The following is a 115,343-nucleotide window of genomic DNA, read 5'->3' as shown; positions in this document are numbered from 1 at the left end:
GCCGCGTGGCGCTGATCGTGCTGCTCTATCCGGCGTTCTGGATCATGACGCACTATCCCACGCTGCCCGTGGTGCTCACCGCGCTGATCGTGCTGATGCTCTGCTACACGATGGGCAGCGCGCCCGCCTATGCGCTGATGCCGGAGAATTTCCCGAAGCATCTGCGCGCGGGTTATATGTCGAGTGCGTACGCGATTGCGGTCTCGGCGTTCGGTGGCACGGCGCAGCTCGTGGCAGGCTGGCTGATCCGCGAAACGGGCAGCAAGATGGCGCCCGCGTGGTACATGATCGGCTGCGTGGTGATTTCGCTGATCGCCGTGTCGATGTTCGAAGAAACCGGCAACAAGGCGCTCGATTAAGCGCGTGGTTTGCGGGCGGCGCGCGGCGTCGCCCCGCTGCCCTTGCGCGTGTCGGCCTTGGCCGCCTCGCGCTCCACTTGCGCGTATTCGCGGATCGTCTCCACGAGCGCGCGCAAACCCGCTGGCGCATGCCGCCTGCCCGGATAGTACAGACACAATCCGTCGAGCGGCGGCAACCAGCCCTCCAGCACGCGCACCAGCGTGCCCTTGGCCAGATCCTCGGCCACGTTCCATTCGGTCAGATACGCGAGCCCCAGCCCGGCGCGCGCGGCGCGCAGGATCAGGTCGGCGTCGTCGAGCGTGATGGCGCCTTCGCTGTCGATCCGCACGCTCTCGCCGCGCCGCTCGAATTCCCACTGATAAATCGTGCCGCTCGGCATGCGCGCGCGAACGCAGCGGTGCGATCGCAGATCCATCGGCACACGCGGTTTTCCGTGGCGCGCAAAATACTCCGGACTCCCAACCACGGTAAAACGCTGCCGGTCGCCGAACGGCACCGCCACCATGTCTTGCGGCACGGTTTCGGCCAGGCGGATGCCCGCGTCGAAACCGTCCACGACGATATCGACGAGCCGCCCTTCGGTCACCACGTCGAGCTTCATCTCGGGATAGCGCCGCAGGAATTCGACGAATACGGGCATCACCTGCTTCGCCGCGCCCAGCGAGGTATTGATGCGCAGCGTGCCCGACGGCGTGTCGCGAAAGCTGCCCGCCTGTTCGATGGCCTCGCGGATGGTCGAGAGCGCGGGCGTGACGCTGTCCACGAACTGCGCGCCCGCTTCGGACAGCGCCACGCTGCGCGTGGTGCGGTTGAACAGCCGCACGCCGATGCGCGTCTCCAGCGCCGCCACCGCGTGGCTCAGCGCCGACGTGGATACGTCCAGCTCGTTGGCCGCCGCGCGAAAGCTGCGGTGGCGCGCCACCGCGAGCACGGCTTCGAGTTCGCCCAGTCCCGATGTCTTCATTATCCCAAATCGCTCAATGACTCGTCCTCGATTGTACGGCTAGTCGAATCAATCGCGCCGCACTATCGTGTGCAGGTCGCCACGTTTTCGGGAGCCACCATGCAGGTCATCGACACCATCTATATCGACGGCGCCTTCGTCACGCCGCACGGCAGCGAACGGTTTGAACTCTTCAATCCGGCCACCGAACAGGTGATCGGCCATGTGCGTCTCGCCGACGCCGAGGACGCGCGCGCCGCCGTCGCCGCCGCGAAGCGCGCCTTTCCGGCCTTCTCGCGCACGCCGCAACACGAGCGCGTCGCCATGCTGCGCCGCATGCACGCGGCCGTGGCCGCGCGCGAGGACGCGCTGTTCGACGCCATCGTCGAGGAATACGGCGCGCCGGTTTCGCGCGGGCGCTGGATGGCGCAGCACGCCTCGAACGTGCTGCGCGATGCCGCCGACGTGCTCGAACAGTACGCGTTCACGCGCCGCGCGGGCACCGCCCAGGTGACGATGCAGCCGCTCGGCGTGGCCGGGCTCATCACGCCCTGGAACAGCAACGCGGGCTTCATCTGCGGCAAGCTCGCCGCTGCGCTCGCGGCCGGTTGCACAGCCGTGATCAAGCCCAGCGAGATGAGCGCGATACAGACGCGCATCGTGACCGAGGCGCTGCACGAAGCCGGGCTGCCGCCGGGCGTGTTCAACATCGTCACGGGCCGCGGCGACACCGTGGGCGCGGCGATCAGCGCGCATCCCGACGTCGCCAAGCTCTCGTTCACGGGGTCGACGGCCGTCGGGAAATCGATCCTGCGTACCGGTGCGCAGACGCTCAAGCGCGTGACGCTCGAACTCGGTGGCAAGTCGCCGACGATCGTGCTCGACGACGCCGACTTCGACCTCGCCGTGCCGCTCGCGCTGCAAGCGGGCTTCATGAACAGCGGCCAGGCCTGCATCGCGGGCACGCGCATTCTGGTGCCGCAAGCGCGTCTCGCCGAATTCGAGGCGAAGATCGTCGAGGCCGTCGCCGGGATTCAATCGGGCGATCCGCGCGACCCGCGCACGAGCATCGGCCCGATGGTCAGCCGCAAGCAATGGGAGCGCGTGCAGCGCTACATCCGCGTAGGGATCGACGAAGGCGCGCGCCTGCTCGCGGGCGGCGAGGGGCGGCCCGACGGCGCGCCCACGGGCTGGTTCGTGCGCCCGACCGTGTTCAGCGGCGTAACGAACGCGATGACGATCGCGCGCGAGGAAATCTTCGGGCCGGTGCTCGCGATCATCGCGTACCGCGATACCGATCACGCGATCGAGATCGCCAACGACACGCCGTACGGCCTGCAAGCCTATGTCTGTTCCGCCGATACGGCGCGCGCGAACGCGGTGGCCGCGCGTATCGAGGCGGGCCGCGTGCTCGTCAACACGCTCGCGCACGAACCGGCCGCGCCGTTCGGCGGCTTCAAGCAGTCGGGCATCGGGCGCGAATATGGCGTGGCCGGACTAGAGGCGTTTCTCGAAGCGAAGGCCGTGATCGCGGCTTGAATCCCACTTGATGGGCGTGCCGGGCGCTAGCGCAAATACGGCGCGAGCGTCCCGGACGCCTCCGCGAACCGCGCTTCGAGAAAGTCGAGCAAGGCGCGCACGCGCGGCGCCATATACGGCGTGCGCTGAAACAGCGCGTGCACCGGCACGTCGGGGCAGCGCCATTCCGGCAGCAGCACGCGCAGGCGCCCCGCCTCCAGATCGGCGCCGATATCCCAGATCGATTTCATCACCACGCCGCGCCCTTCCACCGCCCACTCGCGCGCGAGCGAGCCGTCGTTGGTCTGGCGCGAGCAGTCGAGCGGCGCGCTGAACAGCGCCGTCTCGGCGCCGCGCGCGAAACGCCAGTTATTGGCCACGCCCGCCGCCGACGCGAGCAGGATGAAGTCGAGTTCGCCGAGTTCGTCCGGGTGCGAAGGCGGGCGGCGCGCCTCCAGATACGCGGGCGAGGCGCATAGCACGCGCCGGTTGTCGGCGAGCCGTTTGGCGACCATCGAACTGTCGGTGGGCACGCCGAAGCGGATCGCGAGATCGATATCGTCCTGCAACAGATGCGAAAGCGAATCGGACAGCACGAGCGTGAGCGTCACGTTCGGATGCTGCTCGTTGAACGCGTCGAGCCAGCGGCGCAGCACCGTGCGCCCGAAATCCGAGGTCGCCGACACGCGCAGCGTGCCGCTCACCGAGGCGCGTCCGGCCTGCAGCGCCGCGCGCGCGTCGTCGAGCGTTTGCAGCGCGTGCTGGCAATGCGCGAGATACAGGCGGCCTTCGTCGGTGAGGCGCAGCTTGCGCGTCGAGCGCTCGAACAACTGCGTATGCAGCGCGCCCTCCAGCTTCACCAGCCGCGCGCTCGCCGCCGCGGGCGACAGCCCCAGCTTGCGGCCCGCCGCCGAAAGGCTGCCTTGCCCCGCCGCTTCGACGAAAAGGCGAATATCTCCGAGATTGTCCATGATCGCGCGCCGCGCAAAGGGTTAGGGTGACTGCCAACCCGAGATGGTACGTGAGATGCGCAATACGGACACATAATGGCGAACCTGACCGGGCCCGCAAGCGCGCCACATAACGCGCGCCGTATGAAAAAAGTGCCATCGAATCTCCCTTTTGTATAGGGACGCGCGCGGGCGGCTCAAATATTCTCTCTCCATCGAAGCGCAGCGGTCCCATTCCAGGAGACGAGTGTTGGCAAATAAGGTGCGGCTCAAAATTGCAATTGGCGAACACCCGCATACGGCGGCAATCCGCAATCGTTCCATTCCGATCGAAGGCGTGGACGCCGAATTCGTCACGGTCCAGCCCCAGATTGGCGCATTCCGGCGCATGGTGCGCGATGTCGAATTCGACGTCTGCGAACTCGCGCCCACGACCTATATCATCGCCCGCGCGCATGGCGCGCCGTTCGTCGGCCTGCCGATTTTCGTCACGCGGCGCTTCCATCACGGCGGCCTGCTCGTGCGTCCCGAAGCCGGCATCCGGCATCCGCGAGACCTCGAAGGCCGCAAGGTCGGCGTGCGCGCCTATTCGGTGACCACCGGCGTGTGGACGCGCCAGGTGCTGATCGACGAATTCGGTCTCGATGCGTCGAAAGTCACCTGGGTGGTCGACGACGAAGAACACGTGACGCAACTGAAGCTGCCGTCGAACGTCGAGCACGCGCCCAAGGGCAGCTCGCTCGCGGACATGATGGCGAGCGGCGAACTCGCGGCGGGCTTCGCGGGCGCGGCAGGCATCGGCCGAACCGGCGCGCCCACGGGCGGCTGGAAGGAAGTCGAAGCCGATTATCCCGATCTGCTGCCGAACGCGGCCGCGATCGAAAAGGAGTATTACGCGCGTACCGGTATCTATCCGATGCACGGCACCATCGTCGTGAAAGACGCGATTCTCGCCGAGCATCCGTGGATCGCGCGCTCGCTCGACGACGCCTTCACGCAAGCCAAACGTGAATGGCTCGCGCGTCTGAACGCGGGCGAGGCAAGCAGCGCCGGCGACAGAAAATACCTGGAACTCCGTAGCATTGTCGGCGCCGACCCGCTGCCCTACGGCATCGAAGCGAACCGCAAGACCATCGAAGCGCTCGAAGCCACCGCGTTCAAGCAGAGGCTCACGCCGCGCCGGCTCGCGCTGAACGAACTCTTCGTCGATCCGCAGGCACGCTAAGCGCTTCGCCCGACCGCCAGACAGACACGACAACGCGTACACACTCCAGGACGCTCATGCCCGGCTCAATCGTTGATATTCACCCGCACATCATTTCCGATGACGAAGGTCGTTATCCGCCCGCGCCGCTGTTCGGCAAGCGCTCGGACTGGTCGAAGGAACGCCCGACGACCGTCGAAACGCTGATCGCCGCGATGGACGCGGCGGGCGTCGGCAAGGCGGCCGTGGTGCATTCGTCCACCACTTACGGTTTCGACAACCGCTATGTGGCGGAGAGCTGCGCGCGTTATCCGGGGCGGCTGGTCGCCGTGGGTTCCGTCGACGTGCTGCAACCGGATGCGCCGCAACGCATTCAGGAATGGATCGATCAGGGTCTCGAAGGCCTGCGCCTTTTCACCGGCGGCAGCACCAAGGAATTCGACCCGAGCGAACTCGACGACCCGCGCGCCTTTCCCGCGTGGGAAATGTGCGCCGAACTCGGCCTGCCGATGTGCATTCAGACCGGCCCCGTCGGCATTCCACAGATCCGCTCGCTGGCACAACGTTTTCCGGGCGTGCCGATCGTGCTCGATCATCTGGCGCGCCCCGATGTCACCGACGGTCAGCCCTACGCGAAATCGCAAAGCCTGTTCGAACTCGCGGAATACGAAAACATCTTTCTGAAGCTCACGCCGCGCATTTTCGGCGACGTCAAGAAAGCGCCCGCGAGCGCCGAAACGTTTTTCCCGCGCGTGGTCGAGGCCTTTGGCGCGCAACGCATGGCGTGGGGATCGAATTTTCCGACTTCGAGCGGCACGTTGCAGGACATTCTCGCCACCGCACAAACCGGGCTGCAATGCCTGAACGCCGCAGACCGCGCGTGGATTTTCGGCAAGACGGCGCTCAAACTGTATCCGGCGCTGAATAGCATCAACCATGTAACAACCGGGCATTAACCGGGAATCAACGAAGAATTAACCGAGGCAAGAAGAAAGCACATGGAGACGAGCAAAACCGAACGATCGGGCATCGTGAGCAATTGGGCCGTACTCGCCCTGCTCGCGATCGGCGTATTGACGTCCTTTGTCGATCGCACCAGCATTTCCAGCGTGCTCGCGGACAGCACGTTCATCCGCCACTTCGCACTCAGCAATGTCGACCGTGGCTGGATCAATTCCGCATTCTTCTGGTCGTATGGGCTCTTTCAGGTGCCGATGGGCTGGGTCGCGGACCGCTACGGCGTGAAATGGCCCTACGCGATCTGCTTCGCGCTCTGGTGCCTCGCGACCGCGCTGATGGGCGCCGTCACCACGCTGGCCGGTCTCGTCGTCATGCGCCTGCTCGTGGGTATTGCGGAAGCGATTGTGATTCCCGCGAGCTATCGCTGGATCCGCAATAACTTCCACGAAAGCCAGAGCGGTCTCGCCGTCGGCATTCTCGCGATGGGCAATAAATTCGGCCCCGCCATCGGCGCGCCGGTCGCCGCGTGGTTCATCGTCAACTACTCGTGGAAGGCCATGTTCCTCGCCACGGGTCTCGTGGGCCTGCTGTGGCTCGTGCCCTGGCTGCTGATGGTGCGCAACGACCTGCCCACGCGCGACACGCTGCGCAAGGCCGATCGCAGCGCCCGCACCGTGAGCCTCGCGAGCATTCTGTCGAGTCCGGTTGTGTGGGGCGGCATGATCACCAACTTCTGCTACGGCTATTTCACGTTTTTCTGCATGACGTGGATGCCCGCGTATCTCGTCGAGCAACGCGGCTTGTCGATTGGCCGCTCGGGCATTTTCACGTTCTTCAGCTTCGCGGGCATCGCCATCGTCGCCGCCATCGCGGGCTGGGCCGCCGACCGCATCATCGCGCGCGGCGCCAATGCGATCGTGGTACGCAAGGCGTTCATCATCGCGGGCTTCGTGGGCGGCTGCACGGTGCTGCTCGGTGTGTTTGCTCACTCGCTCGGCGTGGCGCTGTTCTGGAACGTGCTCTCGCTTTCGCTGCTCGGCTTGACGACCGCAAACAATCTCGTGCTCTCGCGACTTACCTTGATTCCGAAGCAGACCGTGGGCCTCGTGACCGGCGTGCAGCAAGTCGCCACGAGCCTCGCGGGCGGTGTGGCGGCGAGCCTGTCGGGCTGGCTGCTGCATGTCGGCAAGAGCTACGACCTGCCGATGATGGTGATCTTCGTCTTCCTGCTGGTGGGCGCGGCCGCCACGGCGATTCTCTATCGTCCCGACTGGGCGCCGAAGGCGAACGAACCGCAGTGCGAACTGCGCGAAGCATAAAGCACGGACTCCGAATCAATCCGGCGGCACTCGCCGCCTCTACTTTCGTGGCCGCGGCCCTGACCGTGGCGACCGTTTGAACACTGGAAACAACTGATATGGCGAAAATCGTATTCGGGATGGCAGTACCGCATAGCGGCATGCTCGGCCAGGCACCGGAAGACTGGCTCAAGAACGGCGAGCGCGACCGCAATAATCCTGAGCTGTGGTTCCGCAACCGCACGTGGACCTATCCCGAACTGGAAGCGCACCGCGAAGCGGCATTCGCGCCGTTCCTCACGCTTGAGGAGCGCACGGCGCGCGCCGCGCGTTGCCGCGTCGCACTCGACAAGATGGCGGCCGCTTACCGCGAAGCCAAGATTGACGTGGCGATCATTCTCGGCAAGGACCAGAAGGAAATTTTCACCGACTTCTCCCCTTCCATCGCGATCTATAGCGGTGCGGAAGTCCACAACGGCCCGCCGCAACGCCCCGTCTACGCGCCCGACCGCCATGTCACGCACGCGTGCCATCCCGAACTGGCCGCGTACCTGATCAACCACTTCCAGACGGAAGGCTTCGATCTCACCGATCTGTTCGCGTGGCCCGACAACGTCTGGATGAAGCCGCTACCCGAATACCCGGTCGCGCCGCACGCGTATAGCTTCGTCTATCACCAGATCATGGACGACAATCCGCCGCCGCACGTGCCGATCATCATGAACTGCTTCTATCCGCCGACGCAGCCTTCGATGTCGCGCTGCATCGAATTCGGCCGCGTGCTGCGCGATGCGATCACGGCCTGGCCCGCCGACGTGCGCGTGGGCATTTTCGCCTCGGGCGGCCTCTCGCATTTCGTCAACGACGAAGAATTCGATCATCGCATCATGAAGATGCTGGCGACGTACGACTACGACGGCCTCGCCGCCGTGGACGACCGCTCGTATCAATCCGGCACGTCGGAAATCAAGCTCTATGTGAGCGTGATGAAGGCGGTCGAAGAAACCGGCGCGGAAATGACGCTGGTCGATTACGTGCCCTGTTGGCGCACGCCTGCGGGCACCGGCGAAGGCATGGGCTTCATGTACTGGAAAGCGGACGAATAACGCAGCATTCGCAAGCAGAGAGGCAGAGCGATGAGCAACACCCGCATTAACGGCATGATCCGCGCATTTGAATCGGGCAAGGCGGCGTTCGCCGCTTTCTCGAAGCTCGACAAGCAGAGCGCGATCGAAATGAGCGATGCGCCTTATGACGGCGTCGTGTTCGAAATGGAGCACAACCCGTACGACGTGGCCGCATTCGGCGATGCGCTGCAATACATGCTCAGCCGCAAGCAGATCGCCGAAAGCGGCTCGGTCGCGCCGCGCGTGACGCCCATCGCGCGTATTCCGGCGAATGGCGCGGAGATGAACCAGAGCTTCGCCAAACAGGTGCTGGACCGCGGCGCTTATGGCGTGATCTGGCCGCACGTCGCGACGGTCGAGCAGGCGTATAACGCTGTCGCTTCGTGCCGCTATGCGCGTCCCAAACACGCGCCGCTGTATGAGCCGAAAGGCGTGCGCGGCGACGGCCCCGCCAACGCGGCGCGTTATTGGGGTTTGTCGATGCCGGAGTATTACGAGGTAGCCGATGTCTGGCCGCTCGCACCGCACGGCGAAATTCTCGTGGGCCTGATGTGTGAAAGCACGCAAGCCATCGAAAACCTCGACGACATTCTGGCGAATGTGCCCGGCATCGGCCTGATTCTGATCGGCGAAGGCGATCTGAGTCAGGAACTCGGTTTCCCGCGTCAATACGAACACCCTGAAGTGCTCGACGCGATGCGGCAGATCGTCGAGACCTGCAAGAAGCACAATGTCGTTGTCGGTCATCCCCACGTCACCGCGAAAAATCATCAACGACTCATTCAGGAAGGTTATCGCTTCCTGATGTCGGCGCCGTCGCGCACCTATGGCGTCGTCGGTGCCGCGCGCGAAATGGCCGGGTATTGAGCCGCTTTTGATCGGCTATTGAGCCGCCTTCCGCACTAATCAGACGCTGCGAACCGCATTTTCAATGCGGTTCTCTTTTCGTGTTGATTAGTCATCCGAATCGAACAAGTCGAGGTCGATCGAACAGTTTCAGCACCGGCCATCCAGCCCGGTAGCGCGCAATAAATAAAATCAACGTGGAGACAACAATGAAACGAATGCTAGTCGTGGCATCCGGCGTGGCGTCGGCCTGCCTCATCCAGACCGCCCAGGCGCAATCGTCCGTCACGCTTTATGGCGTGATCGACAATGGCATCGAATATCAGAACGGCGGCGCGGGCAAGGTCGTGCGCGCCACGTCGGGCGGTCTGTTCGCAAGCCGCTATGGCTTCAAAGGCACCGAGGATATCGGCGGCGGTGTACACGTCAATTTCCAGCTCGAACAAGGCTTCTCCGCCATGACCGGCGCGGCCGCCAATTCGGCCGCCGCCTTCAATCGCCAGGCGTGGGTCGGCCTGTCGGGTTCGTTCGGCGAAGTGCGTTTCGGCCTGCAAAACACGCCGCAATATATTTTCCTGAATCGCGAACTCGACCCGGTTGCCGTCATGAGCATGGGTTCGCCGATGCTCAACTTCAACTCGCTGACCATCCGCGTCAACAACGCGATCTCCTACTTCACGCCGACGGTCTACGGACTGACCGCGCAATTCATGGTCGCGATGCGCGATTCCACCACCAAGCCGAGCAACGGCCTGCAGTTCTACAACGCCGCCGTGCGTTACGAAAACGGGCCGTTCCGGGTGGCGGCGGGCTACGAGGAGGCCGACAACGCCGCGGGCACTTCCACGCTGAAAGTGTTCAACGCGGGCGCATCGGTGGGCGCGGGACCGGCGCGCTTCTATCTCGCCTATCACACCGAGCATCAGACCGATAACAGCATCAAGCGCGACGTGTATGAGGCCTCGGGATCGTGGAGTTTCGGTCCGGCCGACCAGCTCGCGCTGATGTACGGCTACGAGCACGATCGCACCGGGAACGGCAACAATGCGCAGCAGATCGGCATGACCTACGAGCACTATTTGTCGAAGCGCACGACGCTCTACGCATCGGCGGGCTTTATCGAAAACCGCAACAAGGCGGCCTTCACGCTCAACGGTACGTCCTATGCGGGCGTCACGGTGGCGCCGGGGTCGAATACGCGCGGCGTCATTGTCGGCATGGTCCATACGTTCTGACGCACATCTCGAACCGGCGCCGGAAAGTTCCGCGCGCCGGTATCGGGGTATATCGCAGGTCGCCACGAAAGACGGCCTATGACAGAATAGGACGAGTTTCACGGTCCCTTTTTAAAGGGGTAAATCGAGCAAGTCGCACGCGGACCCGGCCAGAAGGTACAGCGTTACGGCGAAATAACCATCGCAATGGCGGCCGCACGCACGGCCGTCCAGGAGACTTCATGGCCCACGGCGCAACGATCAGCAAGCCCACGCACAGAGCGGCCGGCGAAAACCGTTTGAGCACGGTCCCGAAGGTTCGCCTGTACGTCGAGCCTGCCGAGGAGGAAAACTGGTTCGTGCATGTCGGCCACGTGACAGAACGCGGCCGCTGGCGCACCGCGCCGCACGCGCATCCCGCCTATGGCCAACTCATTTTCGTGCGCAACGGCCGCGGCGTGATGAATCTCGAAGGACGCAGCGTACCGTTCGAAGGGCCATGCGCCCTGCTGGTGCCGACCGAATGCATACACGGGCTCGACTACGAGATCGACGTGGATCGCTGGGTCGTCACGGTGGAAGTGTCGTATCTCACCCAGGTCAATGCGCGGCTGCGCGAGTTCGTCGCGCTGTGGTCCACGCCGCGCATGGTGCCGTTTGCCTATCACGCCGAGGCGGCCAACGAGGTCTACGCCCTCATTCAGCGCCTGAAACAAGAGGTGGAATCCGATGCTGTCGGTCAGGTGACCGGCACCGAAGCGTTGCTGACGATGCTGCTGCTGACGCTGGTTCGCGAAGCCCAGCTCGACCAACCCGGCAACGACGCCGTGGCACGCAACGACGTGCGTCTGGTGGAGCGATTCCGCAAACTGATCGACGAACATTACCGCGATAATCTGCCGCTCCAGCAATATGCGTCGATGCTCGCGGTATCGCTCGTGCAATTGCGCGCCGCTTGCGCGTCCGCCGCTGAAAAAAGCCCGACGAAGATGATTCACGCGCGCATTATCACCGAGGCCAAGCGCGAACTGATTTTCGGTGATATGTCGGTGGAACAGATTGCGTTCATGCTCGGTTTCGCCGACGCCGCCTATTTCACGCGTTTCTTTCGCCGGGAAGTGGGCCAGGCGCCCAGCCAGTTCCGCAGCGAAGCGCGCCGATAGCACATCGACATCGCATCGAAAGCACGTTGAAAACGCGTCGAAAGCGTATCAATCGCGCATCGACGCCTTTTCCTGCCTTTTCCTGCCGTTCCCTGCCGTTTCCTGCCATTACCGATCGCCGGCGCGCGCACGCAATCATTGCCGACAGTGCGTGCGCGATTTTCCATCGCCCTTCCCCGTATCTTCCCTGGTTCGATTGAAAAGTGCTGGCGAATCCCGAATTTGTGCAGGGACCCAAACTTGTGCAGCGAATACGCTTTTCGCGTTTCAACGATTCCCTCACTTTTCAATCAGGTCATTCGAATATGGCGCCATTCGTAACGCAAGCAAACCTGGCAAAGCGCGCGGCCCTGGTCGGCCTCACCGCGTGCGTGTTCTCCGCCTGTGCCGCCACTGCGGCGGCCGATTCCCATACGGAATTCGTCTACGTGGGCACGCTGCATCAGCAGATTAATGCGCTGCGCTTCGACGCGGCCACCGGCAAGTTCGTCGATGTCGGCACCGTCGCACAAGGGTTGAAGTCCACCTGGGTCGCCTCGCATCCGCACCTGCCCGTGCTCTATGCCGTGAACGACGACCGCGACAAGGAAGGCAGCGTGACGGCTTACGCCGTGAATCGCGACACCGGCTCGCTCGAACGCATCAACGACGTGCTCACCGGCGGCCGCGGCACGACCTTCCTGCACTTCGATGCACCCTCATCGACCTTGCTCGGCGCGAACTACAACAGCGGCTCCGTATCGAGCCTCGCTGTCAATCGCGACGGCAGCGTAGGCGCGCTCGAATCGACGATTGCGGAAAAAGGCTCCGGCCCGAGCCCGCGTCAGACCGATGCGCACGCGCACGGCGTCACCATCGACCCTTCGGGACGCTACGCGCTCGTGCCCGATCTCGGCGCCGACCGCGTGTTTATTTACGGCTTCGATCGCGCCACGCACGCACTGACGCAACTCGACGAAGGCGCGCCGCGTGCGTTCGTCATGCCGGCGGGCAGCGGTCCGCGCCGCGTCGTTTTCGGAACGACAGGACAGTACGCTTATGTGCTGACCGAACTGAGTGCGGAGTTGCAGGTGTTGCGCTGGGACGCCGCCACCGCGCAACTCACGCCCCTGCAAACGCTGCCCATTAGCCGCCCGGGATTCGAGGGCGTCAAGAGCGGCGCGGAAATGGCGATGAGCCGCGACGGCCGCTTCATCTATGTCGAAGACCGCGGCGAAAATGCGCTCGTTGTCTATAGCGTAGACGGCGCCAGCGGGCAGCTCACCGAATTGCAACGCACGCCCTCGGGCGGCGACAAGCCGTGGGGATTCGCCATTGATCCGTCGGGCAAGTGGCTGTTCGTCGCGAATCAGCGCAGCGGCAACGTGAGCCTGTTTCGTATCGACCCGAAGGACGGCACGATTGCGGATAGCGAGCAATCAATTTCCATTCCCGCGCCCACCAGCATTGCATTCGTGAAATAACCGCGCGCTTTAAACTTACTTTGCCTTTCCTCGGCGCATTAATCGCGCCGAAAAATGCCGGAGAATGATCATATAGTACAGGGACTGGTCCATTTTATTTTTCTACTATCCAGATAGCAGTCAAGAAATTCGACATCGCAATTTCAATTTCCCATTTGCGATAGTCGAATCAATAAACAGAGAAAATCTGGAGACAAATGAAAAGGACCCTTCTCGCAGCGTCTGCTGTCGTCTCGTCTTGCGCTTTTTCCACCGTGCAGGCCCAATCCTCCATCACCCTCTACGGCATTGTCGACAACGGCATCGAGTATCAAAGCGGCGGCGGCGCGAATCACGTGATTCGCGCCTCGTCAGGCGGCCTGTTCGCGACCGTCTACGGCCTTTACGGACATGAAGATATTGGCGGCGGCGTTCATGTCAATTTTCAGCTTGAGCAAGGTTTTTCGGCCGTGAATGGCGAAGCGCAGAATTCAGCTGACGCCTTTAATCGTCTCGCATGGGTCGGCATGTCGGGCGGCTTCGGCGAATTCCGTTTTGGACGGCAAAAGAAACCGCAATATCTTTATCTCGACGGCGAACTCGATCCACTGGCCGCGAAATCCATTGCCTCGCCGCTCAATGATTTCGACGACGTCTCCGTGCGCGCCAGCAATGCCATTTCCTACTTCACGCCGGAGTGGCACGGCTTAACGGCGCAAGTTCTGGTGTCATTGCGCGATTCGACCACCAAGCCTTCGAACGGCATTCAGTCGTATAACGCCGTGGTCAAATACATCAACGGGCCTTGGCATATCGCAGCCGGTTACGATCAGCAGGACAATGCGGCCGGCACCTCGGTTCAGAAAGTCTTTACCGCGGCGACTTCGCTCAAGGTGGACGCGGCGCGTTTCTATTTCGTCTATCACACGGAAACGCAATCCGATCACAGCCAGAACGAAGCGACGTATTCCGTCTCCGCCTCGTACCTGTTCAATCCCGCCAACGAAATTGCCCTGATGTACGGCTATCTGCATGACCGAACCGGCAATGGCAACAATGCGCAACAGTTCGGCCTGTCTTACGAGTACTTCCTCTCGAAGTCGTCGCTGATCTATATGGCGGCGGGTCTGATCGACAATCGAGGTGAAGCGGCTTATACGCTCAACGGCACCGAGTATTCGGGCATCGACGTCACGCCTGGCGCAACCGCTAAAGGCATCATCATTGGGTTGACACACAAGTTCTAAATGTGCAACGCGTATCGGCCTGCCTTGCGCAGCGCCGGTACGCGTGCCGCCACTTCATCGGCTCAAGTCGCCGGATTGCGACGATCCATTCGCCACCGTGCCGAAGCCCGACGTGTCGCCGCCAGCAGGCTTTTGCACGGCCGTTTTAACCTGCGCGGCTTGCATTTGACCGTTCGGATAATCGGTCCAGTCGAGCGGACCATAACCACCCCGTTCCGCCTCGATGAGACTGGCTCGGACCTCCGCGCGCGTGAGCGGTTGCGGGCTTTGCTGGGCGAACGACACGACCGGCGCAGCAAGAACTAGAGCAGCGATAACGACTTGATTGAGCTTTTTCATTTTGGGCCGCCTTGCGTGTGTGTTTGAGTTTCGCCGACTGACTTTCGTCATCTGGCTTTCGCCAATTAATCAGCATTACGAACAAACACAGTCTAGCAAACCAAAACATCAGGGTAAACACCTAAATTATTATTTTCGTTTACCGCTACACCCTGCATTTTCCAGCACGCGAAAGAGGCAAAATTCCCAAAAGGAATCTCGCCTCTCATCACTCGATTTAAAAACGCGGCGATTAAATCGAAGCACCGGGCTCGCCATCGACAATACGCCACACGCCCAGCGGATTCGCGTCATGCAACGCTTCCGGCAGCAACGCTTCCGGCAGATCCTGATAACAGACCGGGCGCAGGAAGCGGTCGATCGCGGTCGCGCCAACCGAGGTGTACATCGCGTTCGACGTCGACGGATGCGGCCCGCCGTGAACCATGGCGTGACACACTTCCACGCCAGTCGGAAATCCGTTCGCGAGAATGCGGCCCGCTTTGCGTTCGAGCACCGGCAACAGGCGCTTCGCTTCGGCAACGTCGGCGGCGTCGATTTGCAGGGTGACGGTCAATTGCCCCTCGACATGCTCGGCGATTTCCAGCAATTCGTTGAAATCGCGCGCGCGCACCACCACCGAAGCGGGACCGAACATTTCGGCTTCCAGTTCCGGTGCATCGAGCAGACGCGCGGCATCGGTGACATACAACGCGGCCTGCGCCGCGTTCGCACGCTCGCCCGCCGGGACGCCCTCGGCCACTTTTTGCACACCTTGAATCGCGCCGGCGCTTTGCGTACCCGAGCAGTACGCATCGAAGATACCGGGCGTCAGCATCGTTTGCGCGGGCTTGCTCGCCAACGCCTCGCTCGCCGCTGCGATGAAGCGTTCGAGATCGGGGCCATCCACCGCGAGCACGAGGCCGGGGTTCGTGCAGAACTGTCCCGCGCCCATCGTCAGCGAATCGGCGAATGCCTTGCCGATAGTTTCGGCGCGATTCGCCAGCGCGGCGGGAAACAGAAACACCGGATTAATGCTGCTCATTTCCGCGTAGACGGGAATCGGCTCGGGGCGCGCATTGGCGAGACGCACCAGTGCCATGCCGCCCTGGCGCGAACCGGTGAAACCCACCGCCTTGATCGCAGGATGCGAGACGAGCGCCTCGCCGAGTTTGCGGCCCGCGCCAAACAGCAGCGAAAACGTGCCTTCAGGCAGACCCTGCGCTTTCACCGCTTGCTGAATCGCGCGGCCGACGAGTTCCGACGTGCCCAGATGCGCGCTGTGCGCCTTCACGATGACAGGCGCGCCCGCGGCCAGTGCGGAAGCCGTATCGCCGCCGGCCACGGAAAAGGCCAACGGGAAATTGCTCGCGCCGAACACGGCGACCGGCCCGAGCGGCACTTTCGCGAGACGCAGATCCGAACGCGGCAACGGCTGCCGCTCCGGTTGCGCACGATCGATCGTCGCGCCGAGAAAATGGCCGTCGCGCACCACTTTCGCAAACAAGCGCAATTGCCCGACCGTGCGCGCGCGCTCGCCTTGCAGACGCTGAACCGGCAAACCGGTCTCCGCGTGCGCGCGTTCGATCAATGCGTCGCCCAGTTCGAGAATATTGTCGGCGATGGCTTCGAGAAACGCCGCGCGCCGTTCGAGCGAAACGTTTCGATAAACGTCGAATGCCTCGGTCGCGAGCGAGGCCGCGCGATCCACTTCCGCGCCGCCGCCCATGCCGAATCGAGGTTCCGCGATTTCCGTGTTGGTCGCGGGATTGAATGCGCGCTGCTCGCCTTCCGTGCCTCGCACCGAAGCGAAGCCGATCAGCATGTCGCCATTGAGAGTCATATGAATATCCTGGAACGTCCTGTTCATGGCTGATGGCAAAGCCAGTTCACTGCGGGGCGCACGAGTGGCGGCGACGATGGCGGATAAACGCACCACGAGCCGTCCGCGTGGCGAAAGAAGGCAATCTCGATCGTTCCAGACGATCGCGCGACTTCCACCTTGACCACGCGCCACGGCATGGATTTCGAGCGACCGGACCGCGTCACGCGGAGGTGTCGACTTTGTCCGAGCCAGTCGTCGACGAGCGCGCGAAGTGATTTTCGCTTTCCGCTCATAAGCGTCTCCCTGCTTCGCGAACGTGTTGGCGTCACCCTGAAGCGTCTGCTGCGTAGCTTTCGTGCGCCAACACCCACGCCCTGAACCGGCATTTCTCGATTGAAGAATGCAGCCGGTATCTTCGGCTCACGCGCGCGCGCCGTCTATTGAAAGTAATCGCCCGCGCTTTAACCGAAACGTTAAGTAGATGCGCAATCAATGCAGCGTATCGCGCTGCGCCAACGGTTTGAACAGTCGGCTCCACGCGACGCTGACGACGATTGTCGCGCAGCCGCCGAGCACGACCGCGCCGATTGCGCCCATCGCCGCTGCCGTCACACCCGATTCGAATTCGCCGAGTTGATTGCTCGCGCCGATAAACAGCGTATTCACCGCCGACACGCGGCCACGCATGCGATCCGGCGTTTCGAGCTGAATCAGCGTCTGACGCACGATCACGCTGATCGTGTCCGCGCCGCCCGAGATCGCCAATAGCAGCAGCGAGAGGACAAACGAATGCGAAATCCCGAACGCGACGATGGCGCCGCCATACACCGCCACGGCGATCAGCAGCTTTTTGCCCACGCCGCTGCGAATCGCGTGCCGCGACAGCCACAGGCCCACACCCAGCGCGCCCACGGCGGGCGCGGAACGCAGCAGGCCCAGCCCTTCCGGCCCCACGTGCAGAATCTCCTTCGCATAGACGGGCAAAAGCGCCGTCGCGCCGCCAAAGAGCACGCCGAACAGATCGAGCGAAATGGCGCCTAGCAGCAGCGGATTGCTCCAGACAAAGCGCAGGCCGGCCAGCACCGTTTCCGCCGTCACGGGCTCGCGCGGCGGCGCAACGTGGTCGTAGCGGATCAGCGCGTACAACACCGCGCTCACGCAGAACAGCGCGGCACAAGTGAGGTAAAGCGCTTCGATGCCGGTCGCAAACAGCAAGCCACCCAACGCGGGGCCGGCGATCACGCACACCTGTTGCACTGATGTGCTCAGCGCCATCGAGCGCGCGAGCAAACTCTGCGGTACGAGCATCGGCAGCAGCGCCTGTTGCCCCGACATCTGAAACGGACGAATCGCGCCGAGCACCAGCGAAAGACCCAACAGCAGATCGCGCGTCACTGCATGCGTGATGGTCGAGAAGGCCAGCAGCGCTGCGATGGCGGCCTGAATCGCAAGACACACAGCGACGATGCGGCCGCGATGCAGGCGGTCGGCGCAATGTCCCGCCACGAGCGTCGTGGCGAGTCCGGGAATGAACTGAAACAGGCCCACGAGGCCGAGATACCAAGCGCTCCCCGTGAGGTCGTACATATGCCAGCTGATCGCGAGCATGAGCATCTGCTGCGCGGCGATGGAGCCGACGCGCGCGCTCAGAAAGCGCGTGAGCGGCGCGTGGCGCAACAACGGCGCCAGACCGGGATGCGCATCGAGCGCCGCCACGGCGGGTTCTTTGAATCGACTCATGACGGCTTCCAGCCTTGCTTGTTGTAAATATCAGTGTGAGTTTTTTAAACGATGGCTGGCGTCAAACCACGGCGATGCGGCCCGATCACGACTCCGCGCGGAAGGAATGCGCGTCGCTTTCCGGGGCGGCTTGTTCGGTTTCGTTGACTTTCGGCGCCCACTTTCGGCGCAGCAATACCACGGTGCTCGTGGCTCCGAGCAGCAGAAATACGAAAATCGCCGACATCGGCAGCGTATAGCTGTGCCCCACGTGCAGCAGCCAGCCCGAGAGACTGGCGGAAACGCCGCCCGCGAGACTGGTGGCCACTTGCTGCAAGCCGGTGTTCAAACCCACGGCCTGTTTCGGTATCAGCGTGAGCTTCACCAGCGCGAGATTATTTGCGGTCACGAGACCTAATAAGGAAAGCGAAGCAATATTCCAGAACAGCGCTTCCTGCGGCGTGTTCGCATACGCGCCCATCAATACCGTCGTGCCGCTGATGAAACCGGTCACGATAAACGCCTTGCGTACCTTCACGGCTTCGTGGCCGCGCGCGATCAGACGGTCCGCCGTCCAGCCCGCCAGCGCGGCCACGATGGCGATTCCAGCAAAGCTGAAAAACGTATACACGCCCGACTGCCGCAACGAGAGCCCGCGCTGCTCGACCAGGTACGCGGGCATCCACGTCATGCAATAGAACACGAAATAGCTGTAGCAGAAGTTCGTGATGAGCCCGCCCCACACCACCGGGCTCACGAGCAGATTGCGCAACGGCACCGAAGCCGCACGACGCCGCGCCGCCGCCAGTTCGTCATGCGACGGAAAATCGCTCTTGAGCATCCATTGCCACGGCACCAGCCAGAGCAGTCCGGCGAGTCCGGTCACGACGAACATCGCCTTCCACGAACTCGTGGCGATCAGCCAGGCCGCGATCGGCGCGCCCAGCGCCGGTCCCATCTTGCCGCCGATCGAATAGATGCCGAGCGCCGTGCCCTTATGCGCCTCGTCGAAGTTATCGGCGAGATAGCGATAGGTGGCGGGCACCACCACCGCCTCGGCGACGCCGATCAGCAACCGCACGAGTATCAGCGCCGACAACGTGGTGACGACGCCCGTTGCCGCCGCCGCGAGACACCACAGCAGAAAGCACACGCTGTACGGCCACTTCACGCCATAGCGGTCGACGATCCAGCCCATCGGCATCTGCATCAAGCCATAGGACCAGAACATTGCTGAACCGAGCCAGCCGCGCTCGACGTGCGTGAGCGCGAACTCATGCACGAAGTGATGATCCGCGAGCGCGGCCGACATGCTCGTGCGATCGACGAAGGAGATCATCAGCCCGAGCGCGAGCAGCACGAGGATGCCCCAGCGGTTCGCGTCGCGCGCTGGCTGTCGTTGCATGATCTCCAACTTCTGTCTCCGGCTTTTTTATCGGCGCGCCAATTCGCGCCATCGCTCGAACAGCGGGAAAAATCAGCCCAGGCTGCCCGTCACATCGTCGAACAGTTCGTCGACGCTCATGCGGTGCGGAATGATCTTCTGATCGAGCGCCCAGTCGATTGCCAATTGCAGGCCCTTGCGGTTCGCTTCCAGCCCGATCGGCGGGAAGATCGCGGGCACGCCTTCGGCGAGCGAGCGGCTTTCCGCAATCATGCGATAAATCTCGCGCACGATATCGGGGCGCGCTTTCGTCAGATCCGTGTGCACCGCGAACATGTGATTGATCGGCACCACGCCCGTGCGTGCGAACCAGTCTTTCGCGGATGCGTGCGCGTCCGGCACCAGCGTGCGCACGCGCTCGTCCTTCGGCATGTCCTCGCCGAGCAGCGCGGCGGCCAGTTCGCCCTTGAGCATCATTTCGGGAATCGAGGAACCGGCAGGCAGGCGCTCGCAATTCGACGGATCGCTGTACTCGGCGAGATGGCCGTCGCCGAGCGTCATCCACGTGACCTTGTCGAGATCCACGCCATATTCATGGCGAAGAATACCGCGAATCCACAGCGCCGTGGTTTGCGTGTAGGTGCGCACGCCCACCTTCTTTCCTTCGATATCCTTAGGATCGAGATGGCCAAAATCGATGTTGTAGCCCGCGCAGTGATGCTGGAACCGGCCCGAAATCGGCGCGGGCAGCAGCACGTAAGGCTTGCCGTAGGCTTTGGCCTGCAGGAAGGTGACGATCGCGAGTTCGCCCGCGTCGAACTTGCTTTCGCGCACCATCGCCTTGAAGCCGTTGTGCGCGGGCGTCGGGCCGCAAAAGTCCAGCGTCACGAGATCGGAACGCACGCGGCCGTCGCGCATGGCCTTCGTCACCGCGTATTCGGACAGATTGGTGCGCAGCGTCGGCACGCCCGTGAAACTCGTTGTCATGAATGTCTCTCCTGGTGTTTGGTATCGGTTGATATCGCGTGCTATCCGTCGATATCGGAATTCGATTTACAGCCGCACTTCGATCAGGCGCGGACCCGGCTCGCGAACCGAATCGTTCATCGCCTTGTAGAAGTCCTCGGCCGTCTCCACGGCAACGCCCGGCACGCCCATGCTTTTCGCCATTGCCAGCCAGTCGATGCGCGGGTTGTCGATGTCGATCATCGAGAGCGCGCGCTCGCCCGGCGTGCCCGCGCCCATGTTCGCGTACTCGGCCTTGAGGATCGCGTAGCTGTTGTTGGCGAAGATGATGGTCGTGACGTTCAGGTTCTCGCGCGCCTGGGTCCACAGCGACTGGATCGTGTACATCGCGCTGCCGTCGCCGACCATGCAGAACACGCGCCGGTCCGGGCAGGCCAGCGCCGCGCCGGTGGCAACCGGCGTCGAATAGCCGATCGAGCCGCCCATGTTGTTGATCAGGTCGTGCGGACGCGCGCCCATCGTCAGGTTCATCGATTCGCGGCCCGTGGTCAGCGACTCGTCGACGACGATGCAGTGCTCCGGCAGCGCCGCCGCCAGGGCATGCGCGATGCTCGTGGGATTGAGCGCGCCCGTCGGCACCGGCGTTTCAATACGCGCCTGCAAACGCGGCGCCGTGCCGGTTGCGCCCAGCGCGTCCAACAGCATCTCGAACGCGAGTTCGCTGTCCTCGTCTTCCTCGACGAGCGGATGCACCAGCGTGCCTTCGGCCTTCAGCAGACTCGGCTTGTCCGGGTACGCGAAGAACGCCACCGGCTCGCTCGTCTCCACCGTGACGATGTGCTTGAAGTCTTTCAGGAACGCCTGCGCCAGCGGCACTGCATACGGAATGCGCGCGATGGGCACGCGTCCCGCGCCGCGTTCGATACGCGCGGTGAAGAACTGCGAGCCCAGTTGCGCGCCGGTCGCGGCGGCGACCTGGCCCGCGCGTTCGAGCGCTTCGCCGCGCGTCGCCTTGTTGGCGAGAATGATCAGCGTCGGCTCACCCGAGCGCAGCACGCGCGCCACGTGCTCGATGCGCGCGGCGCTCGGCGTCTTGCGGCGGCTTTCTACCGCCGCCGGCAAAACACGTTCGGAGTCCGTACGTTGCCACGACGTATCGCCGGGCAGGATCAGCGTGGCGATCTGCCCCGGATGCTCGCTCGCCTTCGCGACCGCCTGGGCCGTATCCCACGCGATGCTATCGGCCGATTCCGCGCGCCGGACCCAGTGGCTCAACGGACGCGCGAGACCTTCGATATCGGAAGTGAGCGGCGGATCGTACTTCAGATGCGACGCCGAATGCTCGCCCACCACGTTGACCATGCCCGACGACGCGCGCTTCGCGTTATGGATATTCGCGAGACCGTTCGCGAGACCCGGCCCGAGATGCAGCAGCGTCGACGCCGGCTTGTCCTTCATGCGATACCAGCCGTCGGCGGCACCCGTGGCCACGCCTTCGAACAGGCACAGCACGCTGCGCATGCCGGGGTTGCCGCCCAGCGCCGCGAGGAAGTGCATCTCCGAGGTGCCGGGATTCGCGAAGCAGATGTCGACGTCCTGTTCGACCAGGGTCGCGACGAGACTTTCGGCGCCGTTCATCAGTAACCCGCCATCTCGCGCGCGAGACCCACGACGCCGTACGTGCGCTGCGGCGCCGACATCAGGAAGCGATAACCTTCCTCGGCGAGACGACGATGGTTCTTCGCCGTGACGTGCGGATGGCCGACGATCACGTTGCGCTTCTTGCAGGTCTCGACGATCTGGCGCATCGCGTCGAGCACTTCAGGATGCTCGTATTGACGCGGCAGGCCCAGTTCCTGGGACAGATCGCCCTCGCCGATCAGGATGAAGCCGATGCCCGGCACATTCGCGAGAATATCGTCGAGATTTTCGATCGCCTGCGTGCTCTCGCACATCAGGCCCACGAGAATTTCGCCTTGCGGCGCGAGCGGCCAGACGTCGGCCTTCTCGTAGTATTCCTGCATCGAGAGACCCCAGTAACGCGCCGCGTTGGCCGGGCCGTCGCCGCGCACGCCCTTCGGCTCGTACAGCGGCGCGTGCTTCGGACGCGCATAGCGGCACGACGCCACCGCGTTATACGCCTGCTCGACGGTCGCGACGTGCGGCCAGATCACGCCGTACGCGCCGCGATCGAGCACCTGCTTGGCGAAGCTCTGGTTCATCTCGACGCCGTTGGCCGGAATGCGCGCGATCGGCGTGACCTTGGTGGCCACCGAACCCGATTCGGCGATCTGCTTGCGGTTGAGCAGGTACTGGAACGCATCGCCCAGCGCGCTCACGTCATACGGGTTGTGCTCCATTTCGAAAACGAGGCCGTCGTAAGGAGCGTCGCTCATTTCGATGGCGGTCTGCTTGTCGAGTTTGGAAAAGGCGGCGTGCGCGGCCTTGCCCGACTCGAGCGCGCGAATGATGCTGTTCAGGCGAATCGTGGACATGGGAATCTCTCTCTTTCGCCGCGCGTGCGCCGCTTTGAATCGCGGCGCACGCGCGGCTGTGTGCAGGTTGGGCGTGCTTCGCTAAAACGCGTTCGATGAAGCCGGCAATCAGGCGAGCGCCGGATACAGCGTCTGCGCCGTCTTGCCGAAAATCCAGGCGCGTTCGTCGTCGCTCAGGCAGGCGAGGCCCGCTTGTGCATCGGCGAGAATCTCCGAGAGCTTGCCCGGCGAGGTCGGGAAGTTCGAACCCCACGCCATACGCTGCGCGCCGAAGGCTTCGACCACGCGCGGGAAGAACGTCTCGGCGCTGGCCTTTTCCTTCTTCACGTCGCCGAAAATACGCGGCGTGAGCTTCATGTACAGGTTCGGCAGATCGGCGAGCGCGAACAGGCTCGCGGCCTTCGCGTACGGCGCGCCGTCGAGCACGTCGGGACGGCCCAGGTGATCGAGCACGATCTTCGCGGTCGGAAATTTTTCCGCCAGCATGCGCACCTGCGGCATGCCGATCGGGCCCGTCTGGATGCACATCGGCAGACCCAGTTCCGCGAGCATCTCCCATGCCTTGAAAGACTTGGGATTGTCGAGTTCGCTCGGATCGAAATCCTTGGTCGAGCCGCCCGTGAAAATGCGCAGGCCTGCGAGACCCTTGTCGGCCCAACCCTTGATGACGGCGGGCACATCGTCGGCGAGCATGTCGACGGAACCCACGGCCACGAGCCGGTCCTTGTACTGATTGCAGCCGTCCACGACGTAGCTGTTATCGAAGCCGTAAGTCGTCGACGAGTGGACGACGGCGGCCTTCGCCACGCCCGCTTCGTCCATGGCCTCGATCAGCGCCTCAACCGTGTTGGGGCGTTCCTGCGACCAGTCCGAACGCTTGCCGAACAGCGGCGCGGGCGGATAACGCTTTTCATCGTTGGAGATGATGTGCGGATGAATGTCGATGTAGTTCATGGTGTGCGTGATTACAGGCCGCGGGACTTGAGCAGCGCATCGAGGCGCGGATAGACACGGCGTGCGTTGCCTTCGAAAATCGCATGACGGTCGGCGTCGCTGAGTGCTTCGCAGGCGTCGACATAGCGCTTGGTGTCGTCGAAATACTCACCGGTATTCGGATCGCGGCCGCGCACGGCGCCGATCATTTCCGAGCCGAACAGCACGTTGCTCGTCGGCACGACCTTGGTCAGCAATTCCACGCCCGGGTGGTGATAGACGCAGGTGTCGAAGAAAATATTGTTCAGCAGTCCTTCCAGCGGACGATCCATCATTTCCAGCGACATGCCGCGATAACGGCCCCAGTGGTAAGGCACCGCGCCGCCGCCGTGCGGAATCACGAGACGCAGCGTCGGGAAGTCCTTGAACACGTTCCCTTGCAGCAATTGCATGAACACCGAGGTATCGGCGTTCAGATAATGCGCGCCCGTGCCGTGATGGCAGGCGTTGCACGACGCGGCCACGTGGATCATCGCAGGCACGTCGAGATCGCAGAGCGCTTCGTAGAGCGGATACCACTCGCGGTCCGTCATCGGCTTGCCGGTCCAGTAACCGCCGCTCGGATCGGGATTCAGGTTACAGCCGACGAAGCCCATTTCCTCGACGCAGCGGCGCAGTTCGGCCACGGAATTCTTCGGCGGCGCGAGCGGCGATTGCGGCAGCTGGCAGACCGGCACGAAGTTGTCGGAATAGATATCGCACACGCGGCGCACGAGGTTGTTCGACACTTCGGCCCATTCGAGGCTCGTGCGCTCGTTGCCGAGGTGATGGCTCATCAGGCCGGCGATCGGCGAGAACAGCGTGAGGTCGCCGCCGCGTTCCTTTTGCAGGCGCAACTGGCCGTTGCCGACGCCTTCGCGGATCTCGTCGTCGCTCACATGCGCGCCCGAGAGTGCCGGTGCGTTGGCCGGATCGTTGGCGGCGGCAATCTGCTTCGCGCGCCAGTCGCGGAACGAAGCGGGAACGGTCGTGAAGTGACCGTGGCAATCGATGATCATGTTTTCTTCCGTTCGGAATTCAAGGGGCGTACGCGCGTTGAGCGCGTACTCGGCAAGCATCAAACGCGCGGATCGACGAACAGTTCGTCCATCGTCATGCGGCGCGGCGTGAGCCCTTGCTTGAACGCCGTGGCTTCGAGCGCCTCGATGGTCTTGCGGTTTTCCTCGATGCCGTACGGCAGCGGATCGTTGCCGACAATCTTCTGGAGTTCTACGTACTTCTTGTTCTTCTTGTCGGTCAGCTCGCCTGCATTGAGCTTCGCGAGCCAGTCCTTCTTGGCCTTGTCGAACGCGTCGTAGATCGACTTGGCGACCCACGGATGCTCGGCCAGCACCGAATCCTTCACGACGATGGTGCCGTGCATCGGATAGACGCCCGTGCGCGCGTAGTATTCGGCTTCTTGTGCGGCCGCGTCCGGCAGCAGGTCCGGGTAATCGGCTTCGACTTCCTTCCAGCCGCCGGTCGGATCGCCGGTGCGGCCGATACCGGCGTTGCCGTGGAAGCCCGCGACGATCTCGCCCTTCGCCATCATCTCGGCGAGCGACGTGCCGGCCGGCGTGTGAATCACGTTCGAGGGCAGCTTCAGTTGCGTGACGTGTTCTTCGTCGTCGACGACCCAGGTGACCTTCGAGGTGTCGAGACCGAATTCGTCGATCAGCACCTGACGCGTCCACACGCCCGTCGTCACCGAGTAGGCGCGCACGCCGACCTTCTTGCCTTCGAGGTCCTTGGGCGTCTTGATGCCCGCGTCGGGGCGCACCAGCAGGCCCTCGTGGTGGAAGCGGCGCACCACGAAGATCGGCAGCGCGACGAAGGGAGCGCCGTAGGCGCGCGCGATGATGTAGGTGGTGGGCGCGAGTTCGCAGACGTCGAATTCCACGTCGCGGACCATGCGGCGGAAGGCGCCGATCTGCGGATGGACGGTGATGAATTCGGCGTCGACGCCTTCGATGGGGATCGAGCCGTCGCGGATCGCTGCGGTGTGCGGGTGCTCGGCGATGGCGAGCTTCAGGTGGACTTTCTTGGTCAATTCAGTCTCCGTTGGAGTATGAAGTTATTGGGCTGCGCGTGCTGGTTTGTTGGCTTGCTGCGTTTGCCCTTGCTTGTTCCTGCGTTGGTGGAATGATCTTGCTATGCGGGCTTTACGTCTATTGAATTAACCTGCGGGGGGGTTAACTGTTTGGTAAAGGCCCTGCGGGGCTGGGTTTGGGGGTGGGGTTTTTGGGCCTGCTGAAGCGGTGTGTTGAGTGTTTGGTTATTGGTGGTTTTTTTCTGGGTTTTTTCTGGCTCTTTTTTGCGGGGTTCGTTGAAACCTGTTTTCATGTCGGTCTGCAAGTGTTGCCCCTGTGCGGGGCGGCACCTACTTTTCTTTGCAGCGGCAAAGAAAAGTAGGCAAAAGAAAGCCGCTCACACCGCTAGTGTGACGCCGTCCACCACTCGCCTTTACAGGTAGTGGTTCCGGGGCGTCTGTCGCCACGCGCCCACCAACGAAGTGACAAGGCGCTCACACATCCCGCTGCGCGCTACGCGCGCACCGGTTGGGTATGCAGGGGAAACCGAGGGGGAATTGAAAGGATGCGGGGCACTCGCAAACCTTCGGTTTGCGGGTTTGCTGATATACCCGACGGGGCGCTTGCGCCCCCGGATGAATGACGGCTTTGTCACTAAGTGGAGTGGTGCGAGGAGGCAGACGCTCCTATACCTTTCCCCCTAAACGGCGGTTTGCGGACTTCGTCACACTAGCGGTTTGAGCGGCTTTCTTTTGCCTACTTTTCTTTGCCGCTGCAAAGAAAAGTAGGTGCCGCCCCGCACAGGGGCGACGCATGCAAACCGACATGAAAACAGGCTTTAACGCCAACCCAACAAACACCAACTTCAAGCACCCGCAGCAATCCCCCTCCCCAAAGCCCGCCCCACCCCACCCTCACCCTTAAGCCGCTTCGCGGCCTCCTCCAAACAATCCACCATCAACACAGCACTAGGCGTCAGCCCACGATTCCGATTCCACAACACCCCAGCAGGCCGCAACAATCTCGGCAAACTCAAAGGCAACATATGCAACGGCTGCGCCGAATCCCCAGCCGGCGTCCCCGCCATCACGGCAATAAAATCCGATATCTGCAAATGCGCCCGCGCGACATGAACAGAAAGTGTCTCGATGTAGTTATTGGTCAACGGCACATCATGCGCTTCGAGCGCCCGCTCCAGCGGGTCCCTCAATATCGACCCAAGCGGCGGCAAGATCCACGGAAACGGCCGCAAATCGGCCCACGTCACGGCCTTGCGCCGCGCGAGCGGATGATGCCTCCCCGTCATCAGCGTGACCGGCTCCTCGAGCAATTCCTTTTCTTCGAAACTGCCGAGCGTATCGGGCGGCGGCAAGCGCCCCACCACGAGATCGAGACGCCCCTGCCAAAGTTCGGGCAGCAACGACGCCGTCGTGCCCTCCGTCACCATCACATTGGTCCCGGGCGAGCGCTGCTTGATCAGAATAAGCGCCTGCGGCAACAACACAGAAGCCGAAGCCGGCAGCATGCCGATATGAATCTTCCCCTCGGTCCCCGAACTCAGCGCTTTTAATTCGTCGCGCGCCTGATGCAGAATCGTCAGCATTTCGCGCGCGTGGCGAATCAGGCAATCGCCATACTGCGTCGGCACCAGGCCCTGCGCCGTGCGCGAAAACAGTGTCAGCCCAATGCCGCGTTCGAGTTCGGCGAGCGACTTCGAGACCGCAGGCACCGTCACGTGCGTGACATCGGCCACCTGGGTCAGATTTCGGTAAGTGTCGATCGTCACCAGCAGGCGCAAATGCCGCGCCTTCAGGTTGATCTGCAGGTACCAGTCGAGAGCGGACACGTGGCGGTCCTCCGCGGTTTCATCGTCTCTTGCGGGCACGGTGAATCGGCAGTTGCGCACTATCGTGCGCCACCGCCGCCGTGCCTTCGTATCAGTCCTTGGGTTCGAGCGCGTGCAGCGTCATGCCCAGCGAAATCGACGTGAAATAGCCGATCGTCACGAGCAGTTCCGCGATCACCGCGCGGCCCAGCACCGCGTCGTAGCGCGCGAATCGCGCGTCGTCGATCTGCGCGCCTGCGAGCAGGTCGCTCACGGCGTCGCAGATCAGGCCGAAGCGATCGTCGCCCGCTTCGGGACGGCGTTTCGCCAGAATGGCTTCGACCACCGCTTCCGGCACGCCCGACTTCAGCGCGTGACGACGATGATTCGCGATCACATAAGGCGCGTTCCAGAATACGGCCGTCGCCAGAATCGCGACTTCGCTTTCAGCTTCGGTAAGCACGGGCGAGCGGTCGACGTGCGTGCCGATAATCTCCATGCCCGACGCGAGATTCGGGTTATGCAGCCAGATATTGAACGGCGTGGGAATGCGTCCGCGCCCTTCGCCCAAACGCGCAATCACGGTCTTCTGTTCGTCCGACGCCTGTTCGGGGTCGATGCGTTCGAGTCGGTTCTTCGTCATGGTATGTCCTTGCGATATTCGTTCTGCAATAAGCGGCGCGCGAGTTTTAAAAGAGACTGCTCGGCCAGGGAATATGGATCATCTGATCGAATACGCCGTAAATCAGCGCCGTCACGCAGGCCGCGAGTGTCAAACTGAGTTTCCACGACTCTCGCCCTTCAAGACGCATATACGCCACGATCACGATCGGCACCGTGGGAATCATGCCGATCAGCGACATGCAAACGAGAAACGCCACGAACCAGCCGAAGAATTTCGCCGCACGCAGCAGCGTCACGCTATTCGGCAGTTTCTCTCCGTGATCGCCCGACACATCCATGTGAATGCCGCCCGCGGCGCCAGGCGCGCTCGCCTTCGAGGGAACGAAAAAGACCTTGTAAAGCAGGCTCGTCGATCCGGCGATCACGAGAATGCTCGCGATCACGGTCGGCCCGATACGCGCCATCAGAATCCAGCTTTGCGACGTCACCAGCATGTACGCGCCCATGCCGATAAAGAACACATAGACCAGATCTTCCAGCTTGAACGCGATCTTGCCGCTCGGGCGCATGCGCGCGAGTTCACCGCTGCGCAGCGCGCTGAACAAGGGCCTGAAAAACACGAGCGCCGCGAGCGCAAGCAGCACCATGACGACAGGGCGCGTCACCCAGTCGGTGCCGTAGCGCACGAAGGAGATCGTCATATAACGCTCCATCAGCACGCCGAGCACGAGACCGAGAATCACCGGCGGACGCGCCCATTTCAAACGCTTCATGGTCCAGCCGATCACACCGGCGATCAGGAGCACGAAGAGATCGCCCCAACTACGCGAGCCCTGAAACGCGCCCACATAAATGATCGGCATGATGACGGGCAGAATCAGCGTGTAACGCAGCGTCGAGACGCGCGCGAACTGGCCGCTGAGCAAAAAGCACAGACCCGCGCCGAAGATATTCGCGAGCGCGATCGACCACACCATCGAATAGGTGAAATCGAGGTGCTTCGTGAGCATGTCGGGGCCGGGAATGAAGCCGTGAACCATCATCGCGCCCAGCAGGATCGCTTGCGCCGCGCCGCCCGGCACGCCGAACGAAAGCATCGGCACGAGGCTGCCGCCTTCGCGTGCGTTATTGGCCGCTTCGGGTGCGATCACGCCGCGCACGTCGCCCGTGGTGAACGTCAGCTTTGCGTTCTTCGAGGTCTGCAACGCGTGGCCGTAGGCAATCCAGTCGGTCACCGCGCCGGTGATGCCCGGCACCACGCCGAGCAGCGCGCCCAGGCCGCCACAACGCAGCACCAGAAACCAGTTGCGCAGACTGTCGATCACGCCCTGGCGCATGCCCTGACGCGAATTGAACTGCACGTTCTCCGCAATCGCCGTGCGCCGGATCGCGAGTTCGCACAATTCCGGCAGCGCGAAAATGCCGAGAATAATCGGCACCAGCGGAATGCCGTCTTGCAGATAGAGAATGCCGCCGGTCCAGCGCATTTGCCCCGTTTCGACATTGGTGCCGATCATGCCGACCAGAATGCCGAAGCACGCCGCCACCACGCCGCGCAGCGGGGCATTGCCCGAGAGCGCCGCCACCATCGACACGCCGAAGATCGTCAGGCCCAGCATTTCCGGCGTGCCGATCGAGAGCACGAAAGGACGCACCAGCGGCAGCGAAATCGCCAGCATGACCGCGCCGATCAAGCCGCCGAGCAGCGAGGACGTATAGCACGCACTCAACGCGCGCGAGGCTTCGCCGCGCTTCGTCATCGGCAAGCCGTCGAGCACCGTGGCCTGCGATGCCGCGTGGCCCGGCACGCCGAACAGCACGGCCGGAATCACGTCCGACGTGGTGATGACCGACGCCATGCCGAGCAGCATTGCGAAGGCCGCGTAGGGGTCCATCGTGTACGTGAACGGCACGAGCAAGGCGAAGCCCGTCAAGCCGCCGATGCCGGGCAGCAGGCCAATCGCCAGCCCGACCATCACGCCGAAAACCAGAAAGATCAGGCGATTGAATTGCAGTATCGTCGACAGCGCATGGCCTGCTGCCATTAACGTTGCGTCGTTGAAAAATTCCATGCGTCATCCCGATGAAAAAGCGGCCACGGCCGGCATGATGCCCACGCCGGCCGCGCTGCGAAGATCGATGGCGTCGAAGCACGCGAAGCCGCCTCGGCCGTCGACCACACGACGATTTCAGCCAGCCAGCTGCGGATAAAGAACCTTCGCCGTGCGGCCCCAGATCCAGGCGCGCTCCTCGTCGCTGAGCGACGCAAAACACGCATTGCCCTGCTCGATCAGCGTCTTCAGCGGACCGGCGGAAGCCGGATAATTCGAACCGAACGCCAGATGGTCCGCGCCGAATACCTTCACCAGATGCGCGAAGAACGGCTCCGCACCGCCCGGCGAGTTCTGCGCGATATCGAACGTGCGCGGCGTGATCTTCAGGTACACGTTGTCGTATTTCGCGAGCGCGAACAGCTCCGCGCAACGCGCATACGGCGGGCCGTCTTCGAGATCGGGACGTCCGCAATGATCGAGCGCGATCTTTACCGAAGGAAAACGCTGCGCCAGTTGCGCGACCATCGACAAACCCTCGGGCGTCGTCTGCACGACCATCGTCATGCCGATTTCCGCGCAGCGTTCCCAGATCGGAAACGTCGCCGGATTAACGAGCCAGCTGCCATCGCTTTGATGCGTCGCGCCGCCCGTGAACAGGCGAATGCCGCCCATGCCGTTCGCGAGCCAGTGATCGAACGTCTTGAGCGCGTCGGGCGCGAGCAGGTCGAACGAATACACGCCCGTGAAGCGCTTCGGATCTTGCGCCACGCTGTCGGCGACATACGAATTGTTGTGGCCGTAAGTCGTCGACGAATGCACGATCGCGGCCTTGGCCACGCCGGCTTCGTCCATCTCGGCGATCATCTGCTCGAACGTGACGGGGCGCGTGGCCGACCATTTCGAACGATGGCCGTGTTGCGGCGCAATCGGATAGCGAACCGTATCGGTCGAAATGATGTGCGGATGAATGTCGATGATTTCGGGTGTCATGCGATTTACCTCTCGGTGATTGACGGTCATTCACCTCTTGAGGCTCATGACGTGCGCGATCTGGAATTCGAATCACGGCCGCGCGCCGTGTATCGCGCGCGCGGCGGTGCTGCGATTAATGGGCGCTGAAAATCAGCTTGCGGGCGCTTTCGATTTGCGGCGTGGGCGTGGCGTAGAGTTTGCTGACGATCTGCTCCACCGCTTTACCGTCGATCGGATCGATCGGATAGCCGGACTTTTTCATCGCGTCGATAAAATCCGGGTCCGCGATCGTTTTGGCGAAGGCTGTGCGCAACGCATTCAAACGGTCTTGCGGCACGCCTTCCGGCACCGCGATGGGCCGTCCCGCGTCGAAGGGCATCAGGAACAGATTGAACAGCGCCTTCACATTGGGATCGGTGATATAGCTGCTCAGATTGGGCGCATCCGCGAACGGCGCAGGACTGGTCCAGCCCAGATGCAGCAGCACTTTCATCTTGCCGTTCGCGAGCATGCGCACGGGTTCGCCCTGCTGAAGTCCGTCGAGCGTCGAGGCCCAGCCGTCCACTTCGCCGCGCTGCATCGCCAGATACACTTCGCCGCGTCCGGTATAGCCCGGCACGATGCGCATTTTCGCGCCCACATATTCGTCGAGCAGCGCGGGCAGCGTGCGGTCTTCGTTGGCGAAGCCCGTCGCGCCCACATACATCGTCTTGTGCGTGAGATCGTTCATCGACGTGACGCCCGATCGCGTCATCGAGACGATGCAGTATTCGACCTTGTTGAGGCTGCCGAGCCAGCGCACCTTGCGCGGATCGAAACGATTCTGGCGCGGATCGAGCAGCGGAATATAGAGGTTATTGCGCTGAAGAAAGCCGATCACCGTGCCGTCGTTCGGCTGCCGGGTCTGGAGCGACGCGGCGGCCACCATGCCGCCCGCGCCCACCACGTTCATCACCACCGCGCGGGGCTTGCCAGGAAGGTAGTTGACGAAGAAGCGCGCGAACTGGCGCGCGATGATGTCGGTGGGCGTGCCCGCGTCGGCGCTGACGACAATCGTGAGAATCTTGCCGTGATAAAAGTCTTCGACCGACTGGCCAAATGCGGGTCCAGTAATCGCCATCGCGGCAATACCTAAGAGCGCCGCGCACGCGCGTATTGCGGTCATCCACTTCATGCTCGTACCTGTCTCCAGTCATAATTCGCGATTTGCCGTGGGGCGGGTATCGCGTCGTCTGCGTTAAATTCTGCCAGCCACAGGACAGGGGTCAATTGAGAAAATCGGCCCCGGGTTTGAGCAAATGGTTAAGGCAGAGCAACGGTAAAGACAAGGCTGAATAAAGCGGAATACAGCACAGGCGCGCCCGCGCGAATGGCGGGCGGCAGATGGGACGCGCGCGAAAAAGCCCCTTAATGAGCGGCCTGGCTCTTGTCGGCGAGGCGTTGCGCGGCTTCGTCGAGACACGACACCATGAGTTGCGCGCTCGGCGTCAGTCCGCGATTACGATTCCATAACACGCCCGCGGGACGCAACAGCCGCGGCAGGCTTAACGGAAGCGTATGGAGCGGTTGCGCGGGATCGTTGGCGGGCGTGTCCGCCATCACCGCGATGAAATCCGAAACCTGCAAATGCGCGCGCACGACGTGAATCGACAGCGTTTCGATGTAATTATTCGAAAGCGGCACGCCGTGCACTTCAAGCGCGCGTTCGAGCGGATCGCGCAATATCGAACCGGGCGGCGGCAATATCCAAGGATAAGGATGCAGATCGGTCCACTTGAGGTTCTTTTTGCGCGCGAGCGGATGATGCCGGCCCGTTACGAGCGTGACCGGATCTTCGAGTAATTCTTTCTCTTCGAAACTGCCGAGCGTGTCGGGCGGCGGCAAACGGCCCACGACCAGATCGAGCCGGCCTTGCCAGAGTTCGGGCAGCAGCGAACCGGTCGTGCCTTCGATCACCACCACATTGGTGCCCGGCGAGCGCTGCTTGAGCAGGCTCAGCGCTTGCGGCAGCAGCACCGACGCCGAAGCGGGCAGCATGCCGATATGCACCTTGCCCTCGGCGCCCGAGCTCAAGGCCTTCAATTCGTCGCGCGCCTGATGCAGGATCGTCAGCATGTCGCGCGCGTGACGAATCAGGCATTCGCCATACGGCGTGGGCATGAGGCCTTGCGCCGTGCGCGAAAACAGCGTCAGGCCCATTCCTTTTTCGAGTTCCGCCAATGCCTTCGACACCGCGGGCACCGTCACGTGCGTGACATCGGCCACCTGGGTCAGGTTTCGGTACGTATCGATCGCCACCAGAAGATGCAAATGCCGCGCCTTCAGGTTGATCTGCAAGTACCAGTCAAGCTCTGACAAGTCTCCCCCTGCCGGTTTTACGATTTCGTTAAGTCTCTGGCCATTTTACTCAATTGCCTCGGGGGACAGTTCGCTGGCACGATCACGCTGCGCGTGGCGCTGCCTTGGGCGCAGCCACGTCCACACGCGTTAAACGCGCGCCCAGCGGGGCTTTGCGCGATCGCGCAATCACCACGCGCAACGACGCGCGTGCGAATCGCAAGGGTTATCCCTGGCGAATTCGATGTACCGAATTGCGACGACGTATTACGACACCGAATCACAACAACAGCACGCCGGCTCGCCCGGCATGCGGAGACACCCGATGACGCACTCATCCAGCCGCCGGCGTTTTCTGCGCGGCGTGGGCCTGCTCGGCGCAAGCGTGGCGGCGAGCGGCCTGGTCACGCCCCTTCTCGCGCGCGGCGCGGGCGCGCCGATTCGCATCGTCAGCAATCCGGGGCTGGAAAATGCGACGCTCAACGCGTTAATGGACGAACTCGGTTTTTTCAAACGCTTCGGCGTGAATGCGCAGATCGTCGAGTTTCCCGGCGTAAAGGGTCCATTCGACGCGATTGCCGCGGGCGCGGGCGACGTCTGCATGGTGTCGGGCTATAACCTGGTGCTTTCGCGCATCGCACAAGGCGCGAACGTGAAGATTGTCGGCGCAGGCATGAAGCGATGCGCGCTCACGGTTTTTGCGCGACCCGATGGCGCGAAAACGCTTTCGGATCTCAAACACAAAACGGTCGCGGTCGGCCCCGCGAATGGATTGCTGCATTCGCTGATGTTGCAGCTGTTGAAGGAACGCGGCGTCGACGCCTCGCAAATTCGCTTTGTCGATAAAGGCAGCAACGATCAATGCCATGAAGCGGTGGTGAAAGGCGAGGTCGACGCGAGTTGTTCGAGCATTTCGCATTTGAACGATCGGGACGGACTCGTGGTGATCAACGACGGCAATATGTGGCAAGCGCTGCCGCATTGCATTTTCCAGACCGCGTATGCCTCCGATGAGGCGATCCGCGACAAGCATGACGACCTCGTCGCCGTGATGGCGGCGTATGGCGCGCTCTACGACTATCTGATGTCGCCGGATTCGCGCGACGCGTTTTTCGCCGCGCGCAAGCACGCGCAAAAACGCTTCGACGCAGCGTCGGCGCAGGCCATCTGGCAATTCAACGAAACGGAGCGGCCCTATTCCAGGGATCTTTCGCTGACACACGCCGATATCGCCTATCTGCAGGACATGTATATCGGCCTCGGCAGCCTCGATCGTAAACAGCCTTTCGCGGAAGTCGCCGATATGTCGGCGGCGCACGCAGCGGCGAAACTGATCGCCTGAATGCTGGGGCATGAATCATGAGCCCGGAGATCGCGTGAATATTCGGTCTCCGGGCTGATCGCGTTTAGAACGTGTGGCGAATGCCGGCGATCACGGAAAGCTGCGAACCGCCGACGGGCGGCGTAGCCGTCGGAGTAATGGTGGTAGCGGGAAGTGCCAGCGTGCCGTCGTTGTGAATATGCTCGGCGGTCACATACAGGAACGTGGCCTTAGACAGCAGATATTCGCCGCGCAGCACGAAGACCAGCGCCTTGTTATCGGAGTGATCGTAGTTGAGGTGCGCGACCATGCCGTCGACGTAAAAGAACGGCGTCACGGGCACCGTGCCGGTCACCCAGAACAGATTGCTCTTGGGCGTTGCAATGCCTTCGTCGTCGCGGCGAATCCAGCCTACGCCGAACTTTGCGCCCTTGAACTTGAAATAGCCGCCCAGCGTGAATCGGCTGTCCGTGAGTTTCGGCGACGTCAGCCCGCCCCACGTCGCCGAGGTGCCGCCGTAATTGCGTTCGTATGAACTGGCTACGCCCCAATAACCGCCGTCGTATTTCATCATCGCCGAATATTCGCGGCATTGATTCGACGGCGAGGTTTCACCGGGGCAATTCGTGGCGACCGAACTATTGCCCGCCACGGCATCGCGGCCAAAGCTGTAATTCACGCCGCCTTCGAGCGCACCGGCGAAAAATCGGTAGCTCACGGAATTGTCGGCACGTGCATTGGCGATGCCATTATCGAGCGTGGTGAGGCCCTGTGCGCCCGTGCCGAACGGATTGATAAACGAGGTCGCGAAGAATCGCATCGTGTATTGGCGGCCGAACGTAATGCGCCCGAACGGGCCGTCGAGACCCACATAGGATTGCCGTCCGAACAGGCGGCCGCCCTGGCGCGACGCGCCGTTATTCGGCTGGAAGCCGCCCTGCAAATCGAAAATGGCGCGCGTGCCGCCGCCGAGATCCTCGTTGCCGCGAATGCCGAAATACGAGGTGGCGGTGCCGTCTCCTACACGAACCGCGCTGGTGGTGGCGTTCTTGCCCTTCGCCACGTTGTTGACGTATTCAATGCCCTGATCGAGCAGGCCGTACATCGTGACCGAGCTGGTGCCAAACGGTTGAAACTGGGCCGCGTTACCGCCATCGGCCCATGAGCAAACGGGCGTCATGCTTATGAACGCCGCGCCCGCGCACATTGCGGATCTGCACTTCATGATCGTCGCTGTCTCCAATATTCGAGTCATCGTTGGCCTTTGCGGCTGACCGGGGCGCGTACTCCGCTCCGGCGTGACTCATGTAATCGCGTTGTTTGTAACGCACTGAAATTCTGCCTGTGCAGCGCCACAGGTCCATTGAGAAAAATGGCAACCAGTTTGACCAAATGGTTAAGGGTCGTGCCGGATTCCTCAACCGCAAATCAGAAATGGAAAGACAACGCCGCGCGCCCGGACCCACAGCGAACGATCGTGCTCGCAGTGGGTCCGGGCGCGCGTGCGTCGCGGATGAATCGTGAATGGAATTACGCGTCCCGGCAATCAGAACCGATGCCGGATGCCCGCGATCACCGAGGTTTGCGAGCCGCCTTCAGGCGGTCCCACGACGGGAATGATGGTGCTCGCCGACAACGCCAGCTCACCGCTATTCTTGATGTGCTCGCCCGTCACATAAAGCGCCGTGTTTCTCGATAGCGAATAGACCGCGCGCAATACGAATATCACCGCCTTATTGGGCGAATGATCGTATTTGAGTTCCGCGACTTCACTATCGAACGAGAGCGCCGGACTCACCGGCACGGTGCCCGTCACCCAGACGAGATTGCTTTTCGGCGTGGCAATGCCTTCGTCGTCGCGCCGGATCCAGCCCGCGCCGAATCGCGCGCTGCGCACATTGAAATACGCGCCCAGAATGAAACGGCTATCGGTGAGCTTCGGCGACGTGAGTCCGCCCCACGTTGCGGAAGTGCCGCCGTAATTGCGCTCGTAAGCGCTCACGACACCCCAGATCCGGCTTTCGTATTTCAGCAGCGCCGACCATTCGCGGCATTCGTTCGATGGCGACGTCTCACCGGGGCAATTGGTGGCGACCACGCTGTCGCCATCGACGGCATCGCGGCCAAAACTATAGTTCACGCCGGTTTCAAAGCCATCGATATGGTAGCGATAGCTGATCGAATTATCGGCACGCGGATTCGCAATGCCGTTATCGAGCGTGGTCAGACCTTGCGCGCCAAAACCAAAGGGATTGATCGGCTTGATTGCGTAAGCGCGCATCGTGTATTGGCGGCCGAATGTGAGGCTGCCGAAATCGCCCGCCACGCCCACATAGGATTGCCGCCCGAACAGTCGTCCGCCCTGGCTCGCCGTGCCGTTGCTCGCCTGAAAGCCGCCTTCGAGGTCCCAGATCACGCGCAGATTGCCGCCCAGTGCTTCATTGCCGCGCAGGCCGAAGAACGAGGTGTCCGTTCCCCAGCCGGTTCGCAGGCTGCTGCCCGTGCCCTTGCCGACCGCCTGCCCGGTGATGTATTCGACGCCTTCGTCGACCGAGCCATACAGCGTGACGGTATTCTCGCCGCCCAGCACCCAGGGCGGCGTTTCCGTCGCCCACACCGGCGAGGCGCAAATAAGCGACGCGCAGATAAACATTGCGGACCTGAACCTCATGGCCGTCTTTATCCTCATGTAATAGTGCACGCGATCCATCGCGCGACGTGCGTCGGCGATGCATTGCGTTGTCTCCGTTTGTGTGAGGATTCTGCCAGCGCGGCGCGGCGGGCCGATTGAGAAAAGCTGCCGCTCGATTGAGTGAATGGTTAACGCGCGAATCGCGCTAAATCGTCGATATTTCAGGTACTCGGGAGTGGCGTTAAGCGCGATGCGTTGACACGGCGCTCGCCAAATCAGCTTCGCGAACTTGAAGCGCACGGCAATCGTGATCCGCGAGGTATTCGCCGAAGTGCCGCTGTGTGTCGAATACTCGCTAAAAGAGTTCGGCAGAACGCTCGCGCCGGTGCTCGAAGCGATGAATCAATGAAGCAATGGGGCGATGCGTACATCGCGCGGCGGGAACAAGTCGCGCCTGGCTGAACAAGCCACGCCGATCGCCACGATAAAAAAGGCCACGGTCTGCACCGTGGCCTTTTGCTTTGCGGCTTCGCAGCTTCGCCGCTACGCGCGGAAAACTCGCGCGAGTCGTCAGCGATCAGAAACCCAGATCGCCGCCGCCAGGCACGCCACCCGGCACAGCCGCAGTTGCCGCCTTCGGCGCCTCATGCACGGTCGCATCGGTCGTCAGCAACAAGCCGGCCACCGAAGCCGCATTTTGCAGCGCCGTGCGCGTGACCTTGGTCGGATCGAGCACGCCCTTTTCCACGAGATCGCCATATTCGCCCGTGGCCGCGTCGTAGCCGAAATTGCCCGAGCCTTCCGCAACGCGCGCCGCCACCACGCTCGCCTCGTCGCCCGCATTGGTCACGATCTGGCGCAGCGGTTCTTCGAGCGCGCGCAGCACGATCTTCACGCCCGCCGTCTGATCGGGCGTGCTGCCCTTCAGGTCGAGAATCGCCTGACGCACGCGAATCAGCGCCACGCCGCCGCCCGGCACGATGCCCTCTTCCACCGCCGCGCGCGTCGCGTGCAGTGCGTCGTCCACGCGGTCCTTCTTTTCCTTCACTTCGATTTCGGTCGCGCCGCCGACCTTGATCACGGCGACACCGCCCGCGAGTTTCGCCACGCGTTCCTGCAGTTTCTCGCGATCGTAGTCGGACGTCGCTTCTTCGATCTGCACGCGAATCTGCTTCACGCGTGCCTCGATCGCAGCGGCCTGACCCGCGCCGTCGATCACCGTCGTGCTTTCCTTGCCGATCTCCACGCGCTTGGCCTGGCCGAGTTCGGCAAGCGTCGCCTTGTCGAGTCCCAGCCCGGTTTCCTCGGCGATCACCTGACCGCCCGTGAGAATCGCGATATCTTCGAGCAGCGCCTTGCGGCGATCGCCGAAGCCCGGCGCCTTCACGGCCACCGTCTTGAGCACGCCGCGAATATTGTTGACGACGAGCGTCGCAAGCGCCTCGCCTTCGATGTCTTCGGCGATCAGCAGCAGCGGACGTCCGGCCTTCGCCACCTGTTCGAGCACCGGCAGCAGATCGCGGATATTCGAAATCTTCTTGTCGTGCAGGAGGATGAACGGATTGTCGAGTTCGGCGATCTGCTTGTCGGCGTTATTGATGAAGTACGGCGAAAGATAGCCGCGATCGAATTGCAGGCCTTCGACCACATCGAGTTCGTCGTCGAGCGACTTGCCGTCTTCCACCGTGATCACGCCTTCCTTGCCCACGCGGTCGAGCGCTTCCGCAATGCGCTGGCCAATCGATTCCTCGCCATTGGCCGAAATGGTCGCGACCTGCGCAATTTCCTTGCTCGTGGTGGTCGGCTTGCTGATCTTCTTCAGCTCCTCGATCGCGGCGCTCACCGCCTTGTCGATACCGCGTTTCAGATCGAGCGGATTGAGTCCGGCTGCCACATACTTCTGGCCTTCGCGCACGATGGCCTGAGCCAGCACGGTCGCCGTGGTCGTGCCGTCGCCGGCGGCGTCGCTCGTTTTCGACGCCACTTCCTTGACGATCTGCGCGCCGATATTTTGCAGCTTGTCGGCAAGCTCCACTTCCTTCGCCACCGACACGCCGTCCTTCGTCACGACCGGCGAGCCGAAGCTGCGTTCGAGCACGACGTTGCGGCCCTTGGGACCGAGCGTGACTTTCACGGCGTCGGCGAGAATATTCACGCCTTCGATGAGTTTGCTACGGGCGATGTCGCCGAATACGATGTCTTTCGCTGCCATGATCGATGCTTCCTCAGGATTGAACGACTGCGACGATATCTTCTTCGCGCAGCACGAGCAGTTCGTTACCGTCGACCTTCACGGTCTGCCCGGCGTATTTGCCGAACAGCACGCGGTCGCCCACGTTGAGATCGGGCGCGATGCGGCGCCCATCGTTATCGCGCCGGCCAGGACCGACGGCGAGCACTTCGCCCTGGTCCGGCTTTTCGGCGGCGCTATCGGGAATCACGATGCCCGAAGCGGTTTTGGTTTCCTGATCGAGACGCTTGACGATCACGCGATCATGCAATGGGCGCAGGCTCATGGGCAATTTCCTTTTACGATATCGGCGATGGGCTGGCACTCGTTAAAGGCGAGTGCTGATGGATAACCGAGTATAGAAAACACGCTCGCCGCGCTCCAATAACGGATTGGCAATTCGATATCGCGCGATGCCTGCAATCGATATGGCCGGTCGCGTATTGAATTCGACGCGCAAAAAAAAAGCGAACGGCACGCCGTTCGCCATAACGAAGTCCTCTCGCTCTCATCGAACGAAGGCCATCCCCAGTTTTTCTGCGCAGTTACCGCGCGCTCACCGCACGCTCACTGCATGTATTGCTCGTTCCCCACGAGACCGATCTTCGTCGCGCCCTCGCGCTGCGCGGCTGCGAGCACTTCGGCCACCGCGCGATACGGCGCTGCCTTGTCCGGCAAAAGATGGATTTCCGACTGGTCGGACTGCGCCGCGACGTCGGCCATATGCCGCTCGAGATCGGCGTGATCCTGAAGATGCGCGCCGTTCCACGCGAGCGCGCCGCTCGCATCGATATCGACTTGCACGACCGGTGGCGGCGCGGCGGGCGGCGGCGGATTGCCCACGGGCAGATCCATTTTTACCGCGTGCATCTGGATCGGAATCGTGATGATCAGCATGATCAACAGCACGAGCATCACGTCGATCAGCGGCGTCGTATTGATGTCCACCATCACGTCCGGTTCGTCGCCCGGCGTCGGGTTCATCTGCATGGCCATGACTCTCTCCTCTCGTTCAACCGCCGCGCGCGGGCGGCTGCGTGATGAACGACACCTTCGTGATGCCCGCGCGTTCGCAGTCGGTCACCACGCGGCCAATGAATTCGTAGCGCGTGGTCTGATCGCCGCGCACGTGCACTTCGGGTTGCGGATTGCGCTGCGAAACCGTCTTCAGTTGCGCGAGCAGCGTGGGCGAGTCGACGCGCCGTTCATTCCAGAACAGGTTGCCGTCCTTGTCGACGGCGATTTCGATGGCGTCGGGTTTGGTCTGCAACGGACTCACGGTTTCCTTCGGCAATTGCACGGGAACCGTATGCGTGACCACCGGAATCGTGATGAGAAAGATGATCAGCAGGACGAGCATGACGTCGACGAGCGGCGTCGTGTTGATGGTGGCGATCACCTCGTCCTCGCCACCGTCCTGGGCTACGTTCATGGCCATGATGATTCTCTTCGCGCGCTCAACCCGCGTTGGCGACGGCGCGCACTTTGCGCTTGCGCCCCGACAGCAGCACCGTGTGCAGTTGCGCGCCGAATGCCCGTACGCGCTCCATCAGCGACTTGTTGCGGCGCACGAGGAAGTTGTAGCCGAGCACGGCCGGCACGGCGACCGCGAGACCGATCGCGGTCATGATGAGCGCCTCGCCCACCGGACCCGCGACCTTGTCGATCGACGCCTGACCCGCGATGCCGATCGCCGTGAGCGCATGATAAATGCCCCACACCGTACCGAACAGGCCGACGAACGGCGCGGTCGAACCGACGGTCGCGAGAAACGCGAGACCGTCCTGCAAGCGGTTGCCGACGTTCGTGATCGAGCGGTCGATGCTCACCTGGATCCACGTATTGCGATCGACTTCTTCGAGCAGGACCTCGTCGTGATGCTCGGCTGCCTCGATGCCCGTTTCGGCGATGAAGCGAAACGGCGAGCGCTCGTCGAGTTGCGCCGCACCTGCCGCGAGCGAGGCCGCTTCCCAAAGCTGCTGGTCCGCCGACTTCGCGCGGCGATTGGCGCGCGACTGCTCCACGAACTTCGTGACCATGATGTACCAGCTGCCCATCGACATGGCGACGAGCACGAGCAGCACGAAGCGCGCGACGAAGTCGCCGTTCTTCCACAGCGCGTCGAGGCCATAGGGATTCGCGGTCTCGACGCCCGCGGCCTGCGCCCATGCAGTGACGGGAATCGCCGCAGCCAGGGCGGCGATAGACAGGACCGCCATCGCGGTCGATTTCGAATTAATTTTCATCAGGACTCCAACATTAATGACGACGGCGTGCTCGCGCGGCGCATTGCACCGAACAGTCCTCGCAAGCACGCTAAAGATTTCAGTTCAGATTGAACGAGAACGGCACCTGCACCCGCACCGCCTGACCTTGCGAAATACAGTTGAAACGCTTGACCGCGTTGAATGCCGCGCGATCGAGCAGCGGGTCCGCCGACTTCTCGACTTTCTCGTCGGTCACATGACCTTGCGGATCGACCACGAAGGAAATCAGCACGTCACCCGTGATGTTGTTCTCCTGCGCTTCCTCGGGATACGTCATGCTCGCGCGCACCTTGTCCGAGTTCGGACACACCACGCCCGCTTCGTGACTCACGGGCTTCGGCGGCGCAGGCGCTTCGACGGGCGCGGGCGGCGTGGGCGTGGGAATCACCGGCGTGGGCGCAGGCGCGGACTGATGCACGATGGTCGGCGCGGGCGGTGCGGCCACCGGCACCTCGGGCGGCGGCACGAACGGCGGCGGGTGCTTGATCTTCGGCGGCGGCTGCTTGACGACCTGTTGAGCGGGCGGCGCCGGCGCGGGCGTCGGCGGTTTGACCGGCATGATGATGCGCGTCTCCACCGGCTTCTGAACAATCTGCACGACCTTCGTCGCGAGACCGTTGAGCAGCGCCCAGATCAGCACGACATGCAGCAGCAGGACGATCGCGATGCCGCCATAGCGTCGCGCCGGACTTTGCTGCCTGGCGCCATATTGCCTGGGCCGACCCGACCAGCGTTGCGCTGCGACTGTTCCCTCCGACATAAACCACTCCGTTCACATTCCTGAATCATGTATTCCGCTAACGCGCGATCCCCAGAAGGTTATCCGTTCATTGCGAGGCGTTTAACCAATCAATTCGAATAACGTTATGGTCTAACTTTACGTTTCGAAGCTGATAAACCTGTAGCGATGAACTCGCCGCGATAACGACGCAATAACGCCGTAACACGGCGCCGTCGCGGCGATTTGCCTGCACGCCCGTCACGGCCCCGTGTTCGCCAACGCCGCGCCCGGCACCGCGACCGGTACGGCCGCTTGCGCGACGTTCACGGCGTGCGGTATCAGCTTCTGCGCGAAGAACACATCGGCCACGCGCTGCTGGCTCGCGAGTATGGCGTTGTCGAGCGGCAACACGCCAAAGCGCGAACGCGCGAGAAAATACGCCACGACCGGCGGCGGCACGCCGGTCTCGCGTGCAATCAACTGCGTGGTCTCGTCGCGATGCGCGAGCACCCACGCATCGCCCTCTTTCACCGCTTGCAGCACCGTCGCCACGACATCGCGATGCGCCTTCACGAAATCGGGCGCACCGAGAAAGAAGCTGTAAGGCTGAGCGATGCCCGAACCATAATCAGCGAGCGTGCGCGTCGGCTCCGCTTGCTGCACCACTGCCAGATACGGGTCCCAGATCGCCCATGCATCGACGTGACCGCTGTCGAAGGCCGCACGCGCGTCGGCGGGCGAGAGGAACACGACCTTGACGTCCTCGTAGCGCAAGCCCGCTTGCGCCAGCGCCGCTACAAGCAAATAGTGCGAACTGGAACCGCGCGCGAGCGCCACCGTGCGGCCCTTGAGATCGGCGACGCGCTTGAGCGGCGAACCCGCGCGCACGATCAGCGCTTCGTTCTGCGGCCCGGCCGGTTCGGCGGCGAGATAGACGAGGCGGCTGCCCGCCGCCTGCGCGAAGATCGGCGGCGGCGAACCCGTGTAGCCGATATCGATCGCGCCCGCGTTCATCGCTTCGAGCAGCGGCGGGCCTGCGGCGAACTCGGTCCAACGCACCGAGTAACCCTTCTGCGCGAGCGCGCGTTCGAGCGTGCCGCGCGCCTTGAGCAAGGTAAGCGGCGTGCCCTTCTGATAACCGATATCCACCACCGGCCCGGCGTGCACGCCAGTCGATACCGCGAGGGCTACAGCCAGTCCTGCGGCGCGCCGCCAGCGCGAAAGACCCTTGAAAAAAGTACGCAACGGCGTTTTCGCGAGCGTCTGCATGAGTGAAACCTCCCAGCACGAAATCAGAAAAAGTCCTTGCGAACCTGAATGCCGAAATAACGATCCGCGTCGCGCGGCACGCCGATCGTCACGTAGCCGGAACCCGTCGCCATCACGCTCACATACGATTTGTCGAGCAGGTTCTTGCCGATCAGCGCCACGCGCCAGCCGTTGTCGAAGTTCAGCCCGACGCTCGCATTGAGAATGCCGTACGCGCCCTGAATCGTATTCGGCGATTGCGCCAGGTCGTATTGCACGCGGCTCTGCCAGAAGTAATTTGCGTACAGCTCCAGCTCCGGCCCGAACGACAACGGACGGCGATAATCAGCGGACAGATTGCCCTTGAACGTCGGCGAAAACGGCAGTGTCTTGCCATTCACGTTGCAGCTCGCCTGCGCGCCCACCGGGCAATTGAATTCGTCGATATGCGCATCGGTGAACGCGAGGCCGCCGGTCAGGCTCAGGCCACGCAGCGGATGCGCGCCGAGATCCAGTTCGACGCCGCGCGTGGAGACGGTGCCTGCATTGATGAGCCGCGTGACGACCTGGCCCGCCACCGTGTCGTAGTAATTGGCCTGGTAGTTTTGATAATGCGTGTCGTAGAGCGCGATATTCGCGGTCCAGCGATGATCGGGCGTCTGCATCTTCGCGCCGATCTCGAACGAGTTCGATTGTTCGGGCTTGAGCGCGGGCGTATCGCGCTGCTGCATGTTGAAGAACACGTTGAACGCCGGGCCTTTGTAGCCGTGCGAGTACATGGCGTACAGCATCACGTCGCGAGTCAGGTCGAACTCCAGCCCCGCGCGTCCCGAGACGCCATTCGCACTGGTCCAGCCCGACGACGAGAACGACGGATTGATGCCCGAGACCGCCGCCGTCGAGGTCGAAGTGCGGGCGAAGTCGTAGCCCACTTCGTCGTGCGTGACGCGCAGCCCCGTGATCGCGCGCAGCCGGTCGCTCAGGTGAAACGTGCCTTCGCCATAGACCGCGAAGCTGTTCGTGAGCGTGTCGAACACGGCGTCGCCGGTCGTGGGCGTGAGCGTCGACGAGCCCACCGCGCACGGCGTCAAGCCGCTCACGATGCTCGGCAAGCTGGAGTTCGTGCAGGTCACCACGGCACGGTTGTAGTGCTCGTTGTCCTGCGTATGCAGTGCGTAAAGGCCCGCGACGTAATCGAAGAAACCGCCCTTCGGCGAGGTCAGGCGTAATTCCTGCGACAGTTGCGTGAAGCCCAGATCGCCGCGATCGTTCGAACTGGGAATCTGCTCATAGACTTGCGACACCCACGCTTCGTCGGTGCGCTGCTGGTTGAGCCATTGCCGATACGCCGAAATCGACGACAGCGTATAACCGCCGCCCAGCTTCCAGTCCACCTGCGCCGACACGCCCCAATTCGTGTCCTCCACCGAAGGCCCATACGGATAATTGACCTCGCGGTTTTGCAGGCTCGGCACCACCGGCGACAGCGCCGCCGTATAGATCGAATTCGTGGCCTTGCCAATCACGCCCGCCGCATAGGAATCGTGCGCGTACATATAATCGGCAATGACGGTGGCCTTGATATCGTTCGTCGGCGTGAAAACGAATTTCGAGCGGAAACCTTTATGGTTGTAGCCGTTGATTTCCTCGCCGTTATAAACGTTCTTCACGTTGCCGTCGTAGCGGCCATAAAGCGCCGTGAACGAACCGGTCAGCACGCCGGGCAGCAGCGTGCCTTCCACGCCCGCACGAACGCGCTGCTCGCCGCCCTGATAGAACTGCGTGTCGATATAACCGCGCGGCTGTTTTGTCGGGTCCTGCGTAACGATGTTGATGACACCCGCCGTTGCGTTCTTGCCGAACAGCGTGCCTTGCGGGCCGCGCAACACTTCCACGTGATCGACATCGAGCAGATCGAGCGTCGCCTGGCCGGGGCGCGCGTACACCACGCCGTCGATCACCGTGGACACCGAAGGCTCCACGCCCGGCGAAGTGGAATTCGTGCCCACGCCGCGAATGGTGAGCGTGGTGTCCTTGCTCGACAGCGAAGGCTTGAACGTGAGTTCGGGCACCGCCGTCACGAGCGACTGAACCGTGTTGTTGCCCGCGCGCTCCATTTCCGCGCCGCTGACGACCGTGAGCGCGATCGGCACCTTCTGCGCCGACTCGTTGCGGCGCGTGGCCGTGACGGTCACGGTCGGCAACGCCGTGGCGCGCGATGATGAGGCCTGCGCGGTATCGGCTTGCGTCGATGGCGTCGATGACTCCGTGGCCGCGACGCCCGACGCCGGCGAAACGGGAGCTGCGGGTTGAGCCGCATGAGCCACGACGCTCGCCGCGCAGAATGCGCCGACAAACCAGCTCTGAGAAGCGCGCAGCGTCGAACGCGCCGCGCGGGTCCTGCTCTGATGCGAAGTCGAATGGCGAAGCGAAGTGGCGCGCCCGGCGGCCCGGCGCGGCGTGGAAGTTGCGTTCATGGCGTAGCGAGTGTGTGAGAGATTGTTGTTGTGTGGCGCACGGCGCGCCGTCATGCGTCAATTCATGAGTCAATGCGTGGGCGTGACGTTCGGCGCACGAACAGGACGCGCGAGGCCCAGGTGATCGCGCAGCGTCGTGCCGCGATACGACGTGCGAAACAGTCCGCGACGCTGCAACTCCGGCACCACGAGCGAGCAGAAGCGCGCGAGCCCGCCCGGCAGATCGGCGGCCATCACGTTGAAGCCGTCGGCGGCGCCGTTCTCGAACCAGTGCTGCAAGGCGTCGGCGACGGTTTGCGGCGTGCCGGTCAACGTGAAATGCCCGCGGCCCGCCGCGATCCGCAAATACAACTCGCGCACCGTGAGACCTTGTGCGCCCGCGAGCGAGGTCAGCAAATCCTGCCGGCTGCGCTGGCCGCTTTGGGTGGGCGCGAGCGCGGGCAGCGGCGCGTCGAGATCGACACCGCTCAAATCGACGTTGCCCAGCATGCGTTCAAGCAGCGCAATACCCGCTTCGGGATGCACGAGCGACTGAAGCTCGGCTTCGCGCGCCTGGGCTTCTTCGAGCGTCGGCGCGACGATCACGGACACGCCCGGCATGATCTTGAGCGCATCCGGCTCGCGACCCGCCGCCACGACGCGCGCTTTGAGTTCGCGATAAAACGCCTGTGCCGAAGCGATATCCGGCTGCGCGGTAAACACGACCTCCGCCGTGCGCGCGGCCAGTTCTCGACCACGTGGCGACGATCCCGCCTGCACCACCACGGGCCGCCCTTGCGGCGCGCGCGCGACGTTCAGCGGACCATCGACCGAGAAATGCTCACCGCGATGCAGCGGCGCACGCACACTCCGCGCGTCGTAGTAAAGACCGCTCGCCTTGTCGCGCACAAAACTTTCGTCGTCCCAACTATCCCAGAGCGCGGTCACGACTTCGTGGAACTCCTGAGCGCGGGCATATCGGTCCGCGTGCGCATAGTGCTCGGCGCGGCCAAAATTGCGCGCTTCGGCGGCGTTATCGGTCGTCACGAGATTCCATCCGGCACGGCCGCCGCTGATGTGATCGAGCGATGCGAATTTACGCGCAATGTGATACGGCTCGTTGTAACTCGTGGTCGCCGTGCCGATCAGACCGATACGTTGCGTCGCCACCGCGAGCGCGGGCAGCAGCGTGAGCGGATCGAGCCGGTCCGCGCGCGCCACGCGATCCGCGCCGGGGCCGAGATTGGCGGCGACGCTATCGGCGACGAACAGGGTGTCGAAGCATGCGGCTTCGGCAACGCGCGCCAATTCGATCCACGCGCGAATATCGAGTCCCGCGTCGGCCTGAGCGTCAGGCAGCCGCCAGGCGGCCAGGTGATGTCCCGTTTCCATCAGGAACGCGCCGAGATGCAACTGCCGTTTCATCGAACTCCTCACTAATTGACCGTGTCCGCCATTTCAAACATCACGCGCCTCGATCCAACGCTGCCTCTGTCATCAACGCTGTTTCGCAAATCGGGCAGCACCGTGTTCGAACCGCTTTGCTTGTTCGCTGGTTAGCGCTAACATGGACGGCAGTTTCCTTTGCACGACGCGCACGCGTCAAATAACGAAATCAGCGGAACATATGCCGGATTCGACTAAACACGCTGCAACAGATGAACCGCCGTCGCGGCAACGACGCAACTCGGGGCGCGTCACGTTGCGCGACGTCGCGAACCATCTCGGTGTCTCGCAGATCACCGTCTCGCGGTATTTTCAGGAGCCCGCGCGCTTGTCGGAGGCGCTGCGCGAGCGCGTCGCGAGCGCCGTGGCGGAATTGGGTTATGTGCCGAATCTCGTGGCGGGCGGGCTCGCTTCGGCGCACAGCCGCGTGATCGGCATGGTGATCCCGAACATCTCGGGGCCGATCTTCGCCGCGACCATCCAGAGCTTCAGCGACGCCGTAACGGCGCACGGCTATCAACTGTTGCTGGCATCGAGCTATTTCTCGGCGGAACAGGAAGAAAGCGCGGTACGTGGTTTGCTCGGCTGGTCGCCGGCCGCGCTCGTGCTCACTTCGCACTTTCATACGCGCGGCACCGAGGCGATGCTCGCGCGCGCCACCGTGCCGCTGATCGAAACGTGGGATTACCAGCCGCGCCGCAAGCCGTGGCAAGTGGGCTTTTCACATCCCGAGGTGGGGCGCATGGCGGCGCGGCATCTGATTGAGCGCGGCTACCGCCGCATCGCATTCGTGCAGAACAGCGCGGCGGGCGATTTCAGCGCGATGGAGCGGCGAGACGGTTACGTGGAAGTCATGCGCGAGCACGGGCGCGAGCCGCGCTGCTTCGTGCCGCAAGAGACACAGCCCGCGCATGCGGGACGCGAGGCGCTGTTCGCGCTAATCGAAGGCGATCAGGCCGCGGACGCGATCATCTTCGCCAACGACAATCTGGCTTCCGGCGCGCTGCTCGCGGCGCAACGCGCGAGCATTGCGGTGCCGGGCCGCGTCGCGTTGATGGGATTTGGCGATTATTTGTTTTCGGAGATGCTCACGCCGGGCCTCACCACGATCCGCCCTCCGGCGCGCGAAATGGGCGTGCTGGCCGCCGAGCTTATTTTCGCGCGGCTCGACGCGCAGGCGGTGGACGCGGAACGCACGCCCTCGCCACGCCGCCCGAAGCCGCTCGCATGTGAATTGATCGTGCGAGAGAGTACATAAACGAAAATGAATGACGCGGTCGTGTCGAGTTTCATGCTGCAACGACACGCCGCGCCAGTCCCTCTCTGTTCACGCAGACGTCATCGCGATTACGCATGCTCCGCGTGATCGCGCGCGAGCACCGCTTCATCATCGATATCGTGCTCGGTCGGTTCGTATTTCACGAGCGCGAGAAAGCCAATGGGGATAATCGCCGCGAGCGCCACGACCCAGAACATGTCGGTGCCGAGCCGCGCATTGAGTATCGGCAGAACGAATAGCGCCACTGCGCTGCCGACGCCCGTCAACGCCCGGCCAAAGCCCAGACCGGTGCCGCGAATCGACGTCGGGTACGAGAGCGCCGGGTAGATCATCATTTGCGCGCCGGGACCAAAACCCTCCGCGAACAGCCACGTGCCCAGCATCGCGAGCGCGATGCCAATGCCCAGCGCCGTCTGCGGATGGCCGAGCAGCGCCAGCGCCACGAGCGCCACGAATTGCAGCGCGAAACCCGCCAGCGCAACGTGCCGCGAAGGGCGCGTGTGCGCGAGCCGCATGCCGAGCAAGCCGCCCGTGAGCGCGAACAGCAGATTGAGCGCGAGCGAAGCCGAAATGGTTTCGAACACGCCCGCGCCGAGAAACTGCGAAAGTATCGACGGCAGGAAAAAGGCGATCGCGGTGTATTCGAATGGAATGCACAGATTCATCACGCTCGCGACGATCGTGCGCGCCAGATACGGACGCTGAAACAGCACGCGAAAACTCACGGGCGGCTGACTCGGCGCGGCCGGCGCTTCCGCTTCGGCCTTATGCGCGTGAATGCCATATGACTCGCGCAGAATGCGTACCGCGTCGTCGAGTTTGCCCTGATTCGCGGCCCACAGCGGCGATTCGTTCATGAAGCGGCTACGCACCGCGATGATGATGAGCGCCGGCACCGCGCCGAAAATCAGCGACGCGCGCCACAACCAGCCCGCGTGTTCCTGCGGCAAAAGAAAATACAGGCCGAACACGATCAGAAAGCACACCGACGATGCCGCGTACCACATGGGGCACCACGCAGCCAGCCGCGAGGCCTTGTTGCCGCTGCCCTGGAATTTCGAAAACTCCGACAGAAACGCCATCGCCACGGGCAAGTCGATGCCCACGCCGAGGCCCATGACGAAGCGCGCGGCAATCAGCACCCAGACGTTGGGCGCGAGCCCGGCGGCAATCGCCGCGACCACGAAAAAGAGCATGTCGGCCATGAACACCTGATAGCGGCCGATGCGGTCGGTGAACCAGCCGCCGACGAGACTGCCGAGTATCGTCCCGATCATGATCGACGACGTGACGATGCCGGTCAGCGCAGGCGTGAGATTGAATTCGCGCACGACATCCTGAATGCCGTATGAAAGCGTCGTGAGATCGTAAGCGTCGAGAAACACGCCGCCGAGCGCGAGCAGCACGATCACGCGCGCGTGACTCGCGCGAGCGGTACTGGTGTTGATGAGGCGCGAAACATCGCTGGCCGAGCGTATCGGCGACGACACCGCTGAATCAATATCGAGCGTGCTCAATGGAATCCCCCTTTTGAATAACGGCCATGACAGCGCGTAGTTATAGGAGGACGATTCGCCGCGCACAACGAACAAGTTAGCGAATGCTTATCCAGTCGATGGGAAATTCGATTCGGAGAATTCGTGATACGGTCAGCGCAGGGCCGGACGCGGCGTTGCACCGGTTCGCAGCACGTCGCGTTCGCGGCCAAAGCGACGAACGCCATTTATTACATTTAGGGCACGCCAGAAGAAAGGCGCCTCGCGCGCCTCGATTCGAGTCGTATCGCCACTACTCGCCGCTATTCAAAGGTGCGGTGCGCATCTTCACCGACCAGATCGAGGATTGCGGCATCGACGAAATCGTATGACGGGCCTCTCGGAGGATCCGCATTCCAATTGCACAGCCGCCCGCCTAACAAGGCTCTCAATCTGAGGCACACCCGTGCTAAACCCTCGCTGGCACCGGCGCTTTCGCATCCATCAGCCCTTCTTCCTTGAGGTCGGACCACAACGCGGCCGGAATCGGATGCCGCATGAACGCCACGTTCTCTTCCAGTTCGGCCACGCTGCGCGCGCCCGGAATCACACTCGCAACCAGCGGATGACCCAGCGGAAATTGCAACGCCGCAGCAGCCAGCGGCACGGCATGACGCTGACACACCTGCTGAATGCGGCGCACGCGGTCAATCACGAACGGCGGCGCGGCCCGCGTATTGAACGTGGCGTTTTGCACTGGCCCAGACGCGAGAATGCCCGAGTTATACGGGCCGCCGATAATGAGCTTCGTGTTGCGTTGCTCGCAAAGCGGAAACAGCGTGCGCAACGGCTCTTGCTCCAGCAGCGTATAACGTCCGGCGAGCAGGAAATAATCGAAGCGCCCCGCCGTCACGAAATCCGAAAGCATCTGCCATTGATTGATGCCCACGCCCACTGCGCCGATCACGCCCTGCGAACGCAATTCGTCGAGCACGACGTACGCGCCGTCCATCGCCTCGCGAAAATGGCTCCGCGCATAGGGGTCCTCGCCGGGACCGAAAACGAGCGATTCGTCGGGATCGTGAATCGCGATCATGTCGATGCGATCCACACCCAGCCGCTTCAGGCTTTGCTCGATCGAACGGAGCACGGCGTCGCGCGAATAATCGAATTCGGGTTTGAATGCGGGCGCGTCGGCCCAGAGCGCGGGCGACTTCTCGCGCTCGGCAATCGGCACGAGGCTGTAGCCGACTTTCGAGGAGATCACGATCTCATCGCGCGGCAGCGTTTTAATCGCTTCTCCCAGACGCGTCTCGGCCAGGCCGTAACCGTAAACCGGCGCGGTGTCGAAATAGCGCATGCCGCGCTCGAAGGCGGCATGAACGGTGGCAGTGGCGACCTCAGGATCGGTCGCGCGATACATATTGCCGAGCCCGGTTCCGCCGAGTCCCATGGTCGTCACGGCCAGCCCGTTGGCCGCTACGGCTCTCGTTGCAATTGCATTCATATTGGTTTGTCTCGTCGATGGAAAGGCAATCGTCATTTGATAATCGGCGTCTTTTTGCGGTCGAATGTGACCGCCACGCCAAAAATAATCATGGCGCCGTAAATCGCTTGCTGAAAATACTGGTCCACGCCGATCACGTTCATGCCGTTATCGAGCATGCTGAGAAAGAGCGTACCGAACAGCACGTTGAGCACGCCGCCCGCGCCGCCAGTAAGCGCCGTGCCACCCACCACCACGGCCGCGATGGAATTGAGTACATAAGAGGTTCCCACCACCGGATCGCCGCCGAAACGCACAGAAGAAATGATGATGCCGACGAGCGCCGCGCACGCGCCGGAGATCATGAATGGCACGTTGCGGGTCTGCGCGATGTCGGTGCCGGACATCCACGCCATGCGGATATTGCTCCCCACGAAATAGATATTGCGCCCCGTGCGCGTGAAACGCAGGAACATGGCAACCGCGCAAAAAACCAGCGCGCCGATAATGAACACGTTGCTGATCGAGAACACCGTGCCGTTGACGATATCGAGCATCGAATAATCTCCGGGCGCGGCGCTAACGGGGCGCGGAGACACCAGATAAGCGAGACTCGTGATGATGCCGCCTGTGCCGAGCGTGGCGATGAACGACGGTATTTTCACGCGCGTCAGAATCACGCCGTTGATATAGCCGAGCGCCAACCCGAGCGCGAGACAGACCGGATACGCCCAATACCCAACGCGATGTACAAGCGTAATAAACATCACCGAAACCAGCGAAATCGTTCCACCAACCGAAAGATCGATACCGCCAATCAGAATGACGAACATTTGCCCGAGCGCGGCGATCAGCAGAATGGCGCCGAAATCCAGAATCGTATTGATGTTGTACAGAGACAGAAAATTGTCGTTGCCGATCGCCATGAATGCGCCGACGACCACGATCAGCGCGAGCGTCAAATGAATCGGCTTTAATCGGCTCGTCAAATGCTTGACGCCGGTGCGCGAAGCGGCGCGCTGGGGGCCATCAAAAGAAGGTGCGTCCAATTTGCGGTTCCTTGTCGAGAGCTTCGTTCAGACGATTAGCTTGATCAGATCCTGCGGCGTCGGCTTGGCGTGCGCCGACGCCTCCAGTTCGCCGATCAAACGCCGGTCGCGCATGATTAGCAGACGGTTGGCGAGGCCGATATCCTCCTCCAGCGTGTCGCACATGATGATCATGGCAATGCCCGCGTGTGCGAATTTGCGAATGAGCCGATAGACCTCGTCCTTGGCCTTGATATCGATACCGCGCGTTGGATGATCGAGAATCAGCAGGCGCACGTCCGAACTCAGCCATTTCGACAGAATGATCTTTTGCTGATTGCCGCCGCTCAATCCCGAACAGGCCGCATGAATCGAAGGCGTCTTGACGCGGCATTCCGCCACCCACTGTTTCGCGTGCTCATGCTCTCTGCGCGTGCTGATCATGCCGCCCACCTTGAGCTTGTCGAGCACGAGATAATTGATGTTGTCGGCCACACTCATATTCAGCGCGAGCCCTTCTTCGCGCCGCTCGATGGGCACGTGTCCCACGCCATGCAGCACGGCGGATCGCGACGAACCGTTCACGGGCGTCTTGCCTTCGACCACGAGCGTGCCCGCGTCGTAACGATCCAGCCCGGCGATGCAGCGGCACAACGCTTCCTTCCCCGAGCCCACGAGTCCGACGAGACTGACGATCTCGCCTTCGCGCACCTCGAAACTCAGCGGTGCGAATTCGCCTTGTTTCGCGAGTTGATCGACGCGGAACGTCACCTTCCCGCCCGGCGCGCGCTGCTCGCTTTCGCGAAAGCGGTCGCCCGCAAAATCGTGCCCCACGAGCAGCTTTTCGACGTTGGCGATATCCAGCCCGGACGTGGACATGTCGGTCACATTGCGGCCGTCCTTGAGCACGACGATGCGATCGCAATTCTCCAGCACCTCCTGAAGCCGGTGCGAGATGAGGATCATCGAGGCGCGGCTTTTCAGGCGATTGAGAATGTCGAACAGCGTGTCGCGCTCGCCGTCATTGAGCACGGTGGTCGGTTCGTCGAGAATCACAATCGGATTCGACGCGCCAAATTGCTCGCAGAGCCAGACCATGCGCGCGATTTCCACCATCTGCCGTGCCGCGGGCGAGATTGAAGCGACAGGCAGATCCACGTCGACATCGAGATTCATCGGTTCGAGCACGCGCCGCGCCTCCGCCGCCATCTCGCGCCGCGACAGCACGCCAAAGCGGCGAAAGCGTTCTTCGTGGCACAGAAACAGATTCTCGGTGATCGAGAGATTCGGAATGAGCGAGCCTTCCTGAAACACCACGCCGATACCTTTGCGGATCGCATCCGCCGTGCCCTTCATGACGACCTTTTTGCCGTCCAGCATCAATCGCCCTTCGTCGGGCTGATAAATGCCCGTCATGATTTTCGTGAGCACCGACTTGCCCGCGCCGTTTTCGCCGACCAGCCCCAGAATTTCGTTCCTGCGCACGGTCAGCGAGACATCATCGAGCGCGATCACGCCGGGAAATCGGCGCGTGATGCCTTCGAGCGCGAGCACCACGCCAGTGTCCTGTTCGCCATGCGTATCAAGCGTTTCGAGTGTTTCCATAGGGCGGCCTTATTTGATGAAGCCGAGCTTGCGGCGGTCGAGCGTGAGCGCAACGGCAACGATCAGCACAATGCCGTTGACGGCCGTTTGCGCGTACGGATTCACGGCCATCAGCACCATGCCGTTATTGAGCACGGCCAGCACGAGCGTGCCGAGCAATGCATTCTTCGCGCCACCCAGCCCGCCCGTAAGCGACACGCCGCCCACTGCAACGGCTGTGATCACCGGAAACAGCAGATTGAGGCCGGTGCGCGCGGTCGCGCTGCCCATGCGGTTCACGAGCAGCAGCGCGCCCAGGCCATAGAGACAACCGGCGATAGTGAACGCGATCACTTTCATACGCGGCACGTTCACGCCCGCCTGGCGCGCCAGCGCTTCGTCGCCGCCGATCGCGTAGAGATAGCGGCCGGTGCGTGTGCGATCCTCGAAGAACTGCACGGCGATGACAATCGCCAGCGCCACCAGCACCACATTCGCGACACCCAGCGGCTTGTCGTTGATGAAGTTCTGAATGCGGTTATCGAGCAGCGTAATCAGCATCGCCTTGTTCACGTAGACGGCCACGCCATAGAGCACCCAGCTCACACCCAACGTGGTAATGAACGAAGGAATCCTGAGTTTTGTATGGAGTACGCCAGTCAACATACCTGCCGCGCCGCCGATCGCGAGACAGATCGGCAAAATCCAGAGCCCGACGTCGTGCTCGTTGTAGCGGTTCTTGCTGAGCACGCCGACAAAGACCGCGCACAACGCGACCGTGCCTTGCAGCGAAAGATCGATACCGCCGATCACGATGGTCAAGTGCAGTCCAACGGCGAGAATCGCGGGAATGGCTGCGAGACTCAGCACAACCTGCACGTTGTCCCACGAGAGGCTCGCGCCGCTTGTGCCGATGGCGAACACCGCCACGATCAGCGCGAGCGAGAGCAGTTGTGCGCCCACGCCGGTGCGGCGCAGCCAGCGTCTCGCGCCCTGCATCCACGCGTGTTGTGCGGGCTCGCGCGAGAAATTCGCGTCGCCCATGCTTTCCACAGGTTCCATGAACTGCCATCCCTCCTGGTGGTTCCAGCCGCGAGCGTTCCCGTTTAGAACGCCCGCGCCGAAAGCTTGCTTCGAGACCAGATGCGCCGCTTTATTTGAGCGGTGCAACCCAGCGCGCGTAGAAGTTCTTCAGGTCGTAATCCGGCATCTTGCTGACCGTGTCCTTCACGACTTTCTCCACGTTCGCGCGATCGACTTCGATGCCGGGAATCAGAAACGCGCGGTATTTGGCGGGCGTGGCCTTCACGTCGAGCGCGCCCTGCCTGGCCGCGAGTGCCATCGACAAACCGAGTTGGGCCTGATAGCGCGCATCATCGTATTCGGTCGAGGACATCGTGCCGTCCTTGATCGCGTCGAACGCATCGGGCACGCCGTCCGTCCCGCTCACCTTGACCTTGCCGCCGAGACCCGCCTCCTTGAGCGCGGCCACCGCGCCGAGCGCCATGTTGTCGTTGGCGGCCCACACGCCCGCCGTATCGGGATGCGCGGCCAGCAATTGCTTGGTGATTTCGTAGGCCTTGTTGGTGTCCCAATCGGCGGCTTCCCACTGCACAAGCTTCACGCCAGGCGTTTCCTTGAGCGCCTTTTGCAGGCCCTGAAAGCGCCCGATGGCCGCGTTATTCGACAACATGCCCTGGATCGCGATAATCGAACCTTTGTTCGGCGTCGGCATGTTTTTGAAGAGGGTCTTCGCATTGAAATACCCCTGCCCCACGGCGTCGAAACTGATATGCGCGACCCAGTGCGGATAGTCCTGCACCTTGATGTCGTCCGGCTTGTTCCACCAGCTCACCCAGTACACGCCCGCGCTTTCCAGCATCTTCGCGATCGGCACGACGTCGGGCGCTTCGTTCGGATCGACGTTCACGACCATGTTGCCGCCCGTTTTCGCGATCTCCGCTTTCAGATCGGAAAACTGTTTCTGGCTATTGCCCTCGCTGCTCAGCACATCGACGGGCAAACCCAGCTTCTTGCCGAGCGCCTTCGCGCCCGCTGCATAGTCGGCGTGATATGGATTGTCGAGCCCGCGGATCATGACGACGAGCGTGGTCTTGTCGGAGGCCGCCCATGCCGGCGACGACACTCCAATGCCAATGACCGACGCCACCAACGACGCCGCAAGCAGACGAGTCGTGCTTTTCAATTGCTGTCTCCTCTCTCGATTGAGAAGCGAGTTTCCTGATTTTTATGAACCCGCTTCAACTGATATGGATGCCTAACATTGTGCTGCGTGAATCGAATGCTTCTTTTAGCCACCGAACCGCCTCTATCCGGTTCGGCCTTTCTCACCCCATGCTTTTTGAGTGTCTAAGATGCCAGTCGAAAACCGAAAATTTTTTGACCAGCATGGCAATGAGCGCGGCTCACGCCCGATTCCACGGCGCGAACGGCGGATTTGCATTGCGCGCACCGCAATCGAGCGCATCGATGCGTGCGAGTTCGTCATCGCTCAGACGCACATCCAGCGCGCGCAGATTCGCACGCTGATGCTCGACGCTGCGCGACGCGGTAATTACCAGCATGCCGCGCGCGAGCAGCCACGCACAGGCGATCTGCGGCGCGTCCACGCCATGACGTTCGGCAATCGCGGAGATCACGGGATCGCGCTGCACGCGCCCCTCGCCCAGCGGCATATACGCGGTGACCTTCATGCCATGCCGATGCGTCGCGTCCACGTCGGCGCGATTCGCGAAGAACGGATTCACCTCGATCTGATTCGTCACGATTGCATCGCCGCCCGGCACCGCAACGGCTTCATCGAGCAACGTCCCGGTGAAATTCGACACACCGTAGTAGCGGATCAAACCCGCGTCCACGGCCTCGCGCATCGCACCGATCGTCTCGGCCACCGGCACGCCGTCGACCGATGGCCAATGCACCAGCGCCACATCGATTACGCCGACACCGAGCCGCTCGCGGCTCGCTTCCAGGCTGTCGAGCACCGCGCGATGGCGCAGGCTGTCGAACCACACCTTGGTCGTCACGCAAATCTCGTCGCGATTCACACCGCTCTCGCGAATGCCGGCGCCAACGGCCGCTTCGTTCTCGTAGTGGACCGCCGTATCGATATGGCGGTAGCCCAGTTCGAGCGCCGTGCGCACCGATTGCGTGGTGATGTCCGGGGCGACGCGGAATGTGCCGAGACCCAGCGCGGGAATAACTGACATCAAGCTTGACTCCAGTTCGATGGAAACTGCATTGCAGTTGAATCGAAGGACCAATTTAAAACACGGCCTTCGGGTGATAGAACTTGTCGATATTGCCGCGATCGATCACGGCGGGCGGCGTATAAGTGATCTTCGGCAGGTTCTGCGCCTGGCCATTCGCGGCCTTGAATCCAAGGTCGACGGCAGTGCGCGCGATCAGCGCCGGATCGTTGAGCGCCGTCGCGCCATACTTGCCCTGCTTGATGAGCGCGAGCGCTTCCTTCTGACCGTCCGCGGCCGCCACGAGCGTGATGCCCTGACGATTCGCGCTCTCGATCGCACGCCGCGCGCCCAGCACCATGCTGTCGTTTTCGCCGAGCACGAGATTGATGTCCTTGTTCGCGACCAGCAGGTCTTCCATCGCCTTCAGGCCGCCTTCGTCGGTCCAGTTGCCCCAGCCCTGCCCCACGATTTGCAGATTCGCCTTGCCGAGCTTTTCGAGCTGCGCTTCGACGATGCCTTCGAGCACGCCATCGCGACGCGCCTTGCCCACCGGATTGCCCTTGTCGCCCGATACGAGCGCGATCTTGAGCGGCTTGTCGCCGAACGTATCGACGACCCAGCGGCCGACCAGCGCGCCGTTTTGTCGATTCGACGATTGCACGAGCGTGAGGTAATTCGCCTTCGGATCGAGATCGGCGTCCATCACGATCACTTTCACGCCCGCTGCCGTGGCTGCATTGACCGCGCTGACCAGGCCTTCGGGATCAGCCGGATCGATGATCAGCACTTTCACGCCGCGTGTGACGAGGTCTTCGACGTCGGCGATCTGTTTTTGCATGGTGCCTTGTGCGTCGGTGACGATCGGCTCGCCGCCGAGTTCGGTCACACGCGCTTTCGCGGCTTGCATGGCCGCCGAGAAATACGGCGCGTTCAGCACCTTCATCGAAATGCCGACCTTGAGCTTGTCGGCACCAAAAGCATGACCCGCGGACACGGCGCAAACGAGCGCGGCCATCAACACATTTCGTAGTCTCATGACGCACTTTCCTGTTTATTTGTTTTGCTTGGCGGGATTGCGATTCACATCGTCACGACAACACTGACCGCCTTCCGCGCGCACGATGGCGCGGAATTTCGACGACGGTGCAAGCGCAGAATAACGATAGTATTGCTATCGTTACATAGGTGTATACGTGAAATCGCGCGCTATCAAACCCAAACATCATTACAAATGATAATGTTTAATAAGCACAGCGATAGTGCGCTGTACTGCACGGAACGACAGCAAAATGCGGGCATGGCGAGTCATGCCATTCACACGATTCACTGCATTCAGGAGCGAACGATGGATTTGAAACTGCGTGGGAAAGTCGCGGTCATTACCGGCGCAAGTGTCGGTATTGGTCTTGCGGTCGCTGAGAGTTTCGCCGCCGAAGGGACGCATCTCGTGCTGGCCGCGCGTCAACGCGAACGTCTGGAAACAGCGGCTCAAGCACTCGCCGCTCGACACGGCATTCAGGCGATACCCGTGGCGTGCGACGTTGCGACGGTCGAAGGCGTGACGCAGCTCGTCGACGCCACCGCCAACGCATTCGGCGGTGCGGACATTCTGTTTAATAACGCAGGCACGGGCAGCAATGAAACGATCATGAATGCGCCCGACGAAAAATGGCAAGCGTATTGGGACCTGCACGTGATGGCTGCTGTGCGTCTCGCGCGCGGCCTCGTGCCGTTGATGAAGCAGCGCGGCGGCGGCGCGATCCTGCACAACGCCTCGATCTGTGCGACGCAGCCTTTGGGCTACGAGCCCATCTACAACGTCACGAAAGCCGCGCTGATGATGTTTTCGAAGACGCTCGCCAATGAAGTGGTGCGCGACAATATTCGCGTCAACACCATCAATCCGGGGCTGGTGCTCACGCCGGACTGGATCAAGACGGCCAAACAACTGACCAGCGAAACGGGCGGCGACTGGGAAGATTATCTGCAACAGGTCGCGAATGAGCACGCGCCGATTCAGCGCTTTGCTTCGCCCGAGGAACTGGCCGATTTCATCGTGTTCCTGTGCTCGGAGCGCGCGAGTTATAGCGTGGGGTCCACGTATTTCGTGGATGGGGGAATGTTGCGAACGGTTTAGACGCGCAAGCGGCACGGCCCTGCTGTTCAAGCAGGGCCGTTAGCGATTGCGAGCGAGCGCGCTCAGGTCAACGCGACGAATTCCGGCACAACGCTGAATAGATCGCCGACGATGCCGTAGTCGGCCACGCTGTAGATCGGCGCTTCTTCGTCTTTGTTGATTGCGACGATCACCTTCGAATCTTTCATGCCAGCGAGATGTTGAATCGCGCCGGAAATGCCCACCGCGATATAAAGCTGCGGCGCGACGATCTTGCCGGTTTGTCCGACCTGATAATCGTTCGGTACATAGCCCGCGTCGACGGCGGCACGCGACGCGCCGAGCGCCGCGTTGAGTTTATCGGCGAGCGGTTCGAGCACCTGGGTGTAGTTTTCGCCGCTGCTCAAACCCCGACCGCCGGAAACGATGATCTTCGCGCTAGTCAGTTCAGGGCGATCCAGTTTCATGACTTCGCGATTGACGAATCGCGCGAGACCACGGTCTCCGGGCGCTTCGATTTTTTCCACCGATGCGCTGCCGCCTTCCGAAGCGACGGCATCGAATGCCGTGGTGCGAACCGTCATCACCTTGATCGCATCTCGCGATTGCACGGTCGCAATCGCATTGCCCGCGTAAATCGGACGCTCGAATGTGTCGGCGCTAATCACCGCCGTGATATCGCTGATCTGTGCAACATCGAGTTTCGCGGCAATACGCGGTGTGACGTTTTTCCCGCTCGCCGTGGCAGGCGCGAGAATATGCGTGTAGTGCTTTGCAATCGAAAGAACCGTCGCTTCGATGTTTTCCGCAAGACCTTGTTCGAGTTGGGACGCATCGGCGAGCAAGACTTTGCCAACACCGACGATCTTCGCCGCCGCATCCGCCGCCGCTTGCGCGTTATGGCCCGCGATCAGCACATGCACATCGCCGCCCAGTTTCTGTGCCGCAGCAACCGTATTCAACGTCGCCGCTTTGATCGACTGATTGTCGTGTTCTGCAATTACCAGATTCGTCATTTTGAATTCGCTCCTCACAGCACCTTGGCTTCGGTCTTCAGCTTTTCGACCAGCGTTTTCACGTCAGGCACTTTCACGCCTGCGCTGCGCTTGGGCGGTTCCGAAACTTTCAGCGTTTTCAAGCGCGGAGCGACATCGACACCGAGATCTTCCGGCATCAGAGTTTCGAGCGGCTTCTTTTTCGCCTTCATGATATTCGGCAGCGTGACGTAGCGCGGCTCGTTCAAACGCAGATCGGTCGTCACGACTGCGGGCAGCGAAAGCGAGAGCGTTTCCGCGCCGCCATCGACTTCACGCGCGACCGTGGCCTTACCATCGGCGACCGTGATTTTCGAAGCGAACGTCGCTTGCGGCAGATTCGCCAGAGCAGCGAGCATCTGACCGGTCTGATTCGAATCGTCGTCGATAGCCTGCTTGCCGAGAATCACCAGCGAGGGCTGTTCTTTATCGACAAGTGCTTTCAGCGATTTGGCCACCGCCAGCGGCTGCAAATCCTCATTCGATTCGATCAGCACCGCACGATCCGCGCCAATTGCCAGCGCGGTGCGCAGCGTTTCCTGCGCCTGCGACACGCCAGCAGAAACCGCAATCACTTCGGTCGCAACACCCGCTTCCTTCAAGCGCACCGCTTCCTCAACCGCAATTTCATCGAACGGATTCATCGACATTTTCACGTTCGCGATATCCACGTCCGTGCCGTCCGACTTCACACGCACTTTCACGTTGTAATCCACCACACGTTTCACAGCGACAAGAATTTTCATATCATACGGATAGCTAAATAATCGAACTGGACAATCACCCGTTTCGAGCAATTGCCAGCCGCAAAAATCAGATCACGCCGGAAGTCCGCATATCGGCGAGATGGCGCTTCATGTCCTGCACGTCGCGCGCGTGGGCCTCGCCCTTTTTCAACGCGACGCTGGTAGACAGAATATCCACGATCACCAGCGCCGCCAGCCGCGACGTGGTCGGTGTGTACACATCGGTGTTTTCAAGCGTCTCCGCCACCACGGCCACATCGCAATAACGCGTCAGCGGCCCGTGCGAACCGGTGATCACCACCACATGCGCGCCGCGTTCCTTCGCCGTGCGCGCGACTTCGATGAGCGAACGCGTCGCGCCGGTATTGGAAATCGCCACCACGGCGTCGCCGGGTTTCAGCATCGAAGCGGCAATGAACTGCTGATGCGAATCCTGATGCGCCACGCACGGCACGCCGAACAGCGGAAACTTCTGCTGCGCGTCCAGCGCCACGATGCCCGATGCGCCAAAGCCGAAAAACTCGATGCGCGAGGCCGCCGCCAGCAGATCGACGGCGCGCCCGATCGCCTCGAAATCGAGCTTCTTGCGCGCCCAGTCGAGGCTCGTGATCGTGTAATCGAAAATCTTCGTGGCCACGGTTTCGGGCGTATCCGCGCCGGACAGCACCGAATGCGTGGCGGGCGCGCCGAGCGCGAGGCTCTGCACCGCGCGGATCTTGAAGTCCTTGAAGCCGTTGCAGCCGATCGTCGTGCAAAAACGCAGCACCGTCGGCTCGCTCACCTGCGCGAGCCGCGCGAGTTCGGACAGGCTCATCTCCGCGATGGAGTGAACGTTTTCCAGAATGTAATCGGCGACCTGCCGGCTGCCGCGCCGCAAATTGGGCCGGGCGCGGTCAATCACTTCGAGGATGTTGTAATCGGGCACGCGAGATTTCCTTCTTTGACGTACGGGCGCGGAGCCAGGGTCCTGCAATCCGGCGCGCCGTGCGTCGTGGTTCGGTCCGCGGCGCGCCAGAAGAGGAGTTTAGCGGAAGATCCAACGCCGCCAGAAGCCCGCGCCCTGCTGCATCAGCACCGCCGCGACGATGATCGCGCCCATCACGACCTGCTGGTGATAGCCCGGCACGCTCGCGAGATTCATGATGTTGCCGATCACGCCCAGAATCAGCACGCCCATCAGCGTGTTGAGCACGCCGCCCTTGCCGCCCGCGAGGCTCGCCCCGCCGATCACCACGGCCGCGATCACGGTCAGCTCGTCGCCCACGCCCACGGTAGGCGCGCCCACGCTCGCGCGCGCCGTCGAGATGATGCCCGCCAGCGAGGCCAGCACGCCCGAGCAGACGTAAGTGCCCAGAATGTGGCGCGCGACCGGCACGCCGGAGAGCCGCACCGCTTCCTCGTTCGAGCCGATCGCACGCACCACGCGGCCCGCGCGCATGCGGCCGAGCGCAACGCCGCCCGCCACGAACACGATCAGCATGACCAGCGTCGGGCCGGGAATGCCCAGATAGCTGTGGCGGCCGAAGTCGAGCAGCGCCTGGCCCGCGTCGTCGACGAGAATCGGCGAGCCGTTCGAAACGATCATGGCGATGCCGCGCGCGACGGTCATCATCGCGAGTGTCACGACGAAGGGCGTCAGGCGACAGAAGGCTACCAGCACGCCCGAGACGAGGCCGCACAGGCCGCCCGTCACGAGCGCCGCCACCAGCGCGAACAAGAGGCCGTGCTCGGGAATCAGCATCGCCGACAGCACGCTGCCGAGCGCCGCGACCGAGCCGACCGACAAATCGATGCCGCCCGTGAGCACCACGAGCAGCATGCCGACCGACATGATGCCGACGCCCGCGACCTGGCGCGTGATGTTCGAAAGATTCGGTGCGGAAAAGAAATCGTCGGAAATAAACGATGCGGCCACAACCAGTACGACGAGGATCGCGACCGTGTTGAAGCGGCGCGCCGTCTGCCAGAGATGCTGCCAGTTGCTGGCCTGGCGCTGACGCGTGTTCGGAGTGGTGGCGCTGGGATTCATGATAGGTGTCTCCAATCTGTCCAATCTATGCAATCTGATACGACTGTCTGTTTCGACGCGCGCGTGCGGCGTCAACCGTGCATGAGCGTGGCGCTTTCACGCGTGCTGGCCTGCTGGCCCGCGAGATCGCCATGCGGATCACCGTGAGATTCGCCGGGATCGCGCCGCAGCGAGAGCGCGAGAATCGCTTCCTCGCTGAAGTCGCCGGGCTGCAATTCGCCGCGAATCCGGCCTTCGCCCATCACCATGATGCGGTCGCACAGGCCCATCAATTCCTGATGCTCGGACGAGATCACGAGCACCGCCTTGCCGCGCTCCGCGAGCTGGTTGATGAGCGTGTAGATCTCGACTTTCGCGCCCACGTCCACGCCGCGCGTCGGTTCGTCGAGGATGATGAGATCGCCGTCCGCATGAAACCACTTGGCGAGCACGACCTTCTGCTGATTACCGCCCGAGAGCGTGGACACATCGGCGTCCATCGAGCGCGCCTTGATGCGCAGCGCGTCCATCAGCTGGGAAACGTAGCCGCGTTCGCGGCCGAACGCGAGAAAGCCGCCCGGCGCGCTCACCGACTTCAGCGAAGCCAGCGTCGCGTTGATGCGGATCGGCATCGACAGCACCGCGCCCTGGCCCTTGCGGTCCTCGGGCACGAGACCGATACCGGCGCGCACGGCCGCCATCGGCGTGCGCACATTGAGGCGTTTGCCCTTCAGCTCGATCGTGCCCGCGTCCGCGCGGTCCGCGCCGAAGATCAGGCGCGCGACTTCGGTGCGGCCCGAGCCGATCAGCCCGCCCAGCCCCACCACTTCGCCCGCGCGCAAGCTGAACGACACATCGCGCACAGCCTCGCCGCGCGACAGGCCGTCCACCTTCAGCACGACGTCGCCGGTCTGCGCCTTGCGCTCGGGAAACAGCACCGAAAGCGGCCGCCCGACCATCTTGCGGATCAGTTCGTCGCGCGTGATCTCGGCGGGCGTCACGGTATCGACGCGGCGGCCGTCCTTGAGCACGGTGATGCGGTCCGCAATGGCGAACACTTCTTCGAGCCGATGCGAGATATAGACGATGCCCACGCCGCGCGCACGCAGCGCACGCACGATTTCGAGCAGACGATCCGCGTCGGACGGCGCGAGCGCGGCGGTCGGTTCGTCGAGCACGAGCAGCTTGAGTTCGCCCGAGAGCGCCTTGGCGATCTCGATCACCTGGCACTGCGCCGCCGAGAGCGTGCCGACCAGCGCCGCCGGATCGATCTCGAACCCAAGACTTTCGATCAGCGCGCGCGCCTTCGCGCGCAGCGTGCGCCAGTCGATCACGGCGGGCAGCGTGCCGAGAAAGACGTTTTCGGCCACGGAAAGATCGGGCGCGAGCGCCGTCTCCTGATGAATCACGGCGATGCCTTCGGCGAGCGCCGCGTGCGGATTGCGCAGCAACATTTCCCGGCCCTGCACGCGGATGCTGCCGGCGTCGGGCTGATGGCCGCCGCCGATCACGCGCATGAGCGTCGATTTGCCCGCGCCGTTTTCGCCGACGAGCGCGTGGACTTCACCGCTGCGGACATCGAAATCGATGTTCTCGATTGCGTGAATGCCGCCGAACCGCTTGTCGATGCCCGTTAGTGCGATGAACGGAATCATTGAACTGTCTCCACTCAGGCGCGCGCCCGGCGTCCGGCGGGCGCGCGCATACGTCGAAAAATACCGGCGAACGAGACGCCTTAGAAAATCGCCTTCGGGTTGTAGTACTTGTCGACGTTGCCCTTCGAGATGGCGACCGCCGGCGTGTACGAGACCTTCGGCACGTTCACGGCCTGGCCCTTCGCGGCCTTCATGCCGATATCGACCGCGGTGCGCGCGACGAGCGCCGGATCGTTGAGCGCGGTCACGCCGTACTTGCCCTGCTTGATGAGCGCGAGCGCTTCCTTCTGGCCGTCGGCGGCCGCGACCAGCGTGATGCCGTCGCGGTTCGCGCTCTGGATCGCGCGGCGCGCGCCCAGCAGCATGCTGTCGTTCTCGCTCAGGACCATGTTGATGTCCTTGTTCGCGACCAGCAGATCTTCCATCGCCTTCAGGCCGCCCTCGTCGGACCAGTTGCCCCAGCCCTGGCCGACGATCTGGAGATTCGACTTGCCGGTCTTTTCGAGCTGCGCCTCGACGATGCCCGAGAGCACGCCGTCACGGCGTTCGCGGCCGACCGGATTGCCCTTTTCGCCGGAAATCAGCGCGATCTTCAGCGGCTTGTCGCCCATGTTGTCGACCACCCAGCGGCCCACCAGCGCGCCATTCTGGCTATTCGACGACTGCACGAGCGTGAGGTAATTGGCCTTCTCGTTGAGCGTGCTGTCGAACACGACCACCTTCACGCCCGCCGCGCTCGCGGCGTTGACGGCGCCCACCAGCGCTTCGGGATCGGCGGGATCGATCAGCAGCACCTTCACGCCGCGCGTGACGAGATCCTCGACGTCCGAAATCTGCTTGCCCATCTTGCCCTGCGCATCGGCGACGATGACGTCCGCGCCCAGTTCGCTCGCGCGCGCCTTCGCCGACTCCATCGCGGCGGCGAAATACGGCGCGTTGAGCACCTTCATCGAAATGCCGACCTTGATCTTGTCGGCGGCGAACGCCGGAGCCGTGGCCAGAATGCCCGCCGTGGCGAACGCGGCTGCGCAAAGCAACTTCTGCATGAGACGCGACATGTCTCCTCCTCTTTTAGGTGTGTCACGTAATGAATCGGCGCGGGGACGCCGGATCTACTTCAACTGCATCGTGGGCGTTGACGGAACGAACAACTTGCCAGGATTCAGGATGCCGCGCGGATCGAGCGCGGCCTTCACCGCGCGCATCGCGGCGAGTTCGGCGGGCGTGCGCGAGAGCGCGAGCACGTCGAGTTTCTTGGTGCCGATGCCGTGTTCGGCGGACACCGAGCCGCCCAGCTCGCCCGTCACGCCATAGACCACGCGCTTGACTTCGGCGGCGGCGCTCGCGGGCCAGTCGGGCTCGTGCACGACGATGTGCAGATTGCCGTCGCCGAGATGGCCGTAGACGAGGATCGTCGCGTTCGGCCAGTGCTCGCGCAGACGCGCTTCGCAGCGCTGCGCCGCGAGCCCGACCTGGGCGACCGAAAAGCTCACGTCGAACGACACGCGGCCAGGAATGAAGCGGCCGTATTCGCCGGGCGCATCGCGGATTGCCCAGAACGCCGCCGCGTGCGCCTCGTTGGCGGCCAGCGCGGCGTCGGTCAGCGTGCCCGCTTCGAGCCTGTCCGCGAGGAACGCCTCGAAGACGTCGGTCTGACTTTGCGGGTCCGCGCCGCTGCTTTCGAGCAGCACATAGAACGCGTGACGGCCTTCGAGCGGCGCGCGCAGTTCCGGCAGGCGCGAGAGCACGAAGTCGTAATAGCCGGGCCACATCACTTCGAACGCCGACACGCCCGCAGGCAAGCGTTCCTGCGCGAGGCGCAGCAGCGTCGTCACGCTTTCGTAGTCGGGCAGACCACACCACGCGGTGGACACGGCGCGCGGCTTGGGCCGCAGCCGCAGCACGGCGCGCGTCATCACGCCGAGCGTGCCTTCGCTGCCGATCAGCAGATCGCGCAGGTCGTAGCCCGTGTTGTTCTTGATCATCTTGCGCAGGCCGCCGACCACGCTGCCGTCCGCCAGCACGGCTTCGACGTCGAGCGCCTGCTCGCGCATCATCCCGTAGCGGATCACGCGGTTGCCGCCCGCATTGGTGCCCAGATTGCCGCCGATCGTCGCGCTGCCGCGCGCGCCGAGGTCGAGCGGGAACATGAAACCGGCCGCGTCGGCGGCTTCCTGCACGGTCTGTAGCGGCGTGCCCGCCTGCACCGTCATGGTCGCGCTGACCGGATCGATTTCCTCGATCGCATTCATCAGTTCGAGACTCAGCGCCACTTCGCCGCCCAGCATGCACGCGCCGCCCGCGAGGCCCGTGAGCCCGCCCTGCGTGACCACGGGCTGATGGTGCGCGTGACAGATGCGCAACGCCGTCGAGACCTGTTCGGTCGTGCGCGGCCGCACCAGCGCGATCGGCTCCGCGCACGGCATGCGGCTGGAGTCGGCGTGACGGCGGCCGGCGAAGTCGGCCGGCAGGCTGACCACGGCGGCCCCGAGCGCCTCGCGCAATGCCGCGACGACCGTGTCGCGCCGCGCCTGTTCGGCCTGTTCTTGCATGGAATCTGCCTCCTACCCGAGATGCATTAACGATAGTGTTGCTGCCATTATATTTGCAAAACTGACGTTTAACCCTAGTGAAAACCCGAGTGTTCGTTTGTTTCACAAACTATATCATCACTAATACTAACGTTTTGCTATCCACACACTGTCAGGGAGAGAAGCACCATGCAATGGCCGGAACCCCGTTCGTTCGACGTGAATCTGGAGACGGGTCTGATGACCGGTACGGATTCGCACTATCAGAAACGGCTTGGCGATCTCGCCGGCCTGTACGCCGACGGCGCCGCGTTCGACGCGCTGGCCGCCGCGCGCGCGGGCGAAGTCGTCTACGAAGTCACCGACCATCGGCCCAACGCGGAGCCGGGCGACCTCATCACGGGCGTGACGCGCATGAGCGCGGGCAAGGTCGGCAAGGAGTTCTTCATGACGCGCGGGCACATCCACGCGAACATCGACCGCCCGGAGCTGTACTTCGGCCTGAAAGGCCACGGCCTGATGCTGATGGAAGCGCCCGACGGCGAAACGCGCATCGTGGAAATCCGCGCGAACACCGTCTGCTACGTGCCGCCGCGCTGGATTCACCGCTCGGTCAATCTCGGCCAGGGCGACTTCGTGATGCTGTTCTGCTATCCGGCCGACTCGGGCCAGGACTACGAGATCATCGAGCGCTCGAACGGCATGCGGCTGCGCATCGTCGAAGACAGCGAGAACGGCGAGAACGGTGGACGTGGCTGGCGCAGCGAGCCGAATCCCGAATGGCGGGCGCGCACGCTCGCGGAAATCGAGGCGCTCGTCGCGCGCCGCAACGAAACGGAGCAAGCCCGATGAGCTACACCGCCGCCACCAAACCGACCTTCTACTTCATCGGCGTGACCACGGCGCAGAGCTCGATCATGCGTGTGTTTCCCGCGTGGGCGCGCCATCTCGGTCTCGGCGACGTCGAAATGAAAGGCATCGACTTTCCGCTGCACGCGAGCCGCGAGGCGTACCGCGAGGCCGTCGAGTTTCTGCGCGACGATCCGCTCTCGCTCGGCGCGCTCGTGACCACGCACAAGATCGACCTGTACGCAGCCTGCGAAGACCTCTTCGACGAGATCGATCCGCACGCGCGCATCATGGGCGAAACCAGTTGCCTCTCGAAGCGCGGCGGCAAGTTCGTCTGCCACGCGAAAGACCCGATCACGTCGGGCCTCGCGCTCGACGGCTTTCTGCCGCCCGAGCACTTCGCGCGCACCGGCGCGGAAGTGTTCTCGATGGGCGCGGGCGGCTCGACGATCGCGCTCACCTGGCATCTGATGCAGACGAGCCGGGGCGCGAACCGTCCGTCGCGCGTGATCGTCTCGAACCGCTCGGCCGCGCGCCTGGAGGAAATCGAGCGCATTCACCGCGAGCTGGATCTGGGCGTGCCGTGCGAGTACGTCGTCGCGCCGCGCCCGCAGGACAACGACGCGGTGCTCGCGCGCCTCTCGCCGGGCGCGCTCGTCATCAACGCGACGGGACTCGGCAAGGATGCGCCCGGTTCGCCGCTCACGAACGCGGGCGTGTTTCCCGAGCGCGCCATTGCGTGGGATCTGAACTATCGCGGCGATCTGGTGTTTCTCGATCAGGCGCGGGCCCAGGAAAGCGCGCGCGCCCTGCAGGTCGAAGACGGCTGGACCTACTTCATTTATGGCTGGACGCGCGTGATCGCCGAGGTGTTTCATATCGACATCCCGACGCGCGGCCCGGACTTCGACGAAATCTGCCGCATCGCCGCCGCGGCGGGCAAGCCCGCTCCGGCGAAACCGGCGGCTTGACACCGCAGCGGCTGAATCGCCACCGAACCGACACTGAACCGAAGGATCGACGATGTATCTCGACAAATTCCGCCTCGACGGCAAGCTCGCCGTCGTGACCGGCGCCGCGCGCGGCATCGGCTTCGCCATCTCCGAGGCGCTGACGCAAGCGGGCGCACGCGTGGTGCTCACGGACATGCATCAGGGCGCGCTCGACGAAGCCGTCGCGAAGCTCACGGCCGCGGGCGCGCAGGTCGAAAGCGCGCTGCTCGACGTGACCGACGCCGCCGCCGTGCAGCGCGTGCACGACGCCGTGATCGCACGCCACAGCCGCGTGGACGTGCTCGTGAACAACGCGGGCATCGCCATTTCGAACCATCCCGCCGAAACCATGAGCGACGAAGTCTGGGACCGCGTCATCGACGTGAATCTCAACGGCGTGTTCCGCTGCTGCCGCGCGTTCGGCAAGAGCATGCTCGAACACGGCGGCGGCAGCATCGTGAACGTGGGCTCGATGTCGGGCTTCGTCGTGAACCGGCCGCAGGAGCAGGCGAACTACAACGCGTCGAAGGCGGGCGTGCATCACCTCACGCGCTCGCTCGCCGCCGAATGGGGCGCGCGCGGCGTGCGCGTGAACGCCGTGGCGCCCACGTATATCGACACCGAAATGAACAAGTACGTCTACGACGACCCGGAGATGTATCGCCACTGGGTCGGCGGCACGCCGATGAACCGGCTCGGCCGCGTGGACGAAGTCGCCTCCGTGGTGCTGTTCCTCGCCAGCGAAGCCGCGAGCCTGATGACCGGTTCGATCGTGCTCGCCGACGGCGGCTACGTGTGCTGGTGACGATGCGCGCCGCCACGCTGTCGATCGACGTCGACACCTTCGAGATGCCGCTCGCCGCACAACTCGCGGCGCGCGCACGGCCCGCTGCGAAGCCGTTCACGCCCGCGCCGCCGTCGGGCGGCGTCGCGCTGAACTGGCTCGGCCAGGCGGGCTTCGTGATCGAGGGCGCGGGTTGGCGTCTGCTGATCGATCCGTATCTCTCCGATTCGCTGGCGCGCAAATATCAGGGCACGCGCTATCCGCACCGGCGCATGATGGCCGCGCCCGCCGCGCCCGAGGACTTCGAGCACGTCGACCTGGTGCTGTGCACGCACCGCCATACCGATCACATGGACCCGGACACGCTCCAGCCGCTCGCCAGGCGCTTTCCGCATCTGCGTTTCGTCGTGCCCGCCGCCACGCTCGACGAAGCCATCAAGCGCTGCGGCGTGGACGTCTCGCGCCTGATTCCTGTCGATGCGGGCGAAATCGTCGAACCGCTGCCGGGCGTTCGGGTCGCGCCGGTCCCGTCCGCGCACGAAACGCTCGATATGGACGAACTGGGCCGCCATCCGTGGCTCGGTTACGTGATCGACGTGGCGGGCGTGCGCGTGTATCACTCCGGCGACTGCGTGCCCTACGACGGCCTGCACGAGAACGTGGCGGCCTTGCAGCCGCATCTCGCGCTGCTGCCCGTGAATGGCCGCGACGACGAACGCAGCGGCAACGGCGTGCCCGGCAACTTCACGCTCGACGAAGCCGTCGCGCTCTGCAAGCATGCGGGCGTGCGCGCGATGATCGCGCATCATCACGGCCTGTTCGACTTCAACACGCTCGATCCCGCCGTAATCGACACGCGTATCGTCGAGGAGCGCGGCGCGCTCGCGCTCTATCGCGCGCGCACGCAAACGACCTGGCGTATCCGCGCGAGCGCACAGACGGCACCCCGGCAAAGCGGCTAGCCTGCCGCTTCCCGCATCCCACGGCACCCGAACAGATAGAACGATGATGGAGACAACCCCTTACCTTGCGATCGACGTGGGCACCGGCAGCGTGCGCGCCGCGCTCGTCGACGCCAGCGGCAAGATCCGCCGGCTCGCCGCGCGCGAGCACGAACAGATCGTGCCGCGCTACGGCTGGTCCGAACAGCGTCCTCTCGACTGGTGGACGGGTGCGGTCGAGGCGATCCGCGAAGTGCTCGCCGCCGAGCCCGGCGCGGCGCAGCAGATCGCGGCGATCTGCGCCTGCGGGCAAATGCACGGCACCGTGCTGATCGACGCAAATGGCCAGCTCACGCGCGACGCCGCGCCGCTCTGGAACGACAAGCGTTCGGCCCCGCAGGTCGAAGCGTTCCGCACGCGTTACCGCAGCCAGGATGGCAGCGCCACGCGCGAACGCCACGACTACCTCGCACGCACGGCGAATCCGCCCACGGCCGCGTGGCCCGCGTTCAAGCTCCAGTGGATCCGCGACCACGAACCCGACGCCTACGCGCGCGCCGCGACCGTCTTCATGCCGAAGGACTACGTGAACTTCCGCCTGACCGGCGAGCGCGCGTGCGACTGGAGCGACGCGTCGATGATGTTCCTGATGGACCCGCAAACGCGTACGTGGTCGCCCGCGATGTTCGACGAACTCGGCCTCGACATCCGCAAGATGCCGCCGATCCGCGCGCCGCAAGCGCTGCTCGGTCACGTGACGCGCGCCGCCGCCGCCGCGACCGATCTGCGCGAAGGCACGCCCGTGCTGGTCGGCGCGGCGGACTATCCGGCTTCGGTGCTCGGCTCGGGCGTCTACGAACCGGGCCTCGCCTCCGATATCACCGGCACCTCCTCGATCATCACCGTGATCGCCGAGACGCCCATGCTGCACCCGGAAGTCTCGAACGTGGCCACCTGCGAAGGCCTGTGGGGCCGCTTCACGTTGCTCGACTCGGGCGGCGACGCCATGCGCTGGGCGCGCCGTGCATTCCACGAAAACTCGCTCTCCTATGAAGCCGTCGCGCGCAAGGCCGCCGAAGCGCCGGTCGGCGCAGAAGGCCTGTTTTTCCTGCCCTATCTGACCGGCGAACGCTTCGGCGATCATCCGAATTCGCGCGCGCAGTTCTTCGGCATCGCGGCGCGGCATGGGCTCGCGCATCTGCATCGCGCGGTGCTCGAAGGCGTGGCGTTCGGCGTGCGCCGCCATATGCAGATGATCCAGCCCGAAGGCGTGCCGATCGAACGTCTGGTGGCGGCGAGCGGCGGCGCGAAAGCCGCGCTCTGGCTCGACATCAAGGCGAGCATGTATCGCACGCCGATTCTCGTGCCCGCCGAAGTGGAATGCGGTGTTATCGGCTGCGCGCTGCTCGCCGCGACGGCGTCGGGGCAATTCGCCACCCTCGGCGACGCGGTGCGCAAGTTCGTGCGTTTCGAGCGTGAAGTGCAGCCCGATCCGCGCGCGAGCGATCTCTACGACCGCATGATGCCGCTGTTCGAGCGGCTCTACGTGAACGCCCAGCAGTTTTACGACGATCTCGACGCGCTGCACGACGCGAGCGCCACGGCATCGCTGCAAGGAGAACGCGCATGAGCACGCGTACCGACACTTCGCCGCGCGCGGTCCTGTGGGACATGGACGGCACGCTCGCGCTCAGCGAACCGCTACACATGCGCACGCTGATCGCCGCGCTCGCGCACAACGGCGTGATCGCGGGCGACGAACTGCATCCGCTGATGTTCGGGCAGACGGGCAAGGCCGTGCACCGCATCGTGCAGGAACGATTCGGAATCCAAACCGGTTTCTCTGACTGGTCGGCCTTTCGCGCCGCGCACTATGTGGCCGAGGCGCGTCATCTCGTGCCGCGGCCGGGCGCGCTGGAAGTGTGGCGCGCCGCCCAGGCCGCCGGCCTGCGCCAGGCGATCGTCTCGAACGCGGGACGCATGCTGCTCGAAGCGAATCTGAACGCGTTGGGCCTGCAAGCGCCCGAGCTCGTTTCAGTCAGCGCCAACGACGTGCGCCACGGCAAGCCCGATCCCGAGCCGTATCTGCGCGCCGCGTATCTGCTCGACGTGGCCGCGCGCGACGCGGTTGCTGTCGAGGACAGCCCGACCGGCGCGCAAGCCGCGCTCGCGGCGGGCATGCGCGTGCTCGGCTGGTCCGCGGAAGAAGCCCACGTCGCGCTGTTCCCGCCACAGGTTCAACTCGTGCGCAGCGCCGACGAACTCGCCGCCGCGCTCGGCCTTTCCCTCCCACCTTCGACCTCGCCACGATCATGCTGAAAACCAGTATCTTTCCCTCGCGCTACGTCCAGGGCGCGGGTGCGCTCGACACGCTCGACACCGAACTCGCGCGGCTCGGCACGCGCGCGGCCTGCCTCGTCGACCGCAATGTCGCGGGCCTGCTCGAACCCGCGCTCGCACGCGCCGAGAAAGTCGCGCTGAACGTGCGCGCGGTGGACGCCGCCTGCACCGAGCGCGCGGTCGCCGAAACCGCCGACTGGATCCGTTCGAGCGGCGCGGACATCGTGGTCTCGTTCGGCGGCGGCAAGGTGATCGACACGGGCCGCGCCGCCGCCGACGATCTGCGCCTGCCGTTCGTCTGCGTGCCGACCATCGCGGCGTCGGACGCGCCGTGCAGCGCGCTCGCGGTGATCTACGACGACGAAGGCCGCGTGGTCCGCGACCGTTTCGTGCGACGCAATCCCGATCTCGTGCTGCTCGATACCGCCGTGATCGTGCGCGCGCCCGCGCGCTTTTTTATCGCCGGTATCGGCGACGCGCTGGCCACCTACTACGAAGCCGACGCCTGCCGCCGCGCCTACGCGCGCAACCTGTGCGGCGGACGCGGCACCGCGCTCGCCTTCGAAGCCGCGCGTCTCTGCCGCGACATGCTGTTCGCGCATGCGCCGCAAGCGGTCGCCGACTGCCGCGCCCAGCTCGTCACGCCCGACTTCGACGCCACGCTCGAAGCCACCGTGCTGCTCTCGGGTATCGGCTTCGAATCGGGCGGCGTGGCGGCGGCGCACGCGATCCATCACGGCCTCGCCGACCTGCCTTCCTCGCATGGCCTGCTGCACGGCGAAAAGGTGGCGATCGGCGTGCTCGCCTCGCTGTTTCTTTCGACGGTGCCCGACGAGGAACGCCGCCGCGTATTCGCGTTCTGCCGCGCGGTCGGATTGCCGACGCGCCTGCATCAAATCAACGTCGACGTGGCCGATACCGCCGCGCTCGGCATCGTCGCGGCGCGCGCCTGCCGCGCGGGCGAGATCATCCACAACGAGCCTTATCCGGTCGAACCGGCGATGGTCGTCGCCGCGCTCAAGGCCATGGATGCCTATGCCGCGCGACTCGACTCGCATCACAACACTCAGGATACCGAATGACTACGACGCAAAAACAGGAGTTGCATGCCTTTCGCCCCGGCCTGTTCGACGGCCGCACCGTGCTGGTATCGGGCGCGACCAGCGGCATCGGACTCGCGATCGCCGACGGCTTCGCGTCGCTCGGCGCACAGGTGATCGCGACCGGCAGTTCGGCCGCGAAGCTCGACACGCTGCGCGCCGACTCGACGCTCTCGCACATTCGCTTCGCGCAACTCGATGTGCGCGACGCACAGGCGATTCAGGATTTCGCGGCGAAAATAGACACGCTCGACGTGCTCGTGAACGCAGCGGGCGTCGCGCGACCGTTCGACGAATACCGCGACGATGTGTTTCGCGAAGTGCTCGACGTGAACCTCACGGCGGCGATGCGTCTTTCGATGGCGCTGCGCCCGCAACTCGAACGCACGAAAGGCTGCGTGATCAACGTGGCCTCGATGCTCAGCTATCTCGCCGACGTGGAAGTGCCCGCGTATTGCGCAAGCAAGACGGGCGTGCTCGGCCTCACGCGCTCGCTCGCGCATGCGTTCGGCGCCGCTGGCGTGCGCGTGAACGCGATTGCGCCGGGCTACCATCGCACTGACATGACGCGCCCGCTCTGGGAGTCGCCGAGCGCCGCGCAAAAGATCGCCGCTCGCAGCGCGCTCAAGCGCTGGGGCGAAGCGGAAGATCTGGTGGGCGCGACGCTATTTCTGGCGTCACCCGGCGCGGCGTTCATCACCGGCGCGACTTTGCCGGTCGATGGCGGCTATGTGTCGGGTGCCTGATTGAGTGTGTCGAAGCACCGTTTCATCGAAAGGCCGACGGTCCATCCACCTTGAAAATCGCGGCCGTCGGCGCGCCGCTATCTGCCTGCGGTGACGCCGAGCTAAACCGCCCGCGCCAGCAGCGGCCGCCCGGCGTCATCCACGCTTAGAAGCGGTGCATGATGCCGGTCTCGACCAGCGTCTGACTTTGACTGGACGATGGCGCCGCGGTGTAGATCTGCGCATACGTGCCGGGACCACTGGCACGCTGATAAATCCCGGCCACGTAAAGCTCGGTGCGTTTGGACAGGAAATAATGGGCCGCGAGATCGAGCTGGTTATAGTGAATCGAACGCGCGGATGAATAATTACCGAGCGTGTAGACGTATGAAAGCCCTAATTCCACGAAGGGCGTGATGAACTTGTATGCCGAGGCTTCGAAGTTCTGCAAGCGCAGTCCAGTCGAATCCGAATAGTTGAACAGCACGTTCGTGTAGTTGCCGAGCACGTGGAACGAGCCGAAATCGTAGCTGCCACCCACGCCCATGATGCGCTGTTCATCCGTGCCCGCGCCATGCAGACTCGTCACGAACGGCGAGCTGAATCCCCAACCGGTACTATCCACTGCGCCGCTCGTCAGGTTCGACGGCACGGCATTGCTGCGCCGGTTGAATTCGGTGATCGCAGCCGCCACTTTCAACGGACCGTGCTCATACGAAATCGAGCCGCTGAAGCCGTTGTTGTTCGCGAACTCGGTCGAATTGGAAAACGCGTAGCTGCCTGCGAATTTAAACCCGTACCAGTTCGGCGACGCATAGCGCACGGAGTTGTTGAAGCGGTTGGTGAAGAACATATTGTCGTTGTCGCCGATATGCGCGCCGTAGCCCGCGAACACGTTCGACGCCGTGGTGAAATACATCGTGCTGGTCATCTCTTCGTACTGGCGGCCCATCGTCAAGGAGCCCGCGCGGTCGTTGCTCAGCCCCACCCAGGCCTGCCGTCCGAAGATGCCGCCGTTAAGCTGCGCGCCATTCGTGACGTTGAAACCGTTCTCCAATGTGAAAATGGCTTTCGTGCCGCCACCCAGATCCTCCACACCGCGAAAGCCGAAACGCGGCGGCATCATCCCGGCGTTCGACAACGCGAACAGATGATTGCCCTTGGCGTTGCTCACATATTCGAGCGATTCCGAAATCACGCCATAGAGCGTGATGCTGCTCTGTGCGTGCGCCGTACCCACGCCGCCGAGCATCGAAGCGATGCATAGGCCCAGCACGCGCTTGCGCAGCATGCGAAATTTCCGCTGATCCATCTTGTCTCCTTAGTCATCCTGATTGTTTTATCGACTACTTGTCTTGTTCGCGTCCCTTGCCGCAACGATGATTTCGACTGCGGCAAGGGCGGTACAACGGGTTGTGTCAGTTGCCTCCTGCCACCGTGGGTGCGGGCGCGCCCGTCTCGTTCGTCCGCGCCTGCGCGCGTCCCCAGATTGGCAACGGCGCGAGTTGCAGCAGCGTGGCAAGCAGCACGAAGCCGATCCGCACGGTCCAGCCGCTTTCGTGGAAACTCGCGAAGATCGCGGGCGGCCCGAGCAGGACGCCCAGATAAGTCGCCTGCGCCACGAGTCCGCTGGTTGCGCCCATCGTCGCGAGGCTCGGCGCGGCGGCCGGCACCATCGTCCAGATGAGACCGTTCACGAGGCCAATGCCCAGCGAGAAGACGCAGACGGCCACCACAGCGCCGCCGAAGCCCGTCATCGGCAGATAGAGCGCGACGCCGCCCAGCAGCGCGACCACTCCGCCCACCGACGCGAGCAGGCGCGCACCGACGCCGCCCTTGAGCAGATGGCCGACGCAGAGGCAGCCGACGCACACGAACACTTCCGCCACCGTCCCCACGCCGGCCGCCGTGCGGATCGGTACGCCAAATGTCTTCGCCAGATAAACCGTGAGCGCCGCCATGATGCCGGTCTGAATGAACGCCGAGGCGCCCGACGCGAGCGCCACGCGATATGGACGCGGGCTCCTGAGCACGGTCCAGATGTCCGCGAGACGGCGCGCCGGCAGGTTGCGCGCCTTGCCCGGCAGCAGAAAGCCCGCAAGCGCCAGCGCCGCCATCAGGATCGCGTGGCCGCCGAACGCCCAGCGCCACATCTCGCCGCGCTGCGCGAGCGGCGCAACGACACTCAGCGTGAGGCCGATGCCCACCGCCGTGTGCGAGGTCCACAGACCGAGCGCGATGCCCCGGCGCGCGCCCGTCGTCGTGCGCATGATGAGCGTCACCGCGCCGACCGTCAGCGAGAGATAGCCGACGCCTTCGAGCAGCCGCCACGCGAACAGCGACGTCACGTCGTGCGCGAACACCACGCCCAGATTGCCCGCGAGCCCGAACAGCGACCCGCCGACGATCACGCGCTTGTCGCCGATACGGTCGACGACCCAGCCGCCGAACAGCGCGAAGACCGCCGTGATGAGCGAGGGAATCGAGATGACCCAGCCCGCTGCGGCATGAGAGAGCCCGAACTGCCGCGCGATATCGCCGATGACGGGCACCGACTGCGTGACGAGCGAAGTCGCAACGGTGCCGTACAGATACAGCAAAAGGATGCAGGGCCAGCTGCCTGGGGTAAGCATGATGTTGTCTCCGATCTATGTTTTTGTGGCGCTGCCGTAACCGCTTCAGCGGCCGTCGATGCGGCCGGCATGAACCCGGCAATTATGCGGCAAGCGTCGCGCCCGCGGCGGCGCCCGTCTGCCAGTCGAGCAGGCGGCAGAGATTGCCGCCCATGACGTCCGCGCGTTCGGCCTCGGACAGCCACGGCAGCGCCTCGCTGAAGTGCGTCACGCACTGCCGGTACGGATGATGCAGCCGCGAAAAATCGCTGGCCCACACGATGCGCTGCGCGCCGAAGGCATCGAAGATCTGCCGCAAGGTCGGCTCGATCGAGCGGAACGGCCAGGGATCGAGCGCGTAATCGCCGACGCCCGCCGCCTTCACCGACACGTTCGGATAGCGCGCGAGCGCGAGCAGCGCGGGCAGATGATCGAACGCCGCCGGCCCGCTCGCGCCACGCGGCACGCCGAGGTGATCGACGATCAGACGCAGCCGCGGAAAGCGCCGCGCGATGGACTCCGCTTCGCCGAGCGCGCCCGGCACATGCAGCGCGATGACGAGCCCGCTTTCCTGAGCCAGAGGCCAGACGCGCTCGTAGCGCCCCTCGAGCAGCGGCGCGATGCGTTCCGGCGTGTTGAACAGAAAGCGCACGCCGCGCATGCCCGGCGTGTCCTGCCAGCGCGCGAGCGCGGCGACCGGGTCTTCGCAGTCGGCGGGCAGCAGGCCCATGACCGCGAAACGATCCGGCTCCGCCTGAGCCAGCGCGAGCGAGTACGCGTTGCCTTCCGGGTCCCAAAGCGGCGGCACGAGCAGGACGCGGTCCACGCCCGCGCGCGCCATTTCGTCCACGAGGACGTCGCGCGTGACCGGCGCGCGGCGATGATGGCCGGTCGAATTTCCGCTCACCCATGCGTGCACCTGGGCATCGACGATTTGCATGCTGTTTTCCTTCAATTTCAAAGTTGATCTGGGCTGCCCGGCTTCATGCTTCGGCGCGTGCGCCGGCGAACAGCCGACCAGCGCCCTCGATGCGGCCCCGCCAGCCCGCGAGCCGCAACACGGCCCAGAGCGTGGCCTGATTACTCGTCACCACGGGCAGGCCGAGCGACGTTTCCAGTTCGTGCGCGGCCTCGAAGGCCCGCACGTTCGCGCACGAGAGCAGGACCGCGCTGATGTCGGCGTCGATCTGCTCGCGCACGATGGCGGCGATGCGCTGCGGCGTCATCAGCGCGGCTTCCTTCGCGTCGGTGAAGCCGAGCGAGACCGTGCGCGCGACATCGTGACCCGACGCTTCGAGCGATTCGCGTTCGATGCGCGAGAACACATCCGCGAAGGGGCAAACATGCAGAATGCGTTCGCAGCGCAGCGCCGCCAGCGCTTCCTTGATCGCGACCATCGTGTTCGTCGCGGGCAGGCCGAGACGTTCGCCCAGACGCTGCGCGAGCACCGCGTCGCCCTGCGCGCCGTTCGCCACGCTCGCGCCCGTGCAGTTGAACACCACCGCATCCGGCGACAGATCCTTCAGGTAGTCCGCCTCGTCGGCGGCTTCGAGCCAGGCGCGTTGCAGGCTCTCCATCGTCACGCGGCCGCCCTCCTTTCTCAGCCGGATGCGATGCACGTGATACGCCACGTCGTCGGGACAGAACAGGCGGAAATCATCCTCGGCGATGGTGTTCAGCGACGGCACCACCATGCCCACGCGTACTTTCTTCATCTCGTTCCTCGTTGCTTGCCAATGCCGCGCTCACGCCTAAAAGCGCTGCGGGCTCGAATTCAGTGTATTTTTCGGCGCTTTGCGCCACCAATCGGAAAACGGCCGTCGCGATTCGTTTTTTCTGAATCGACGCGATCGCGCCGGAACGTGATCGTTCTCACTGCCCGCCGCGGTCGTTGGCCGGTGCCATGACGGCGGGTGTCTCGCGCTGCTCGAAGCTTTCGTCGAGCGCTTCCAGCGTCTTGCCGCGCGCCTCGATCCCGACGAACAGATAGGTCACGCCGCACAGCAGCAGACACAGCGCGAGAAACTGGAACGCCGGTACGATCACGCCGAGCGTCGCCGAAGGCATCACCATGTTGCTCGACCCGGCGACCCACGCGAGCCCGATCGGCCCGATCATCTTGCCGATGGAACCGGTGAGCCCGGCGTAGCCCGCGCCGCTGCCGCGCAGGCGCGTCGGCCAGATTTCCGTCGAGTAGACGGCGCAGACCGAGAAGCTGCCGTCGGCGAACACGAAGGCGAGCAGCAGCGGCAGCCAGAACCACGCGGGCGTGAGCAGGTCGCCGTGTCCCACGTAGCCCGCGCACAGCGCCGCGAGCGCCGCGCCGATCGCGAACCAGCCGCCCGTGCGGCGGCGGCCGAAGCGATCCGCGAGATACGCCGCCGCGAGACGCGAAACGATGCCGCACACGCTGAAGCCGATCATCAGACGCGACGCGCCAGCGGGTGTGAGCGATTGCACCTGGGCGAGCAGGGTCGGCGCCCACAGCACGATGCCGTAGTAGCCCGCGATCAGTCCGATGTTGACGAGCGTGGCCGTCACGACGCTGCGCGGATACGCGAAGATCCCGGACCAGCGCGCGGGCGGCGCGGCGCGAACCGGCGTCTCGCTGTCACGCCATTGCACCTCGGCGCCCAGCGCCCACTGCACCGACCGCCGCGCTTCCTCGCGGCGTCCTTGCAGGTTCAGCCAGCGCGGCGATTCAGGCACGTAGAACGCACCGATCAGTGCAACGATTGCAGGCGCGGCGCCGAGCGCGAACGTCAAACGCCAGCCGATGGCGGGAATCACGAACGCGCCGCTGAATGCGCCGAGCAACAGTCCGCAGGTGGTGATCGCCGACACGACGCCCGTGAGCACGGCGCGTCGGCGCGGCGGAATGAATTCGTTGACGAGCGCGATCTGGATGAAATAGCCGCCGGTGCAAAAGCCGATCACGGTGCGCAGCGCGGCCATGTAGATCCAGCCGCCCGCCGGCGTGAACGCGAGGCCGAGGCTCATCGCCGCGAGCAGCAGCAGCGAGGCCACGAACACGGGCTTGCGGCCGAGCCGGTCGGCCATCATGCCCCACACCACGCCGCCCACGATCGCGCCCGCGCCGGACGCCAGCAGCACCGCGCCCATCATCCCGTATGTCATGCCCCACGGCTTGACGAGGAACGCCATGATGAAACCGATCAGGTACGCGTCCCAGAACTCCAGCATGCTGCCGACGCCGATCAGCGCGAGCAGCATGCGCTGGTTGCGGCTCAAGCTGCGTTGATCCTGAAAAGGGCTCTGCCCGCTTTGTATGAACTGCATCTCGACCTCCGTCTCCTGAGAGGCGTGCCGCCCATGTGGTGCGGCGCCTGTGTCATTGTCAGGATTCCGATTCTAGTGACGGGTCGAGTTCACGCGGCATAGGAAAAGAGCGCGTGGTCATCAGTTGTTGCTGTGCAGTTCGGCGAGGGCCGCAACGCGTGCGCGTTCAGGCGTCCAGCGTCTTGCGTTCGCGCAGTTGCGGAAAGCGCCACGCCCAGGCGAGCGCGACGCAACACGTCAGCGCGCCGCCCAGAACGACCGCGCCGACCGGCCCGATCATGCTGGCGAGCGAGCCCGATTCGAACTCGCCCAGCTGATTGCTAGCGCCGACGAAAATCGCGTTGACGGCGCTCACGCGCCCGCGCATGTCGTCGGGCGTTTCGAGTTGCACCAGCGTCTGGCGGATCACCACACTCACCATGTCCGCCGCGCCGGTCACGACGAGCGCGAGCATCGAGAGCACGAGGTTCGTCGAGACACCGAATACGACTGTCGCGAGACCGAACACGCCGATCGCCGCCAGCAAGGTGACGCCGACGCGCCGTCGCGGCGGATGACGCACGAGCCAGAGCGACATCGCGAAAGCACCGATGGCGGGCGCGGCGCGCAGCCAGCCGAGCATCGCGGGGCCGCCGTGCAGAATGGTGTCGGCGTAGATCGGCAACAGCGCCACAGCACCGCCGAACAGCACGGCAAAGAGATCGAGGCTGATGGCCGCGAGCACCACCGGCTTGCGCCACACGAACACGAGGCCGCCCGCGAGTTCGCCGAGCGACGCGCCCTTTTTCACGCGCGCAGGCTCCGACGCGTGCGCGCGCAATCGCGCCGCCATCACGAGCCCGGCGAGAAACAGCAGCGCGGCAATGCCATACACGACGCCGATGCCGAGACTCACGAGCAGACCGCCCAGCGCGGGGCCGAGGATCACGCTCGACTGCGAACCGGTGGAGACGGCCGCCATCGCACGGCTCAGCGCGGCGGGCGGCACCGTGGCGGGCACGAGCGCCTGTAGCGCGGGCATCTGAAACGCGCGCGCGGCGCCGAGCAGCAGCGACGCGTACAACAGGCCATCGCGCGTGAGGCCATGGCGGTACGTGGCCCACGTCATCGCCGCGGCGATGAGCCCTTGCACGAGCAGGCAGACGAGCACGATGCGCGCGCGCGGCCAGCAATCGGCCGCGTGTCCCGCAGGCAAGGTCAGCAACAGCACGGGAACGAACTGATAGAGCCCGACCAGCGCGAGTGCCCACGCATCGTGCGTGAGCGCGTACATCTGCCAGCCGATGGCGACGAACAGCATCTGGATGCTCACTGTCCACGCGACGCGCACGGCGAGCAGGCAGCGAAACGGCGCACAGGCGAACAGCCGGACATCCGCGCGCGCGGACGCGAAGGCGACGGAGGAGTCAGTCGACATGAGAGGGCAATCCACAGGAAAAACGCGCGCAGCCGGGCGGCGCATCGGCCGATGCGCGCGTGTAAAGAGGCGGGAAAATACGCTTTGACGCGCGTCGAGCGACGCGTGGAATCTCAGCGGGAACGCGGTCAGGCGCTGACGGTCAGCGCTCCGAAAACGGCGGCTCGCCCTGCCCGCCCGTCATCGCCAGCGCATTGCGGCGCACGCTGCGCAGAAAGGTCTCCTGCACATCGTTGGGCTGCCAGTCGCGCCGCGCCGTGATGCCGACCACCGGACCGTCCCACGGCACGTCGATCATCAGCGGCGCGAGCAGCCCGAAACGCCGCTCGCTCAGCACCTCGGTCCAGCTCAGCACCGTCAGCATGTCGCTATCGAACAGCGTGATGCGGATCGTCGAGAGCGAATAGGTTTCGATGCTCGCAAACGGCGTCGCGCCATCGGAAAACACGTATTCGTAGGCTTCGCGGCGCGGCGAACTGCGCGGCGGCACGATCCACTGATAGTTGCGCAGCGCGTCCGCCGTCACGACGGTCTCGCGCGCGAGCGGATGATCCCGGCGCGCGACCACGCAATAGCGCTCGTGATAAAGCGGCGACTCGACGAAATCGAACGACGCATCCGGCTGCTTGAGCACGCCCAGCATGAAGTCGATTTCGCCGCGCAGCAGTTTCGTGAGCAACTGATCGTAGGTGCCGTTGATCACCACCACGCGCGCATCGGGAAACTGCGCGCTCAACTCGCGGATCGCGCTCACGATCAGAATCGACGGATCGAGCAGCAGCACGCCCACCGTCACGCTCAGTTCGCGCGGAAACTGATACGCGTGCAGCGCGTCGGTCATCGCGGCGATCAGGTTCGAGATCGTCTTGAGCTGGCGCGCGAAGGTCTTGCCGGCCTCGGTCGTCGTGACGCCCGAGGCCGAATGGCGGTAAAGCGGTGCGCCGAGATTCTGTTCGAGCGTGCGCGCGGCGCGCTGCAACGACGCCTCGGTGATGCTGAGCAGGCGCGCCGCCGCGCGAAACGAGCCGCACTCCGCGATGGCGATCAGGCAGCGCATCTGCGTGCGCGTGATGCCGCCCACCAGCACCGCCGCCGCGACGTTGCGAGTGCTGCCCACCTCGCTCACCGCGTCCTGCGCCGCTTGCAGGATCTTGCGCGTGCGCACCAGCGCCGCCACACCCGCAGGCGCCAGCCACGTGCCCGTGGTCGAGCGCTCGAACAGGCTCACGCCCATCAGCGATTCGAACGCCGCGAGACACGAGGTGGTCGCCGGCTGCGAACGCAGCAACTCCTGCGAAGCCTGCGTCACGTTCTCATGCCGCGCGACCGCCTCGAACACGCGCAACTGCCAGAGACTCGGCTGTTCGACCGCGGCTTCAATCTGCTCGATGGGTGACGCCACGACCGATGCCATGATGCCGCTTTCCGATAAGGAGAAGGTTTCCATATAGCACAGCGCTCCGGCAGTGCGCGACCAGGTTTCCTACCCGGTCACGCGGTTGCGCAGCGTACCGATGCGCTCGATGGTGATTGCGCATTCGTCGCCGGGCTTCATGAAAACGGGCGGCGTGCGCGAGAAACCGACGCCGCTCGGCGTGCCCGTCGCGAGAATATCGCCTGCGTGCAGCGGCGCAATCGACGAGACATATTCGATGAAGCGCGGAATCTTGTGCACCATGCTCGCCGCCGTGTCGTCCTGCATGATCTGACCATTGAGCGTCGTCTGGATGCGCAGCGCCCCGACGTCGCCGACTTCATCGCGCGGCACGATCCAGGGACCGATCGCCCCGCTCTGATAGAAGTTCTTGCCCGGCGTGATCTGGCGCGTATGGAACTGCCAGTCGCGCACGCTGCCCTCGTTCATGATCGTGTAGCCCGCCACGTGCTCGAACGCGTTCTCCGCCTTCACGCGATAACCGGGCTTGCCGATCACCACGACGAGTTCGCCCTCGTAGTCGAACTGCTCGCTCACGCCCGGATGGCGCAGCGCCTGGCCGTGGCCGACGAGCGAGTCGCTGGCGCGCGCGAACAGCGCCGGCTGCTTCGGCAATTCCTGCACGCGTCCCGCGCCCTGCACTTCGTTGTGGTGCTCGACGTAGTTGAGCGCGAGGCACCAGATATGGACCGGATGCGCGATCGGCGGCAAGAAGGTGATGTCGGCGAGCGCGTAATCGGGACGCGCATCGGCCTGCGCGAACGCCTCGCGCGGCAGGTCCGCTTCGCAGAACGCCTTGAGCGTCGGGAAGCGATCGCCGATGCGCTTGCCGAGATCGATCACGTTATCGCCGTCGACGATGCCCCACGTCTCGCGGCCGTCAACCAGAAAGCTTGCATATTTCATGCGGTTTCTCCTCACTATTACGATTTGCGGATGGCGCTCAAACGCGACGGGACTCAGACGAGCCCGGCGTAAGAACCGCCGTCGAGTTGCAGGTTCTGTCCCGAGATGAAGCCCGCCTGCGCGCTGCACAGGAAGGCGCAGGCGTCGCCGAATTCCATCGGATCGCCGAGGCGTTTCGCGGCGATCGTCGCGGCAATGCGCTGCTTCGCTTCGGCGATCGTGATGCCGTCCTTCTTCGACATGCGATCGGCCATATAGCGCTGACGATCGGTGTCGAAACGTTCGGGCAGCATGTTGTTGATCGTGACGTTATCGACCACCGAATCGCGCTGCACCGACTTGCTGAGCGCCGTGAGCCCCGCGCGCACGGCGGCGGACAGCCCCATCGTCGCGCTCGGCGACTTCACCATCGCCGAGGTGATGTTGACGATGCGGCCGAACTTGCGGCTGCGCATGCCGGGCACGAAGTGCTTGATCAGGAAGATCGGGGCGAGCATGTTGCCTTCGACTGCGCCGAGCCAGTCCTCGCGGCTCCAGTCGGCGATCTTGCCCGGCTCCGGGCCCGCGTTGTTGTTGACGAGAATGTCCGGCTCCGGGCAGGCGGCCGCGAGCGCCTCGCGCCCCGCTTCGGTGGTCAGATCGGCGACCACGATCTCCGGGCGGTTGCCCGTGGCCGCCTCGATCTGCTGCGCGGCCGTTTCCAGCGCGTCGGCGTGACGTCCGTTGATGAAGACGCGGCATCCTTCGCGCGCCAGCGCCGTGGCGCAGGCGAGTCCGAGGCCGCGCGACGAGGCGCATACGAGCGCCGTCTTTCCGGCGATTCCAAGATTCATGTGGCTCTCTCTGGGAGGTGTCGATCAGTCCTGGCAGCGATACTTCAGGCCGGGATAGACATGCAGGGCGTTGTTGCAGAACACGTCGTGGCGATACGCGTCGCACAGATGCGGCGTGGCGCTCACGTAGCGGCGCGTGTCGTCGTAGTTATGGCCGGTGCGCGGATCGACGCCCTTGACCGCGCCGATCATCTCCGAGCCGAACAGGATGTTCCGGTGCGGCACGACTTCGGCAAGCAGGTTCACGCCCGCCTGGTGATACACGCAGGTGTCGAAGAACAGGTTGTTCATCAGGCCGTCTTCGAGCGTCTTGAAGCCCATGTCCTGCGCGAGTCCGCGATAGCGTCCCCAGTGATACGGCACCGCGCCGCCGCCGTGCGGAATGACGAAGCGCAGCGTCGGGAAGTCCTCGAACAATTGCGGCGCGAGCAGGAATTGCATGAACGCCGTGGTGTCGCCGTTCAGATAGTGCGCGCCGACGTGGTGGAAGCACGGATTGCACGAACTGCTCACGTGGATCATCGCCGGCACGTCGAGTTCGACCATCTTCTCGTAGAGCGGGTAATAGCGGCGGTCGGTGAGCGGCGAATCGGTCCAGTAGCCGCCCGACGGATCGGGATTCAGATTGCAGCCGACGAAACCGAGTTCGGTCACGCAGCGCTCCAGCTCCGCGACACACGCGCTCACGTCCTTGCCCGGCGATTGCGGCAACTGGCACACGCCGGCGAAATTGCGCGGATAAAGCTGCACGACGCGATGAATCAGGTCGTTGCAGACGCGCGCCCATTCGATGCCCTGCTCGAGCGTGCCGAGGTGATGGCCCATCTGTCCCGCGATCGGCGAGAACAGCGTGAGGTCGAGGCCGCGCTCGCGCTGCGCCTTGAGCTGGCCGTTTTCGAGCGCGTCGCGCAGTTCGTCGTCGCTGATGTCGAGCGGCGCGCCGTAGACGGGGCCTGCGTGTTCGAGCTGACGGCGGCGCCATTCGTGCAGCGCCTTGGGAACGGTCGTGAAGTGACCGTGACAATCGATGATCATGGCATTCGGCCTGGTAATGAAAGTGAAAGTGACGATTGATCAGTCCTGCCAGGCAACGATCGGCGTGGCCTGTTTGACGAAGCGCTCGGGCGGCTTTTCGCCCGTGTCGTAGCTCATGCCGTCACCGATGCGGATGCGGTTGAACCCGCTCGCCGCGGTCATGCGCTCCTGCGAGATCCAGTGTTCGTGCATCTGCCCGAACGGGCTCATCCAGTAGTCGAAAATCTGGCTGCCGAGCGCGTGTCGGCCAATGCCGCGCACGTGGTCGTATTCGCGCTGCGCGAGATGGTCGTAGCCGAAGAAAATATCGTCGACGCCTTCCACCTGATACGAGACGTGATGCAATCCCGCGCGCGGGCCGCGCAGCAGAAACACGACGTGATGATCGACCGCCGTCTCGCCGAGATCAACGCGGCTGAAGCGGCCGATCACGTTGTCGGGTTCGCCGACGAACAGCTCGTCGGTCGGCAGCAGACCGAGCGTGCGCTGATACCACGCGATCGACTGCTGCAATTGCGGCGTGGCGAACGCCGTATGCGCGATGCGCTCCACGCGCGCCGCGCCGAGCGCGCGGCTTTCGCCCGTCTCGCCGCGTACGAGCGCACGCGGTGTCAGACGCGCTACCGGCTCGCGCGCCGTGACGAATTCGAGCCAGAAACCGTCCGGGTCCTGCACGCGCACGCGCTGGCCGCCGCCGGGACCGTCGATCTGTTCGATGCCGCGCGCGCCGGGCAGCTTCGCCACCTCGCCGAGCAGCGCGGCGTCGCGCAGTTCATAGGCGCAACTCACGACGCCGGGGTCGCCCAGTTCGGTCACGTGCAGGAAAGGCGCTTCGCCCACGCCGCGCATGTAGAGGCGCTGGGCGTCGCGATGGACTTTCACCATGCCGAAGTCGGTGAGAAAGGCTTCCATGCGCCCGAGGTCGGGGGCGCTCAGCCGGACATAGGCGATGCCTGAAATGGTCGAGGCCAAGTGTGTCTCCTTGCGTGCGTCAGTTCTTCGATGCGTCAGGCCAGGATATCCAGCACCGGGCCATACAACTCTTCCAGCGTATAGCGGCGCGTGATGAGCCGCTGTTCGAATGCGTACCGTATCGCCAGTTCGAGAGCCGGCGCCAGTTCCGCAAAACCCTTAGGCTGCAGATCGACGCCGCCCGGCGGCTTGCCCGCGAGCGCGCGTTCGCGCGCCTCGCACAGCAGCCGGTAGATTTCGCGCACCGCATCGGGCCGTGACTCGGCCAGCGAGCGCTTGACCGTGACCACGTGGTTGATCGGCACTGCATGCGTGCGCGCGTGCCAGGCCGTCGCCGCTTCGGCGGGCGCGGGAATCAGCGCCCGGATGCCCGGCTCGCCCGACAGCCCGCCGCCCGCGATGATGGCGTCCACTTCGCCCGCGCGCAGCATCGCTTCGAGACTCGCCGTGGAGGCGAGCCGCGAAACCCACGCGGGCTCCGCGTAGTCCGCGACGTGCGCCTCTTCCTGGCTCAGCCATTGCACATCGGCAAGCTGCACGCCGTAGTCGTCGGTGAGGATGCCGCGCACCCAGGTGGGCGTGGTCTGCGTGTAGGCGCGCATCGCCACACGGCGGCCGGCCAGCTCGCGCGCCGTGAACGTCGCGCCGTCTCGCACGACGAGGCTCTTGTGATGGAACCCGCCATTCATCACGAACGGCAGCATCACATAGGGTTTGCCCGCCTCGAAAGCCTGCAGGAAGGTGACGATGGCGAGTTCGGCCACGTCGTATTTCTCGTGACGCACCACATCCTTGAAGGCCTTCTGCGCGGTATCCACGTCGGCGAAATCGAGTCGCACGAGCGGCGAGGCAAGCGTGGCGTCCTTGAGCGGCTGGGTCTTGGGATACGTGCCCAGCATCGTGGACACGGAAAGCAGGGAAGCGGTATTCATCGTTTCCTCGATAAGCATGCTGTGACTAGACCGCGTTCGGGTCGAGAAACGCCGCGGCGAGCGGCGGACGCTGCGCGATCAGGCGCTGCGCGTGGGCGTAGCCCACGAGCGCCTCAAACGACTTCGCGTTCTGCGCGAGGCCATAGGGCAACGGATCGCCGACCACATCGGCAAGACGCCGGTAACGCTTGTCCTCGGGACCGTCCGCCTCCCCGCTTCGCACGCGCGCGAGATAGTTCTCCTTGGCCTGCGCGAACGCTTCGAACAGACGGCGCGGCAGATCCGGCGAGCGCTCAAGCACCTCGTTGCGAACCACGATCACGCCATGCAGCGGATAGATGCCGGTGCGCCGATACCAGTCTGCCTCGCGCGCAGCAGCGTCTTCGACCAGATCGACGAGCCGGTCGTCGAGATCCGCACCCACGCCCGCGAGACCGCCGAAGCCGGCTTGCAGCTCGCCATCGTTCATCATCTGCGCGAGCGATGCGCCGCTCGCCACGCGCCGCACGTTCGCGGGCAGCACGAAGGTCTCGACGTTCTCGTCTTCTTCCGTGAGCCACGTGACCTTGTCGAAGTCCACGCCGTATTCATCGGCGAGAATGCCGCGCGTCCACACGGCAGCCGTCACGGAATAAGCGCGCACGCCCACTGCTCGCCCTTCCAGATCTTTCGGATACCGAATTGATGAATCTTTCAGACGCTGCAAACCCGCGTGGCGAAAGCGACGCGTCATCGGCAAGGCGAGCGCCGTGATGGGCGCGCCTGCTGCGTGCGCCATCAGATACGACGTCGGCGCCATTTCGCAGATGTCGTAAGGCTGGCTGCGCGCCATGCTGCGATAGGCGTCGGGCATGCGCTTGACGTCGATGAACGCCAGTTCGGCGCCTTCCACGCGCACCGCGCCGCTGCGCAGATCCTCGACCTGACCATGACGGCCGAGAACGATGGAATATTTTTCAGTCATGTCGATATCTCCCTGTCTGCGTCGATGGCACGCTCAAACACGGTCCGCCAGTTGACGGCCCTTGTCCAGCGCACCGAAATCGCGCTTCGGGAACGTCATCAGGAAGCGATAACCTTCGTCGATGACGCGCGCCACGTTGTTCTCGTTCACGTGCGGATGGCCGACCGGAATGTTGTACGCCTTGCCGATCTCGCGCACGTGCGCCATCAGCCGCAGCAGTTCCGGGTTGTCGTATTCGCGCGGACAGCCCAGCTCCTGTGTGAGATCGCCCTCGCCGATCAGCAGCACGCCGATACCCGGCACGCGCTTGACCATCTCTTCCAGGTTCTCGATCGCTGCCGTGTCCTCGATCATCAAGGTCACGAGAATTTCGCCTTCCGGTGCAAGCGGCCAGACGTCGGCCTTGCGGTAATACTCCTGCTGCGAGAGGCCCCAATAGCGTGCAGCGGGCATCGGCGCGTCGCCGCGCAAACCGGCCGGTTCGTAAAGCGGCTTGCCCGGCAGACGCGGATAACGGCAAGCCGCCACCGCGTTATAGGCTTGCTCTGCCGTGCTGATGCGCGGCCACACGATGCCGTACGCGCCGAGATCGAGCGCCTGCTTGGCGAACCATTGGTTCATCTCGCTGCCGCTCGGCGGAATGCGCACGAGCGGCGTCATCTGGCAGGCGACCGAAGCGCTCTGCGCGATGCGCTGACGCAGCAGCAGAAACTGCATGGCGTTGCGCAGCGCGCCGATGTCCCAGGGCGTGTGTTCGAGTTCGAAGACCACGCCGTCATTCGACGACTGCGCGAAGCTGACCGCGTTCTCGATCTCGGCCTGAATGAAGGAGGTAAAGGCGATGCCGCGTCCGCTTTCCAGCGCGCGGATGATGCCGTTGAGTCGTTCCGACATGTCGATCCTCTCCGCTCTCAAAGAATGGCGCCGCAGAACGCGTCGCCTGCCTGCGCAGGCAGTTGTTTTTCCGTCCAGCTTTCGCTGCCGTCGGTCGTGAAGAACACCTGGCCGCCGCGCGTGACCGTGATCACGCCATCGGGATCGCTCACGTGCGTGCCGAAGCCCATCATCGTGCTGCGCGGCTCGACGGCCGAGTCGGCGCGCGCCCATGTCTTGCCGAGGTCGTCGCTCACATACAGCGCGCCCGCCGCGCTGCGTGACGAGATGCTGAAGCAGGCATACATTTTCTTCGGAGTGCCAAATACGAAGCGACATTCACGCGTGTATTGAAACGGCGCGAACTTCCCCACTTCGAGATCGCGGAAGGTTTTGCCCTTGTCCGTGCTTTCGAAGATGCCGAGACGGCAGATATAGAACAGCGAATCGGGCGTGGCCGACGTCGTGCAGACCGAATGGGCATCGAACATGCCTTCGGTGTCGTCATCGGTTTCGATCTTGCTCTTGAGATGCGGGGCATCGGCCAGCTTCACGAGGCCTTCGGGCTCGCCGCGCCAGGTTTCGCCGCCGTCCTCGCTGACGAGGAAACCGTTGATCTCGGCGCAGGCGTACATGATCGCGGGATTCGTCGGGTGAAACGCAATGCGCATGACGCGCGAGTGGCCGAAGCGGATCTGGAAGCGTTCAGGATGATGCGCATGGCACTTGCGCCAGGTTTCGCCGCCATCGTCGCTACGATAAACGCCGACTGGGCCGGTGCCCGCGAACAGCACGTCGGGTTTTTGCGGATGGACGACGACGGTCCAGAACTGCACGTCTTCGTCGGTCACGTTCAGCTTGTGCCACGACTCGCCGCCATCGGTCGAACGGAACACGCCCTTGCGCGCCGCCACGTAGATCACATTCTCACGCGTGGGATGCGGCGTGATCGCCTGCACCGACGCATCGGCCGGAATATCGCTCACCTGCTCCCATTCGCCGCCGGGTTCGAGTCTGAACAGCGAACCGATCGCCTCGGGCCGCGTAACGGCGGTGCCGACCAACATCAATTTGCGCATAACGCCTCCATCGTTTTCGTGCCGCGCGCCATCGGCGCGGGCCTTGTGTCGATTCATCCGGGCGGTGATCCCGGTTGTCTTCAACTGACGGAATGCAGTGTATGGCGGGGCGGCTACGCGTTGTCATTCGAAATGAGCCGTCGCGATCAGTTCTTGCTGAGTCGGGCCGCTAGGCGCGCGCACGCTGAAGAGGAAGTGGTCTGGAAGGAAAATTGAAAAGCGTTAAACGGTGGAGCGGAGGTTTCTCTGCCGTGGCCAGATGCGGGCGATCTCCATGCTCGGCATCGTCGCCTGCTGCATGACCGCCGTGATCATCTGCGCCGAGATCGATCTTTAGGTCAGGTTAGCTCGGGCACCGGCACGACCGCCACGGGCATGGAACTCGACGTGATCGCCGCGACCATCATCGGCTGCGCCAGTCTGATCGGCGGTAAAGGGCGCATCGGGGGCACCTTTGTCGACGTGCTGTTTCCTGGCGTGATCGGCAATGCACGATCCGCTATCGGCTATCGGCACATGCGGTGTGATACGAGTCGGCAGCGCAAGCCATGGCGAAGCCGACAAATCGTCCTCATCTATTCACAGGAGCCGGGAATATGAATCGCTACGATCGCCGCGAACACGCCGCGCCATCGCTGCACCCGCAGGACATTGACGCGTTCGACGCCCTGTTCGCCGATGGTTTCTCAACGGTGGTGTTTGGCCGACGACAGCATGACCCTGCCGTGGGCCAGAACGCGTACGAACGCGCAGCCACGTACACGCTCGCCAACGCAAACCGGATTTCCGCTGTTCAGCATGGGAACTCCAAGCATCGCCCCTGCGAATAAATCAAGCGGAACGCGTGATGAAATGATCGGCAGCGCCTTTGGGAAGACGAATTGCGTCGACGATACTTGCGAGCGCAACGACGCCGATAAGAACGAATGCCACCCGGTACTCGATTCCGGGACTATGCCAATCGGCGCTCAGTGCAACAAAGTGACCGAAACGCACGCCCAAAGCGCCGAGCGTAATGCCCGCCGCCATTGCAATTTGCGAAGCCGTGTTGAAGAGACTGTTAGCGTCGGACATACGCTCTTTCTGGACATCCGCATAAGCAATCGTACCGAGCACGGTGAATTGCATCGACCGCGTCATGCCGCCGAGGAAAAGCAGGAGCACCGTGACCGGCACGGGCGTGTCTTGCCGGAGCCACGCGCACGCTGCCAGGCAAACCGCACAGAACACGCCATTCCAGATCATGACCGGCCGATAGCCAAAGCGCTGCAGAATCCGCGTGGTGACCGACTTCATCGTGAGATTGCCCGCGAACACGGCGAGCACGAGCAAGCCTGAATGAAAAGCGTCGTAGCCGAAGCCAACCTGAAACATCAACGGCAGGAGAAACGGCGCGCTGCCGATCGCCATACGTGCCAGCGAACCGCCCCGCAATGCGGCGCGAAAGGTCGGAATCGAACATGCGGACAGATCGACAAGCGGGGCGCGCGAATGCAATAAATGGCGAATCGCCACGATTAAAAGCGTAATACCACCGGCCAGCATGGCGAATGCAATGACATCGAGCCTCGCATCGGCGCGCTCAAGACCCGTAAGCAACGCGAATGTCCCCGCGCCGCTTAACAGGAATCCCGACCAGTCGAAGCGGTGCGCGCGCGCTTCTCGCGCGTCGGGGATGATGAAGCACGCGACCGCCAGTGCTATCAGACCGATCGGCACGTTCAAATAAAAAATCCAGCGCCAGCCAAAGTGTGTCGTGATAAAGCCCCCGATCGGCGGCCCAAGCACAGGCGCGATAAGCGCAGGCCAGACAAGCGACTGCATCGCCGCCATTAGCCGCTCTTTCGGTGTGGAGCGCATGACAACCAGCCGGCCCACCGGCACCATCAATGCACCAGCAACGCCCTGTAGCACGCGCAATGCAACGAAAATCCCCAGCCCGTTGGACAAGCCGCACAGTGCCGACGTCAACGTGAACAATGCGATCGCGAACGCGAACACGCGGCGCGCGCCGAAGCGGTCGACCACCCAGCCGCTCGCAGGCACGAACACGCCAAGCGCGAGCAGATAGGCACTCACGCCGATATTCAGCGCGACCGCCGTTGTGCCGAACGAGCGCGCCATGGCGGGCAGCGCCGTGGCAATCACGGTGCCGTCGAGGATCTCCATGAAAAGCGCCCCTGTTACGAGAATCATGATCGCGCGGAGACGAACTGAGGAGGACGGCACGGTCTTGGCTGGGGGCAGATGAGGCATACGGTGAGCACGCGGGCGCGTCAAACAACTCTGGCCGGCGCATCAGGTGAAAATATCGAAAAACATATCTTACGATAATTTTCGGTGCTCTGCTGGACCCAAGATACGGTGTCAAATCGTGCCACGAGATCATGGCTACACACCGACACGGGTGGTCGATCACCGCGTGCCATTACCGGTTGCGCCAACGACCGCTGCCTTATATGCGCATCGGCGTGGCGTAGGTGCGGGAAGCTGATATCTTGCCGAAGCACGCCGCGCCGCAGTAAAATACTGTACAAATATACAGTCAATAAACGCCTGATAGTCTGTCTTATCTGAAGAAACTCATTCGGGGCGTTGCCGGGTTCGCCTGGCGTTGTTGTCTGCTCCGGTAGCGCAATCTCAACACCTGTTGCGCTCGACAACCCATTTGACAACTTCGAGCAAAGCCGGATTTTGGCAGGACCGTCGACATGAACAGCTCACCGTTACGCCGCATCGCGCATGTCGACATGGATGCGTTCTATGCATCGGTAGAATTACTTCGCTATCCTGAGTTACGAGGACAGCCGGTCGTCATCGGAGGTGGACGCAACGCCGAGCCGCAGTTGCAGCCCGATGGCACACGCCGCTACGCAAAGCTCCGTGACTATGCAGGGCGCGGCGTCGTGACCACGTCCACCTACGAGGCGCGCAAATTCGGCGTGTTCTCCGCCATGGGCATGATGAAGGCCGCGCAACTCGCACCCGACGCCATTCTCTTGCCCACCGACTTCGAGTCGTATCGCCACTATTCGCGGCTATTCAAAAGCGCGGTGCGCACCTTCACCGATCAGATCGAGGATCGCGGCATCGACGAAATCTATGTCGATCTCACCGACGTGGACGGCGAATCGCGCGACATCGGCGCACGCATCAAGGCCGCGGTGCGCGAGGCGACCGGCCTCACCTGCTCGATCGCCATCGCGCCCAACAAGCTGCTCGCGAAGATCGGCTCCGAACTCGACAAACCAGACGGCCTCACGCTACTCACGATGGCCGATCTCCAGGCGCGCATCTGGCCGCTGGAAGCGCGGAAGGTCAACGGTATCGGGCCGCGCGCGAGCAAGCGGCTCGAGGAACTGGGCATCGCCACGATCGGCGATCTCGCGAAGGCCGACCTCGGTCTCTTGCAGGAGCATTTCGGACGCACCTACGCGGCATGGCTCGCGCGGATTTCGCACGGCGAGGACGATCGCGCGGTGGTGGTGTCGTCGGAGCCGAAATCGATGAGCCGCGAAACGACCTTCGAGCGCGACATGCACGTTGGCCGCGACCGTGCGGTGCTCACGCCCGCGCTCACGCACCTATGCGAGCGCGTCGCGCAGGATCTGGATCGCAAAGGTTATTGCGGCCGCACGGTCGGCGTGAAAATCAAATTCGCGGACTTTAAAATCGTCACGCGCGATATTTCATTGCCGATGGCCGTGCGCGATACCGCCGCGATTCGCCGCGCGGTCGGCGCGTGTCTGAAGCGTATCGAACTCGACCGCCGCATCCGGCTGATTGGCGTGCGCGTCAGCGCGCTCGAACGGTACTCGGCGGACAGCACCATCGCGGGCGCCATCCAGGGCGAGTTGCCGTTCGGTCCTTAATGCCGTTCGGTGCTTAAGACGCGCGCTCCTCGGTGCTGGAACTCAATGCTGAATCTCAGTTCTGGAAATAGCTGAGCCCCAGCGCGCCCTTCACCTCGGACAGCGTCTGCGCCGCCACTTCCCGCGCGCGCATCGTGCCGCGACGCAGAATCTCCATCACCTCGCCACGGTCGGCTTCCAGTTCCTGACGACGCGTGCGAATCGGTTCGATCAGCGTTTGAAGGCGCTCATTGAGCACGCGCTTCACCACGCTGTCGCCCAGACCGCCGCGCTGATAATGCGCTTTCAGTTCATCGACCTTTTGCACATCGGGTTCGAACGCATCGAGAAACGCGAACACGACATTCCCTTCCACCTGCCCCGGATCGCTGACGCGCAGATGGTTCGGATCGGTGTACATATTGTTCACGGCCTTGGTGATTTCGTCCGGCGTCGCGCCCAACGCAATGGCGTTGCCGAGCGACTTGCTCATCTTGGCCTTGCCGTCGATGCCGGGCAGGCGCGTGACCTGCGAAAGCACCGCCTCGCATTCGACCAGCACCGCGCGATCGACCGTGTTGTTGAAGCGGCGCACGAGCTCGTTGGTTTGCTCGATCATCGGCAACTGATCGTCGCCGACCGGCACGTGCGTGGCCTTGAACGCCGTGATATCGGCGGCCTGACTGACCGGATACGTCAGGAAACCGGCCGGAATATCGCGCTCGAATCCGCGCAGGCGAATTTCTTCCTTAATGGTCGGATTGCGTTCGAGACGCGCGACAGTCACGAGATTGAGCAGATACTGGGACAACTCCGCGAGTTCCGGCACCTGCGATTGAATCAGAATGGTCGACTTCGCGGGATCGATGCCGGCAGCGAGATAATCGAGCGCGACTTCGACGACATTCTCGGTGACTTTCTGATGGCGGCCGACGTTATCGGTCAGCGCCTGCACATCGGCGAGCAGCAGAAACTGATTGGCTTCGTGCTGAAGCTGAACGCGCGCGCGCAGCGAGCCGATATAGTGGCCGAGATGCAGCGGGCCGGTGGTCCGGTCGCCGGTCAGGATCGTGGAACGGGTGGCTTGGGTCATTGACGGGTGCCTCACAGTGTTCGAGCTGTTCGATGCACCAGTCGTCGGCGTGCAGAAACGAAAATGCCGCCAGGACTGGCGGCATCACGTTTGCATTATGCGTGGGGAAACGGGCCGCCGGATTCAGGCGCGCCACCAACCATGCAGCATGAGCGTAAGCGGTTTGGTTTCCATGGGAGGGAGTATAGCGTAGGCGGAGATCGAAGGTGAAATTGCAGCTATCCGTGTGCATTCGGCCGGTGGGTGCGTCGATCGCTCAATCCCAACGGCTTTTCTGCCGCGTGCAGCACAAGCCGTCCGAAAAGTGGACCGGGTTCATGATCGGCGAAAATCAATTAGGATGACTTCACAATCATTTCGGTAATGAACTGAAAAGCAGCAGCGCGGTGCCCGTTTTCGCATTCGAAGAGACGTGCCACGCCAAAACGCCGCGCTCGCTCTCACGCATCGCCCTTACCACGCCAGCGACCCCATCAAATACTTCCGGCCCGCTGAAAGCGACGCGTGCCGGGACTGACCGAAATCGACTGCGGCACGCGCACGATCGGCGTGTCGATCAGGATGCCCGTCGCGGTGCGTTTGGCACCAATGCCCTGAGTGGGACCGGTCGGCGACAAACTCGCGCCCCACCCGTTAATGATAATGCTTCTTATTCCAACCACAAAAGCTATACTTCCCACGGCGACGAACGACGACTTGTTCGATCACCCGGACAACTTTTGTCCAGATGGAATGTTATGGAAGCCTTTTCGATTCAAACCGACAATCCGCGCGCGAAGCTCCGGGCCGCCGCGCCACCCGCGCCGCCGACGCCGAAAAGCGATTTGCCGGCCGTGTTCGGTCAGGCCATCGAATACGAGTCGGGCGCGCGCGAGATCGCGCACACGCATGCGCGCGCGCAGCTGCTCTACGCGACGAGCGGGCTAATCCGCGTGCGTACGCCGGCCGCGAGCTGGGTCGTCACGCCCGACTGCGCGATGCTCGTGCCGCCGCGCGTCGAGCACGAACTGGAGATGGTTGGCAAGGTCGGCTTCCGCACGCTTTACGTCGATCCCTGCCCGGCGATCGGCGGCGACGAAGGCCGTCTGCTGCCCGTCAACGGCCTGCTGCGCGAAGCGATCCTCGCGATGGTGCAGGAACCCACGCGCACGCGCGAACCGGGCAGTCTCGCCGATATCCTCACGCAGTTGATCGTCAATCTGCTCGCCGCGGCCTCGCCCGCCGACGACCAGCCTGGCCGTCTGCCGCTGCCGCAACATCCGCGCTTGCACCGCATCTGCCAGGCGCTGATCGCGCAGCCCGCCAATAACGATTCGCTCGAACACTGGGGCGACCGCTTCGGCGCGAGTTCGCGCACGCTCGCGCGGCATTTCCAGCGCGAGACCGGCATGCCGTTTGCGAAGTGGCGCGAGCAGATGCGCGTGTCCGAGGCGATGTGCCTGCTCTCGACCCATACGCCGATCGACGAAGTCGCGAGCCGCCTCGGTTACGCCGACGCGAATTCGTTCGCCGTGATGTTCAAGCGCGTGCTGCAAATGACGCCGCTGAAATACCAGTCGATGATGTGTGGCGTGCTGGGCGGGGCGTGAGGGTCATCGCAGCAAATCGCGATTCCCACGTTGCTTATACGGCGCCAGCCTTCGAACGAAAGCACAAATCGTTGTTAGCTCAATGACAGGAACAATGGTCCACTGATCGGCTTTCCTATGCTGATCGGATCATGTCAACCCGCTCCTCCTCTTCGTCGCCGCGCAACGGCGCGGCACGCGTCGGCTTCGCCGCGTTCATCGGCACCACGATCGAGTGGTACGACTTCTACATTTACAGCACCGCATCGGCGCTCATCTTCAGCCACGCGTTCTTTCCCGCCAGCGCCAGCGCGTTGACCGGCATTCTCGGCTCGTTCGCGGCCTATGGCGTGGGCTTTTTCGCGCGTCCGCTCGGCGCGGTGTTCGCGGGCCATTTCGGCGACCGCATCGGACGCAAACGCGTGCTGGTGTTTTCGCTCGTGCTGATGGGCATCGCCACGCTGCTCACGGGTCTGCTGCCGACTTACGAAACGGCAGGCTTGCTGGCGACCGCGCTGCTCGTCACACTGCGTCTGCTGCAAGGCATCGCGACCGGTGCCGAATGGGGCGGCGCGTCGCTGCTCTCGGTCGAGCATGCGAGCGAGCGTTCGCGCGGCCTGCTCGGCTCGTTCACGCAGGTCGGTTCGGCGGCGGGCATGCTGCTCGCGTCGGGCACGTTCCTCGCGGTGCGGCAGTGGCTGTCCGCCGATGCGTTCACCGCGTGGGGCTGGCGTCTGCCGTTTCTGTTCAGCGTCGTGCTGGTGGCCGTGGGTGTGTTCGTGCGCGCGCGCATTCACGAGCCCGCGCCGTTTCTCGATGCGCAGGCCGAAGGCAAGATCCGCCGCCTGCCGGTCGCCGATGTGTTCCGCCATCATCGACGCGCGCTGTTCGTCACGATCGGCTTGCGGCTGCTGCAACCGGCCATGTACGCGATCGTCACCACTTACGCGATCAGCTATCTGAATCTCAAGCGCGGCGGCGCGTCGTTCGCGCTGAGCGCGGTGATCATCGGCTCGGCGTTCGCCATCGTCGCGACGCCGCTGTGGGCCGCGCTGTCCGACCGCATCGGCCGCAAGCGTCCGGCCGTCTGGGCGGTGGTCGGCATCAGCCTGCTGGTCTGGCCGTTCTTCTGGTTCCTCGACAACGGCGATCTGCGTTATCTGCCGGTCGTGTTCGCGATCGAACTCGCGCTGTTCGACGCGGCGATCTACGCGCCCGGCGCGGCCTGGTTCGCCGAGCAGTTTCCCGTCGAGGTACGCTACAGCGGCATCTCGCTCGGCTACCAGATCGGCACGCTGATTTCAGGCGGCCTGACGCCTTTCGTCGCCGCTGCGCTGCTCGCGCTCGGCCACGGTTCGCCGTGGTACATCTGCGCGTATATCAGCGCGCTCGGCGTGTTGAGCCTGATTGCCGTGCTCGCGGCGGCGGACCCCGCACGCCGGTTGCGCGACGCGCGGCTCGCGGTTTCGCCGGGCGACGCCGCGATTGCGAACCCACGTTGATGTCTTGCGCTGTTCCCTGCGCCGATCACTTTTTACCGAGTCAATTTCGATGAGCGAATCCCGCACACACGACGACGAAGCCCGCATCGTGGGCGCCCTCGAACGCCGCCACGCCGGCCCGAAAGCCTTTCGCGCGCTGTCCGCGCCGGTCTGGCGCGCGGGCCGATTGTCGGAGAAGGACAAGCATCTGGTGGCGGTCGCGATTGCGCAGATCACGCGCTGCGCGTTCTGCATCGAACATCACGCGGCGCTCGCGCGCCAATGCGGCGCGACCGAAGCCGAAGCGCTGGCCGTGAGCTATGTGAGCGCGGCGCTGGAATCGATCGGCGAAGGCACGCTGAGCGTCACGCACGGCGCGCTCTCGATCGAGGATGAAGCCGCCGTTCGCGGCACGTCCGTCGCGCAGGCGCGCCTCGCGTTCGCGCAATCGGTGTTCGCCACCGATGCGATCGACGCGCCGCTGGTCTGGATCACCGCGGCAGCCGTGGCCTATGCGCAATCCAACGACGCGCGTCGCCAGGCGCTGCACGCACAGGCATTAGCCGCCGATGCGCATCCCGACGCGCTGGACGAAGCGTATGCGATTGCCGTCGTGCTGCGCGCGGGCGCGGTCTACGCGCATACGCTGCATGTCACGGATGCGTTTCGCGACACGCGCGCGTAAACGCGTACGTAATGCGCGTACGTAATGCGCGTAACGTCGCGCGATTCAGGCCGCGCGACGCGAATTCGGCGCGAAGATCTTGCGCATCTTCGTGCCGAGCCTGCGCAACGGCGCGCGCTTGAGCGCCTTCACCTGCTGCTTCGCGCTTTCGAGCGCGCTGCGCGTGGCGGCGAGTTCATTCACCAGCGCAGCGTCCGCGGCGATACCGTCGATCAGCGCGATATCCACCACGCGCGTCGAGCGATGCAGCGGCACCACGCTGTGCGGCCAGTTCACATTGGGACCGAAAGCGAGCACCTGAGTCGCTTGCGCGAGCTTGCTGGTCCAGAACGATTGCGTGTCCGCGTTGATCTCGCCCGATTCGGCAAGCTCGCGCGACAGCGCCAATGCGTCGAGGTGAATCTCCAGACCGCGCGCCGCGTCGAAACCGGTTTGACGCGGACCATCGGCCGATTGCACGCTGCCGAACGACGGATTCAAACCCGACATCTTCGCGATCCATTGCTCCGCCGCCTGCGCATAAACCGGCGAGCGCGCGGCGAGGTCGCAATCGAATACCGCATCGGACGACGTGAACGCGTGCCGCAGCGTCAACAGCCAATGCGCGAGAAAGCCGCGATAGGCGTCGGCGGGATCGATTTTCGCGACATAGTCCTTGAAGAACGACAGACGCGCTTCGAGCGTGATGACCTCGCCGCTCTCCGTCTCATCAGGCACTTCCGGCAAGTCGATCCGCAGCGCTTCCATCACCTTGCGCGCGAGCGGCACGTGGCGGTTCATGTCGAGCACGGCAAACGGAATGGCAACGAAGTGCGCGTTGCGATGCTTCGCGAGCAATTCCCAGCACGATTGCCATTGCGTGATCGGATTCTTCAGGACAACGATATGCACGGCGTCGGGAAAGGTTTTGTAGAACCAGTCGAGACGCCCCAGCGAACGGCAGAATTTGAAAACCGGCACGCGCTTTTCGGCGGTCGCATGGCGCGTGAGCGTGTTCAGATAATCGACGATGCGCGGCGCGGCTTCGGGCGCTTCGCCGGAAAAACTGTCCACGGAAAAGATGTCTTCGTAACCGGCGATGCCGGGCTGATCGCCATCGAGCAGATGCGCGAATTCAGCGAAATACGGGCTTTCCAGATTCGGGTGGCCCGAACGCCAACTGCTCGCGGTGCTTTTGTCGAGCATGTCGCGGTCGATGGCCGCGAGCATTTCATGCAGCGGTTCGTAGTACCCCGTCACCTGATCGAGATTGCGAAAACAGGACCATAACCATGTGCCCGCGGTGCGATAGCCGGTGTGCAGGAAAATGGCTTTGGGTTCGGATTGCATGCGACCTCGGTAATGAATTCAAATGCCCGCAGCCGAATGAAACCGACGACAGACCAACGCTGAAACGCTGGAGTGTAGGTCGACCAAAACTTTCACAGGTTACACGCAGCATTACGAACGATTACGAATTGAATTCAATCAGCTGTCACGCGCGTCGCGATAACGTTTGCGGATACGAAAAAGCCCAGGCGGTCAGGCCTGGGCTTTTCGGCAACGCACGGCGCGCGGGCGCGTCTGAACGCCCGGTGCGCGTTCAGAGCGTGCTCAATGCTGCGGTGCGAAATTGGCGGGCGCGACCCAGCGGAAGCCAGTCAGGACCTTGCCCTTGAACTGGCATTCGAACTGCGCGGGCACGAGCGACTGCGTGCGCCGGTCTTCCATCATGCCGCTCACGGTGACCGTGCGGCCATCCGCCGACGGCCGCTTGTCGCTGACCGAAACGAGCGCGGGTTCCGCGGACGTCTGCATTTTTTCCACGCACTGGTCGGTATTTTTTTCGGCCACCGAAGCGCAGCCTTCGAGCGACAACGCAGCAGCGATCAGCGCGAATGCCACGAGCCTGTCCTTCTTCATATCTTCTCCCTCACACTTCGAATACGGTTCATTGTCCCCAGATTCATACGGCATGCCTGGCCGACGCCGATTCTATCTCAGCGGCGAGTCAATTCTTCATAACGAAGCGTCGAGAATGTATTCGGACGTCGATGAAAAAAAAGCCCCGGCGATTCGACCAGGGCTTTGCGGATCGCCGGAAACCACGCCCGGCGATCGGTGGACGCTCATTCGACGCACGCCCGCGCCATTCATAATCCGCAAGAAAACCGTGAAAACCCGTAGCTAAACGCTCAGCGGCGCATGCCGCCCCCACCGCCCCCACCGCCCGCGCCGAAACTGCCACCGGACCAGCCGCCACCGCTCGAACCTTGCGTCGCGCCCGTCTCTGTGGTGTCCGACTGGCTGTCGTCGAGCGTCGACGCGCGCGCGGCGTTGCGGCTGCGCGTGATCGTCAAACCTGCCGCGCCCGGGCCGTGCGCCGCGTCCAGCGCGGCGAAACCGCCCGCTTCGTGCGCATCGTGCGCGTGATGGGCGGGGGCCGCATTCGCGTTCAGCGACGGATGCGAGCCATACACGTAGCCCTGCCCCACGCCAATCGCGAGGCTCACGCCCACCGGCCCGCAGCCCGTGCTGATCACGGCGGCCTCCTGCGTAAACGAGCCCATCGTGCCCACGCCCGCCGACATCTCGCCGTTCACCGAGACCGGCGCACATTGCATCGCGTCGATCACGACGCCGTTCTCCGGCACCGTCACGTCGATGAAATCGTTCCCGCCGATCAACACACTCGCCAGTTTGCCGGGCGCGAGCACGCCGCCGCGGCTCGCGCCGGTCGTGACGAACTGGATATCGGCGGCAAAACCGGTGAGGTGCGCCGCATGGGGCGGCAGCGTGACGCGATACGCCGCATCGCGCGGACCATCGTCGATGCCCGCGAAACTGCCGCCTCGCGTCACGATCCTGAACCCGATGCCGGGCAGATTGGTCGCGTAGACCTTGCCGAGTCCCGAACTCGTGTCGGCGGGCGCGTACACGCGCAATTCGCGTGCGTTGTCCGGGCCGCTGCACGTGAAGGGCAAGTCGTTGAGCGCGGCCACGTGGGCCGAGCCGACCGGCGTTCCCACCGGCGCATTGAGCGGCACCGAGAGTTGCACGGGCGAAAGCGGCAGCACCAGCACGCCGGGATTCGCGGTCGGGCGACAATCGGCGTGCGCGAGCGGCACGTAACAGCCGGCGAGCAACGCCAGCGCGGCAGCGAGCCAGCGTGCGCCGCGACGCGCAATCGATTCGAAAGAGCGGAGCATCGTAGAAAAGAGGCAATTGAGCGCGAGCGATTCTACGGCAGCGCGATTTCAGTGCGCCGACATGCAATTTACCGATTGTTACTTCAGTGTGACGCCCGCGCCTGGTCCTGCGCGATAAAGCGCATCACGCCCGCCTGGCGTGCGGGCTCTCCAGTGTCGCCCGGATGATGGATGCCATCCGTGACCGGCACCTCGGCGAAATCGAACGGGCTGACGCCTTCGAGACACGCCACGTTGACCGCGTAATGCTGCGGATTCGACCGACGTTGAAGATGCGTAGCGATGCCGCAGCGCGAACAGAAAAAGTGCTGCGCGACGCCGGTATTGAAGCGATAACGGGTCAGCACGTCCTCGCCTTGCAGAAACCGGATGCCGTCCGTTGCGACCGCGACGACCGCGGCGCCGCGCATCCGGCAATAGGAGCAATTGCAGCGGCGGATCGAATTGAAACCGTCGCTCAGTTTCACTTCGAAACGCACCGCGCCGCAATGGCATTGCGCTCTCAGATTGTTCGGATCGCTAATCATGTTGAAACATTCTCCCGGCTGAAAGTCATTTGCAATTTTTAGAGCCCCAGACACACCGCGCCCGACGCCACGATCAGGCAAGCGATCCAGCGCGACGCGCTCACCGTTTCGCGTAGAAACACGCGCCCGATCAGCACCGCGAACACCACGCTGGTCTCGCGCAACGCCGATACCGCCCCCATCGCGCCCGACTGCAGCGCCCAGATCACGATGCCATAGGCCGCGATCGACACCAGCCCGCCGACGACCGAGGTGCCGAGCGCCAGCGGCTCGTCGCGCAACGACTGCCGCAACGGCGCGACGCCGCGCATCGCGACGAAGTAGAGCGGCGTCAGCCAGTAGAACAGGAACATCCACGCGGTATAGGCCACCGACTGACCATCGGACAGCCGCACGCCGATGCCGTCGATCACGGTATAAAGCGCAATCGTCGCGCCGGTCGTCAGCGCGGCCAGCGCGCCCGAACGCGAAACGTGGCGGCCCATCAACGCGATCGCACAGATGCCGCCCGAAATCATCACGATCCCGAGCGCGTGCACGGGGCCGATCGCCTCGTGCGCAAACAGCGCCGCGCCGAGCGTCACGAGCAGCGGCGACGAACCGCGCGCGATCGGATAGGCGAGCGCCAGATCGTTGCGTCGATACGAGCGCACGAGACTCACGTTGTAGAAGAAATGCACGAGCCCCGACGCGACGATATACGGCCACGACGCGCTCGCGGGCAGCGGGTTCGCGACGATCACGAGCGTCGCGCAGGTCGCGATGGCGATGCTCATCCACGTCATCGACAAAAAACGGTCACGGTTGCCGTGCAGCATCGCGTTCCAGGTCGCGTGGAGCATGGCGGCGAGCAGCACGATACCGCCGGTGTAACTGAGCATGGGCGTGGTGATTGAAAGGACGTAAAAGGCGGCAAGGGGCTTGAATCGGCGCAGTGAATCAACGCCATGAAGCAGCAAGAATAACTATCTTGTCCGCGACCAACAAACCAGATAAATTGCGGTTTCGCGCCAGATAAACTCATCCGAATGAAACCCGTCTTGCCCCCGTTGAACGCCCTGCGCGCTTTCGAGTCCGCGGGCCGGCTCGGCAGTTTCAAGGACGCCGCAGCGGAATTGCACGTGACGCCCGGCGCGGTGAGCCAGCACGTGCGTCTGCTGGAAGAATGGCTGGGCGCGCCGCTGTTCGAGCGGCTCAACCGGCGCGTGCAGTTGACGCCCGCGGCGCAGGTCTATCTCGACGAAATCGGCCCGTTGTTCGAGCAGCTATCGCAGGCCACGGCGCGTTACGGCGCGCCGCGCGCGGTGCCCCGCACGCTGACCGTGAGTTCGCTCGCCACGTTCACCTTGCGCTGGCTGGTGCCGAGGCTCGCGAAATTCCGCGCCGAGCACCCCGATATCGAGGTGAAGGTGGAGACCTCGAACGAGCCGCCCGAGAGCCTCAAGGACGGTTACGACGTGATCATTCGCGGCGGCCCGGACACGTTTTACGGCTATGCGATGCGCCCGTTCCTGACCGAGGAGCGGCTGCCGGTCTGCAGCCCGGCGCTGTTGCGGCACGCGCCGCTGCGCACGCCCGCCGACTTGCGCGCGCATACCTTGCTGCATACGTCGAGTCTGCCGAGGCTCTGGCCCGACTGGCTGGCGAGCGCGCAGATTCCCGCGCTGACGCCCGCCGCCACGCTGACCTTCGATCACTTCTATCTGACCTTGCAGGCCGCGATCGACGGCATCGGCATCGCGATGGGCCCGACCGCGCTGGTCGCCGACGATCTCGCGGCCGGCCGGCTCGTCACGCCGTTCGCGGGGCCGCGTTTGCCGTCACGCAGCTATTGCACCTATGTCGCCGATGAAAAGGCCGACGACGAACGCGTGCTGCTGTTCCGCGCGTGGCTCGAACGCGAGGGAATGGGAGCGCAGGTTCGCGGCACGAAGCGCTGAAACCGTCACTCAGGCGCGCGCCTTGCGCGTCTTCGACCCGCGCGAATCCGGCACGGTTTGCAGCAGTTGATCGCGTATCCAGCGATGCGCGGGCGTACCCGCGTGCCGCGTGTGCTGATAGATTTTCAGCGTATAACGCGGCGCGGCAAACGGCGTGGGAAAGATCTCGACCGGTGCGGCGTCGCGCAGAATCAACGCGGCGCGCTGCGGCACCGTCATCAGCAAATTCGAGCGCGCGACGATAAACGGCGCGACCAGCACGCTCGGCAAATGCACCGCCACTTCTCGCGCCACGCCAAGCCTGTCGAGCACCCGATCGATCGCGCCGCGCGACTCGTCCCACGGCGTGACCACCACGTGCTGCGCGGCGAGATAGTGCGCCATGCTCAGCTTGCGGCGAATCGACGGATGCTCGCGGCTCGCGATCACCACGTAGTCGTCGGAAAACCAGTCGGCGCTTTCGACACCTGCGGGCAAGGGCAGCGCTTCCTCGTCGTAACCCAGCGCGAAATCGATACGGCCCGAAGCGAGTTCGTCGGCGGACTCGCGTCCGCGCGAATACACGATCTTGAAGCGCAGTTTGGGCGCGACGTCCTGCATTCTCGCGATAAACGCGGGCAGCATGGCGAACGCCGTGTAATCGGTGGCGGCAAAAACAAACGTGCGCTCGCTCGCGGCGGGATCGAACTGGCGCGCGGGCGCGAGGCCCGCATGCAGCAAATCGAGCGCCTCGCCAATCGGGCGCATCATGCCTTCCGCCGTGGCCGTCGGGCGCATTTCATTACCGATGCGCACGAACAATTCGTCGGCGAGCGCGTCGCGCAGCCGCGCCAGCGCGTGACTCAGCGCCGACGCGCTCATCGCCAGTTCTTCCGCGGCCAGCGTCACCGAGCGATGGCGCACGAGCGCGTCGAAAACCAGCAGCAGGTTCAGGTCGAGCCGACGCAAATCACGATGCATACTGTTCAATCCATGATGACAACAATGCAGTATACGCAGATCGGATATCGACTACCATCGTCAACCTGCTGATCGTTTTGCAGCTTCATTGTTTATCTGGAACCGTTTATACCGCCATGGCACTGACAATCCGGCCCGCAACCGCGAACGACGCGGCCCTCATTCTTCGCTTCATTACCGAACTCGCGATTTACGAAAAGGCCGAAGATCAGGTCGCCGCGACCACGGAAACCATTACGTCCTCGTTATTCAACGATGCATCGCCCGCGAAGGCGCTGATCTGCGAACTCGACGGCCAGGCCGTCGGTTACGCCGTGTATTTCTTTTCGTATTCGACGTGGCAGGCCAAATCCGGTTTGTATCTGGAAGACCTCTACGTTTCGCCCGACGCGCGCGGTCAGGGTGCGGGCAAACGCCTGTTGCAGCATCTCGCCGGTATCGCCGTGGAAAAGGGATGCGGCCGCTTCGAATGGAGCGTGCTCGACTGGAACACACCGGCTATCGAGTTTTATCAATCGCTCGGCGCGAAACCGCAGGATGAATGGATTCGCTATCGCCTTGAAGGCGAGGCCATTCGAACGCTCGCCGTCTCGGCAACGAGGATCGAAGCGTAAAACGAGTGAATGGATCACTCGAAAAAAAAGCGGGCCGAGGCCCGCTTTTTTTGTCGCGCTAAAACACGCTTCAGCGCATCTTCGCGACTTTATCCGCCGTGATCGTCGCGGACGGATTACCGAATTGCGTCGTGACGAAATTCACCAGCGTCGCAATTTCGCTATCGCTGAGTTCGCCCTTGAATGCCGGCATCGCCACATGACCCGCATTGGTCTGGCGGCTCACGCCGTGCAGCACGACCATCGTGAGATTGTCGGCGTTCGACGCGCCCACGCTGCTGTTATGCAGCAGCGACGGATACGCGCCCGCGTCCTTGCCGCCCACGCCCGAGCCTTGCCAGCCGTGGCAGCTCGCGCAATTGGCATTGAACAGCGTGCGGCCATCGGCAGCTCCACCCGCGCCGAGCACGGTCAGCGGCTGATTGCGCAACGCGCTCACGCTCTGGATCGGCGAACCCCAACCATAACGCGGCAGGTTCGTGGCGCTCATGCCGTTATTCTGCGCGGGCACCGTGCGCAGATACGTCGCCATCGCGCGCAGATCCTGATCCGAGAGAAAGCGCGTGCTGTTCTCGACGACTTCGGCCATCGGACCCGCCGCATTCGCCTTGCCGGGCACCGCGCCGTCACGCAGATACGCGATCAGCTCCGCGTCGCTCCAGCCGCCGATGCCTGCAACGTTGTCGGGCGTGATGTTATACGCCGTCCAGTTGCCGAGTTGCGCGCCCGCGAGCGACTGGCTCGACAGGCCCTGCATGAAATTGCGCGGCGTGTGGCACTCCTGGCAATGCGCGAGCGCGCCCACCAGATACGCCCCGCGATTCCATTCGGCACTCTTCGCGGGATCGGGCTGGAAACGGCCCGAATCGAAATTGAAGAGATTCCAGAACACCATCGCCCAGCGCTGATTGAACGGGAAGCCGAGCGTATTCGCGGGCGCCGCTTTCGCGACCGGCGCAATCGTGCGCAGATACGCACGGATCGCGAGAATGTCGTCGTCGGTCAGTTGCGTATAGGACGTATAAGGCATCGCCGGATACAGGCGCTTGCCGTCCTTCGATTTACCTTCGCGCACCGCGCCGATAAAGTCCGCATCGCTCAGATTGCCGATGCCATACGTTTTATCGGGCGTAATATTCGTCGAATAGATCGTGCCGAACGGCAGATCGAACGGCACGCCGCCTGCATAAGGCTGCGCCTTGTTCGACGTATGGCAGGCAATGCAGTCCGCCGCGCGTGCGAGATATTCACCGCGCTTGACGAGCGCGGCCTCGTCGCTGGCGCTGGCCGCGTGCGCGAGCGTGCCGGTCAGCGCGCCGCTCAAGGCCAGCGCGCTGGCAGGCAGCCATTTGCGCAATACGCTGAAGATTGAACGCGGGCTCGTGTTGATCTTGTGGGTCAGTTTCATCGCGCGCGCCTCAAGCATGTTTCATTTCGTCGATCAGCTTGTCGGCGAGACGCATCGACAGCGCACAAAGCGTGAGCGTGCAATTCACCGTGCCCGCGCTCGCCATCGTGCCGCTCGACGCGATGAAGAGATTCTCGTGATCGTGCGAACGCAGATCCTTGTCGACCACCGAATCACGCGGATCGTCGCCCATGATGAGCGTGCCCATGATGTGATTGTTGTTGAAGTACGAATCGTCGAAACGCACTTCGGTGCCGCCAAACAGGTTCGCGATATTGGCGTAATGGCCGCGCGCGACCTTCGCCGCCCGGTTGATGTAATCGTCGATACGGTAATGCACTTCGGGACGCGCGATGCCCAGTTTGTCCTTGAATTCGGTGCTCGCCGTAATGCGGTTTTCCGGGTCCGGCAGAATATCGAAGAAGCTGTTCACCACGACCCAGCGCGAGGCGTAATCGCGAATCTTCTCGTCGAGTTCCGCGCCGTAGACGCCCTTTGAAATCAGATAATCGCTCACGGCGCGCATCGGCGAATAATTGCCGACGTTGAGTTTCATCGCCGAATATTCCGAACGGAATGCACCGTCGCGCAGATTGTTGATGCACGAAAGGCGCATCGGGCCACGGCCCGGCCACATCGGTTCCGCCGAGAGGAACGTGACGGTCGTGCCCGGGTGGTCCATCAGGTTGCGGCCCACCTGGTCCGAGCTATTGCCAATGCCGTTCTGGAACTTGTCGCTTTTCGAAATCAGCATGAGCTTGGGCGTTTCGATCGCGTTCGACGCCAGCACGAAAATCTTGCCGGTCACGCGCTGCGTATTGCCGTCCGGGTCCTTGTAATGGACCGCGACGATGCGCGCGTTTTCATCGTGCTCGATGCGATACACCACGGCATTCGGCAGCAGGCGCGCCTTCGCGGCTTCGGCCTTGCGAATGGCGGTTTCGCCCGTGTATTGCGCTTCGATCGGGCAGATCGGCATGCAGTTGCTGTTGCCGCAGCATGCGGGACGGCCATCGAACGGCGCGGTATTGCGCGCAGCCGGTTCGGTCACGTGCTTGTAGCCCGCTTTCTCGACCACGTCCTTGAACTTCTGGTCGAAGTCCGAGAGCGGCAGCGGCGGATGCGGATACGGCTTCGAGCGCGGCGAACCGAGATCCTCGGGACCGCCCACGCCCATCTCCACTTCGGCCTCGTAGTAATACGGTTCGAGATCGTCGTAACTGATCGGCCAGTCGCGGCCCACGCCATAGAGCGTTTTCAGCTTCATGTCGTTGGGCAGCAGACGCCAGGACTGCGCCGACCAGTGCCACGTCGTGCCGCCGACCATGCGCAGATAGCCCGCCTTGTACTGTTCCGGGCCGCGCTGCACGAGATAGTCGTTCGCCGGCGAATACTGCGGATGCGGCGCGTGCTCGGTGGGCGGATACGGCGACTGGAAATCCGACTTAAATGGACTATTCCGGTAATTTTCGACGATGCGCCAGCGCTCGATGCGCGGCCCCGCTTCGAGCATGAGAACGTCGATGCCCGCCTTGGCGAGCTTCTGTGCGATCTGACCGGACGCGATGCCGGCGCCGACGATCACGACGTCGGCGGAATGGTTCGTTGCCATGGGAATGCGGGGATCAGGAGTGGGACAGCACTGGGGGCTTGGCCCAGTAACCAGGCACGCCGCGCGCGTAGCTCGGCATGACGATGACGTCCGCGATCGGCGGATACATGAGCGCCTGTTCGTAGGCGACGGTGCGCGCGTTCTTGCCGCTGCCGACCACGCCCAGATACCACGCCGTCATGACCTTCTTCGGCAGTTTGGCGAGCGCGGGCTGCGAGGCGTCCAGCACCGATTGCAGCCCATTTGCAGGGGTATTCGTGCGCGCGACGAAGTCGTTGAGCTGTGCGATGATCGCACTCGCGTTCGCGTCGTCACCCTTCAGTCCGGTGAGAATCGCGCGGCCGATTTCCACGTCGAGCGCGGTCTTGCCGGTCAGGTATTGCGAAAGCTTGATGAAAGCGGAGAAGTCGGCATCCGCGTTGGCCGCGGCGGCCTGCGCATGGGCGGCGGCGATGGAGCCCATCGCGCCGAGACCGGCCACGCTCAGCGTGGCGAGCACGGCCGTGCCGATCAGAAATTGCCGCCGCGAAGGCGCGAACGGCTGGGACGGAGATTGCTGTGGAGACGTCATCACGTTTCCAGATTGCGCGTCCGGCGCGCTCTGCGGCGCTTCACCCGAATCAGCAAATCTGTACTAACTGGTTAAAAACGCGTGCAGTGTACTCGATGTGGCGAATTGGCGCACTCCTGCTTACAGAACAGCGTAGTGCAATTCCGCCAAAGCGCCAAATGCCATTTCGACTGCGCGTCTCCCGCAAGCCGCCGTCTTACCAGCCGGGGTCCGCGCCCTGGCAGGTCAATGCGCAGCCCAGCGCGCTCACGGTGCCGACGGTGCCCAGCCCGAAGCCGAGCGCGATATTGCCGAGCGTCGACGAGCAGCCCTGGAGCTGGGTGATAGAGGCGATTGCAATCAGCAGGAGAAGCCTACGCAACCGTAGACCAGCGATAGTTCGAAACACGGGGATAGCCTGTTAGAAAGGGAGTCGTGACGTCCTTTATTGTTGGATCAGCATACGCGCGAGGCGCGTGGACGAAATCGCAATCATCAAGCGAGAAACGGAACTACTTACCAAACCTTCCGCACTTGCATTTTCCTTTCATTTATCGCGCGGCGAGCGCCTGAATCGCCGCGCATCGCCATCAGGGCGCATCCTGCACACGCACGATGCGCGTCTTGTGCACAAGCGGATCGCGCCACACGAGCGTGATCCGGTCCACTTCCGCGCGCTCCTGCTGCACGCTGCCGTGAATGAAGAAGTAGCTGGTCGTGACGTCGTACAGCGACGAATCGAGCGACACGCCGTCCACATCCGCCGCCTGCAGCGCGAGCGTCACGTCGCTCATGTTGCGGAAGAACACCGTCTGGCGCGCGGCGACAAACGTCTGAGCTTTCGCGAGCGTCATGCCCGGCACGATGGCGGTCAGCACCTCCGCGCTCGCGGTATTCATGTTCACCGGCGTCGCATTCGGCAGCACCGTAATGAACGGGCGCAAGCGCGCGACGGCGGCCGGCGTGAAGCCAGGAATGTCGAGCAGCGCGTTCACATCGGTCATCAGCAGCGATGCCGTGGCGCGATGATCGTCGTCGTCATCGTCGTCGATGCCGGGGTTATCGGTGTACTCGTCGCCTTGCGCGGGCGAGCTTTGCGCCGTTGCCGCCGTGCCGCCCGACGTGCTCGCGTTCTCGAAGCGCGTGGCGGAATGCGAGAGGCCCGAGCGCACATACAAGGCCGTCTTGCTCGCCAGCTGCTGGTTGATGCCGAGGACCTGCAGCAGCCGCTGGAACGCCTCCAGTTGCGTGGCATTCACCTGCAGCACGCCCGGCGACGGGTTCGACACGAGGCTGCGCAGATTGAAACGCGACTGCGCATCTTCGACGGTGCCCGACAACCACGTCGATCCGACCTGCCCGCTGCCCTCGCCCTCCATGCCGCCGAGGAAGTGGCTCAGGCGCGTGCGCGCGACCGGCGTGCTCCACAGCCCGCCGAGATACGTGGCGGTCGGCATCGTGTCGGCCTCGGTATGCAGGATCAGGCGCGTCCAGTCGAGCGCGCCGCGCGCGACCCATTGCGCCTGCACGATCAATCGCTGATCTTCGATGCGCCTGACCTGCACCTGTTCGCGCCAGAGAATGCCCGACACCATGATCGCCGAGAGTGTCATCACCAGCAGCGCGGTGATGATGGCCGCGCCGCTTTCGCGCCGTCTTTTGCGGGGATATCGAATGGGAATGCGTGTCGGCATCGTCACTCTCCCACGAGGAATGCTCGGTCGATCGGCCGCGCAAGCGACGACGAACCGATGCTGACCTTGAAGCCCGTCACCGCGCGTGGCAGCGGCATGGCGGCGAGTTGCGGAATCGTCAGATTGTTGTCGTTGGTCGCGATGGCGTTGCGCACGTCCGCCATTTGCGTCGTCCATCCGGTTGGCGGCACGTACAGGCGCACCTGAATTTCGCCGACGCCGTTCATCAGCGGCACCGCGCTCCATGTGCTGTCCGCGCCGCTGCGCATCGCGCGACGGACTTGCCCGAAATTGCCGAGCGGCGGCGACGCATAACGCGTCACCAGACCGTTGGACACCTGATAGCGCACGACTTCGAGACGCGGTGCGTGCCCCGGCGCGATCGGATACGTGCGCACGATCTGCAAGCCCGAGCGGTCGGCGGCAATCGCGCTGCCGCCGGTTTCATCGTCGGATACCGCGAGCCGCGCGTCGATACGCATCTGGTCGAACAACTGCGCGAACACGCGTTCATCCGCCATCGAACGCGAGATGGCATCGCGGCCGCGCGCGATCGCGTCGAGTCCGCGCCACGACAACACAGCGACCACCGCGAGGATCGCCACGGCCACCATCAATTCGATCAGCGTGAAGCCGCGCGCTCGCTTGCGCACGCCAGATCTGTGTTTAAAGCGAGCGGTTGTTTTCATCGTCGAGCATCGTCATGATTTGTGCGAGCGTGCCCTTGTGGCCAGGTGTCGTCACCGAAATTTCGACGCGCCTGAATTGCGCATTCGGCGTGGTGCTCACGCTTTGCGTGCACATCAGCGCGAGATTGCCTTCGGAGCAGTCGAACTGCCGCACGCCGAGCGGCGGCCATGCGTGCGTGAGGCGCAGTTGCGTCAGCGCGTTATCCGCGCTCCAGCCCGCGAGCATGCGCTGATGCAATTCGGCATCGCTCGATGCGAGATTGCCGACCGCGCGCAGCGAGGCCGCGAGCGCCACCGCGATAATCGCCAACGCGACGAGCACTTCGATCATCGTGAAGCCGCGTGCGTGTCGATTGAAACGTTTGGATGCACGCATGTCATCGCACCTCGAAGCGGCCGTTACCGGTACCGACAATCGTCGCCGTGCCCGCTGCGGAATAGAGCGTGATGTTCACGGGCGCATCCACGGCCTCGACGCCGAACACGATGCGAGACTCCGGCGTATCGTCGCGTTCGCCCGGCGACGAAATCCGCACATCGGTCACGCCGCCGTCCCAGTTGCGCGGCCCGAGCAAATCGTCGCGCAGCGGACGCCAGCCGTCGTGCGTATGAATATCGAAACGATAGCCGCCGTGCACGGGCTCCCATGCGATGGATTGCTCGCGGACTTGTGCGTCGTCGTCTGCCGATTCGAACAGCAAGGCGAGACGCTGCGCCTCCTCGTTCAGATCGGTGCGCGGATTGCGGGTCATCGCCAACGACGCCAGCGAAACCAGCAGCCCCGCGATCACCAGCACGACGAGCATTTCGAGCAGGGTGAAACCGGCGGCGCGATGCGTGCGGTGTTTCGCTTTCATCTTCGGCACTTTGGGTCGTTTTAAACTTCGCATTGCCTTCTCGACTTCACTGCACCAGATTATTCAATTCGATGATCGGCAGCATCACGGCGAGCACGATCACGAGCACGACGCCGCCCATCGCCAGAATCAATAGCGGTTCGAGCAAACTCGTCAGGAACATCGTGCGTCGTTCGAGTTCGCGTGCCTCGCCTTCGGCGGCGCGGTCGAGCATCGTCGTGACGTCGCCGGTGGCTTCGCCTGAACGGATCAGATGGACCAGCACGGGC

The 115,343-nt window shown here is 63.5% G+C and carries 108 protein-coding genes (1 of these 108 running past the window's edge); 32 read left to right on the top strand and 76 right to left on the bottom strand.

Features of this window, described 5'->3' with window-relative positions:
* Positions 1-359: the 3' end of an MFS transporter gene (locus U4Y88_RS23855; RefSeq protein WP_310633985.1), read on the top strand. It extends 949 nt beyond the left edge of the window; 359 of the gene's 1,308 nt are visible here — the last part of the coding sequence; its start codon lies off the left edge, out of view; the stop codon is at positions 357-359.
* On the opposite strand, the gene U4Y88_RS23850 is transcribed toward U4Y88_RS23855, so the two are convergent.
* Entirely contained in the window at positions 356-1,324 is a 969-nt protein-coding gene (locus tag U4Y88_RS23850) for a LysR family transcriptional regulator (protein WP_321786864.1), read from the bottom strand. The two genes, U4Y88_RS23855 and U4Y88_RS23850, sit on opposite strands and share 4 nt — an antisense overlap.
* A 99-nt stretch (positions 1,325-1,423) precedes the next feature.
* Between U4Y88_RS23850 and U4Y88_RS23845 the strand changes: the two genes are divergently transcribed.
* Positions 1,424-2,842 (top strand): aldehyde dehydrogenase family protein, encoded by a 1,419-nt coding sequence (locus tag U4Y88_RS23845; RefSeq protein ID WP_321786862.1) that lies wholly within the window; start codon positions 1,424-1,426, stop codon positions 2,840-2,842.
* A 26-nt stretch (positions 2,843-2,868) separates the two neighbouring features.
* Here U4Y88_RS23845 and U4Y88_RS23840 read toward each other — a convergent pair whose 3' ends face one another.
* The gene (locus U4Y88_RS23840) at positions 2,869-3,792 is read right to left on the bottom strand and encodes a LysR family transcriptional regulator (RefSeq protein ID WP_224011292.1); all 924 of its coding nucleotides are present in this window, start codon (positions 3,790-3,792) and stop codon (positions 2,869-2,871) included.
* Positions 3,793-4,021: 229 nt separating this feature from the next.
* On the opposite strand from U4Y88_RS23840, the gene U4Y88_RS23835 reads away from it, so the two are divergent.
* The 9 genes from U4Y88_RS23835 to U4Y88_RS23795 all read left to right on the top strand — a co-directional run bounded on the left by U4Y88_RS23835 (position 4,022) and on the right by U4Y88_RS23795 (position 14,272).
* On the top strand, positions 4,022-4,996 hold the full coding sequence (locus U4Y88_RS23835) for a PhnD/SsuA/transferrin family substrate-binding protein (protein ID WP_321786860.1): 975 nt from the start codon (positions 4,022-4,024) through the stop codon (positions 4,994-4,996).
* Positions 4,997-5,052: 56 nt separating this feature from the next.
* On the top strand, positions 5,053-5,931 hold the full coding sequence (locus U4Y88_RS23830) for an amidohydrolase family protein (RefSeq protein WP_321786859.1): 879 nt from the start codon (positions 5,053-5,055) through the stop codon (positions 5,929-5,931).
* A gap of 42 nt (positions 5,932-5,973) precedes the next feature.
* The gene (locus U4Y88_RS23825; RefSeq protein ID WP_224011298.1) at positions 5,974-7,254 is read left to right on the top strand and encodes an MFS transporter; all 1,281 of its coding nucleotides are present in this window, start codon (positions 5,974-5,976) and stop codon (positions 7,252-7,254) included.
* A gap of 98 nt (positions 7,255-7,352) precedes the next feature.
* Positions 7,353-8,339, top strand: coding sequence for a protocatechuate 3,4-dioxygenase (locus U4Y88_RS23820; RefSeq protein ID WP_224011300.1), 987 nt, complete (start codon positions 7,353-7,355; stop codon positions 8,337-8,339).
* A 30-nt stretch (positions 8,340-8,369) separates the two neighbouring features.
* Positions 8,370-9,227 carry an HpcH/HpaI aldolase family protein gene (locus U4Y88_RS23815; protein ID WP_310633980.1) on the top strand — a complete coding sequence of 286 codons (858 nt, stop codon included), beginning with the start codon at positions 8,370-8,372 and terminating at the stop codon, positions 9,225-9,227.
* A gap of 188 nt (positions 9,228-9,415) precedes the next feature.
* Complete coding sequence (locus U4Y88_RS23810; RefSeq protein ID WP_224011304.1) at positions 9,416-10,441, top strand: porin; 1,026 nt, start codon at positions 9,416-9,418, stop codon at positions 10,439-10,441.
* Between the two features lie 221 nt (positions 10,442-10,662).
* Positions 10,663-11,583 carry a helix-turn-helix domain-containing protein gene (locus U4Y88_RS23805; RefSeq protein WP_224011306.1) on the top strand — a complete coding sequence of 307 codons (921 nt, stop codon included), beginning with the start codon at positions 10,663-10,665 and terminating at the stop codon, positions 11,581-11,583.
* 305 nt (positions 11,584-11,888) lie between these two features.
* Positions 11,889-13,046: a lactonase family protein gene (locus tag U4Y88_RS23800; RefSeq protein ID WP_321786857.1), complete on the top strand. Its 1,158-nt coding sequence runs from the start codon at positions 11,889-11,891 to the stop codon at positions 13,044-13,046.
* Positions 13,047-13,243: 197 nt separating this feature from the next.
* Positions 13,244-14,272: a porin gene (locus U4Y88_RS23795; RefSeq protein ID WP_321786855.1), complete on the top strand. Its 1,029-nt coding sequence runs from the start codon at positions 13,244-13,246 to the stop codon at positions 14,270-14,272.
* A 54-nt stretch (positions 14,273-14,326) separates the two neighbouring features.
* Here the strand turns inward: U4Y88_RS23795 and U4Y88_RS23790 are convergent, their stop codons facing one another.
* The 16 genes from U4Y88_RS23790 to U4Y88_RS23715 all read right to left on the bottom strand — a co-directional run bounded on the left by U4Y88_RS23790 (position 14,327) and on the right by U4Y88_RS23715 (position 33,814).
* The gene (locus tag U4Y88_RS23790) at positions 14,327-14,611 is read right to left on the bottom strand and encodes a DUF4148 domain-containing protein (RefSeq protein WP_321786853.1); all 285 of its coding nucleotides are present in this window, start codon (positions 14,609-14,611) and stop codon (positions 14,327-14,329) included.
* Positions 14,612-14,843: 232 nt separating this feature from the next.
* A complete protein-coding gene (locus U4Y88_RS23785) occupies positions 14,844-16,433 on the bottom strand; it encodes an aldehyde dehydrogenase (NADP(+)) (protein WP_321786851.1) in 1,590 nt (529 codons plus the stop codon).
* A gap of 471 nt (positions 16,434-16,904) precedes the next feature.
* The gene (locus U4Y88_RS23780; RefSeq protein WP_310633876.1) at positions 16,905-18,155 is read right to left on the bottom strand and encodes an MFS transporter; all 1,251 of its coding nucleotides are present in this window, start codon (positions 18,153-18,155) and stop codon (positions 16,905-16,907) included.
* 85 nt (positions 18,156-18,240) lie between these two features.
* Positions 18,241-19,539 (bottom strand): MFS transporter, encoded by a 1,299-nt coding sequence (locus U4Y88_RS23775; RefSeq protein ID WP_415774491.1) that lies wholly within the window; start codon positions 19,537-19,539, stop codon positions 18,241-18,243.
* A 72-nt stretch (positions 19,540-19,611) separates the two neighbouring features.
* Positions 19,612-20,505 carry a phosphate ABC transporter substrate-binding protein gene (locus tag U4Y88_RS23770; protein ID WP_224011327.1) on the bottom strand — a complete coding sequence of 298 codons (894 nt, stop codon included), beginning with the start codon at positions 20,503-20,505 and terminating at the stop codon, positions 19,612-19,614.
* A 66-nt stretch (positions 20,506-20,571) separates the two neighbouring features.
* Positions 20,572-22,122: an acetolactate synthase large subunit gene (locus tag U4Y88_RS23765; RefSeq protein WP_321786847.1), complete on the bottom strand. Its 1,551-nt coding sequence runs from the start codon at positions 22,120-22,122 to the stop codon at positions 20,572-20,574.
* Positions 22,122-22,979: an HpcH/HpaI aldolase family protein gene (locus U4Y88_RS23760; RefSeq protein WP_310633872.1), complete on the bottom strand. Its 858-nt coding sequence runs from the start codon at positions 22,977-22,979 to the stop codon at positions 22,122-22,124. Before U4Y88_RS23760 ends, U4Y88_RS23765 begins: the two co-directional genes overlap by 1 nt.
* A gap of 108 nt (positions 22,980-23,087) precedes the next feature.
* The gene (locus U4Y88_RS23755; protein ID WP_224011331.1) at positions 23,088-23,933 is read right to left on the bottom strand and encodes an amidohydrolase family protein; all 846 of its coding nucleotides are present in this window, start codon (positions 23,931-23,933) and stop codon (positions 23,088-23,090) included.
* 11 nt (positions 23,934-23,944) lie between these two features.
* On the bottom strand, positions 23,945-24,970 hold the full coding sequence (locus tag U4Y88_RS23750) for an amidohydrolase family protein (RefSeq protein WP_224011332.1): 1,026 nt from the start codon (positions 24,968-24,970) through the stop codon (positions 23,945-23,947).
* 59 nt (positions 24,971-25,029) lie between these two features.
* Positions 25,030-26,001 carry an ABC transporter substrate-binding protein gene (locus U4Y88_RS23745; RefSeq protein ID WP_224011333.1) on the bottom strand — a complete coding sequence of 324 codons (972 nt, stop codon included), beginning with the start codon at positions 25,999-26,001 and terminating at the stop codon, positions 25,030-25,032.
* 845 nt (positions 26,002-26,846) lie between these two features.
* Positions 26,847-27,827, bottom strand: a complete 981-nt coding sequence (locus tag U4Y88_RS23740; protein WP_321786845.1) for a LysR substrate-binding domain-containing protein — start codon at positions 27,825-27,827, stop codon at positions 26,847-26,849.
* Positions 27,828-27,918: 91 nt separating this feature from the next.
* Entirely contained in the window at positions 27,919-28,449 is a 531-nt protein-coding gene (locus U4Y88_RS23735; protein ID WP_224012986.1) for a carboxymuconolactone decarboxylase, read from the bottom strand.
* 46 nt (positions 28,450-28,495) lie between these two features.
* Positions 28,496-30,475: a tripartite tricarboxylate transporter permease gene (locus tag U4Y88_RS23730; RefSeq protein WP_321786843.1), complete on the bottom strand. Its 1,980-nt coding sequence runs from the start codon at positions 30,473-30,475 to the stop codon at positions 28,496-28,498.
* A gap of 144 nt (positions 30,476-30,619) precedes the next feature.
* Positions 30,620-31,474 carry an amidohydrolase family protein gene (locus U4Y88_RS23725; RefSeq protein WP_321786841.1) on the bottom strand — a complete coding sequence of 285 codons (855 nt, stop codon included), beginning with the start codon at positions 31,472-31,474 and terminating at the stop codon, positions 30,620-30,622.
* Positions 31,475-31,589: 115 nt separating this feature from the next.
* Positions 31,590-32,576: a hypothetical protein gene (locus U4Y88_RS23720; protein ID WP_321786839.1), complete on the bottom strand. Its 987-nt coding sequence runs from the start codon at positions 32,574-32,576 to the stop codon at positions 31,590-31,592.
* A gap of 287 nt (positions 32,577-32,863) precedes the next feature.
* Positions 32,864-33,814 (bottom strand): LysR substrate-binding domain-containing protein, encoded by a 951-nt coding sequence (locus tag U4Y88_RS23715; RefSeq protein ID WP_321786837.1) that lies wholly within the window; start codon positions 33,812-33,814, stop codon positions 32,864-32,866.
* Between the two features lie 304 nt (positions 33,815-34,118).
* Here U4Y88_RS23715 and U4Y88_RS23710 point away from each other — a divergent pair, with 304 nt between their 5' ends.
* On the top strand, positions 34,119-35,135 hold the full coding sequence (locus U4Y88_RS23710; protein ID WP_321786835.1) for an ABC transporter substrate-binding protein: 1,017 nt from the start codon (positions 34,119-34,121) through the stop codon (positions 35,133-35,135).
* A gap of 64 nt (positions 35,136-35,199) precedes the next feature.
* On the opposite strand, the gene U4Y88_RS23705 is transcribed toward U4Y88_RS23710, so the two are convergent.
* Together U4Y88_RS23705 and U4Y88_RS23700 are read right to left on the bottom strand one after the other, a co-directional pair.
* Positions 35,200-36,294 carry a porin gene (locus U4Y88_RS23705; protein WP_224012980.1) on the bottom strand — a complete coding sequence of 365 codons (1,095 nt, stop codon included), beginning with the start codon at positions 36,292-36,294 and terminating at the stop codon, positions 35,200-35,202.
* Positions 36,295-36,660: 366 nt separating this feature from the next.
* A complete protein-coding gene (locus U4Y88_RS23700; RefSeq protein WP_321786833.1) occupies positions 36,661-37,785 on the bottom strand; it encodes a porin in 1,125 nt (374 codons plus the stop codon).
* A 250-nt stretch (positions 37,786-38,035) separates the two neighbouring features.
* Between U4Y88_RS23700 and U4Y88_RS37790 the strand changes: the two genes are divergently transcribed.
* On the top strand, positions 38,036-38,155 hold the full coding sequence (locus U4Y88_RS37790; protein WP_415774490.1) for a winged helix-turn-helix transcriptional regulator: 120 nt from the start codon (positions 38,036-38,038) through the stop codon (positions 38,153-38,155).
* A gap of 168 nt (positions 38,156-38,323) precedes the next feature.
* On the opposite strand, the gene groL is transcribed toward U4Y88_RS37790, so the two are convergent.
* The 9 genes from groL to U4Y88_RS23650 form a co-directional block, all read right to left on the bottom strand.
* Positions 38,324-39,958, bottom strand: a complete 1,635-nt coding sequence (gene groL, locus U4Y88_RS23690) for a chaperonin GroEL (protein WP_321786831.1) — start codon at positions 39,956-39,958, stop codon at positions 38,324-38,326.
* Positions 39,959-39,971: 13 nt separating this feature from the next.
* Positions 39,972-40,262, bottom strand: a complete 291-nt coding sequence (gene groES, locus U4Y88_RS23685) for a co-chaperone GroES (protein ID WP_065058839.1) — start codon at positions 40,260-40,262, stop codon at positions 39,972-39,974.
* Between the two features lie 281 nt (positions 40,263-40,543).
* Positions 40,544-40,966: an ExbD/TolR family protein gene (locus U4Y88_RS23680; RefSeq protein ID WP_224013004.1), complete on the bottom strand. Its 423-nt coding sequence runs from the start codon at positions 40,964-40,966 to the stop codon at positions 40,544-40,546.
* Positions 40,967-40,988: 22 nt separating this feature from the next.
* Positions 40,989-41,414, bottom strand: a complete 426-nt coding sequence (locus U4Y88_RS23675) for a biopolymer transporter ExbD (RefSeq protein ID WP_321786829.1) — start codon at positions 41,412-41,414, stop codon at positions 40,989-40,991.
* Between the two features lie 19 nt (positions 41,415-41,433).
* The gene (locus U4Y88_RS23670) at positions 41,434-42,222 is read right to left on the bottom strand and encodes a MotA/TolQ/ExbB proton channel family protein (RefSeq protein WP_321786827.1); all 789 of its coding nucleotides are present in this window, start codon (positions 42,220-42,222) and stop codon (positions 41,434-41,436) included.
* A gap of 79 nt (positions 42,223-42,301) precedes the next feature.
* Entirely contained in the window at positions 42,302-43,003 is a 702-nt protein-coding gene (locus U4Y88_RS23665; RefSeq protein ID WP_321786825.1) for an energy transducer TonB, read from the bottom strand.
* Between the two features lie 219 nt (positions 43,004-43,222).
* Positions 43,223-44,233, bottom strand: coding sequence for a sulfonate ABC transporter substrate-binding protein (locus U4Y88_RS23660; protein WP_321786823.1), 1,011 nt, complete (start codon positions 44,231-44,233; stop codon positions 43,223-43,225).
* Between the two features lie 23 nt (positions 44,234-44,256).
* Positions 44,257-46,539 carry a TonB-dependent receptor gene (locus U4Y88_RS23655; protein WP_321786821.1) on the bottom strand — a complete coding sequence of 761 codons (2,283 nt, stop codon included), beginning with the start codon at positions 46,537-46,539 and terminating at the stop codon, positions 44,257-44,259.
* A 219-nt stretch (positions 46,540-46,758) separates the two neighbouring features.
* Positions 46,759-48,093 carry an LLM class flavin-dependent oxidoreductase gene (locus U4Y88_RS23650; RefSeq protein WP_321786819.1) on the bottom strand — a complete coding sequence of 445 codons (1,335 nt, stop codon included), beginning with the start codon at positions 48,091-48,093 and terminating at the stop codon, positions 46,759-46,761.
* A 277-nt stretch (positions 48,094-48,370) separates the two neighbouring features.
* Between U4Y88_RS23650 and U4Y88_RS23645 the strand changes: the two genes are divergently transcribed.
* A complete protein-coding gene (locus U4Y88_RS23645; RefSeq protein WP_321786817.1) occupies positions 48,371-49,372 on the top strand; it encodes a LacI family DNA-binding transcriptional regulator in 1,002 nt (333 codons plus the stop codon).
* Positions 49,373-49,461: 89 nt separating this feature from the next.
* On the opposite strand, the gene U4Y88_RS23640 is transcribed toward U4Y88_RS23645, so the two are convergent.
* Positions 49,462-50,910, bottom strand: coding sequence for an MFS transporter (locus tag U4Y88_RS23640; protein WP_321786815.1), 1,449 nt, complete (start codon positions 50,908-50,910; stop codon positions 49,462-49,464).
* Between the two features lie 83 nt (positions 50,911-50,993).
* Here U4Y88_RS23640 and U4Y88_RS23635 point away from each other — a divergent pair, with 83 nt between their 5' ends.
* Entirely contained in the window at positions 50,994-51,260 is a 267-nt protein-coding gene (locus tag U4Y88_RS23635; RefSeq protein WP_321786813.1) for a hypothetical protein, read from the top strand.
* Between the two features lie 77 nt (positions 51,261-51,337).
* Here the strand turns inward: U4Y88_RS23635 and U4Y88_RS23630 are convergent, their stop codons facing one another.
* The 7 genes from U4Y88_RS23630 to U4Y88_RS23600 form a co-directional block, all read right to left on the bottom strand.
* Complete coding sequence (locus tag U4Y88_RS23630) at positions 51,338-52,375, bottom strand: aldo/keto reductase (RefSeq protein WP_321786811.1); 1,038 nt, start codon at positions 52,373-52,375, stop codon at positions 51,338-51,340.
* A gap of 32 nt (positions 52,376-52,407) precedes the next feature.
* A complete protein-coding gene (locus tag U4Y88_RS23625) occupies positions 52,408-53,343 on the bottom strand; it encodes an ABC transporter permease (protein ID WP_321786809.1) in 936 nt (311 codons plus the stop codon).
* 87 nt (positions 53,344-53,430) lie between these two features.
* Positions 53,431-54,987, bottom strand: a complete 1,557-nt coding sequence (locus U4Y88_RS23620; RefSeq protein WP_321786807.1) for a sugar ABC transporter ATP-binding protein — start codon at positions 54,985-54,987, stop codon at positions 53,431-53,433.
* A 9-nt stretch (positions 54,988-54,996) separates the two neighbouring features.
* Positions 54,997-56,028, bottom strand: a complete 1,032-nt coding sequence (locus U4Y88_RS23615; protein WP_321786805.1) for an ABC transporter permease — start codon at positions 56,026-56,028, stop codon at positions 54,997-54,999.
* 91 nt (positions 56,029-56,119) lie between these two features.
* Positions 56,120-57,172, bottom strand: a complete 1,053-nt coding sequence (locus tag U4Y88_RS23610) for a sugar ABC transporter substrate-binding protein (protein WP_321786803.1) — start codon at positions 57,170-57,172, stop codon at positions 56,120-56,122.
* Between the two features lie 220 nt (positions 57,173-57,392).
* Positions 57,393-58,196 (bottom strand): aldo/keto reductase, encoded by an 804-nt coding sequence (locus U4Y88_RS23605; RefSeq protein WP_321786801.1) that lies wholly within the window; start codon positions 58,194-58,196, stop codon positions 57,393-57,395.
* Between the two features lie 55 nt (positions 58,197-58,251).
* Positions 58,252-59,214 (bottom strand): substrate-binding domain-containing protein, encoded by a 963-nt coding sequence (locus U4Y88_RS23600; RefSeq protein ID WP_321786800.1) that lies wholly within the window; start codon positions 59,212-59,214, stop codon positions 58,252-58,254.
* A 132-nt stretch (positions 59,215-59,346) separates the two neighbouring features.
* Between U4Y88_RS23600 and U4Y88_RS23595 the strand changes: the two genes are divergently transcribed.
* Positions 59,347-60,315 carry an SDR family NAD(P)-dependent oxidoreductase gene (locus U4Y88_RS23595; protein ID WP_321786799.1) on the top strand — a complete coding sequence of 323 codons (969 nt, stop codon included), beginning with the start codon at positions 59,347-59,349 and terminating at the stop codon, positions 60,313-60,315.
* Positions 60,316-60,377: 62 nt separating this feature from the next.
* Here the strand turns inward: U4Y88_RS23595 and U4Y88_RS23590 are convergent, their stop codons facing one another.
* The 7 genes from U4Y88_RS23590 to U4Y88_RS23560 form a co-directional block, all read right to left on the bottom strand.
* Positions 60,378-61,310: an electron transfer flavoprotein subunit alpha/FixB family protein gene (locus U4Y88_RS23590; RefSeq protein WP_321786798.1), complete on the bottom strand. Its 933-nt coding sequence runs from the start codon at positions 61,308-61,310 to the stop codon at positions 60,378-60,380.
* A gap of 14 nt (positions 61,311-61,324) precedes the next feature.
* The gene (locus U4Y88_RS23585) at positions 61,325-62,074 is read right to left on the bottom strand and encodes an electron transfer flavoprotein subunit beta/FixA family protein (RefSeq protein ID WP_321787078.1); all 750 of its coding nucleotides are present in this window, start codon (positions 62,072-62,074) and stop codon (positions 61,325-61,327) included.
* Positions 62,075-62,141: 67 nt separating this feature from the next.
* Positions 62,142-62,999: a MurR/RpiR family transcriptional regulator gene (locus U4Y88_RS23580; protein ID WP_224012940.1), complete on the bottom strand. Its 858-nt coding sequence runs from the start codon at positions 62,997-62,999 to the stop codon at positions 62,142-62,144.
* 99 nt (positions 63,000-63,098) lie between these two features.
* Complete coding sequence (locus U4Y88_RS23575) at positions 63,099-64,103, bottom strand: ABC transporter permease (protein WP_224012939.1); 1,005 nt, start codon at positions 64,101-64,103, stop codon at positions 63,099-63,101.
* A gap of 71 nt (positions 64,104-64,174) precedes the next feature.
* Positions 64,175-65,737 (bottom strand): sugar ABC transporter ATP-binding protein, encoded by a 1,563-nt coding sequence (locus tag U4Y88_RS23570; RefSeq protein ID WP_224012938.1) that lies wholly within the window; start codon positions 65,735-65,737, stop codon positions 64,175-64,177.
* Between the two features lie 80 nt (positions 65,738-65,817).
* Entirely contained in the window at positions 65,818-66,795 is a 978-nt protein-coding gene (locus U4Y88_RS23565; protein ID WP_321786796.1) for a substrate-binding domain-containing protein, read from the bottom strand.
* A gap of 54 nt (positions 66,796-66,849) precedes the next feature.
* A complete protein-coding gene (locus U4Y88_RS23560) occupies positions 66,850-68,289 on the bottom strand; it encodes an FAD-binding oxidoreductase (RefSeq protein ID WP_321786794.1) in 1,440 nt (479 codons plus the stop codon).
* A gap of 168 nt (positions 68,290-68,457) precedes the next feature.
* On the opposite strand from U4Y88_RS23560, the gene U4Y88_RS23555 reads away from it, so the two are divergent.
* The 8 genes from U4Y88_RS23555 to U4Y88_RS23520 are packed head-to-tail and all read left to right on the top strand — an operon-like array spanning position 68,458 to position 76,020.
* Complete coding sequence (locus tag U4Y88_RS23555; RefSeq protein WP_321786792.1) at positions 68,458-69,120, top strand: glucose-6-phosphate isomerase; 663 nt, start codon at positions 68,458-68,460, stop codon at positions 69,118-69,120.
* Positions 69,117-70,088 (top strand): shikimate dehydrogenase, encoded by a 972-nt coding sequence (locus U4Y88_RS23550; protein WP_321786790.1) that lies wholly within the window; start codon positions 69,117-69,119, stop codon positions 70,086-70,088. The genes U4Y88_RS23555 and U4Y88_RS23550 overlap by 4 nt, the downstream gene beginning before the upstream one ends.
* A 52-nt stretch (positions 70,089-70,140) precedes the next feature.
* On the top strand, positions 70,141-70,914 hold the full coding sequence (locus U4Y88_RS23545; protein ID WP_321786788.1) for an SDR family NAD(P)-dependent oxidoreductase: 774 nt from the start codon (positions 70,141-70,143) through the stop codon (positions 70,912-70,914).
* Positions 70,905-71,855, top strand: a complete 951-nt coding sequence (locus tag U4Y88_RS23540; RefSeq protein ID WP_321786786.1) for an MBL fold metallo-hydrolase — start codon at positions 70,905-70,907, stop codon at positions 71,853-71,855. The genes U4Y88_RS23545 and U4Y88_RS23540 overlap by 10 nt, the downstream gene beginning before the upstream one ends.
* 43 nt (positions 71,856-71,898) lie before the next feature.
* On the top strand, positions 71,899-73,464 hold the full coding sequence (locus tag U4Y88_RS23535; RefSeq protein WP_321786784.1) for a xylulokinase: 1,566 nt from the start codon (positions 71,899-71,901) through the stop codon (positions 73,462-73,464).
* Positions 73,461-74,153 (top strand): HAD family phosphatase, encoded by a 693-nt coding sequence (locus U4Y88_RS23530; protein ID WP_321786782.1) that lies wholly within the window; start codon positions 73,461-73,463, stop codon positions 74,151-74,153. The genes U4Y88_RS23535 and U4Y88_RS23530 overlap by 4 nt, the downstream gene beginning before the upstream one ends.
* Positions 74,147-75,256, top strand: coding sequence for a glycerol dehydrogenase (locus tag U4Y88_RS23525; RefSeq protein WP_321786780.1), 1,110 nt, complete (start codon positions 74,147-74,149; stop codon positions 75,254-75,256). The genes U4Y88_RS23530 and U4Y88_RS23525 overlap by 7 nt, the downstream gene beginning before the upstream one ends.
* On the top strand, positions 75,253-76,020 hold the full coding sequence (locus U4Y88_RS23520) for an SDR family NAD(P)-dependent oxidoreductase (RefSeq protein ID WP_321786778.1): 768 nt from the start codon (positions 75,253-75,255) through the stop codon (positions 76,018-76,020). Before U4Y88_RS23525 ends, U4Y88_RS23520 begins: the two co-directional genes overlap by 4 nt.
* 145 nt (positions 76,021-76,165) lie before the next feature.
* On the opposite strand, the gene U4Y88_RS23515 is transcribed toward U4Y88_RS23520, so the two are convergent.
* The 15 genes from U4Y88_RS23515 to U4Y88_RS23445 all read right to left on the bottom strand — a co-directional run bounded on the left by U4Y88_RS23515 (position 76,166) and on the right by U4Y88_RS23445 (position 92,357).
* On the bottom strand, positions 76,166-77,311 hold the full coding sequence (locus tag U4Y88_RS23515) for a porin (protein ID WP_224012927.1): 1,146 nt from the start codon (positions 77,309-77,311) through the stop codon (positions 76,166-76,168).
* Between the two features lie 106 nt (positions 77,312-77,417).
* A complete protein-coding gene (locus U4Y88_RS23510; protein ID WP_321786776.1) occupies positions 77,418-78,632 on the bottom strand; it encodes an MFS transporter in 1,215 nt (404 codons plus the stop codon).
* A gap of 82 nt (positions 78,633-78,714) precedes the next feature.
* Positions 78,715-79,551, bottom strand: a complete 837-nt coding sequence (locus U4Y88_RS23505; RefSeq protein ID WP_224012925.1) for an amidohydrolase family protein — start codon at positions 79,549-79,551, stop codon at positions 78,715-78,717.
* A 43-nt stretch (positions 79,552-79,594) separates the two neighbouring features.
* Positions 79,595-80,326, bottom strand: coding sequence for a hypothetical protein (locus U4Y88_RS23500; RefSeq protein WP_321786774.1), 732 nt, complete (start codon positions 80,324-80,326; stop codon positions 79,595-79,597).
* A gap of 157 nt (positions 80,327-80,483) precedes the next feature.
* Positions 80,484-81,911, bottom strand: a complete 1,428-nt coding sequence (locus tag U4Y88_RS23495; RefSeq protein WP_321786772.1) for an MFS transporter — start codon at positions 81,909-81,911, stop codon at positions 80,484-80,486.
* A 166-nt stretch (positions 81,912-82,077) separates the two neighbouring features.
* Positions 82,078-83,328: an MFS transporter gene (locus U4Y88_RS23490; protein WP_321786770.1), complete on the bottom strand. Its 1,251-nt coding sequence runs from the start codon at positions 83,326-83,328 to the stop codon at positions 82,078-82,080.
* Positions 83,329-83,470: 142 nt separating this feature from the next.
* Positions 83,471-84,775: a LysR family transcriptional regulator gene (locus U4Y88_RS23485; RefSeq protein ID WP_224012921.1), complete on the bottom strand. Its 1,305-nt coding sequence runs from the start codon at positions 84,773-84,775 to the stop codon at positions 83,471-83,473.
* 36 nt (positions 84,776-84,811) lie between these two features.
* On the bottom strand, positions 84,812-85,669 hold the full coding sequence (locus tag U4Y88_RS23480; RefSeq protein WP_224012920.1) for a fumarylacetoacetate hydrolase family protein: 858 nt from the start codon (positions 85,667-85,669) through the stop codon (positions 84,812-84,814).
* Between the two features lie 53 nt (positions 85,670-85,722).
* Positions 85,723-86,502 (bottom strand): SDR family oxidoreductase, encoded by a 780-nt coding sequence (locus U4Y88_RS23475; RefSeq protein WP_321786768.1) that lies wholly within the window; start codon positions 86,500-86,502, stop codon positions 85,723-85,725.
* A 24-nt stretch (positions 86,503-86,526) separates the two neighbouring features.
* Positions 86,527-87,537: an amidohydrolase family protein gene (locus tag U4Y88_RS23470; protein ID WP_321786766.1), complete on the bottom strand. Its 1,011-nt coding sequence runs from the start codon at positions 87,535-87,537 to the stop codon at positions 86,527-86,529.
* 39 nt (positions 87,538-87,576) lie between these two features.
* Positions 87,577-88,509: a VOC family protein gene (locus U4Y88_RS23465; protein ID WP_321786764.1), complete on the bottom strand. Its 933-nt coding sequence runs from the start codon at positions 88,507-88,509 to the stop codon at positions 87,577-87,579.
* Between the two features lie 35 nt (positions 88,510-88,544).
* On the bottom strand, positions 88,545-89,441 hold the full coding sequence (locus U4Y88_RS23460; protein ID WP_321786762.1) for a phosphate ABC transporter substrate-binding protein: 897 nt from the start codon (positions 89,439-89,441) through the stop codon (positions 88,545-88,547).
* A 25-nt stretch (positions 89,442-89,466) separates the two neighbouring features.
* The gene (locus tag U4Y88_RS23455) at positions 89,467-90,405 is read right to left on the bottom strand and encodes an ABC transporter substrate-binding protein (protein WP_321786760.1); all 939 of its coding nucleotides are present in this window, start codon (positions 90,403-90,405) and stop codon (positions 89,467-89,469) included.
* A gap of 33 nt (positions 90,406-90,438) precedes the next feature.
* The gene (locus tag U4Y88_RS23450; protein WP_321786758.1) at positions 90,439-91,299 is read right to left on the bottom strand and encodes an HpcH/HpaI aldolase family protein; all 861 of its coding nucleotides are present in this window, start codon (positions 91,297-91,299) and stop codon (positions 90,439-90,441) included.
* 17 nt (positions 91,300-91,316) lie between these two features.
* Positions 91,317-92,357: a hypothetical protein gene (locus tag U4Y88_RS23445; RefSeq protein WP_321786756.1), complete on the bottom strand. Its 1,041-nt coding sequence runs from the start codon at positions 92,355-92,357 to the stop codon at positions 91,317-91,319.
* A gap of 375 nt (positions 92,358-92,732) precedes the next feature.
* On the opposite strand from U4Y88_RS23445, the gene U4Y88_RS23440 reads away from it, so the two are divergent.
* The gene (locus U4Y88_RS23440) at positions 92,733-92,957 is read left to right on the top strand and encodes a hypothetical protein (protein WP_321786754.1); all 225 of its coding nucleotides are present in this window, start codon (positions 92,733-92,735) and stop codon (positions 92,955-92,957) included.
* The gene (locus U4Y88_RS23435; RefSeq protein ID WP_321786752.1) at positions 92,954-93,187 is read left to right on the top strand and encodes a hypothetical protein; all 234 of its coding nucleotides are present in this window, start codon (positions 92,954-92,956) and stop codon (positions 93,185-93,187) included. The genes U4Y88_RS23440 and U4Y88_RS23435 overlap by 4 nt, the downstream gene beginning before the upstream one ends.
* Before the next feature lies 1 nt (position 93,188).
* Here the strand turns inward: U4Y88_RS23435 and U4Y88_RS23430 are convergent, their stop codons facing one another.
* Positions 93,189-94,526 carry an MFS transporter gene (locus U4Y88_RS23430; protein WP_321786750.1) on the bottom strand — a complete coding sequence of 446 codons (1,338 nt, stop codon included), beginning with the start codon at positions 94,524-94,526 and terminating at the stop codon, positions 93,189-93,191.
* Between the two features lie 542 nt (positions 94,527-95,068).
* Here U4Y88_RS23430 and dinB point away from each other — a divergent pair.
* Complete coding sequence (gene dinB, locus U4Y88_RS23425; protein WP_321786748.1) at positions 95,069-96,229, top strand: DNA polymerase IV; 1,161 nt, start codon at positions 95,069-95,071, stop codon at positions 96,227-96,229.
* A gap of 55 nt (positions 96,230-96,284) precedes the next feature.
* On the opposite strand, the gene trpS is transcribed toward dinB, so the two are convergent.
* On the bottom strand, positions 96,285-97,301 hold the full coding sequence (gene trpS, locus U4Y88_RS23420) for a tryptophan--tRNA ligase (RefSeq protein WP_321786746.1): 1,017 nt from the start codon (positions 97,299-97,301) through the stop codon (positions 96,285-96,287).
* Positions 97,302-98,038: 737 nt separating this feature from the next.
* Here trpS and U4Y88_RS23415 point away from each other — a divergent pair.
* The 3 genes from U4Y88_RS23415 (at position 98,039) to U4Y88_RS23405 (ending at position 101,035) form a co-directional block, all read left to right on the top strand.
* Positions 98,039-98,890, top strand: a complete 852-nt coding sequence (locus U4Y88_RS23415) for an AraC family transcriptional regulator (protein ID WP_224012882.1) — start codon at positions 98,039-98,041, stop codon at positions 98,888-98,890.
* A 131-nt stretch (positions 98,891-99,021) separates the two neighbouring features.
* On the top strand, positions 99,022-100,371 hold the full coding sequence (locus U4Y88_RS23410; protein ID WP_321786744.1) for an MFS transporter: 1,350 nt from the start codon (positions 99,022-99,024) through the stop codon (positions 100,369-100,371).
* Between the two features lie 49 nt (positions 100,372-100,420).
* Entirely contained in the window at positions 100,421-101,035 is a 615-nt protein-coding gene (locus U4Y88_RS23405) for a carboxymuconolactone decarboxylase family protein (protein WP_321786742.1), read from the top strand.
* A 45-nt stretch (positions 101,036-101,080) separates the two neighbouring features.
* Here U4Y88_RS23405 and U4Y88_RS23400 read toward each other — a convergent pair whose 3' ends face one another.
* The 5 genes from U4Y88_RS23400 to U4Y88_RS23380 all read right to left on the bottom strand — a co-directional run bounded on the left by U4Y88_RS23400 (position 101,081) and on the right by U4Y88_RS23380 (position 105,631).
* Positions 101,081-102,364, bottom strand: a complete 1,284-nt coding sequence (locus U4Y88_RS23400) for a hypothetical protein (RefSeq protein ID WP_321786740.1) — start codon at positions 102,362-102,364, stop codon at positions 101,081-101,083.
* A 264-nt stretch (positions 102,365-102,628) separates the two neighbouring features.
* Entirely contained in the window at positions 102,629-102,937 is a 309-nt protein-coding gene (locus tag U4Y88_RS23395) for a hypothetical protein (protein WP_224012878.1), read from the bottom strand.
* Between the two features lie 272 nt (positions 102,938-103,209).
* Complete coding sequence (locus U4Y88_RS23390; RefSeq protein ID WP_321786738.1) at positions 103,210-104,223, bottom strand: hypothetical protein; 1,014 nt, start codon at positions 104,221-104,223, stop codon at positions 103,210-103,212.
* An 83-nt stretch (positions 104,224-104,306) separates the two neighbouring features.
* Positions 104,307-104,831, bottom strand: a complete 525-nt coding sequence (locus U4Y88_RS23385) for a GFA family protein (RefSeq protein ID WP_321786736.1) — start codon at positions 104,829-104,831, stop codon at positions 104,307-104,309.
* The gene (locus U4Y88_RS23380; protein WP_310630758.1) at positions 104,789-105,631 is read right to left on the bottom strand and encodes a DMT family transporter; all 843 of its coding nucleotides are present in this window, start codon (positions 105,629-105,631) and stop codon (positions 104,789-104,791) included. Before U4Y88_RS23380 ends, U4Y88_RS23385 begins: the two co-directional genes overlap by 43 nt.
* Positions 105,632-105,778: 147 nt before the next feature.
* Between U4Y88_RS23380 and gcvA the strand changes: the two genes are divergently transcribed.
* A complete protein-coding gene (gcvA, locus tag U4Y88_RS23375; protein ID WP_224012874.1) occupies positions 105,779-106,690 on the top strand; it encodes a transcriptional regulator GcvA in 912 nt (303 codons plus the stop codon).
* A gap of 9 nt (positions 106,691-106,699) precedes the next feature.
* Here the strand turns inward: gcvA and U4Y88_RS23370 are convergent, their stop codons facing one another.
* Positions 106,700-107,650, bottom strand: coding sequence for a LysR family transcriptional regulator (locus U4Y88_RS23370; protein ID WP_224012873.1), 951 nt, complete (start codon positions 107,648-107,650; stop codon positions 106,700-106,702).
* A 116-nt stretch (positions 107,651-107,766) separates the two neighbouring features.
* Here U4Y88_RS23370 and U4Y88_RS23365 point away from each other — a divergent pair, with 116 nt between their 5' ends.
* Positions 107,767-108,264 carry a GNAT family N-acetyltransferase gene (locus tag U4Y88_RS23365; protein ID WP_321786734.1) on the top strand — a complete coding sequence of 166 codons (498 nt, stop codon included), beginning with the start codon at positions 107,767-107,769 and terminating at the stop codon, positions 108,262-108,264.
* A 70-nt stretch (positions 108,265-108,334) separates the two neighbouring features.
* Here U4Y88_RS23365 and U4Y88_RS23360 read toward each other — a convergent pair whose 3' ends face one another.
* From U4Y88_RS23360 to U4Y88_RS23320, 9 genes are all read right to left on the bottom strand, one after another.
* Positions 108,335-109,672 carry a cytochrome c gene (locus U4Y88_RS23360; RefSeq protein ID WP_310630762.1) on the bottom strand — a complete coding sequence of 446 codons (1,338 nt, stop codon included), beginning with the start codon at positions 109,670-109,672 and terminating at the stop codon, positions 108,335-108,337.
* Between the two features lie 10 nt (positions 109,673-109,682).
* A complete protein-coding gene (locus U4Y88_RS23355) occupies positions 109,683-111,284 on the bottom strand; it encodes a GMC family oxidoreductase (RefSeq protein WP_224012870.1) in 1,602 nt (533 codons plus the stop codon).
* A gap of 13 nt (positions 111,285-111,297) precedes the next feature.
* On the bottom strand, positions 111,298-111,855 hold the full coding sequence (locus U4Y88_RS23350) for a sugar dehydrogenase complex small subunit (RefSeq protein ID WP_321786732.1): 558 nt from the start codon (positions 111,853-111,855) through the stop codon (positions 111,298-111,300).
* A 196-nt stretch (positions 111,856-112,051) separates the two neighbouring features.
* Positions 112,052-112,216 (bottom strand): hypothetical protein, encoded by a 165-nt coding sequence (locus tag U4Y88_RS23345; protein WP_321786730.1) that lies wholly within the window; start codon positions 112,214-112,216, stop codon positions 112,052-112,054.
* A gap of 208 nt (positions 112,217-112,424) precedes the next feature.
* Positions 112,425-113,528 carry a type II secretion system minor pseudopilin GspK gene (gspK, locus tag U4Y88_RS23340; protein WP_321786728.1) on the bottom strand — a complete coding sequence of 368 codons (1,104 nt, stop codon included), beginning with the start codon at positions 113,526-113,528 and terminating at the stop codon, positions 112,425-112,427.
* A gap of 2 nt (positions 113,529-113,530) precedes the next feature.
* Positions 113,531-114,217, bottom strand: coding sequence for a type II secretion system protein J (locus U4Y88_RS23335; protein WP_321786726.1), 687 nt, complete (start codon positions 114,215-114,217; stop codon positions 113,531-113,533).
* Positions 114,195-114,593 carry a type II secretion system minor pseudopilin GspI gene (gene gspI, locus U4Y88_RS23330; protein WP_224012865.1) on the bottom strand — a complete coding sequence of 133 codons (399 nt, stop codon included), beginning with the start codon at positions 114,591-114,593 and terminating at the stop codon, positions 114,195-114,197. The genes U4Y88_RS23335 and gspI overlap by 23 nt, the downstream gene beginning before the upstream one ends.
* Position 114,594: 1 nt before the next feature.
* Entirely contained in the window at positions 114,595-115,074 is a 480-nt protein-coding gene (locus tag U4Y88_RS23325; protein WP_310630766.1) for a GspH/FimT family pseudopilin, read from the bottom strand.
* A 46-nt stretch (positions 115,075-115,120) separates the two neighbouring features.
* Positions 115,121-115,343: type II secretion system F family protein (locus U4Y88_RS23320; RefSeq protein ID WP_321785830.1), on the bottom strand; the 223-nt coding region annotated here is incomplete at its 5' end.

Origin of the sequence: Paraburkholderia sp. J94 (genome assembly GCF_905220285.1) — a bacterium.
GTDB lineage: Bacteria > Pseudomonadota > Gammaproteobacteria > Burkholderiales > Burkholderiaceae > Paraburkholderia > Paraburkholderia tropica_A.
This window is presented reverse-complemented; position numbering and strand designations above follow the sequence as displayed.

Excerpts from the sequence above, each read along its gene's own strand:
- U4Y88_RS23850 (WP_321786864.1), bottom strand. The coding sequence starts at position 1,324 with ATGAAGACATCGGGACTGGGCGAACTCGAAGCCGTGCTCGCGGTGGCG.
- U4Y88_RS23615 (WP_321786805.1), bottom strand. The coding sequence starts at position 56,028 with ATGGAACCTGTGGAAAGCATGGGCGACGCGAATTTCTCGCGCGAGCCC.
- U4Y88_RS23825 (WP_224011298.1), top strand. The coding sequence starts at position 5,974 with ATGGAGACGAGCAAAACCGAACGATCGGGCATCGTGAGCAATTGGGCC.
- U4Y88_RS23725 (WP_321786841.1), bottom strand. The coding sequence starts at position 31,474 with ATGACACCCGAAATCATCGACATTCATCCGCACATCATTTCGACCGAT.
- U4Y88_RS23495 (WP_321786772.1), bottom strand. The coding sequence starts at position 81,911 with ATGCAGTTCATACAAAGCGGGCAGAGCCCTTTTCAGGATCAACGCAGC.
- U4Y88_RS23440 (WP_321786754.1), top strand. The coding sequence starts at position 92,733 with ATGGAACTCGACGTGATCGCCGCGACCATCATCGGCTGCGCCAGTCTG.
- gspI (WP_224012865.1), bottom strand. The coding sequence starts at position 114,593 with ATGCGTGCATCCAAACGTTTCAATCGACACGCACGCGGCTTCACGATG.
- U4Y88_RS23620 (WP_321786807.1), bottom strand. The coding sequence starts at position 54,987 with ATGGAAACACTCGAAACGCTTGATACGCATGGCGAACAGGACACTGGC.
- U4Y88_RS23770 (WP_224011327.1), bottom strand. The coding sequence starts at position 20,505 with ATGACAACGAGTTTCACGGGCGTGCCGACGCTGCGCACCAATCTGTCC.
- U4Y88_RS23360 (WP_310630762.1), bottom strand. The coding sequence starts at position 109,672 with ATGAAACTGACCCACAAGATCAACACGAGCCCGCGTTCAATCTTCAGC.
- U4Y88_RS23405 (WP_321786742.1), top strand. The coding sequence starts at position 100,421 with ATGAGCGAATCCCGCACACACGACGACGAAGCCCGCATCGTGGGCGCC.
- U4Y88_RS23355 (WP_224012870.1), bottom strand. The coding sequence starts at position 111,284 with ATGGCAACGAACCATTCCGCCGACGTCGTGATCGTCGGCGCCGGCATC.
- U4Y88_RS23450 (WP_321786758.1), bottom strand. The coding sequence starts at position 91,299 with ATGTCGGAACGACTCAACGGCATCATCCGCGCGCTGGAAAGCGGACGC.
- U4Y88_RS23755 (WP_224011331.1), bottom strand. The coding sequence starts at position 23,933 with ATGAACTACATCGACATTCATCCGCACATCATCTCCAACGATGAAAAG.
- U4Y88_RS23480 (WP_224012920.1), bottom strand. The coding sequence starts at position 85,669 with ATGAAATATGCAAGCTTTCTGGTTGACGGCCGCGAGACGTGGGGCATC.
- U4Y88_RS23395 (WP_224012878.1), bottom strand. The coding sequence starts at position 102,937 with ATGAAGAAGGACAGGCTCGTGGCATTCGCGCTGATCGCTGCTGCGTTG.
- U4Y88_RS23670 (WP_321786827.1), bottom strand. The coding sequence starts at position 42,222 with ATGAAAATTAATTCGAAATCGACCGCGATGGCGGTCCTGTCTATCGCC.
- U4Y88_RS23545 (WP_321786788.1), top strand. The coding sequence starts at position 70,141 with ATGTATCTCGACAAATTCCGCCTCGACGGCAAGCTCGCCGTCGTGACC.
- U4Y88_RS23510 (WP_321786776.1), bottom strand. The coding sequence starts at position 78,632 with ATGCTTACCCCAGGCAGCTGGCCCTGCATCCTTTTGCTGTATCTGTAC.
- U4Y88_RS23775 (WP_415774491.1), bottom strand. The coding sequence starts at position 19,539 with ATGCAACGACAGCCAGCGCGCGACGCGAACCGCTGGGGCATCCTCGTG.
- U4Y88_RS23780 (WP_310633876.1), bottom strand. The coding sequence starts at position 18,155 with ATGAGTCGATTCAAAGAACCCGCCGTGGCGGCGCTCGATGCGCATCCC.
- U4Y88_RS23600 (WP_321786800.1), bottom strand. The coding sequence starts at position 59,214 with ATGAGACTACGAAATGTGTTGATGGCCGCGCTCGTTTGCGCCGTGTCC.
- U4Y88_RS23820 (WP_224011300.1), top strand. The coding sequence starts at position 7,353 with ATGGCGAAAATCGTATTCGGGATGGCAGTACCGCATAGCGGCATGCTC.
- U4Y88_RS23660 (WP_321786823.1), bottom strand. The coding sequence starts at position 44,233 with ATGCAGACGCTCGCGAAAACGCCGTTGCGTACTTTTTTCAAGGGTCTT.
- U4Y88_RS23680 (WP_224013004.1), bottom strand. The coding sequence starts at position 40,966 with ATGCAGATGAACCCGACGCCGGGCGACGAACCGGACGTGATGGTGGAC.
- U4Y88_RS23585 (WP_321787078.1), bottom strand. The coding sequence starts at position 62,074 with ATGAAAATTCTTGTCGCTGTGAAACGTGTGGTGGATTACAACGTGAAA.
- U4Y88_RS23710 (WP_321786835.1), top strand. The coding sequence starts at position 34,119 with ATGACGCACTCATCCAGCCGCCGGCGTTTTCTGCGCGGCGTGGGCCTG.
- trpS (WP_321786746.1), bottom strand. The coding sequence starts at position 97,301 with ATGACCCAAGCCACCCGTTCCACGATCCTGACCGGCGACCGGACCACC.
- U4Y88_RS23700 (WP_321786833.1), bottom strand. The coding sequence starts at position 37,785 with ATGAGGTTCAGGTCCGCAATGTTTATCTGCGCGTCGCTTATTTGCGCC.
- U4Y88_RS23840 (WP_224011292.1), bottom strand. The coding sequence starts at position 3,792 with ATGGACAATCTCGGAGATATTCGCCTTTTCGTCGAAGCGGCGGGGCAA.
- U4Y88_RS23535 (WP_321786784.1), top strand. The coding sequence starts at position 71,899 with ATGATGGAGACAACCCCTTACCTTGCGATCGACGTGGGCACCGGCAGC.
- U4Y88_RS23470 (WP_321786766.1), bottom strand. The coding sequence starts at position 87,537 with ATGATCATCGATTGTCACGGTCACTTCACGACCGTTCCCAAGGCGCTG.
- U4Y88_RS23485 (WP_224012921.1), bottom strand. The coding sequence starts at position 84,775 with ATGGAAACCTTCTCCTTATCGGAAAGCGGCATCATGGCATCGGTCGTG.
- U4Y88_RS23630 (WP_321786811.1), bottom strand. The coding sequence starts at position 52,375 with ATGAATGCAATTGCAACGAGAGCCGTAGCGGCCAACGGGCTGGCCGTG.
- U4Y88_RS23415 (WP_224012882.1), top strand. The coding sequence starts at position 98,039 with ATGGAAGCCTTTTCGATTCAAACCGACAATCCGCGCGCGAAGCTCCGG.
- U4Y88_RS23400 (WP_321786740.1), bottom strand. The coding sequence starts at position 102,364 with ATGCAATCCGAACCCAAAGCCATTTTCCTGCACACCGGCTATCGCACC.
- U4Y88_RS23650 (WP_321786819.1), bottom strand. The coding sequence starts at position 48,093 with ATGAAACGGCAGTTGCATCTCGGCGCGTTCCTGATGGAAACGGGACAT.
- U4Y88_RS23350 (WP_321786732.1), bottom strand. The coding sequence starts at position 111,855 with ATGACGTCTCCACAGCAATCTCCGTCCCAGCCGTTCGCGCCTTCGCGG.
- U4Y88_RS23325 (WP_310630766.1), bottom strand. The coding sequence starts at position 115,074 with ATGAAAGCGAAACACCGCACGCATCGCGCCGCCGGTTTCACCCTGCTC.
- U4Y88_RS23795 (WP_321786855.1), top strand. The coding sequence starts at position 13,244 with ATGAAAAGGACCCTTCTCGCAGCGTCTGCTGTCGTCTCGTCTTGCGCT.
- U4Y88_RS23760 (WP_310633872.1), bottom strand. The coding sequence starts at position 22,979 with ATGTCCACGATTCGCCTGAACAGCATCATTCGCGCGCTCGAGTCGGGC.
- U4Y88_RS23530 (WP_321786782.1), top strand. The coding sequence starts at position 73,461 with ATGAGCACGCGTACCGACACTTCGCCGCGCGCGGTCCTGTGGGACATG.
- U4Y88_RS23590 (WP_321786798.1), bottom strand. The coding sequence starts at position 61,310 with ATGACGAATCTGGTAATTGCAGAACACGACAATCAGTCGATCAAAGCG.
- U4Y88_RS23445 (WP_321786756.1), bottom strand. The coding sequence starts at position 92,357 with ATGCGCAAATTGATGTTGGTCGGCACCGCCGTTACGCGGCCCGAGGCG.
- U4Y88_RS23765 (WP_321786847.1), bottom strand. The coding sequence starts at position 22,122 with ATGAACGGCGCCGAAAGTCTCGTCGCGACCCTGGTCGAACAGGACGTC.
- U4Y88_RS23520 (WP_321786778.1), top strand. The coding sequence starts at position 75,253 with ATGACTACGACGCAAAAACAGGAGTTGCATGCCTTTCGCCCCGGCCTG.
- U4Y88_RS23500 (WP_321786774.1), bottom strand. The coding sequence starts at position 80,326 with ATGAAGAAAGTACGCGTGGGCATGGTGGTGCCGTCGCTGAACACCATC.
- U4Y88_RS23735 (WP_224012986.1), bottom strand. The coding sequence starts at position 28,449 with ATGACGAAGAACCGACTCGAACGCATCGACCCCGAACAGGCGTCGGAC.
- U4Y88_RS23515 (WP_224012927.1), bottom strand. The coding sequence starts at position 77,311 with ATGGATCAGCGGAAATTTCGCATGCTGCGCAAGCGCGTGCTGGGCCTA.
- U4Y88_RS23490 (WP_321786770.1), bottom strand. The coding sequence starts at position 83,328 with ATGTCGACTGACTCCTCCGTCGCCTTCGCGTCCGCGCGCGCGGATGTC.
- U4Y88_RS23380 (WP_310630758.1), bottom strand. The coding sequence starts at position 105,631 with ATGCTCAGTTACACCGGCGGTATCGTGCTGCTCGCCGCCATGCTCCAC.
- U4Y88_RS23810 (WP_224011304.1), top strand. The coding sequence starts at position 9,416 with ATGAAACGAATGCTAGTCGTGGCATCCGGCGTGGCGTCGGCCTGCCTC.
- U4Y88_RS23390 (WP_321786738.1), bottom strand. The coding sequence starts at position 104,223 with ATGCTCCGCTCTTTCGAATCGATTGCGCGTCGCGGCGCACGCTGGCTC.
- U4Y88_RS23750 (WP_224011332.1), bottom strand. The coding sequence starts at position 24,970 with ATGATCATCGATTGCCACGGTCACTTCACGACCGTTCCCGCTTCGTTC.
- U4Y88_RS23370 (WP_224012873.1), bottom strand. The coding sequence starts at position 107,650 with ATGCATCGTGATTTGCGTCGGCTCGACCTGAACCTGCTGCTGGTTTTC.
- U4Y88_RS23815 (WP_310633980.1), top strand. The coding sequence starts at position 8,370 with ATGAGCAACACCCGCATTAACGGCATGATCCGCGCATTTGAATCGGGC.
- U4Y88_RS23720 (WP_321786839.1), bottom strand. The coding sequence starts at position 32,576 with ATGGCGATTACTGGACCCGCATTTGGCCAGTCGGTCGAAGACTTTTAT.
- U4Y88_RS23475 (WP_321786768.1), bottom strand. The coding sequence starts at position 86,502 with ATGAATCTTGGAATCGCCGGAAAGACGGCGCTCGTATGCGCCTCGTCG.
- U4Y88_RS23800 (WP_321786857.1), top strand. The coding sequence starts at position 11,889 with ATGGCGCCATTCGTAACGCAAGCAAACCTGGCAAAGCGCGCGGCCCTG.
- U4Y88_RS23730 (WP_321786843.1), bottom strand. The coding sequence starts at position 30,475 with ATGGCAGCAGGCCATGCGCTGTCGACGATACTGCAATTCAATCGCCTG.
- U4Y88_RS23565 (WP_321786796.1), bottom strand. The coding sequence starts at position 66,795 with ATGTCGCGTCTCATGCAGAAGTTGCTTTGCGCAGCCGCGTTCGCCACG.
- U4Y88_RS23790 (WP_321786853.1), bottom strand. The coding sequence starts at position 14,611 with ATGAAAAAGCTCAATCAAGTCGTTATCGCTGCTCTAGTTCTTGCTGCG.
- U4Y88_RS23525 (WP_321786780.1), top strand. The coding sequence starts at position 74,147 with ATGCTGAAAACCAGTATCTTTCCCTCGCGCTACGTCCAGGGCGCGGGT.
- U4Y88_RS23455 (WP_321786760.1), bottom strand. The coding sequence starts at position 90,405 with ATGACTGAAAAATATTCCATCGTTCTCGGCCGTCATGGTCAGGTCGAG.
- U4Y88_RS23635 (WP_321786813.1), top strand. The coding sequence starts at position 50,994 with ATGCTTATCCAGTCGATGGGAAATTCGATTCGGAGAATTCGTGATACG.
- U4Y88_RS23830 (WP_321786859.1), top strand. The coding sequence starts at position 5,053 with ATGCCCGGCTCAATCGTTGATATTCACCCGCACATCATTTCCGATGAC.
- U4Y88_RS23560 (WP_321786794.1), bottom strand. The coding sequence starts at position 68,289 with ATGCAAGAACAGGCCGAACAGGCGCGGCGCGACACGGTCGTCGCGGCA.
- U4Y88_RS23410 (WP_321786744.1), top strand. The coding sequence starts at position 99,022 with ATGTCAACCCGCTCCTCCTCTTCGTCGCCGCGCAACGGCGCGGCACGC.
- U4Y88_RS23550 (WP_321786790.1), top strand. The coding sequence starts at position 69,117 with ATGAGCTACACCGCCGCCACCAAACCGACCTTCTACTTCATCGGCGTG.
- U4Y88_RS23845 (WP_321786862.1), top strand. The coding sequence starts at position 1,424 with ATGCAGGTCATCGACACCATCTATATCGACGGCGCCTTCGTCACGCCG.
- U4Y88_RS23430 (WP_321786750.1), bottom strand. The coding sequence starts at position 94,526 with ATGGAGATCCTCGACGGCACCGTGATTGCCACGGCGCTGCCCGCCATG.
- U4Y88_RS23605 (WP_321786801.1), bottom strand. The coding sequence starts at position 58,196 with ATGTCAGTTATTCCCGCGCTGGGTCTCGGCACATTCCGCGTCGCCCCG.
- dinB (WP_321786748.1), top strand. The coding sequence starts at position 95,069 with ATGAACAGCTCACCGTTACGCCGCATCGCGCATGTCGACATGGATGCG.
- U4Y88_RS23665 (WP_321786825.1), bottom strand. The coding sequence starts at position 43,003 with ATGTCGGAGGGAACAGTCGCAGCGCAACGCTGGTCGGGTCGGCCCAGG.
- U4Y88_RS23785 (WP_321786851.1), bottom strand. The coding sequence starts at position 16,433 with ATGACTCTCAATGGCGACATGCTGATCGGCTTCGCTTCGGTGCGAGGC.
- U4Y88_RS23675 (WP_321786829.1), bottom strand. The coding sequence starts at position 41,414 with ATGGCCATGAACGTAGCCCAGGACGGTGGCGAGGACGAGGTGATCGCC.
- U4Y88_RS23705 (WP_224012980.1), bottom strand. The coding sequence starts at position 36,294 with ATGACGCCCGTTTGCTCATGGGCCGATGGCGGTAACGCGGCCCAGTTT.
- gspK (WP_321786728.1), bottom strand. The coding sequence starts at position 113,528 with ATGCCGACACGCATTCCCATTCGATATCCCCGCAAAAGACGGCGCGAA.
- U4Y88_RS23575 (WP_224012939.1), bottom strand. The coding sequence starts at position 64,103 with ATGAATCCCAGCGCCACCACTCCGAACACGCGTCAGCGCCAGGCCAGC.
- U4Y88_RS23555 (WP_321786792.1), top strand. The coding sequence starts at position 68,458 with ATGCAATGGCCGGAACCCCGTTCGTTCGACGTGAATCTGGAGACGGGT.
- U4Y88_RS23335 (WP_321786726.1), bottom strand. The coding sequence starts at position 114,217 with ATGAAAACAACCGCTCGCTTTAAACACAGATCTGGCGTGCGCAAGCGA.
- groL (WP_321786831.1), bottom strand. The coding sequence starts at position 39,958 with ATGGCAGCGAAAGACATCGTATTCGGCGACATCGCCCGTAGCAAACTC.
- U4Y88_RS23435 (WP_321786752.1), top strand. The coding sequence starts at position 92,954 with ATGAATCGCTACGATCGCCGCGAACACGCCGCGCCATCGCTGCACCCG.
- groES (WP_065058839.1), bottom strand. The coding sequence starts at position 40,262 with ATGAGCCTGCGCCCATTGCATGATCGCGTGATCGTCAAGCGTCTCGAT.
- U4Y88_RS23365 (WP_321786734.1), top strand. The coding sequence starts at position 107,767 with ATGGCACTGACAATCCGGCCCGCAACCGCGAACGACGCGGCCCTCATT.
- gcvA (WP_224012874.1), top strand. The coding sequence starts at position 105,779 with ATGAAACCCGTCTTGCCCCCGTTGAACGCCCTGCGCGCTTTCGAGTCC.
- U4Y88_RS23570 (WP_224012938.1), bottom strand. The coding sequence starts at position 65,737 with ATGATTCCGTTCATCGCACTAACGGGCATCGACAAGCGGTTCGGCGGC.
- U4Y88_RS23460 (WP_321786762.1), bottom strand. The coding sequence starts at position 89,441 with ATGAATACCGCTTCCCTGCTTTCCGTGTCCACGATGCTGGGCACGTAT.
- U4Y88_RS23505 (WP_224012925.1), bottom strand. The coding sequence starts at position 79,551 with ATGCAAATCGTCGATGCCCAGGTGCACGCATGGGTGAGCGGAAATTCG.
- U4Y88_RS23805 (WP_224011306.1), top strand. The coding sequence starts at position 10,663 with ATGGCCCACGGCGCAACGATCAGCAAGCCCACGCACAGAGCGGCCGGC.